Source organism: Vibrio hyugaensis (assembly GCF_002906655.1).
GTDB classification, from domain to species: Bacteria; Pseudomonadota; Gammaproteobacteria; order Enterobacterales; family Vibrionaceae; genus Vibrio; species Vibrio hyugaensis.
Map to the genome: position 1 here is coordinate 57,672 of NZ_CP025794.1, position 112,160 is coordinate 169,831.

128 protein-coding genes and 8 pseudogenes (2 of these 136 cut by a window edge) are annotated in these 112,160 nt (G+C 40.5%); 113 read left to right on the top strand and 23 right to left on the bottom strand.

The window, feature by feature from the left end; all coding sequences use genetic code 11:
• The 11 genes from C1S74_RS00345 to C1S74_RS00455 form a co-directional block, all read left to right on the top strand.
• Positions 1-466: the 3' portion of a DUF3885 domain-containing protein gene (locus C1S74_RS00345; protein WP_045398089.1), read on the top strand. Its footprint begins 158 nt before the window's first position; the window shows 466 of its 624 coding nt (coding positions 159-624); its start codon lies beyond the left edge, outside the window; it ends in the stop codon at positions 464-466.
• A 552-nt stretch (positions 467-1,018) separates the two neighbouring features.
• Positions 1,019-1,510 (top strand): hypothetical protein, encoded by a 492-nt coding sequence (locus tag C1S74_RS00355; RefSeq protein ID WP_045398086.1) that lies wholly within the window; start codon positions 1,019-1,021, stop codon positions 1,508-1,510.
• Between the two features lie 716 nt (positions 1,511-2,226).
• Entirely contained in the window at positions 2,227-2,829 is a 603-nt protein-coding gene (locus tag C1S74_RS00370) for a hypothetical protein (protein ID WP_005378539.1), read from the top strand.
• A 144-nt stretch (positions 2,830-2,973) separates the two neighbouring features.
• The gene (locus tag C1S74_RS00380; RefSeq protein WP_045398084.1) at positions 2,974-3,765 is read left to right on the top strand and encodes a Cthe_2314 family HEPN domain-containing protein; all 792 of its coding nucleotides are present in this window, start codon (positions 2,974-2,976) and stop codon (positions 3,763-3,765) included.
• A 135-nt stretch (positions 3,766-3,900) separates the two neighbouring features.
• On the top strand, positions 3,901-4,434 hold the full coding sequence (locus C1S74_RS00390; protein WP_045398082.1) for a hypothetical protein: 534 nt from the start codon (positions 3,901-3,903) through the stop codon (positions 4,432-4,434).
• 731 nt (positions 4,435-5,165) lie between these two features.
• Complete coding sequence (locus C1S74_RS00410; RefSeq protein ID WP_025510797.1) at positions 5,166-5,792, top strand: hypothetical protein; 627 nt, start codon at positions 5,166-5,168, stop codon at positions 5,790-5,792.
• A gap of 150 nt (positions 5,793-5,942) precedes the next feature.
• On the top strand, positions 5,943-7,052 hold the full coding sequence (locus tag C1S74_RS00420) for a DUF4238 domain-containing protein (protein ID WP_045398078.1): 1,110 nt from the start codon (positions 5,943-5,945) through the stop codon (positions 7,050-7,052).
• A gap of 185 nt (positions 7,053-7,237) precedes the next feature.
• Positions 7,238-7,897, top strand: a complete 660-nt coding sequence (locus C1S74_RS00430) for a CatB-related O-acetyltransferase (protein ID WP_052437294.1) — start codon at positions 7,238-7,240, stop codon at positions 7,895-7,897.
• A gap of 147 nt (positions 7,898-8,044) precedes the next feature.
• On the top strand, positions 8,045-8,446 hold the full coding sequence (locus C1S74_RS00435) for a hypothetical protein (RefSeq protein ID WP_009696424.1): 402 nt from the start codon (positions 8,045-8,047) through the stop codon (positions 8,444-8,446).
• Between the two features lie 141 nt (positions 8,447-8,587).
• Entirely contained in the window at positions 8,588-9,085 is a 498-nt protein-coding gene (locus tag C1S74_RS00445; RefSeq protein WP_045398075.1) for a GNAT family N-acetyltransferase, read from the top strand.
• Between the two features lie 151 nt (positions 9,086-9,236).
• Entirely contained in the window at positions 9,237-9,521 is a 285-nt protein-coding gene (locus tag C1S74_RS00455; protein WP_045398072.1) for a MazG nucleotide pyrophosphohydrolase domain-containing protein, read from the top strand.
• Between the two features lie 293 nt (positions 9,522-9,814).
• Here the strand turns inward: C1S74_RS00455 and C1S74_RS00465 are convergent, their stop codons facing one another.
• Positions 9,815-10,030, bottom strand: a complete 216-nt coding sequence (locus C1S74_RS00465) for a hypothetical protein (RefSeq protein WP_167391137.1) — start codon at positions 10,028-10,030, stop codon at positions 9,815-9,817.
• An 803-nt stretch (positions 10,031-10,833) separates the two neighbouring features.
• Between C1S74_RS00465 and C1S74_RS00480 the strand changes: the two genes are divergently transcribed.
• The 13 genes and pseudogenes from C1S74_RS00480 to C1S74_RS00590 all read left to right on the top strand — a co-directional run bounded on the left by C1S74_RS00480 (position 10,834) and on the right by C1S74_RS00590 (position 21,509).
• A complete protein-coding gene (locus C1S74_RS00480; RefSeq protein ID WP_045398070.1) occupies positions 10,834-11,070 on the top strand; it encodes a hypothetical protein in 237 nt (78 codons plus the stop codon).
• A gap of 153 nt (positions 11,071-11,223) precedes the next feature.
• Positions 11,224-11,565, top strand: coding sequence for a hypothetical protein (locus tag C1S74_RS26395; RefSeq protein WP_045398067.1), 342 nt, complete (start codon positions 11,224-11,226; stop codon positions 11,563-11,565).
• Positions 11,566-11,901: 336 nt separating this feature from the next.
• Positions 11,902-12,192 carry a hypothetical protein gene (locus tag C1S74_RS00495; RefSeq protein WP_052437293.1) on the top strand — a complete coding sequence of 97 codons (291 nt, stop codon included), beginning with the start codon at positions 11,902-11,904 and terminating at the stop codon, positions 12,190-12,192.
• 189 nt (positions 12,193-12,381) lie between these two features.
• A complete protein-coding gene (locus C1S74_RS00505; protein ID WP_052437292.1) occupies positions 12,382-12,930 on the top strand; it encodes an ArsR family transcriptional regulator in 549 nt (182 codons plus the stop codon).
• A 114-nt stretch (positions 12,931-13,044) separates the two neighbouring features.
• A complete protein-coding gene (locus C1S74_RS00510) occupies positions 13,045-13,494 on the top strand; it encodes a GNAT family N-acetyltransferase (RefSeq protein ID WP_045398061.1) in 450 nt (149 codons plus the stop codon).
• A 1,146-nt stretch (positions 13,495-14,640) separates the two neighbouring features.
• Positions 14,641-15,072, top strand: coding sequence for a hypothetical protein (locus tag C1S74_RS00530; protein ID WP_045402146.1), 432 nt, complete (start codon positions 14,641-14,643; stop codon positions 15,070-15,072).
• 143 nt (positions 15,073-15,215) lie between these two features.
• Positions 15,216-15,644 (top strand): annotated as a pseudogene (locus C1S74_RS00535) (GNAT family N-acetyltransferase).
• A gap of 174 nt (positions 15,645-15,818) precedes the next feature.
• Positions 15,819-16,289 (top strand): GNAT family N-acetyltransferase, encoded by a 471-nt coding sequence (locus C1S74_RS00545; protein WP_045402144.1) that lies wholly within the window; start codon positions 15,819-15,821, stop codon positions 16,287-16,289.
• Positions 16,290-16,438: 149 nt separating this feature from the next.
• Positions 16,439-17,758, top strand: coding sequence for an ApeA N-terminal domain 1-containing protein (locus C1S74_RS00555; protein ID WP_045402142.1), 1,320 nt, complete (start codon positions 16,439-16,441; stop codon positions 17,756-17,758).
• A gap of 781 nt (positions 17,759-18,539) precedes the next feature.
• A complete protein-coding gene (locus C1S74_RS00565; RefSeq protein WP_045402136.1) occupies positions 18,540-18,989 on the top strand; it encodes a hypothetical protein in 450 nt (149 codons plus the stop codon).
• Between the two features lie 126 nt (positions 18,990-19,115).
• Positions 19,116-19,697, top strand: a complete 582-nt coding sequence (locus C1S74_RS00570; RefSeq protein ID WP_045402133.1) for a hypothetical protein — start codon at positions 19,116-19,118, stop codon at positions 19,695-19,697.
• 134 nt (positions 19,698-19,831) lie between these two features.
• The gene (locus C1S74_RS00575; RefSeq protein ID WP_045402130.1) at positions 19,832-20,302 is read left to right on the top strand and encodes a GNAT family N-acetyltransferase; all 471 of its coding nucleotides are present in this window, start codon (positions 19,832-19,834) and stop codon (positions 20,300-20,302) included.
• A gap of 685 nt (positions 20,303-20,987) precedes the next feature.
• Positions 20,988-21,509: a GNAT family N-acetyltransferase gene (locus tag C1S74_RS00590; protein WP_045402127.1), complete on the top strand. Its 522-nt coding sequence runs from the start codon at positions 20,988-20,990 to the stop codon at positions 21,507-21,509.
• Between the two features lie 201 nt (positions 21,510-21,710).
• On the opposite strand, the pseudogene C1S74_RS26675 reads toward C1S74_RS00590, so the two are convergent.
• Positions 21,711-22,033, bottom strand: a pseudogene (locus tag C1S74_RS26675) (hypothetical protein).
• 879 nt (positions 22,034-22,912) lie between these two features.
• Here C1S74_RS26675 and C1S74_RS00620 point away from each other — a divergent pair.
• Both C1S74_RS00620 and C1S74_RS00630 read left to right on the top strand, forming a co-directional pair.
• Positions 22,913-23,242, top strand: a complete 330-nt coding sequence (locus C1S74_RS00620; RefSeq protein WP_045402124.1) for a hypothetical protein — start codon at positions 22,913-22,915, stop codon at positions 23,240-23,242.
• A gap of 144 nt (positions 23,243-23,386) precedes the next feature.
• Positions 23,387-23,836: a hypothetical protein gene (locus C1S74_RS00630; RefSeq protein WP_052437317.1), complete on the top strand. Its 450-nt coding sequence runs from the start codon at positions 23,387-23,389 to the stop codon at positions 23,834-23,836.
• A 644-nt stretch (positions 23,837-24,480) separates the two neighbouring features.
• Here the strand turns inward: C1S74_RS00630 and C1S74_RS00640 are convergent.
• Positions 24,481-24,771 carry a type II toxin-antitoxin system RelE family toxin gene (locus C1S74_RS00640; RefSeq protein ID WP_045401004.1) on the bottom strand — a complete coding sequence of 97 codons (291 nt, stop codon included), beginning with the start codon at positions 24,769-24,771 and terminating at the stop codon, positions 24,481-24,483.
• A complete protein-coding gene (locus C1S74_RS00645) occupies positions 24,761-25,009 on the bottom strand; it encodes a type II toxin-antitoxin system Phd/YefM family antitoxin (RefSeq protein ID WP_045401001.1) in 249 nt (82 codons plus the stop codon). The genes C1S74_RS00640 and C1S74_RS00645 overlap by 11 nt, the downstream gene beginning before the upstream one ends.
• Positions 25,010-25,204: 195 nt before the next feature.
• Here C1S74_RS00645 and C1S74_RS00660 point away from each other — a divergent pair, with 195 nt between their 5' ends.
• The 11 genes from C1S74_RS00660 (at position 25,205) to C1S74_RS00730 (ending at position 34,190) form a co-directional block, all read left to right on the top strand.
• Complete coding sequence (locus C1S74_RS00660) at positions 25,205-26,602, top strand: KAP family P-loop NTPase fold protein (RefSeq protein WP_045400999.1); 1,398 nt, start codon at positions 25,205-25,207, stop codon at positions 26,600-26,602.
• A gap of 254 nt (positions 26,603-26,856) precedes the next feature.
• Positions 26,857-27,156 carry a hypothetical protein gene (locus C1S74_RS00670; RefSeq protein ID WP_082039064.1) on the top strand — a complete coding sequence of 100 codons (300 nt, stop codon included), beginning with the start codon at positions 26,857-26,859 and terminating at the stop codon, positions 27,154-27,156.
• 10 nt (positions 27,157-27,166) lie between these two features.
• A complete protein-coding gene (locus C1S74_RS00675; protein ID WP_045400997.1) occupies positions 27,167-27,547 on the top strand; it encodes a hypothetical protein in 381 nt (126 codons plus the stop codon).
• Between the two features lie 169 nt (positions 27,548-27,716).
• Positions 27,717-28,118, top strand: coding sequence for an HIT family protein (locus C1S74_RS00680; RefSeq protein ID WP_045400994.1), 402 nt, complete (start codon positions 27,717-27,719; stop codon positions 28,116-28,118).
• Between the two features lie 792 nt (positions 28,119-28,910).
• On the top strand, positions 28,911-29,546 hold the full coding sequence (locus tag C1S74_RS00695) for an SEL1-like repeat protein (protein ID WP_229631753.1): 636 nt from the start codon (positions 28,911-28,913) through the stop codon (positions 29,544-29,546).
• A 142-nt stretch (positions 29,547-29,688) separates the two neighbouring features.
• Entirely contained in the window at positions 29,689-30,246 is a 558-nt protein-coding gene (locus tag C1S74_RS00705; protein WP_045398039.1) for a nucleotidyltransferase family protein, read from the top strand.
• A gap of 159 nt (positions 30,247-30,405) precedes the next feature.
• The gene (locus C1S74_RS00710; protein WP_103415201.1) at positions 30,406-30,681 is read left to right on the top strand and encodes a hypothetical protein; all 276 of its coding nucleotides are present in this window, start codon (positions 30,406-30,408) and stop codon (positions 30,679-30,681) included.
• Between the two features lie 161 nt (positions 30,682-30,842).
• On the top strand, positions 30,843-31,691 hold the full coding sequence (locus C1S74_RS00715; protein ID WP_009384428.1) for a trypsin-like serine peptidase: 849 nt from the start codon (positions 30,843-30,845) through the stop codon (positions 31,689-31,691).
• A gap of 147 nt (positions 31,692-31,838) precedes the next feature.
• Positions 31,839-32,825, top strand: coding sequence for a hypothetical protein (locus tag C1S74_RS00720; RefSeq protein WP_045396175.1), 987 nt, complete (start codon positions 31,839-31,841; stop codon positions 32,823-32,825).
• A 118-nt stretch (positions 32,826-32,943) separates the two neighbouring features.
• Positions 32,944-33,642: a hypothetical protein gene (locus C1S74_RS00725; RefSeq protein ID WP_045396173.1), complete on the top strand. Its 699-nt coding sequence runs from the start codon at positions 32,944-32,946 to the stop codon at positions 33,640-33,642.
• Positions 33,643-33,842: 200 nt separating this feature from the next.
• Complete coding sequence (locus tag C1S74_RS00730) at positions 33,843-34,190, top strand: DUF3024 domain-containing protein (RefSeq protein ID WP_045396169.1); 348 nt, start codon at positions 33,843-33,845, stop codon at positions 34,188-34,190.
• 212 nt (positions 34,191-34,402) lie between these two features.
• Here the strand turns inward: C1S74_RS00730 and C1S74_RS00735 are convergent, their stop codons facing one another.
• Positions 34,403-34,690, bottom strand: a complete 288-nt coding sequence (locus C1S74_RS00735; protein WP_052437277.1) for a 2TM domain-containing protein — start codon at positions 34,688-34,690, stop codon at positions 34,403-34,405.
• 334 nt (positions 34,691-35,024) lie between these two features.
• Between C1S74_RS00735 and C1S74_RS00745 the strand changes: the two genes are divergently transcribed.
• From C1S74_RS00745 to C1S74_RS00780, 6 genes are all read left to right on the top strand, one after another.
• A complete protein-coding gene (locus tag C1S74_RS00745) occupies positions 35,025-35,783 on the top strand; it encodes a hypothetical protein (RefSeq protein WP_045396166.1) in 759 nt (252 codons plus the stop codon).
• A 678-nt stretch (positions 35,784-36,461) separates the two neighbouring features.
• Positions 36,462-36,782, top strand: coding sequence for a DUF2834 domain-containing protein (locus tag C1S74_RS00755; protein ID WP_045396164.1), 321 nt, complete (start codon positions 36,462-36,464; stop codon positions 36,780-36,782).
• Between the two features lie 174 nt (positions 36,783-36,956).
• Positions 36,957-37,127 (top strand): hypothetical protein, encoded by a 171-nt coding sequence (locus tag C1S74_RS26400; RefSeq protein ID WP_156145304.1) that lies wholly within the window; start codon positions 36,957-36,959, stop codon positions 37,125-37,127.
• Positions 37,128-37,130: 3 nt separating this feature from the next.
• The gene (locus C1S74_RS00760; protein ID WP_156145303.1) at positions 37,131-37,577 is read left to right on the top strand and encodes a hypothetical protein; all 447 of its coding nucleotides are present in this window, start codon (positions 37,131-37,133) and stop codon (positions 37,575-37,577) included.
• A gap of 679 nt (positions 37,578-38,256) precedes the next feature.
• On the top strand, positions 38,257-38,520 hold the full coding sequence (locus tag C1S74_RS00770; RefSeq protein ID WP_005448110.1) for a hypothetical protein: 264 nt from the start codon (positions 38,257-38,259) through the stop codon (positions 38,518-38,520).
• A gap of 207 nt (positions 38,521-38,727) precedes the next feature.
• On the top strand, positions 38,728-39,183 hold the full coding sequence (locus C1S74_RS00780) for a hypothetical protein (RefSeq protein ID WP_045396160.1): 456 nt from the start codon (positions 38,728-38,730) through the stop codon (positions 39,181-39,183).
• Between the two features lie 213 nt (positions 39,184-39,396).
• Here the strand turns inward: C1S74_RS00780 and C1S74_RS27025 are convergent.
• Positions 39,397-39,699: pseudogene (locus C1S74_RS27025) on the bottom strand (hypothetical protein).
• 245 nt (positions 39,700-39,944) lie between these two features.
• On the opposite strand from C1S74_RS27025, the gene C1S74_RS00800 reads away from it, so the two are divergent.
• The 5 genes from C1S74_RS00800 to C1S74_RS00840 all read left to right on the top strand — a co-directional run bounded on the left by C1S74_RS00800 (position 39,945) and on the right by C1S74_RS00840 (position 44,559).
• Complete coding sequence (locus tag C1S74_RS00800) at positions 39,945-40,337, top strand: hypothetical protein (RefSeq protein ID WP_045396151.1); 393 nt, start codon at positions 39,945-39,947, stop codon at positions 40,335-40,337.
• A gap of 133 nt (positions 40,338-40,470) precedes the next feature.
• Complete coding sequence (locus tag C1S74_RS00810) at positions 40,471-41,517, top strand: DUF4365 and DUF1817 domain-containing protein (protein ID WP_208624115.1); 1,047 nt, start codon at positions 40,471-40,473, stop codon at positions 41,515-41,517.
• 137 nt (positions 41,518-41,654) lie between these two features.
• Entirely contained in the window at positions 41,655-42,071 is a 417-nt protein-coding gene (locus C1S74_RS00815; protein WP_045396148.1) for an IS1096 element passenger TnpR family protein, read from the top strand.
• A gap of 149 nt (positions 42,072-42,220) precedes the next feature.
• Complete coding sequence (locus C1S74_RS00825) at positions 42,221-43,321, top strand: PIN domain-containing protein (RefSeq protein WP_045396143.1); 1,101 nt, start codon at positions 42,221-42,223, stop codon at positions 43,319-43,321.
• A gap of 818 nt (positions 43,322-44,139) precedes the next feature.
• Positions 44,140-44,559 (top strand): hypothetical protein, encoded by a 420-nt coding sequence (locus C1S74_RS00840; protein WP_045396141.1) that lies wholly within the window; start codon positions 44,140-44,142, stop codon positions 44,557-44,559.
• 206 nt (positions 44,560-44,765) lie between these two features.
• Here the strand turns inward: C1S74_RS00840 and C1S74_RS27030 are convergent.
• From C1S74_RS27030 to C1S74_RS00865, 3 genes and pseudogenes are all read right to left on the bottom strand, one after another.
• Positions 44,766-44,969, bottom strand: a pseudogene (locus C1S74_RS27030) (hypothetical protein); the annotation flags it as partial.
• Positions 44,970-45,603: 634 nt separating this feature from the next.
• Positions 45,604-45,921 carry a CcdB family protein gene (locus tag C1S74_RS00860; RefSeq protein WP_045395945.1) on the bottom strand — a complete coding sequence of 106 codons (318 nt, stop codon included), beginning with the start codon at positions 45,919-45,921 and terminating at the stop codon, positions 45,604-45,606.
• A complete protein-coding gene (locus C1S74_RS00865; RefSeq protein ID WP_038140558.1) occupies positions 45,921-46,166 on the bottom strand; it encodes a type II toxin-antitoxin system CcdA family antitoxin in 246 nt (81 codons plus the stop codon). Before C1S74_RS00865 ends, C1S74_RS00860 begins: the two co-directional genes overlap by 1 nt.
• Positions 46,167-46,359: 193 nt before the next feature.
• Here C1S74_RS00865 and C1S74_RS00875 point away from each other — a divergent pair, with 193 nt between their 5' ends.
• From C1S74_RS00875 to C1S74_RS00910, 4 genes are all read left to right on the top strand, one after another.
• A complete protein-coding gene (locus C1S74_RS00875; RefSeq protein WP_045395940.1) occupies positions 46,360-46,998 on the top strand; it encodes an HNH endonuclease in 639 nt (212 codons plus the stop codon).
• Positions 46,999-47,758: 760 nt separating this feature from the next.
• The gene (locus tag C1S74_RS00890) at positions 47,759-48,034 is read left to right on the top strand and encodes a hypothetical protein (protein ID WP_045395938.1); all 276 of its coding nucleotides are present in this window, start codon (positions 47,759-47,761) and stop codon (positions 48,032-48,034) included.
• 166 nt (positions 48,035-48,200) lie between these two features.
• A complete protein-coding gene (locus tag C1S74_RS00895) occupies positions 48,201-48,752 on the top strand; it encodes a HEPN domain-containing protein (RefSeq protein WP_045395937.1) in 552 nt (183 codons plus the stop codon).
• A gap of 750 nt (positions 48,753-49,502) precedes the next feature.
• The gene (locus tag C1S74_RS00910; RefSeq protein WP_045395935.1) at positions 49,503-50,048 is read left to right on the top strand and encodes a ricin-type beta-trefoil lectin domain protein; all 546 of its coding nucleotides are present in this window, start codon (positions 49,503-49,505) and stop codon (positions 50,046-50,048) included.
• 221 nt (positions 50,049-50,269) lie between these two features.
• On the opposite strand, the gene C1S74_RS26700 is transcribed toward C1S74_RS00910, so the two are convergent.
• Positions 50,270-50,572 carry a hypothetical protein gene (locus tag C1S74_RS26700; protein WP_045395934.1) on the bottom strand — a complete coding sequence of 101 codons (303 nt, stop codon included), beginning with the start codon at positions 50,570-50,572 and terminating at the stop codon, positions 50,270-50,272.
• Between the two features lie 238 nt (positions 50,573-50,810).
• On the opposite strand from C1S74_RS26700, the gene C1S74_RS00930 reads away from it, so the two are divergent.
• The 7 genes from C1S74_RS00930 to C1S74_RS00990 all read left to right on the top strand — a co-directional run bounded on the left by C1S74_RS00930 (position 50,811) and on the right by C1S74_RS00990 (position 55,936).
• Entirely contained in the window at positions 50,811-51,368 is a 558-nt protein-coding gene (locus C1S74_RS00930; protein ID WP_045395932.1) for a nucleotidyltransferase family protein, read from the top strand.
• A 147-nt stretch (positions 51,369-51,515) separates the two neighbouring features.
• Positions 51,516-51,911, top strand: a complete 396-nt coding sequence (locus C1S74_RS00940; protein WP_052437276.1) for a hypothetical protein — start codon at positions 51,516-51,518, stop codon at positions 51,909-51,911.
• Positions 51,912-52,050: 139 nt separating this feature from the next.
• A complete protein-coding gene (locus C1S74_RS00950) occupies positions 52,051-52,497 on the top strand; it encodes a hypothetical protein (RefSeq protein ID WP_045395930.1) in 447 nt (148 codons plus the stop codon).
• Between the two features lie 154 nt (positions 52,498-52,651).
• On the top strand, positions 52,652-53,086 hold the full coding sequence (locus C1S74_RS00960) for a hypothetical protein (RefSeq protein ID WP_045395928.1): 435 nt from the start codon (positions 52,652-52,654) through the stop codon (positions 53,084-53,086).
• Between the two features lie 135 nt (positions 53,087-53,221).
• Entirely contained in the window at positions 53,222-53,725 is a 504-nt protein-coding gene (locus tag C1S74_RS00970) for a hypothetical protein (protein ID WP_045395925.1), read from the top strand.
• A gap of 713 nt (positions 53,726-54,438) precedes the next feature.
• Entirely contained in the window at positions 54,439-54,900 is a 462-nt protein-coding gene (locus tag C1S74_RS00985) for a hypothetical protein (protein WP_045404131.1), read from the top strand.
• A 523-nt stretch (positions 54,901-55,423) separates the two neighbouring features.
• Positions 55,424-55,936, top strand: a complete 513-nt coding sequence (locus C1S74_RS00990) for a hypothetical protein (RefSeq protein ID WP_045402827.1) — start codon at positions 55,424-55,426, stop codon at positions 55,934-55,936.
• Positions 55,937-56,142: 206 nt separating this feature from the next.
• On the opposite strand, the pseudogene C1S74_RS27035 reads toward C1S74_RS00990, so the two are convergent.
• Positions 56,143-56,444, bottom strand: a pseudogene (locus tag C1S74_RS27035) (hypothetical protein).
• A 251-nt stretch (positions 56,445-56,695) separates the two neighbouring features.
• Here C1S74_RS27035 and C1S74_RS01010 point away from each other — a divergent pair.
• From C1S74_RS01010 to C1S74_RS01110, 12 genes are all read left to right on the top strand, one after another.
• Entirely contained in the window at positions 56,696-57,304 is a 609-nt protein-coding gene (locus C1S74_RS01010) for an MSMEG_1061 family FMN-dependent PPOX-type flavoprotein (RefSeq protein ID WP_045402824.1), read from the top strand.
• A 169-nt stretch (positions 57,305-57,473) separates the two neighbouring features.
• Positions 57,474-58,010, top strand: a complete 537-nt coding sequence (locus C1S74_RS01020; protein ID WP_045402821.1) for a hypothetical protein — start codon at positions 57,474-57,476, stop codon at positions 58,008-58,010.
• A gap of 111 nt (positions 58,011-58,121) precedes the next feature.
• Positions 58,122-58,739, top strand: a complete 618-nt coding sequence (locus C1S74_RS01025) for a LysE family translocator (protein WP_045402819.1) — start codon at positions 58,122-58,124, stop codon at positions 58,737-58,739.
• Between the two features lie 207 nt (positions 58,740-58,946).
• Entirely contained in the window at positions 58,947-59,807 is an 861-nt protein-coding gene (locus tag C1S74_RS01035) for a P63C domain-containing protein (protein ID WP_045402818.1), read from the top strand.
• 575 nt (positions 59,808-60,382) lie between these two features.
• Positions 60,383-60,799, top strand: a complete 417-nt coding sequence (locus C1S74_RS01040; RefSeq protein WP_167391150.1) for a GNAT family N-acetyltransferase — start codon at positions 60,383-60,385, stop codon at positions 60,797-60,799.
• A gap of 145 nt (positions 60,800-60,944) precedes the next feature.
• The gene (locus C1S74_RS01050) at positions 60,945-61,298 is read left to right on the top strand and encodes a VOC family protein (protein WP_045399180.1); all 354 of its coding nucleotides are present in this window, start codon (positions 60,945-60,947) and stop codon (positions 61,296-61,298) included.
• Positions 61,299-61,450: 152 nt separating this feature from the next.
• Positions 61,451-62,065 carry a cytochrome c oxidase assembly factor Coa1 family protein gene (locus tag C1S74_RS01055; protein WP_045399177.1) on the top strand — a complete coding sequence of 205 codons (615 nt, stop codon included), beginning with the start codon at positions 61,451-61,453 and terminating at the stop codon, positions 62,063-62,065.
• A gap of 698 nt (positions 62,066-62,763) precedes the next feature.
• Entirely contained in the window at positions 62,764-63,351 is a 588-nt protein-coding gene (locus C1S74_RS01065) for a lysozyme inhibitor LprI family protein (protein WP_045399176.1), read from the top strand.
• A gap of 133 nt (positions 63,352-63,484) precedes the next feature.
• Entirely contained in the window at positions 63,485-64,045 is a 561-nt protein-coding gene (locus C1S74_RS01075) for a hypothetical protein (protein ID WP_045399174.1), read from the top strand.
• Positions 64,046-64,200: 155 nt separating this feature from the next.
• Entirely contained in the window at positions 64,201-64,881 is a 681-nt protein-coding gene (locus tag C1S74_RS01085; RefSeq protein ID WP_045399172.1) for a hypothetical protein, read from the top strand.
• An 819-nt stretch (positions 64,882-65,700) separates the two neighbouring features.
• Positions 65,701-65,955, top strand: coding sequence for a type II toxin-antitoxin system Phd/YefM family antitoxin (locus C1S74_RS01105; protein WP_005526636.1), 255 nt, complete (start codon positions 65,701-65,703; stop codon positions 65,953-65,955).
• Positions 65,948-66,217: a Txe/YoeB family addiction module toxin gene (locus C1S74_RS01110; RefSeq protein WP_045399167.1), complete on the top strand. Its 270-nt coding sequence runs from the start codon at positions 65,948-65,950 to the stop codon at positions 66,215-66,217. The genes C1S74_RS01105 and C1S74_RS01110 overlap by 8 nt, the downstream gene beginning before the upstream one ends.
• A gap of 781 nt (positions 66,218-66,998) precedes the next feature.
• On the opposite strand, the gene C1S74_RS01120 is transcribed toward C1S74_RS01110, so the two are convergent.
• Positions 66,999-67,301, bottom strand: coding sequence for a hypothetical protein (locus C1S74_RS01120; RefSeq protein WP_045467054.1), 303 nt, complete (start codon positions 67,299-67,301; stop codon positions 66,999-67,001).
• Positions 67,302-67,968: 667 nt separating this feature from the next.
• Between C1S74_RS01120 and C1S74_RS01130 the strand changes: the two genes are divergently transcribed.
• From C1S74_RS01130 to C1S74_RS01295, 16 genes are all read left to right on the top strand, one after another.
• Positions 67,969-68,790, top strand: a complete 822-nt coding sequence (locus tag C1S74_RS01130; RefSeq protein ID WP_045401135.1) for a phospholipase D-like domain-containing protein — start codon at positions 67,969-67,971, stop codon at positions 68,788-68,790.
• Positions 68,791-69,096: 306 nt separating this feature from the next.
• Positions 69,097-69,231 carry a hypothetical protein gene (locus tag C1S74_RS26955; protein ID WP_086012977.1) on the top strand — a complete coding sequence of 45 codons (135 nt, stop codon included), beginning with the start codon at positions 69,097-69,099 and terminating at the stop codon, positions 69,229-69,231.
• A gap of 215 nt (positions 69,232-69,446) precedes the next feature.
• On the top strand, positions 69,447-70,028 hold the full coding sequence (locus C1S74_RS01140) for a DJ-1/PfpI family protein (protein ID WP_045401133.1): 582 nt from the start codon (positions 69,447-69,449) through the stop codon (positions 70,026-70,028).
• Between the two features lie 152 nt (positions 70,029-70,180).
• A complete protein-coding gene (locus C1S74_RS01150) occupies positions 70,181-70,855 on the top strand; it encodes a class I SAM-dependent methyltransferase (RefSeq protein WP_045401137.1) in 675 nt (224 codons plus the stop codon).
• Positions 70,856-72,878: 2,023 nt separating this feature from the next.
• On the top strand, positions 72,879-73,355 hold the full coding sequence (locus C1S74_RS01185) for a GNAT family N-acetyltransferase (protein ID WP_045401158.1): 477 nt from the start codon (positions 72,879-72,881) through the stop codon (positions 73,353-73,355).
• 1,292 nt (positions 73,356-74,647) lie between these two features.
• Entirely contained in the window at positions 74,648-75,514 is an 867-nt protein-coding gene (locus C1S74_RS01200; protein ID WP_045401155.1) for a hypothetical protein, read from the top strand.
• A 123-nt stretch (positions 75,515-75,637) separates the two neighbouring features.
• Positions 75,638-76,348: a Fic family protein gene (locus tag C1S74_RS01205; protein ID WP_045401152.1), complete on the top strand. Its 711-nt coding sequence runs from the start codon at positions 75,638-75,640 to the stop codon at positions 76,346-76,348.
• 587 nt (positions 76,349-76,935) lie between these two features.
• Entirely contained in the window at positions 76,936-77,343 is a 408-nt protein-coding gene (locus C1S74_RS01220) for a hypothetical protein (protein ID WP_045401144.1), read from the top strand.
• Between the two features lie 235 nt (positions 77,344-77,578).
• Positions 77,579-78,031: a hypothetical protein gene (locus C1S74_RS01230; RefSeq protein WP_025543425.1), complete on the top strand. Its 453-nt coding sequence runs from the start codon at positions 77,579-77,581 to the stop codon at positions 78,029-78,031.
• A complete protein-coding gene (locus C1S74_RS01235) occupies positions 78,028-78,516 on the top strand; it encodes a hypothetical protein (RefSeq protein ID WP_045401141.1) in 489 nt (162 codons plus the stop codon). Before C1S74_RS01230 ends, C1S74_RS01235 begins: the two co-directional genes overlap by 4 nt.
• A gap of 166 nt (positions 78,517-78,682) precedes the next feature.
• A complete protein-coding gene (locus C1S74_RS01245; RefSeq protein ID WP_229631753.1) occupies positions 78,683-79,318 on the top strand; it encodes an SEL1-like repeat protein in 636 nt (211 codons plus the stop codon).
• Positions 79,319-79,467: 149 nt separating this feature from the next.
• The gene (locus C1S74_RS01255) at positions 79,468-80,010 is read left to right on the top strand and encodes a GNAT family N-acetyltransferase (protein ID WP_045399162.1); all 543 of its coding nucleotides are present in this window, start codon (positions 79,468-79,470) and stop codon (positions 80,008-80,010) included.
• Between the two features lie 135 nt (positions 80,011-80,145).
• Positions 80,146-80,844, top strand: coding sequence for a hypothetical protein (locus tag C1S74_RS01265; protein WP_045399160.1), 699 nt, complete (start codon positions 80,146-80,148; stop codon positions 80,842-80,844).
• Between the two features lie 162 nt (positions 80,845-81,006).
• A complete protein-coding gene (locus C1S74_RS01275) occupies positions 81,007-81,357 on the top strand; it encodes a nucleotide pyrophosphohydrolase (protein WP_010448889.1) in 351 nt (116 codons plus the stop codon).
• Positions 81,358-81,626: 269 nt separating this feature from the next.
• Positions 81,627-81,839: a zinc ribbon domain-containing protein gene (locus tag C1S74_RS26735; protein WP_045399164.1), complete on the top strand. Its 213-nt coding sequence runs from the start codon at positions 81,627-81,629 to the stop codon at positions 81,837-81,839.
• Positions 81,840-81,985: 146 nt separating this feature from the next.
• Complete coding sequence (locus tag C1S74_RS01295) at positions 81,986-82,339, top strand: VOC family protein (protein ID WP_045399157.1); 354 nt, start codon at positions 81,986-81,988, stop codon at positions 82,337-82,339.
• Between the two features lie 1,846 nt (positions 82,340-84,185).
• Here C1S74_RS01295 and C1S74_RS01325 read toward each other — a convergent pair.
• Both C1S74_RS01325 and C1S74_RS01330 read right to left on the bottom strand, forming a co-directional pair.
• Positions 84,186-84,683, bottom strand: coding sequence for a GNAT family N-acetyltransferase (locus tag C1S74_RS01325; RefSeq protein WP_045398052.1), 498 nt, complete (start codon positions 84,681-84,683; stop codon positions 84,186-84,188).
• Entirely contained in the window at positions 84,680-84,952 is a 273-nt protein-coding gene (locus tag C1S74_RS01330) for a type II toxin-antitoxin system TacA family antitoxin (protein ID WP_045398049.1), read from the bottom strand. The genes C1S74_RS01325 and C1S74_RS01330 overlap by 4 nt, the downstream gene beginning before the upstream one ends.
• Before the next feature lie 341 nt (positions 84,953-85,293).
• Here C1S74_RS01330 and C1S74_RS26960 point away from each other — a divergent pair, with 341 nt between their 5' ends.
• The 10 genes from C1S74_RS26960 (at position 85,294) to C1S74_RS01420 (ending at position 91,603) form a co-directional block, all read left to right on the top strand.
• Positions 85,294-85,428 carry a hypothetical protein gene (locus C1S74_RS26960; protein WP_269423385.1) on the top strand — a complete coding sequence of 45 codons (135 nt, stop codon included), beginning with the start codon at positions 85,294-85,296 and terminating at the stop codon, positions 85,426-85,428.
• Positions 85,429-86,409: 981 nt separating this feature from the next.
• Positions 86,410-86,796, top strand: a complete 387-nt coding sequence (locus C1S74_RS01355; RefSeq protein WP_045398047.1) for a hypothetical protein — start codon at positions 86,410-86,412, stop codon at positions 86,794-86,796.
• A gap of 762 nt (positions 86,797-87,558) precedes the next feature.
• A complete protein-coding gene (locus tag C1S74_RS26495; protein ID WP_231578756.1) occupies positions 87,559-87,858 on the top strand; it encodes a hypothetical protein in 300 nt (99 codons plus the stop codon).
• Positions 87,859-88,108: 250 nt separating this feature from the next.
• A complete protein-coding gene (locus C1S74_RS01380; protein ID WP_031856960.1) occupies positions 88,109-88,510 on the top strand; it encodes a hypothetical protein in 402 nt (133 codons plus the stop codon).
• A gap of 9 nt (positions 88,511-88,519) precedes the next feature.
• Entirely contained in the window at positions 88,520-88,702 is a 183-nt protein-coding gene (locus C1S74_RS01385; protein ID WP_045398041.1) for a hypothetical protein, read from the top strand.
• Between the two features lie 132 nt (positions 88,703-88,834).
• Entirely contained in the window at positions 88,835-89,392 is a 558-nt protein-coding gene (locus C1S74_RS01390; protein ID WP_045398039.1) for a nucleotidyltransferase family protein, read from the top strand.
• A gap of 149 nt (positions 89,393-89,541) precedes the next feature.
• Complete coding sequence (locus C1S74_RS01395; RefSeq protein ID WP_052437291.1) at positions 89,542-90,174, top strand: hypothetical protein; 633 nt, start codon at positions 89,542-89,544, stop codon at positions 90,172-90,174.
• A 188-nt stretch (positions 90,175-90,362) separates the two neighbouring features.
• Positions 90,363-90,620 (top strand): type II toxin-antitoxin system Phd/YefM family antitoxin, encoded by a 258-nt coding sequence (locus C1S74_RS01405; RefSeq protein WP_005448240.1) that lies wholly within the window; start codon positions 90,363-90,365, stop codon positions 90,618-90,620.
• The gene (locus C1S74_RS01410; RefSeq protein ID WP_020196829.1) at positions 90,608-90,910 is read left to right on the top strand and encodes a type II toxin-antitoxin system RelE/ParE family toxin; all 303 of its coding nucleotides are present in this window, start codon (positions 90,608-90,610) and stop codon (positions 90,908-90,910) included. Before C1S74_RS01405 ends, C1S74_RS01410 begins: the two co-directional genes overlap by 13 nt.
• 165 nt (positions 90,911-91,075) lie before the next feature.
• On the top strand, positions 91,076-91,603 hold the full coding sequence (locus C1S74_RS01420; protein ID WP_045398038.1) for a DEAD/DEAH box helicase family protein: 528 nt from the start codon (positions 91,076-91,078) through the stop codon (positions 91,601-91,603).
• Between the two features lie 196 nt (positions 91,604-91,799).
• Here C1S74_RS01420 and C1S74_RS27040 read toward each other — a convergent pair.
• A pseudogene (locus C1S74_RS27040) lies at positions 91,800-92,124 on the bottom strand (hypothetical protein).
• Positions 92,125-92,914: 790 nt separating this feature from the next.
• On the opposite strand from C1S74_RS27040, the gene C1S74_RS01445 reads away from it, so the two are divergent.
• The 4 genes from C1S74_RS01445 (at position 92,915) to C1S74_RS01470 (ending at position 95,139) form a co-directional block, all read left to right on the top strand.
• The gene (locus C1S74_RS01445) at positions 92,915-93,415 is read left to right on the top strand and encodes a hypothetical protein (protein ID WP_045401129.1); all 501 of its coding nucleotides are present in this window, start codon (positions 92,915-92,917) and stop codon (positions 93,413-93,415) included.
• 293 nt (positions 93,416-93,708) lie between these two features.
• Positions 93,709-94,251 (top strand): YniB family protein, encoded by a 543-nt coding sequence (locus C1S74_RS01455; RefSeq protein ID WP_045401126.1) that lies wholly within the window; start codon positions 93,709-93,711, stop codon positions 94,249-94,251.
• Positions 94,252-94,468: 217 nt separating this feature from the next.
• Entirely contained in the window at positions 94,469-94,729 is a 261-nt protein-coding gene (locus C1S74_RS01465; protein ID WP_045401125.1) for a hypothetical protein, read from the top strand.
• A 143-nt stretch (positions 94,730-94,872) separates the two neighbouring features.
• Positions 94,873-95,139 carry a barstar family protein gene (locus tag C1S74_RS01470; protein WP_045401122.1) on the top strand — a complete coding sequence of 89 codons (267 nt, stop codon included), beginning with the start codon at positions 94,873-94,875 and terminating at the stop codon, positions 95,137-95,139.
• 216 nt (positions 95,140-95,355) lie between these two features.
• On the opposite strand, the gene C1S74_RS01475 is transcribed toward C1S74_RS01470, so the two are convergent.
• The 3 genes and pseudogenes from C1S74_RS01475 to C1S74_RS27045 all read right to left on the bottom strand — a co-directional run.
• Positions 95,356-95,658: a hypothetical protein gene (locus tag C1S74_RS01475; protein ID WP_045467054.1), complete on the bottom strand. Its 303-nt coding sequence runs from the start codon at positions 95,656-95,658 to the stop codon at positions 95,356-95,358.
• A gap of 287 nt (positions 95,659-95,945) precedes the next feature.
• The gene (locus C1S74_RS01485; RefSeq protein WP_045403324.1) at positions 95,946-96,455 is read right to left on the bottom strand and encodes a nucleoside/nucleotide kinase family protein; all 510 of its coding nucleotides are present in this window, start codon (positions 96,453-96,455) and stop codon (positions 95,946-95,948) included.
• 874 nt (positions 96,456-97,329) lie between these two features.
• A pseudogene (locus C1S74_RS27045) lies at positions 97,330-97,614 on the bottom strand (PAAR domain-containing protein); the annotation flags it as partial.
• Between the two features lie 231 nt (positions 97,615-97,845).
• Here C1S74_RS27045 and C1S74_RS01500 point away from each other — a divergent pair.
• From C1S74_RS01500 to C1S74_RS01565, 7 genes are all read left to right on the top strand, one after another.
• Positions 97,846-98,619, top strand: coding sequence for a nuclease-related domain-containing protein (locus C1S74_RS01500; RefSeq protein ID WP_045403322.1), 774 nt, complete (start codon positions 97,846-97,848; stop codon positions 98,617-98,619).
• 698 nt (positions 98,620-99,317) lie between these two features.
• Positions 99,318-99,734 carry a GNAT family N-acetyltransferase gene (locus C1S74_RS01515; RefSeq protein ID WP_167391150.1) on the top strand — a complete coding sequence of 139 codons (417 nt, stop codon included), beginning with the start codon at positions 99,318-99,320 and terminating at the stop codon, positions 99,732-99,734.
• Positions 99,735-99,884: 150 nt separating this feature from the next.
• Positions 99,885-101,096, top strand: coding sequence for a DUF3644 domain-containing protein (locus C1S74_RS01525; protein WP_045403462.1), 1,212 nt, complete (start codon positions 99,885-99,887; stop codon positions 101,094-101,096).
• A 134-nt stretch (positions 101,097-101,230) separates the two neighbouring features.
• Positions 101,231-101,746 (top strand): hypothetical protein, encoded by a 516-nt coding sequence (locus C1S74_RS01535; RefSeq protein WP_045403459.1) that lies wholly within the window; start codon positions 101,231-101,233, stop codon positions 101,744-101,746.
• Between the two features lie 142 nt (positions 101,747-101,888).
• The gene (locus tag C1S74_RS01545) at positions 101,889-102,620 is read left to right on the top strand and encodes a hypothetical protein (RefSeq protein ID WP_045403456.1); all 732 of its coding nucleotides are present in this window, start codon (positions 101,889-101,891) and stop codon (positions 102,618-102,620) included.
• Between the two features lie 133 nt (positions 102,621-102,753).
• On the top strand, positions 102,754-103,122 hold the full coding sequence (locus tag C1S74_RS01555) for a hypothetical protein (RefSeq protein WP_045403454.1): 369 nt from the start codon (positions 102,754-102,756) through the stop codon (positions 103,120-103,122).
• Between the two features lie 159 nt (positions 103,123-103,281).
• Complete coding sequence (locus tag C1S74_RS01565; protein WP_045403471.1) at positions 103,282-103,896, top strand: hypothetical protein; 615 nt, start codon at positions 103,282-103,284, stop codon at positions 103,894-103,896.
• Positions 103,897-104,685: 789 nt separating this feature from the next.
• Here C1S74_RS01565 and C1S74_RS01585 read toward each other — a convergent pair.
• Positions 104,686-105,795 (bottom strand): hypothetical protein, encoded by a 1,110-nt coding sequence (locus C1S74_RS01585; RefSeq protein WP_052437323.1) that lies wholly within the window; start codon positions 105,793-105,795, stop codon positions 104,686-104,688.
• A 244-nt stretch (positions 105,796-106,039) separates the two neighbouring features.
• On the opposite strand from C1S74_RS01585, the gene C1S74_RS01590 reads away from it, so the two are divergent.
• The 3 genes from C1S74_RS01590 to C1S74_RS01615 all read left to right on the top strand — a co-directional run bounded on the left by C1S74_RS01590 (position 106,040) and on the right by C1S74_RS01615 (position 108,319).
• Positions 106,040-106,501: a hypothetical protein gene (locus tag C1S74_RS01590; protein ID WP_045403452.1), complete on the top strand. Its 462-nt coding sequence runs from the start codon at positions 106,040-106,042 to the stop codon at positions 106,499-106,501.
• A gap of 1,252 nt (positions 106,502-107,753) precedes the next feature.
• On the top strand, positions 107,754-108,035 hold the full coding sequence (locus tag C1S74_RS01610) for a type II toxin-antitoxin system Phd/YefM family antitoxin (RefSeq protein ID WP_000086647.1): 282 nt from the start codon (positions 107,754-107,756) through the stop codon (positions 108,033-108,035).
• A complete protein-coding gene (locus tag C1S74_RS01615) occupies positions 108,032-108,319 on the top strand; it encodes a type II toxin-antitoxin system RelE/ParE family toxin (protein WP_045403448.1) in 288 nt (95 codons plus the stop codon). Before C1S74_RS01610 ends, C1S74_RS01615 begins: the two co-directional genes overlap by 4 nt.
• Before the next feature lie 176 nt (positions 108,320-108,495).
• Here C1S74_RS01615 and C1S74_RS01625 read toward each other — a convergent pair whose 3' ends face one another.
• The 3 genes and pseudogenes from C1S74_RS01625 to C1S74_RS27050 all read right to left on the bottom strand — a co-directional run.
• The gene (locus tag C1S74_RS01625) at positions 108,496-108,936 is read right to left on the bottom strand and encodes a hypothetical protein (RefSeq protein ID WP_231578978.1); all 441 of its coding nucleotides are present in this window, start codon (positions 108,934-108,936) and stop codon (positions 108,496-108,498) included.
• A gap of 66 nt (positions 108,937-109,002) precedes the next feature.
• Positions 109,003-109,377 carry a hypothetical protein gene (locus C1S74_RS26790; protein ID WP_045403442.1) on the bottom strand — a complete coding sequence of 125 codons (375 nt, stop codon included), beginning with the start codon at positions 109,375-109,377 and terminating at the stop codon, positions 109,003-109,005.
• 406 nt (positions 109,378-109,783) lie between these two features.
• Positions 109,784-110,069, bottom strand: a pseudogene (locus C1S74_RS27050) (PAAR domain-containing protein); the annotation flags it as partial.
• Positions 110,070-110,454: 385 nt separating this feature from the next.
• Here C1S74_RS27050 and C1S74_RS01635 point away from each other — a divergent pair.
• Positions 110,455-110,775: an NUDIX hydrolase gene (locus tag C1S74_RS01635; RefSeq protein WP_231578975.1), complete on the top strand. Its 321-nt coding sequence runs from the start codon at positions 110,455-110,457 to the stop codon at positions 110,773-110,775.
• Positions 110,776-111,254: 479 nt separating this feature from the next.
• On the opposite strand, the gene C1S74_RS01640 is transcribed toward C1S74_RS01635, so the two are convergent.
• Positions 111,255-111,485, bottom strand: coding sequence for a PAS factor family protein (locus C1S74_RS01640; RefSeq protein WP_038872158.1), 231 nt, complete (start codon positions 111,483-111,485; stop codon positions 111,255-111,257).
• 467 nt (positions 111,486-111,952) lie between these two features.
• Between C1S74_RS01640 and C1S74_RS01645 the strand changes: the two genes are divergently transcribed.
• Positions 111,953-112,160, top strand: the 5' end (the start) of a protein-coding gene (locus C1S74_RS01645) for a DUF1287 domain-containing protein (RefSeq protein ID WP_052437322.1). Its footprint extends 374 nt past the window's final position; the window shows 208 of its 582 coding nt (coding positions 1-208); its start codon is at positions 111,953-111,955; the stop codon falls past the right edge of the window.

Sequence of the window (112,160 nt, forward strand, 5' to 3'; positions counted from 1 at the left end):
CTATGAAGCAGCATTTAAACCTTCAGATATGATCAAAGTCTGTTATCAAATTTTTTCCGATGGACGGAAGAAAATTAGAAAAAGTGACTACTTCTTTAAACTGTTCGAGCCTCTGTGTGGTAAAGCTTTAGAGTTTTCGGAACATCGAGATATTTATACCGAAGATCTAGAGTACAAAAGACACTGCTGGAAAAGAGTCACCATTTCCGATGTGTTCGTGTCAGAGTTAAATATAAAACCGATCATTCAGGCTTGTATTGACGGGGACTTTGGTGATCGTGGACCAACCCTAGCAGGGCAACTGTTTATAATTAATTGTGACAAAGAACTGATGTTTCACCTCTATGATGACCGAGGTCTAGATGTTGCCGCCAGCAGTAAATGGGCTCTAGAAGACCTCTATCAAAATCAGAACCAGTTGTTACTCGATTACGATAAGCAATATATGGATAGTTTGTTCAAATGAATATAACAAACTGTTTAAGAGTGATTCGCAACGCGTGGCATTTTCACTGTGCGTTGAATTTAGTGATTAAGGTGGTATGCGGCGGCTTTGGTATTGCGTTGCTCACACCTTAACAGGGCGTTATTTCCGCAACGGATCTCTCAGGCTGTATGTACGTGGTTGTAGCCTAAGAGTGAAAGTGGCGGGGTAATAGGGTGGAAAAGCGGCGAAAAGGGCGAATATTGGTCATTTCCATGCTAGCCTTAAAGCGCTTTAAGCGCACCTTAATATGGCGCAGCAATTAAAGAGTGACGCTAAAGCGATTTAAGGTAGTGAGCTGCCAAATACTTCGGCTTCGATTTTTGCCTGCATACCGAAAATTTCTCGTAATATCAAAAGATTAGGCGTAAACATAGCCGACTTTAGTTGCGGAATAACAAGACGTTCAAGGCGATTCGAAACGCATTGGGGTTTTAGTGCCCAAATAGGCACGGATTTATCAGAGTTTATTTTAGGTTAGGGTGGATCTGCGTCTCTCACACCTTAACTGCGCGTTATGCTTTTTGAGGAAATATGACAAAATACGAGATAATTTCGACGATCATATTGTTGGTTAGTTTTGCTGCTAATGTGATTCAATTTAGGTCTAGGAAACCAAAGCTAAAGATCCAACTGTGCCGAAGCCATGAAGTAAATAATGATGGAGTGGGTACATATCTATGTGCTCGTATCTTTATTTCTAACCATGGTAGTGAAACTGCTTATTATAGTGGGCTTCAAGCGATTGATGATAAAGGTGAGCTTTTTTTCCCAAGTTGTTCTTTGGGTATTCCTTCTGAAATACCACCAAATGCTTCAATTGTAGGTTGTATCCCCAATGGTCACTTGTTGTGTGATGGAACTAAGGAACTTGCTGTTGTGGACGGAACGTTGCGAAAGCATAAGGTTTCCAAGAAGCACCTAAAAGACGTAATACAAGACCTGAGAAAAGAACGTGAGCGTTTAGAAAACCTTGGATTTGAAGTTCACCCTAATCGTTCGTGGGCTACCGAAACACAAGCATAACAAAGCATTTAAGAGTGATTCGCAACGCTTGGCAGTTTCGCTTCGCTCAAGTATAGCCAAGCGTCGCTCACACCTTAATGCGGCGTTAGTTTGCAAGAGGAAAAACGCAGCTATATCGCAAGATCTAGTGGTAAAAGCTCAAAGTTTAAGTTGTCGTATTGGCTCTCAATTTTAGTGTTAACTAGCGTGGTGAAAATCCAAAATTGGCATCGTTTCAACGGTCGATTTGTTCTTTGGAGCGGTGATTTTGGGGTTAACTGAGTCGAACTTTTTTGCTGAAACTCTGCTCGTTGAGTTTGTTGGTACAAAAGACGATTTACTCGCTGAAATGGCGTTTTCTCTGGTGTGGTAAGTTCATGTGGTTTCAGTGGCTTTGTTGAAAGTCCGTATTGTGAGATTGGCTTTCCAAAAGCGCTTTTTGGTGTTGTGAATTCGTTTTCTGCGGCGTTGTTTGTTCCACGTGGTTTCATTGACTAGCCGCTTTTCGACTACGCCTGACTTAAGTGCATCAAAACACATAAAGTTTATTGTTTGCAAAGTTTAAAATGACTTAAAATAAACGCTTTGGGTTTGCAAACCAACAAACTGCTCAAGAGGGATTCGCAACGCGTGGCATTTTTACTATGCGTTGAATTTAGTGATTAAGGTGATTTGCGGCGGCTTTTGTATTGCGTTGCTCACCCCTTAGCAGGGCGTTATACATTCGGAGTCAGTATTTGGAAACCAACGATCTTATAGCCTTAATATTTAGTGGTATCGGAGCTGTTTTTATATGCATATATTACATGGACAAAAAGCAGTCAGTTTGTTGTGAATGTAATGAAGTAATCAGTCATAGGAAGCAGAATAGATATACTCTTGAAAAAGGTGGGGCTAAGCTTGCCCTATGTAAGAAGTGTTTTAACAAAATAAACAAACAAGCTTCGTTAAAAGCGCAAAACTGCTCTTGTTGTAAGAAGCCGTTTACGACTCGCATGAAAATCTCTGAATGGAAAGGAGAGTTTCAATCATACTTTTTGTGTGTTCAGTGTGAAAAGAAAGTGTCTAAAAGAGTTGAAAATACATTTCTACTCAATCAACTTTTGTCGCCCGACTTTATAAAAAAGCACTCTAACTTCTCTGATTTGGAATCAATGGTCGAGTACTCTGGTGTAGAACTGCAAACACAAGATGATCTTAACTCTGATGCATGGAACACGTTTATTGCTACCAATACTTCATTTTCCTGTTGGCATGAGATGAAAGTTGGTGCGGAAGTGCTAATGCTACAAAGGCAAAACGACATTATTGTTCAGAGCTTGCGGAAACAGAATGTATAACAATCTGTTTAAGAGTGATTCGGCACGCGTGGCATTTTTACTATGCGTTGGTTTTAGTGGTTAAGGTGGTATGCGGAGGCTTCGGTATGGCGTGCCTCACACCTTAACAGGGCGTTAGCTATCTATCAGGAGTTGTGAGTATCTATGAATAATGAATATCATTGGTGGGACCTGGAAGACTCTAGCTTCAAAGGTGTTTTATACGATTCGATAAATTGTTATTTCCTGCATGATTTGCCTTATAAAAATTGGCAAGAGTTCTCTGAAGCTGACCCGCATATGGCTTACGCACATTTAACTTATGTTCGATTTAACATGCTTGAACAACAGTTCATTGATTTGCGGGTTATCCCTCAAATGCTTGGAGTTGAAACTGTTCCAGTTAAGTCGAGCGTTCAAGACATAAATAGGTACGACTGGCTTAAATCTATCGTTGACTTGACGTTGTTTCGTTTTTCCAGCTTGAGAGATATAGCCTTTCACTTTGTGAATGAAGTTTTGGAGCTAGGGCTTTCTGATTTTCAGTTAAATATTAAGCAACTGAAAAAAGCCCTAAAAACACAGTACCCTGAAATTCTAGAGGACTTAAAAACTCTTGATAAAACGGGTGAAGAATTGCGGACTGATCGTAATGACCGAGCTCATAAGGGGTTCATCGAACTCTATACTGGCGATGATCAGATGTTCAAAAATATGTCGTGGATGGAAGGCAAGGTTATCGACAACACTGAGTATGATTTGGTCGGTATTTATGAAAACTCCCGTGACAAAATTTGTGATCTAGTAGTTCAAGAAGTACAGGTGGCATTAAAAGCTACAATCAACTTAGTTGATAATTGCTATGACCACTATCGTGATACACACCTTAAGTTATCACGCGGTTCTGCAATGGGAGTGTCGCAACATTTCCCACTGCATTGTGAAAAAGATAGCTAACAATCTGTTTAAGAGTGATTCGCAACGCGTGGCATTTTTACTATGCGTTGGCTTTAGTGTTTAAGGTGGTATGCGGGAGCTTCGGTATAGCGTTGCTCACACCTTAACAGGGCGTTATAGCGATAGAGGCAAAAAATGATTTGGGAATCTTCTGATTGGAAAGAACCTTTGCTAGAAAGCGCATCTAGATTGCAGAAACTAAGTAGATCAAACGAGATTGATGAATCTGAGTTTGTGCAAATTGAAAAAGATGTTTTCATCGGCTTTTATGCCATTCGAAAGCTAATGGATACAGCCAAAATCTCAGACTCAACCAAAAGCTTTGATGTTAGTTTGAAATGTTTCCCTAACCTGAAGCCTGTAGATTATATGAATTGGCATAGATTGGACGAGTTGTATGATCTTAGCGGCAAACAGTTTGAAACCAAAACTCTCAGAGTACTGTGCAATTTTATTGTGCATAGTTATGTATTTATGCCAGAACTAAATGACGAAGGGCACCTTGTAAGTTTTTATGTTGCGTCAGACAAAGATCGAAATAAAAAGCTTTACTCAGTTTCTATTGAGCAGGTAGTAAACATTTTCAAATTGGTTGGTAGTGACTATCCAAGTAATACCAAGATGGTAAGGAACCCTAAAACAGGTGATTGGGACATACAGTCGTGGTGATAATCGCTATAACAAACTGTTTAAGAGTGATTCGCAACGCGTGGCATTTTTACTATGCGTTGTGTTTAGTGGTTAAGGTGGTATGCGGCGGCATCGGTATAGCGTTGCTCACACCTTAACAGGGCGTTATGTTTACTTGAAATTCAAAGGCTTAAAGGTCTTAGGTTATAGTTCTTTGTCCCTTTCGCAATTCGTTCCAAGTAGACTCAGCAAATCCGCATTGTCGGTCTAAGTTCTTGAATCTATCAGCCCGTAAAACATGCCAATGTTCGTGGGTTGCTTCATTGTCAGGTCGTGGCGGTCGGCTTTTGGTTTAACTGGCTCAAAGTCGCTTTTAGGTTCTTAGCCAATCAGCATTTCAGTTTGGCAGTTGCCTCGGCAATTCAGCATTGTCTTGCGCTTTGGTTGGAAAGATAGGGCGCTAGTTGTTTCTTGGTCGGGTTGCCTCATTGGGCAGGGAAGTGGAATTACTCGTTTCAAGTTGGTCGCCTTTGGCGGTCAAGTAGGTCCATACCGTGTGGTTTGCTTCAGAAAACTAGTCAGAAATAGCAGTTCTTTCTCAAATAAATCAGACGTTTGTGGTAAAACATAACAAACTGTTTAAGAGTGATTCGCAACGCGTGGCATTTTTACTATGCGTTGGTTTTAGTGTTTAAGGTGGTATGCGGTAGCATCGGTATTGCGTTGCTCACACCTTAACAGGGCGTTATAAAGATAGAGGAACATGTTAAGTGACAGAAACAATAATGGCTTACCTTGATGCAGGAAACTATGGTTATGTTTTTCTGTTTATTGCTATATCAATCGTCATTAACTTTGAAAAGATTCTTTCTACGTATTCAACCCATAGAAAACGCCGCTTAGATTCATTGGAGCGTTCAGTATCAATTGAAAGTTTAGATGAAAGGCTAAAGCGTCATTTGCATTCGGAGATTGAGATAGAAACTTTTTATCTTACTCATGGCGTGAGAGTTAGCCGTGTACTCTTAAACGGGATGTTAGATCTTAACGAAATCATTGGCACTCGGGTTTCGTTTAAGCACATAATTCGTTGTAGCCGATTACTTCCCAACCTCAAAGATGTTCATAAAGAGAACTTTCAAATTGCTATCGATAAATTTGATAAACTATATGCATATTATAATTTGGGGCTAGGTTTGCCGGGTTTTATTGGAGGGATAATATGGTTTGCTTACAGCATATCTCAAATAGTTACGTCGCCAAATTACCCAAGTTTAATCGTCTCTTGTTTCACGGTATTAGTCAGTTTCGCCATGTTGTTCCAAGGTGCTCCGTATATATCAACCAAAATTATTAATAGAGAGCTGCGTGATTTACCCATGCGTGAGAGCGTTTAGTCATCTTTATAACAAACTGTTTAAGAGTGATTCGCAACGCGTGGCATTTTCACTATGCGTTGGTTTTGGTGTTTAAGGTGGTATGCGGTGGCTTTTGTATTGCGTTGCTCACACCTTAACAGGGCGTTATGCTTACAAGAAGTTAGGATTATGAAATATACGAAAAATCAACATATGTTGTCTCAGTGGTTTTTAAGAAATTTTCGCAGTGATGACACTGCAAATGCACCAAAAGACAAGCAAAGGGTATGGTGTCATAGCGTCAACATATCAGATGAGGGTGAGAATGATATTAAAGAAATTCCGTTACCAATATCATCGATAGCAATTAAAAAAGATTGTTTTATGTTAGTTGATTGTGACTCTCAAAAGAAGTTTGATATAGAGGATGAATTATCTGAATATGAGAGAGATACGTCTGTTTTATTTAATGAATTAGTGCATAAGCACAAATTCCACAAACTGCTTGATGTTAGTAGAAAGGGCAATGCACTGGAGAAAATGGTTAACTTTATGGTTATCCAAATGTTGCTTGGCTTTTTGAATCCTCAAAATAAGATGGATGGTAAAGAGGGTGTTCTAGAGCATATTTTACCTGATATGGTAAAAAACTATGAAAGCATTAAAGAACTTATAACTAATCCACCGACTGAGATTCAACCATTCTATTCTCAAAATATTTTTAAGAAAATGCTAAGAGTGGTTAAGTCTAATTCGGAAGTGTACGAAAAGTGTAAAGCTCTACTCTTTCTTTCAATGGTAGCTGAAGCTAAAAACCTACCTGCGCCAATAGGCTATTTAGCTAGGCTTAGAAATGGAATGTTCTCAAAAATCCATATCACCGGTATTTTTCATACTGGCTATGAATTCGATAGCACAGAAATAAGACCTGTCTTCACGACGAGCCCTAATGTGGTGATGTTCAATCAGAATAATAACTTCAACTTATTGCCAATATCGCACAATTTAGCTATAGGTTTTTCTCTTGGAGTCGCTGAATACTATAACTCGCACTTGAACATATTTAGTGTTTATCCAAACAAGTTAAAATGCAGAAGTAGCAAAAAGATCAAGATTTATCGTGTATCTCATGATTACATGGATGGTATTACTGGATGGGTAAATTTGATTGGTGTGGGACAAACAAAAACAATGTATACGCCATATGAATTGAAAGACATTGAGCGTTACCTACAGCATCAAAGTGATAATTACGATCACCACTATTCGCCGGATGAACCAGAGCTGGTCAAAATATAAGCATAACAAACTGTTTAAGAGTGATTCGCAACGCGTGGCATTTTTACTATGCGTTGGTTTTAGTGTTTAAGGTGGTATGCGGCAGCTTGGGTATTGCGTTGCTCACACCTTAACATGGCGTTAGCTGAATACATTGACTTACAGCGTGTGGAATAATAGAGGCAAATTAGAACGAGAATAACTCTATGAAATCAGATAACCTTTTTCCTATCAAAGACTTCAAAAATACTGTCTTTTTGAAGCCACTAATCGCTGAAAGCGAAGTGACTAATGTTCATGCCGGTGACTTTAGCTATTACAGCGACTTTGACGACCCGACAGAGTTCCTGACTAAAAATGTTCTATATAACTTTGGTATTTCGGGCAACTCACTTCATATAGGCAAATTTTGCGCGTTTGCTAATGGGGTTCAATTCATCATGCCTGACGCAAACCATGCAACTTCAGGCATCACAACGTATCCATTTGCTGTTTTCGGTGAAAGGTGGGCTGAAGCTCTACCGTTAGCAGAGTACCCATTTAAAGCATACAAAGACACAGTGATTGGAAATGATGTCTGGCTTGGTTATGACGTAACAATCATGCCTGGAGTAAACATTGGTCATGGGTCAATTATTGGCGCTAAATCAGTCGTTTCCACAGATATTCCCCCGTATAGTATTGCGGTAGGTAACCCTGCAAAAGTCGTTAAAACTCGGTTCAGTGAAGCTGACCAAGAAGTGCTTTTAGAGCTAGCATGGTGGGACTGGGAAGTTGAGTTAATCGAGAAAGCAATGCCAATTCTAGTCAAAGGTGACATTCCTAAAGTACTTGAATTTGCAAAACAAAATGGCTTGGTAGTATAAATTCAGCTAACAAAGCATTTAAGAGTGATTCCCAACGCTTGGCATCTTTCATTCCATCGTTGGGTTTAGTGTTTACGGAGGTATGGTTGTGTTTCGTGGTAGCGTTGCTCACACCTTAATGCGGCGTTATACGTTTCGGAGGGAAATATGCCTAAGTATTTAGTTTCTAACATTGCGGATCGGCGCCATGCGAAGATATATGGCGCGGGTGCATTCTTTGACTTAGAAAGCTCTCAACATGGCTGGGAGGAATATAGCCAAGTTCAAGTCGGTGATAGTGTTTATGTAATAAACAAAAATAGAAACGTAGCTGTGGAATACAAAGTAACAGAAATTAAAGATAATCTGTTGCTAGAGGCAGATCCAGTTTGGGGGCATAAAGTTATTGCAATGCAAGGTGGCAACACGCGTGTATTGTTTGGAAAGCCATTAAACCGTATCGACCAAGAATACTCTTCATTTGTTAAACAGAACAAAGTCAGTAACAGCAAAATAAACAACGAAACAGGGTTGATGCTACAAGGTTTTAACTGCGCAGCCTTTGAGTAAACGTATAACAAACTGTTCAAGAGGGATTCGCAACGCGTGGCATTTTCACTATGCGTTGGTTTTGGTGATTAAGGTGGTTTGCGGCGGCTCCGGTATTGCGCTGCTCACCCCTTAACAGGGCGTTAACTGGCAAGGAGAAAAATGGAAGTTCAGCTAGTAAAAATAGAACGAGAAGAGCGGCATGTACTTGAGAATTTGTTCTGCTACTACGTATACGACATGTCAGAGTATATGAAATGGAATCCAGCTAAAGATGGTACGTTCGGAGGGTACGATGTCTCAAAGTTCGACCCTTATTGGAATCAAGATGATCATATTCCATATTTCATAAAGGTGAATAACGAACTCGCAGGTTTTGTTCTGATTCGTCGTTACCCTAGTGACTTAACACTTTACGACGTTGCCCAATTTTTTGTTCTACGTAAGTTTAAAGGTCAGGGTGTAGGAACGCTTGTTTTGGCGCAAATCGTTAAAGCTTTTCCGGGTAAATGGCAAATCCGAATTCTTTTGGAAAACTCAGGGGCACTCAGTTTCTGGAAGTCTGCTGTTTCCAATATCGTAGGCGAAGACTATACACTGTCAAAAGCGAATGACGTGGATCTTGTCATGTTCTTTATCCACTTTGAGGCAGCCAGTTAACAAACTGTTTAAGAGTGATTCGCAACGCGTGGCATTTTCACTATGCGTTGCGTTTGGTGTTTAAGGTGGTATGCAGGAGCTTTGGTATTGCGTTGCTCACACCTTAACAGGGCGTTATACGCTTTATGAAAAATGAAACAAAAAGGATGTTATGAAGTTATTTGAGTTACAAAGTCATATAAAAGAATTCGATTATGCGCCAGAACAATCTGGACATTATTTTTTAAAACTAATCGAAGAAGTTGGCGAATTATCGGAATCTATTCGCAAAGGTAAAAGTGGGCAACCAACGCTAGATGAGCTAAAAGGTTCAGTCGCAGAAGAGTTATATGACGTTTTGTATTATGTTTGTGCTTTAGCCAATATTCACGGTGTAAACCTTGAGAAAACGCATGAACTAAAAGAAATTTTGAATAAAGTTAAGTACAACCGATAGGACGCGTATAACAAATTGTTCAAGAGGGATTCGCAACGCGTGGCATTTTCACTATGCGTTGGTTTTAGCGTTTAAGGTGGTATGCGGCGGCATCGGTATTGCGTTGCTCACCCCTTAACAAGGCGTTAGTTTGCAAGAGGAAAAACGCAGCTATATCGCAAGATCTATTGGTAAAAGCTGAAAGTCTAAATTGTCATATCGGTGTTCAATTTCAGTGTTAACTTGCGTGGTGAAAATCCAAAATTGGCATCGTTTCAATGGTTGATTTGTTCTTTGGTGCGGTGACTTTTGGGTTAACTGAGTTGATTTTTTTGCTGAAACTCTGCTCGTTGAGTTTGTTGGTACAAAAGCCGATTTATTCGTTGAAAGGACGTTTTCTCTGGTGTGGAAAGTTCACGTGGTTTCAGTGGCTTTGTTGAAAGTCCGCATTGTGAGATTGGTTTTCCAAAAGCGCTTTTTGGTGTTGTAAGTTCGTTTTCTGCGGCGTTGTTTGTTCCAAGTGGTTTCATTGACTAGCTGCTTTGAGACTAAGCCTGACTTAAGTGCATCAAAGCACATAAAGCTTATTGTTTTAAAAATTTAAAATAACGTAAAATCAACGTGTTGGGTTTGCAAACTAACAAACTTCTCAAGAGGGATTCGCAACGCGTGGCATTTTTACTGTGCGTTGAATTTAGTGATTAAGGTGGTTTGCGGCGGCTTCGGTATTGCGTTGCTCACCCCTTAGCAGGGCGTTAGTACGGGTTTGACATCAAAGGTCATCAGTTTTGGTGTTCATCTGTTTTAGCGCTCATATTTACACCTTTAAATTAGTGCCTTTCACGTTCTTTCCGGTGGCACTATATGCGGAGTGTTCGCTTTGATATCACTGTTTACGGTTTCTAACTCTTAGCCTATTTCACAGGCTCTTCTTCGCTTTCGCTGCACTTTCTAAGTTAATCTTGTCGTTCATTGGGTGCTGCCATCAAAGTGCGAGGATCGAATCCTTTTCTAAATTGAAGCTTGCAAGTAGGGCAGTTCAGTACGTTTTTCTTCTAGCCAACTTTCGTCTTTCAATCGAGGTAAAGTTTTGTAGCTGCCAGTCTCACTTCAGTGTTCAAAGTCTTTCATGTCATGCCACTTTTCAATATCTTGGAGTACATAAATAGAATTAGCGCATGTACTAACAAATTGCTTAAGAGTGATTCGTAACGCGTGGCATTTTTACTTTGCGGTGGCTTATGTGATTAAGGCGCTGTGCGGTAGCTTTTGTATTGCGTTACTCACACCTTAGCAAAGCGTTAGCTGTATCTCAAATATTAAGGAATTAAACATGTACGCAAGAAGTGATGATGGTGATTTGTTTTACGATCACAAAGGAAACCTTTGCTCATTCGATGATTTGTTTTATGACTATAAAGACAACCTATGCAGTAAAGGCGACCTTTTCTATGATAGTAAAGGTAATCTGTGCTCCGATGATGACCTTTTTTACGATGGTAAAGGGAACCTTTGCAGCCCAGATGACTTATATTATGACTGTAAAGGTAACCTTTGTTCACCAGGCTAAATACAGCTAACAAACTGTTTAAGAGTGATTCGCAACGCGTGGCATTTTCACCATGCGTTGGTTTTAGTGTTTAAGGTGGTATGCGGCGGCATCGGTATTGCGTTGCTCACACCTTAACAGGGCGTTATATTTAATATAAGTAGGGAGTACTTGGTGTTTATTAAGCGAGCATGGAACGGCGAAATTGCAGTTTGGCAATCCGTCGTCTTGGTAAGTATTGTTGGTTATATTCTTACGTTTGCAGTGGTTACAGCTATTAATATGGCTTTACTGCAGATGAAGTTAGTTGGTTGGATTGATAGCTACTCTATAATTTTCATGAAAATCTCAATGTCTATATTCTTCTTAATATTTGGTATTTTTACCACTAGATCTTTATGGAGATCTGCGAATAACCCTAAAGCAAAAATCGGGCATGCAATAGCTCGATTTTGGGCGATTTGTTTAGGTTTGTATATCGCCGGACTCATAATGAGATGGTTATCTATCGTGTAATATCAAATATAACAAACTGTTTAAGAGTGATTCGCAACGCGTGGCATTTTCATCATGCGTTGGATTTAGTGTTTAAGGTGGTATGCGGCGGCTTTGGTATTGCGTTGCTCACACCTTAACAGGGCGTTATACGCTTAAAGAAGTCATGTACCTCAATGATTAGTATCAATAACCTTGTTTTCTACTGAAGTATCTTTCTGATTCAGTTGTCATCGAAAGCGTAATTTACAACTAAAGTTTAAATTTTGTTGTATCGCCGTCTGGTTTAATTATAGCTTATGCGCTGGGGTGAGTATGTTCTTGCTCTCTAGTTACCTAAATATAGAGTGTATAGTTATGAAAGAGCTAATTGTTCGTGCAATCCAAGAAAAACTGAAGCTTGAGTTTACCTACGATGGGTACCTACGAGAAGTTTTACCACATTGTTATGGCAGAACAACTGCTGGGAATGATGCAATTCGTTGCTATCAGATTTCTGGCGGTAGTGCTTCGGGTACTGTTCCGGGATGGCATTTGATGACAGTAAACAAAATGGTTGGTCTAAAAGCTACGACTCACTTTGAATCGGCTTCTGCTGGTTATAAGCCTGGTGATCGTGGAATGAGTCATATTTATTGTGAGCTCTAGCTTAGTTGATATGTACGCTTTACTTTAGTTATCGAGAAAAAGCGTATAACAAACTGTTTAAGAGTGATTCGCAACGCATGGCATTTTTACTATGCGTTGCGTTTAGTGCTTAGGGTGGTTGCGGCGGCTTTAGTATTGCGTTGCTCACACCTTAACAGGGCGTTATACCGCTCTCAATAGAGGAAAACTATGAAGGTAAGTAACCCTTTGACGATTATTGCGATTTTCGCAGGAGTCGCCGAAACTCTTGCTACAGTGGCATTGATAAAACTGCCTCTAGAGATTCAATCCATATTTGTATATTTTGTAATGGCTTTCCCTGCAGCGATTGTCTTACTTTTCTTTTTTGTATTGTACTTCAAGAACACCGCTCTTTACGCCCCAAGCGATTTCGAGAATCAAAACCACTATTTAGAAGCTAACCAAATCAAAGAAAGTGTTGGAACTCAGCTAGATAAAATATTTGCGGACTTAAATAAAAGTGGAAAAACGCTATCTAAAGCCGATCTTGAAAAAGCTAAATCAACGGTCAATGAGTCAGTTGATATCATTAGTCGGTTGAACGCTAAAGAGTTGGAAATTTACAATATTTTGAGCAAGGCACCTAAAAAGATCTCCGATATTAGTAATGACCTAGGTATGTCAATGATGACTACCACAAGGTACTTAGCCAAAATGCGAGATAAAGGAGCTATACGGATTACGGACGATGGTGTATTGGCAGAGTCCGCGGTATAACAAAGCATTTAAGAGTGATTCCTTACGCTTGCTGGTTTCGCTTCGCTCACAGTATGGCAAGCGTGCGTCACACCTTAATGCGGCGTTATGTGCGTATTCAATAGAGGGTGTTTTATGCGAATTAGAAAGTATAAGAAATCTGATTTTAAAGCAATTGATTCTCTTTTCTATACTTGCAGACCCGATGAGTTCAAAAATGAAAATGTGAGAGTACTGCCTACATATTTAAGTGAATCACCAAAAGAGCTTAAAAAGTTTAATGAATCCAGCGTGTATGTATTCGAAAAAAATGAGTGTGTTGTTGGCTTCATAACTGTTAAAAATGGCTATATTGGCTGGTTGTATGTAAACCCTGATTTTCGTCGCTTAGGAATAGGAAAAAAACTATTAAGCTTTTTAAAAATAGAGGTAAATGAAAATTTAGCTCTATTTACGTTAAAATCGAACGTTACTGCTATAGATTTGTATACTAAACATGGTTTTATAATTGTTGAAGAGTTTATCGATCCAACTCTAGAAAATGAAATATGGATTGTTAAACTAAAGTGCAATGAGAGCACATAACAAGTTGTTTAGACGGGCGTGTAACAGTTGGCTCTCGCTCGTTTCTCGCAAGTTTAGCCAACAATTTCACGCCGTTTAGTCAGTTAGGCGACTTTCAAAATAGAAGTGTCGTCGAATATGCAACTATTCATGTATGTGTGAGAAATGAGCTTTTGCCAAAAAATTTGCGCTCATACCACTGGGAGCATGATGAAAACTCAATGATTACAGTCAGTGTTTCTCCAACTGGACGATTACGAGGAAAAAGTATTTATCTGGAATCTTTAGAGTTAGCTGAAGAATTTTCCACATACCTTCATCAACTGTTCCGCCAGCGAAAATACAGGTCAGATTATACTTTGGAAGTAGTTGTTGAAATGTCTTCTAGGGGTAAGACAATATCTCGATGGAAAGCTGATGATTCTGAGCAAGTTAAGGACGTGCTCCAACTTCAAGCACGCACATAACAAACTGTTTAAGAGTGATTCACAACGCGTGGCATTTTTACTATGCGTGGCGTTTAGTGTTTAAGGTGGTATGCGGGAGCTTCGGTATTGCGTTGCTCACACCTTAACAGGGCGTTAGTACGGGTTTGGCATCAAAGGTCATAAGTTTTGGTGTTTATCTGTTTTGGCGATCATATTTACACCTTAAAGTTAGTGCCTTTCACGTTCTTTCCGGTGGCACTATATGCGGTGTGTTCGCTTTGATTTCACCGTTTACGGTTTCTAACTCTTAGCCTATTTCTTTGGCGCTTCTTCATTTTTGTGGCGGCTTTTGAGAGAACCTTGGTTACTTTTGGTGTTGCTGTTGAAGTACGAGGAACGAATCCTTTTCTAATTTGAAGCTAGTGAAAGTAGGGCAGTTCATTGCGTTTTTCTTCTAGCCAACTTTCGTCTTTCAATCGGGGTAAAGTTTTGTAGCTGCCCGTCTCACTTCAGTGTTCAAAGCCTTTCATATCATGTCACTTTTCAATATCTTGGAACGCATAAATAGAAGTAGTGCATGTACTAACAAATTGCTTAAGAGTGATTCGTAACGCGTGGCATTTTTACTTTGCGGTGGCTTATATGATTAAGGCGCTGTGCGGTAGCTTTTGAATTGCGTTACTCACACCTTAGCAAGGCGTTATGTGTTTTCTCCAGATACTAGAGGTGGAACTAATAATTGAATATTGAACTGGTTAAGAAATTTAAAGATGCTCTCGCAATGGAGCTTAAAGAGGCAGATCGTGTGCCTGCAGAGCTTTCTAGCTTTCCTTTTGGCTCATGTGAAGAAACGAGCAAGATGCTTGCCTTATATCTAAGCGATAATGATATTAGTGATGTTGTTTATACGCGCAATAACACGATAAGTGAAATGTCAGGATCCGGAGTTCATTATTGGGTGGTCGTTGATGGAACTTGGGTCATTGATTTAACGGCACATCAATTTGATGAATGTGATGATGATTTTATAGTGTCACAATCATCTGACTTTCATTCTAACTATGAACTAGAGTCTGCACATATCGCTGACATAAATGATCTTGATGGCTTTGGATCAAACGATATTAGTAAGTTTTATAAGAAACTTACTATACGTTTAAAAAACACATAACAATAAATTTAAGAGTGATTCACAACGCTTGGCGCTTTCACACCAAGCCAGTTTAGTGTTTATGGCACAATGGTTTAGGTAAGGTGGTTAGCGTTGTTCACACCTTAATTTGGCGTTATACGCTTTTGAGGAAACAATCCAATATGAACAAGGTAGTGTTCAGAAATTGCGATGAAAAGAGTGAGTATTGGGGTGCTCTAGAGAAGCTGTTTCAAACGGAATGGTCTGACTTTCTGTTTGTAGATACCTATAAACTAGAATCTAACCTTCCACCGGTAATTGTTGCTCTCAGAGAGAACCAAGTTATTGGTGGTCTCGCTTATTCGCGCTTTAAAGAACCTCATGGTGACTCAGAAGTTATTTAGCTTAACGCAGTCTTTGTATCCAATGATTGGCGTGGTCAAGATATTGCGAGTGAACTGATCAATCGAGGTGTTAGGCAGGTATTAGCAACAACTCAAAGTAACCTGTACGCTTACACGAATGTACCATCGTTGTATGAGTCTTTAGGTTGGTTAGCGGTTGACATTGAAAGTGAGCCAAATCATAAGGTTATGAAAGTTCCGTTGTAGTGTCAGCACGCGTATAACAAACTGTTTAAGAGTGATTCGCAACGCGTGGCATTTTCACCATGCGTTGGCTTAAGTGATTAAGGTGGTATGCGGGAGTTTCGGCATTGCGTTGCTCACACCTTAACAGGGCGTTATGTAGCCGCGAGAGCGGCGGTAAGTTAAAAGGATTTATATATGCTAAATATTCGTCAAGCTCGCATTGAAGATATCTGCGTTCTTAAGAAGCTACAGTTTCAGCTTACTGAGTATCATAAAGCAAATTTACCTGATGACTTTTTATCACCGGAAGAAATTGAACAAAAAATAGATCTACACAAGATAATCGAAAGTGAAAGCTCAATTTTTCTGGTAGCCGAAAGCAATGGGCACTTAGTAGGTTTTGTTTTTGGTGAGTTATGGGTTCGCAAGTCTTGGACGCTCAAACAGCGAAAAATCGCGAGCATTGAACAAATAGTTGTGGATTCATGCTTTAGAAGCCAAGGCGTTGGACTGGCGCTAATAGAGGCATTTGAGGAAAGGGCTATTTCTAACGGCGGAGAAGAGCTGTTTTTAGAAGTATATACCTTCAATGAATCTGCTTTAGGTTTGTATCGCAAAGCCGGTATTGCACCCAAAATCCTAATTGGGCAGAAAGCACTAAGCTGAAAGTCGGCTACATAACAAATTGTTCAAGAGTGATTCGGCACGCGTGGCATTTTTACTATGCGTTGGTTTTAGTGGTTAAGGTGTTATGCGGAAGCTTCGTTATTGCGTGCCTCACACCTTAACAAGGCGTTAACTGCCAGAGGAAAATTATGGCGAACAAAAAATATTCAGCGTTTGAAAAACATGAGTTTATTGGTGAGTTTTTCGCTAGTGAAGACACCTACACAACTAGATTCGCTGGTAAGATCGCTTATGACATCGAAGTAGGTTTAATTTTAACCTTTTCTATTGCAGATTGCGATTTTCCCAAAAAAGCAGATGTACTATATGGGGTGTTGGATAACGGGCAAAAGTGTACATTGATTGGTCCTTTTGATTTCTCTCAGACAGGTATGAGGTTTGGGAAGATACATACCCGCTATGGTAAGAGAGGCTTCAAATTTCTTGTAATTGGTGAGTTTGTAGATCTGAACCAACTTTATGACCATGCTCGGTTTACTTTTTCACATATGCAGGAGTTCTTTTATCCGCAAGGCTGGCTGGACAATGTAAAGTACGAAGAGGGAGTCATCGAGACGATCAAGGGAAAGGACTGGTACATTGAAATCGAGAATAGAGCGACGTTCTCTGACGTTACAGATAGTCTTGAAAACCTGTTATTAACAAATGATGATGCCGTAGCGAAACAAATCGTAGAAAGTGTCAGTTCAATTCTATCTAATTACGAAAATGAGCATTTGCTAATTAGACAATCATTAGAGTTCCTATTTAAATTTCAGCCATCAGCTCCAAATGAAATTAGTGACATATACAATAGCTTATATCGAATATCTTCGCTATTTTCTATTTTTATGAACATTCCAACATTTCCAGACGAAATCAAACTATACATTGATGGTAATGATTCGGTTCATGTTTTAGCTAGTCAATCTCTGGAGTTAAGAACTGTTAATTTGGCTAAAAGTGCACCGAATAATTACTTTATGCCGATAAACAGATCTGCTGTCGACTTATCGAGTGTTTTAAGTAAGTGGCTAGAGTTATTTGATAGTTATCAAGTATTATCAACGACGTTTCAATATGAGACAAACTTTAGAACTCTTCATGCTGCCTACAGTGACATCATTTTGTATCTTACTAATGTTGAATCTATAGCAATTGACTTAGGTAAGCATAAAGAGTCCAAGTATGTTTCGGCAATAGATGAATACGCTTCCACCGAACTAAGTTCAGCTTTCAATACTATGTTTGCAAATGTTAATACTAATGATCTTGGAAAAAATCTGTCAGACTTGAGAGGCGAGCTTGCCCATGAAGGAAGACCTAAAAAACTGATGAAATGTTTAAACATCGGTGATTATGTTAAGGTTGGTAGTTATTTGAAGCTGATTGTTGTATCGCATCTGCTAGATAAACTTGGACTTAGCCGAACCATTATTCATGAGTATCAGCGAAAATTGATGCAGTAGAGTAAATGGCAGTTAACAAAGCATTTAAGAGTGATTCCCAACGCTTGGCATTTTTCATTCCATCGTTGGGTTTAGTGTTTATGGTGGTATGGTTAAGTTTCGTGGTAGCGTTGCTCACACCTTAATGCGGCGTTAGTTTGCAAGAGGAAAAACTCAGCTATATCGCAAGATCTAGTGGTAAAAGATCAAAGTCTAAATTGTCATATCGGCGTTCAATTTCAGTGTTAACTAGCGTGGTGAAAATTCAAAATTGGCATCGTTTCAACGGTTGATTTGTTTTTTGGTGCGGCGACTTTTGGGTTACCTGAGTCGAACTTTTTTGCTGAAACTCTGCTCGTTGAGTTTGTTGGTACAAAAGCCGATCTACTCGCTGAAATAGCGTTTTCTCTGGTGTGGTAAGTTCATGTGGTTTCAGTGGCTTTGTTGAAAGTCCGCATTGTGAGATTTGTTTTCCAAAAGCGCTTTTTGGTGTTGTTAGTTCGTTTTCTGCGGCGTTGTTTGTTCCACGTGGTTTCATTGAGTAGCCGCTTTGAGACTACGCCTGACTTAAGTGCATCAAAACACATGAATTTTATTGTTTGCAAAGTTTAAAATAACGTAAAATCAACGCTTTGGGTTTGCAAACTAACAAACTGCTCAAGAGGGATTCGCAACGCGTGGCATTTTTACTATGCGTTGATTTTAGTGACTAAGGTGGTTTTCGGCGGCTTCGGTATTGCGTTGCTCACCCCTTAGCAGGGCGTTATACGAAATCATCATTTACTTAGTTAAGAGTTAACAATTGGATATCTTAGGAATTTTTAAAGACTACATATTTGCAGTCTTAATGGCGCTGTTTTTAGCTTACATTGCTTATCAGCAGTTGGTAACTAACCGTCAGAAACTCAAACTAGACCTCTACAATAAGAGATTCGAGGTATATACAACTACGTTAAAGTTTTACCAAGAATTAATAGGCGATGGTGTTACCTCCGAAACTCACAAGGACTTCATCGAGAAAAAGGAAGCTGCCAAGTTCTTGTTCTCAGAAGATACATCAATTTACGAACTACTCAATGAATTGCACGAAAGGTCATTTAAGGTAAAAGCTTTCAAAGGGCATCGTGACGAACTCGAGTCCAACCCTGAAATATTCAGCAAAGCGGCACAAGAGTCTCTAGAAGTAGTTAACTGGTCAGTTGAAGCAGTCAAATCTCTAAGCAGTAAATTAGAGAAATATTTAAACATGTAGCAAGTTTCGTATAACAAAGCATTTAAGAGTGATTCGCAACGCTTGGCAGTTTCGCTTCGCTCAAGTATAGCCAAGCGCTGCTCACACCTTAATGCGGCGTTATGGTAATCGAAAGTTAGGTGGAAAATGGAAGATTTTGAGTCTTTAGTATCTGAACTAGAAAGTAATAGTTCTATAGCAAGTATTTTTGGTGTTTTAATATATACAGATTCTCATCCTAATATCAAAAAGGTAATGAGAGATGAAGATTACTGGAGGGCTTTTGATGAGATTACAGGTGAAAAATTCGCAGTTCTATCTGTTAAACCGACTTTAGGAAAATATCGGTATCCTCCTTCACCTCCGGGAGTTTTATGTCAAATGGTAGGAATTTGGAAAGAACCGAAAGATAACCTGCGTTTGATAGACGCTTTTGAAATAGGAAGTACTGAAAAGCTTCCAATGCTACTAATCTTCACTCGTATAGAAGGCGAAGTATTAAAAATTGAAATTGATTTAAAAGAGGATGATGTTTCTTCTGCATATAATTCCATCAGAGAGAATCTTGAGTTTTGTTCAAAAGTAATTTCAAGGATAAAAATTGAAAACTTAAAGAATCCTGAAGGGCTTTATGCCGCATTCGCAATGGAAAACGACCACCGAATGAGAATTAAAAATATTAAGAATAGCTTAAATTTATATCAGTTTGTCAAGAGCCTATTACCATAACAAACAATTTAAGAGTGATTCAGCACGCTTGGCACTTTTGGTTTGGGTTAAGTTCAGTGTTTATGGTGGTCAAATTAGGTATCGTGGTCGCGTGCTTCACACCTTAATTGGGCGTTATGTGGCTAAGAGGAAATATGAAAATTTCATTACTAGCGGATTTTCCACATGAAGCACCAAATATAGCGAAATGGTATTACGATGAGTGGGCTAGCATGGCTCCAGATTTCACGGAAGCTATGGTGCTAGAAAAAGTTATAGAGAAATCAGTTAATCGAAATGAGATTCCTTTGTCGCTAGTTGCTCACATAGATAAAGAACTTGTCGGTGTCATAGAACTTAAGTTTCGTGAGAACAAGCACTATCCAGAATATGAACATTGGGTTGGTGGTGTGTATACGCACCCTGGTCATCGGGGTAAAGGTGTTGCACATAGTTTGTTGAACTCTGCGAAAGAAAAAGCAATTAGCTTGGGAGTTAAACAGTTGTATCTTCAGTGTGAAAGTTTCAATGTCGAGCTGTATTTACATCATGGTTTTAAAGTTCTGCATGAGGCGAAACACCACGAAATAGAAACAACTATCATGGTGTGGGAAGCCACCACATAACAAACAATTTAAGAGGGATTCCCCACGCTTGGCATTTTTGGTTTGGGGTTTAGTTCAGTGTTTAAGGTGTCCAAATTGAGTGTAGTGGTAGCGTGGCTCACCCCTTAATTGGGCGTTAGTACGGGTTTGACATCAAAGGTCATAAATTTTGGTGTTTATCTGTTTTGGCGCTCGTATTTACACCTTTCAGCTAGTGCCTTTCACGTTCTTTCCGGTGGCACTATATGCGAAGTGTTCGCTTTGATTTCATCGTTTACGGCTTCTAACTCTTATCCTATTTCTTTGGTGCTTCTTCATTTTCGTGGTGGTTTTTGAGAGAACCTTGATCACTTTTGTTGTGGCTGTTGAAGTACGAGGAAAGAATCCTTTTCTAATTTGAAGCAAGTGAAAGTAGGGCAGTTCAGTGCGTTTTTCTTCTAGCCAACTTTCGTCTTTCAATCGGGGTAAAGTTTTGTAGCTGCCCGTCTCACTTCAGTGTTCAAAACCTTTCATATCATCTCAGTTTTCAATATCTTGGAGCGCATAAATAGAAGTAGCGCATGTACTAACAAATTGCTTAAGAGTGATTCGTAACGCGTGGCATTTTTACTCTGCGGTGGCTTATGTGATTAAGGCGCTGTGCGGTAGCTTTTGTATTGCGTTACTCACACCTTAGCAAGGCGTTAGCCCTTTTCGAGGAAATGATATGGAAATCGTACAAGAAATAGATGTTTCAGAATTGCATCATAAGGCAATCGAAGCATTAAGAAACCAAGCTTTTCCAGACAGCCAAATAAGTCGCTCTTACTTTAAGCAGCTACCTCATATGCGTGCTCTTCATTTTCAAGGTGAACAGTTGGTTGGTTATCTTGGACTAGACTATCGAGTCGTTAGCGTCGGTGAAGAAATACATAAGGTTCTTGGGGTAATCGACTTCTGTGTTGATGAACGTTATCGAGGACAAGGTATTGGCTCTTTAATGTTGTCAGAAGTATCGGCATTTGCCGAAACTAAAGATGTAGATTTCATAATCCTTATATCGGAGTTACACGATTTCTACTCTTCAAATGGTTTCTACAAAGTTCAGTGTATGCAGTCTTGGCTAAGGCTCCATGAGCACACTAACTTTGGTGTCGCTGTAGAGCATATTGATGAACTGTATGTGAAACCACTCAGAGGTAAACAGTGGGGCGTTGGACATTTTGATTGGCTAGGTTATATGTATTAGTCAACCACAGGGCTAACAAACTGTTTAAGAGTGATTCGCAACGCGTGGCATTTTTACTATGCGTTGCGTTTAGTGTTTAAGGTAGTATGCGGTGGCTTTTGTATTGCGTTGCTCACACCTTAACAGGGCGTTAGTCGCCAGAAAAAGCTAGTAGTCAAAATCATGCTTATGAGCTCAAGATTTGACTGCTGATTGTTCGGTTCACAGGTTCATCGTCTTTGGTCTAAACTCATTTTCAGCTGTTTTAAGTCCAAAGTTTTGTAACCATCCCAGTGTTTGTTTTGTTCTTTGGTGTTGGTAGAGCTGTGCAATCGAGAGTCTGTTTTGGGTTGCAACTCTGCTCGGTGAGTTTGTTGGTTCAAAGCTGATTTATTCGCTGAGATGACGCTTTCTCTGGTGTGGTAATTTCCACGTGGTTTCAGTGACTTTGTTGAAAGTCCGCATTGTGAGATTGGTTTTCCAAAAGCGCTTTTTGGTGTTGTCAGTCCCTTTTCTGCGGCGTTGTTTGTTCCAAGTGGTTTTATTGAGTAGCCGCTTTGAGACTGCGCCTGACTTAAATGCATCAAAGTACATAAAGTTTGTTGTTTGCAAAGTTTAGTTCGGCTTAAAATTGTCGCACGGTGCCTCGCGACTAACAAACTGCTCAAGAGGGATTCGCAACGCGTGGCATTTTTACTATGCGTTGAATTTAGTGATTAAGGTGGTATGCGACTGCTTCGGTATTGCGTTGCTCACCCCTTAGCAGGGCGTTAGTTTGCAAGAGGAAAAACGCAGCTATATCGCAAGATCTAGTGGTAAAAGCTCAAAGTTTAAGTTGTCGTATTGGCTTTCAATTTCAGGGTTAACTAGCGTGGTGAAAATCCAAAGTTGGCATCGTTTCAACGGTTGATTTGTTCTTTGATGCGGCGACTTTTTGGGTTAACTGAGTTGAACTTTTTTGCTGAAACTCTGCTCGTTGAGTTTGTTGGTACAAAAGCCGATTTACTCGCTGAAATGGCGTTTTCTCTGGTGTGGAAAGTTCACGTGGTTTCAGTGACTTTGTTGAAAGTCCGCATTGTGAGATTGGTTTTCCAAAAACACTTTTTGGTGTTGTGAGTTCGTTTTCTGCGGCGTTGTTTGTTCCACGTGGTTTCATTGAGTAGCCGCTTTGAGACTACGCCTGACTTGAATGCATCAAAACACATAAAGTTTATTGTTTGCAGAGTTTAAAATAATGTAAAATCAATACTTTGGGTTTGCAAACTAACAAACTGTTCAAGAGGGATTCGCAACGCGTGGCATTTTTACTATGCGTTGGTTTTAGTGTTTAAGGTGGTATGCGGCGGCTTTGGTATTGCGTTGCTCACCCCTTAACAGGGCGTTATACATCAGGACACATCTAGAAGTAAAAGGAGAAGTAGAAAGTGAGTTCTATTGAGTTTGAAGATATTTGGGTTTACAGAAACGACGATACTCAGAAGTGTTTTCTATGGGCAGTAGAAAGTAACACCCACAAGCATCACAAACTAGAGTCAAATATACAACCAGCCTACGTCACTGGCTCACACGAAGTGTTTTTTTCATCGAATCTTAAGAAGTTTGTTTTTTCTTTGGTTGCTGAAACCGAAGTTGAAGCGAAAAACTATAGGGGTCATATAGAAGATCTAGTTATTAAATGCAGTAGTATTAATGCATTTGATCGAGACTTAGATAAGAAAAATGCAATAAAATTGAGCGCTTTAATTGCTTCATAAAGATGTATAACAAGCTGTTTAAGAGTGATTCGCAACGTGTGGCATTTTTACTATGCGTTGCGTTTAGTGTTTAAGGTGGTATGCGGCGGCTTCAGTATTGCGTTGCTCACACCTTAACAGGGCGTTATGCCATTAGGAGATATTTTGCAAAATTTAGAGTCTTTGGTTCATGAGTTTCGTAGTGTTCTTGAAGTCAGTAAACCTAGTGATTTCACTTATACTTCTTTAGCTTTCAGTCAGTTTCCTGGCGGGTGCTGTGATGATGCATCCATCTTATTAGGACTATATTTGAAAGAGCATGGTTTCGAAAACATTATCTTAATCCACGGTGTCAACGGTGGCGATGAAGAAGAGTTATCATCACACGATTGGTTGCGAGTTGGTTCTATGGTTGTAGATATAACAGCTAGTCAGTTTGACTGGCGAGGCTACGATTGTGAAGAAATCATAATTGCAAAAAGTTCTAGTTTTCACGACAAATTTGAGCAACCAGTTGATAATCAAGTTGCTCCTTGGTTATCCGAACGGTATTTGAATTTAGTGGCAGAATTTCAACATACTTATGAATTGATCATTAGTAAACTAAAGGCATAACAAAGCATTTAAGAGTGATTCGCAACGCTTGGCAGTTTCGCTTCGCTCAAGTATAGCCAAGCGTCACTCACACCTTAATGCGGCGTTAGTACGGGTTTGGCATCAGAAGGTCATAAGTTTTGGTGTTTATCTGTTTTGGCGATCATATTTACACCTTAAAGTTAGTGCCTTTCACGTTCTTTCCGGTGGCACTATATGCGGTGTGTTCGCTTTGATTTCACCGTTTACGGTTTCTAACTCTTAGCCTATTTCTTTGGCGCTTCTTCATTTTTGTGGCGGCTTTTGAGAGAACCTTGGTTACTTTTGGTGTTGCTGTTGAAGTACGAGGAACGAATCCTTTTCTAATTTGAAGCTAGTGAAAGTAGGGCAGTTCATTGCGTTTTTCTTCTAGCCAACTTTCGTCTTTCAATCGGGGTAAAGTTTTGTAGCTGCCCGTCTCACTTCAGTGTTCAAAGCCTTTCATATCATGTCACTTTTCAATATCTTGGAGCGCATAAATAGAAGTAGCGCATGTACTAACAAATTGCTTAAGAGTGATTCGTAACGCGTGGCATTTTTACTTTGCGGTGGCTTATATGATTAAGGCACTGTGCGGTAGCTTTTGTATTGCGTTACTCACACCTTAGCAAGGCGTTATACCGCAATCAATCATCTAACCTTTTCATAGCTTTACGGTAAACATCGCTACGTTCGCGTTTTCCGACTGCTAAGACGGTTACAATGATGACATCGTCTTCAACTTTGTAGACGAGACGGTAGCCCGATTGGCGCAGCTTAATCTTATACATGTTGTCAGATCCAGAGAGTTTTGAAGCCTGAACATGCGGGTTATCTAAACGCTCGATTAGCTTTTTCTTAAATTGTTGTTGAATCGTTGAGCCAAGCTTTTTCCACTCTTTGAGTGCGCTCTTTTTAAAGTCGAGTTTATAGGTCATCAATATTTACCGAAATGCTCTCTTCAGATTCACGCTCCTTCGCAATAGTAAGTAGTTCAAGATCTTCGAGTCTGTCCATCATCATTTCGTACGCTTCGGCTGGTACGCAATAAAATGCTGGCTCATTTCGGTTCAGTACAGCGACAGGTTGACCGTAAGCGCTAGTTGCAACTTTCATAGGGTTAGCTTTCAACTCAGTAATGCTTGCAGCAACATCGGCTAAAATTCTAGTGGTCATCTAATGGGTCTCTTAAGTGGTCTTTGTTTTGGTCATTTTAGCCTCAACCAAGCGGTATAACAAGTTGCTTAAGAGTGATTCGCAATGCGTGGCATTTTTACTATGCGTTGGTTTATGTGTTTAAGGTATTATGCGGAGGCTAAGGTATTGCGTAGCTCACACCTTAGCAAGGCGTTAGCAATATAAGGAGGAGTCGTGATACTCAAAGTAAAAGAAATAGAAATTATTGAGGAAAACCCTTTTCAAAACGATAAGTTAAATCGTAAGGAAAATGCAGAAATTCTTACCGAATTTGTCTGTTCATCTAGTGAACCAATGGTTGTCTGTATTGACGCACCTTGGGGGCAAGGTAAAACAACATTTCTGAGAATGTGGGAACAACATTTGAAAAATAGCGATGTGCCTACTCTTTATTTCAATGCTTGGGAGAATGATTTTACAGAGGATGCGTTTGTATCATTGATTGGTGAAATCGGCTCAGCTATTGAAGCCCTCACAAATGCCGAAAATGAAGGAACTGCAAAGGAGTATTATCAAAAAGCCAAAAAAGTTGGCTTAGGATTAGTGAAACGTTCCATTCCAGTGGCGACTAAAGTTGCTACAGCAGGAGTGTTAGATCTAGACAAAATGACAGAGCAAGCGTTGAGCTCATTTGCTGAATCTGTAGCTAACGATCAAATAGAAAAATATGAAAATGCTAAAAAAGCACTTGGTGCTTTTAGGGAACATTTAGCAAACTTTGCGAACAATCTTTCCTCTGAAAATGATAAACCACTGGTTTTTATAATTGATGAACTAGATAGGTGTCGACCTAACTTTTCTATTGAAATATTGGAAAAAGCAAAACATTTTTTCAATGTGCCAAATATTATCTTTGTTTTAGGAGCAGATAAGGAGCAATTAGGTCATTCAATTAAAGCTGTCTATGGTCGAGATATAAATGTAAATGGATATTTAAGACGATTTATTGATTTTGATTACTTACTACCATCCCCAGAGAAAGGACAATTTATTAGAGCATTATTTGATAAATATTCATTCAATGAGTACTTTTCAACTAAACAAGCAGACAGTACTAGGTATGAAGGTGAGCAAGCATTAAAAATATTTACAGAGTTATTTGACATTTACCAATTAACGTTACGTGAACAAATTCATTGTTGTTCTCTATTAAGCCTTTCCATTCGGACAACGCCTTCTAATCATAAGTTGTATCCATTGTTTTTATGTTTACTGATTGTACTGAAAGTAAAAGAGCCTAAAACGTATAAAAAATTTATTTTTGGGGAATTGTCTCCTATACAGTTTATCGATACGATAAAGAGTGCAGATAGTTCGGATGTATTCTTTGAAAGTAACTATGGTGCAGTTTTAGAAGCATATATTGTCGCTAGTCGAACAAATCATTACGCTGGTGAAGAGTTAACTGCACCATACGTTATGATTCGAGATTCTGAAGACTCCACAGATAATCAAAAGCGCCGTGCTGACCGAATATTAAAAATATTGTCACAGTTTGAATGGGATGGTGGAATAGGTGTATTAGATTCTCTAGTTAAAAAAATAGAGGTCGCTTCTCGGTTTAGTGCTTAAATATTGCTAACAAACAATTTAAGAGTGATTCAGCACGCTTGGCATTTTGGGTTTGGGCTAGGTATGGTGATTACGGTGTTCCAGTTAAGTTTTGTGGGCGCGTGCTTCACACCTTAATTGGGCGTTATGCTTCCGAGCTCAGCTCAATACAAAGCAGTTCTATTTACAAAATTACATTATTCATCAAGAGGCCTTGTTTATTTATACAGTCCTCCCCATATGTATAAGTAGGTAAATTGATAATAGGTCTATGAATGTCTTGCGCGATCAAAATCAGTAATAGCAGTAATTGCTCATTTATAAATGTCGGGATCAGTGGGTTTGATGTGGGTATTGATGCTGAAAATTCAGATGGTCTTTCGTTAAATCAAGTTGATTTTGGAAATTGTAGTACTGGGTTACGTGGAAGACAGTTAAAAGGCTTGAATGCGCGAGGCTGCACTCACGGTGGAAGTCTAAGTTTCTCTGCTGCCTCTTTTCAAAAAGGAAATAATGTTTGCTTTCATTATGCTCTTTTGTATCTAAGAGTTTTTGGTTACAACCCTTATAAGTGAGGTAATTAAAATGACAGGACCGATGTTTGATTTAGAAGGCTGTGAAGATGCAGTATTAATTGATAATGAAACCATTTCAGAACAATTTATTAAAGCCCGAAATTGCCCCCGTATACATTTAGAGGGAAACAAAGCGGGTTTGAACGCACTTGGAAAGTTGGGTTTACCAATAGAAGCTCTAAATGAAGAGCAAGTTAATACGCTACTATCTGAGATAATCGAAAGAGAAGGTAAGTTTTCTGATACAGGCAATAGCTGGTTAACTAATTCAGCTACGTTCGCTACTTTAGCGGCAGACGTACAATCTACAATTATTGGTGTTCTCGCGGCAACCGGGGTGTCATGTTATAAAACGATTAAATCTAAGCTACTAAAAGAGCAGGCTATTTAGAGGCTTTCAGGTGTAATCAGAAGCATAACAAAGCATTTAAGAGTGATTCCCAACGCTTGGCATTTGCCATTCCATCGTTGGATTTTGTGTTTAAGGTGGTATGGTTAGGTGCAGTGGTAGCGTTGCTCACACCTTAATGCGGCGTTAGCATACTTTGATAGGAGTTCAGATGACTACGATAGTCGAACAAGTTGTTAATCGTGAAATTGACTCGGTCATCGTGTACGAATCTGACCAAGTTATAGCTTTTGCAGACCATGACCCAATCAACTTTGGACATATTTTAATTTGTCCTAAGAATCAATACCGCACTTTCATCGACCTGCCTGAGTCTGTGTTTTTAGAGATCACCGACGTCGCAAGAGATTTATATAAGCGTATAGAAGCTAAGTTCAATCCCGATGGTATCGGCTTTATGCAAAACAATGGAGAGGCACCTCATTTCAACGAGCTCGACCACTACCATTTGCATATTTTCCCTAGGTTCCATGGCGACCAGTATGGTTGGGTTAGTAGTGAACTTGGAATTCAAACGATGGATAAACTTAGAGAATCACTTAAAGAACTATGAGCGTTGAAAAAGTATGCTAACAAATTGTTCAAGAGTGATTCGGCACGCGTGGCATTTTTACTATGCGTTGGTTTTAGTGGTTTAGGTGTTATGCGGAGGCTTCGGTATCGCGTGCCTCACACCTTAACAAGGCGTTAGTCGCCAGAAAAAGCTAGCAATCAAAATCATGTTTCTAAGCTTAAAATTTGGCTGATGATTGTTTGCTATACAGGTTCTTCATCGATGGTCAAAACTCAGTTTCAGCTGTTTTAAGTCCAAAGCTTTGTAAGTGTACTAGCGGTTGTTTTGTTCTTTGGTGCTGACAGAGCAGGGCAATCAAGCGTCTGTTCTTGGTTGCAACTCTGCCCGGTGAGTTTGTTGGTTCAAAAGCGGATCTACTCGCTGACAAGTCGTCTTCTCTGGTGTTGTAAGTTCCACGTGGTTTCAGTGACTTTGTTGAAAGTCCGCACTGTTAGATTGGTTTTCCAAAAGCGCTTTTTTGTGTTGCAAGCCCGTTTTCTACGGCGTTTTATGTTCCAAGTGGTTTCATTGAGTAGCTGCTGTGAGACTACGCCTGACTTAAATACATCAAAGCACATAAAGTTTGTTGTTCGCAAAGTTTAGTTCGGCTTAAAATGGTCGCTCGGTGCCTCGCGACTAACAAACTGTTTAAGAGTGATTCGCAACGCGTGGCATTTTTACTATGCGTTGGTTTTAGTGTTTAAGGTGGTATGCGGCGGCTTCGGTATTGCGTTGCTCACACCTTAACAGGGCGTTATGTAACACCAGCACTCGGATATTAAGGAAGATTTGATGGTTAGACATATTATTGTTCTTCTTACGTTAATCACAACTAGCTTTGCAAGTAACTCAAGTCAGTTAACATCCGAGATTTTTAGTGAGGTACTCAACACGACTGCCTATGAACTGCATGACAACTTAGAGAGGCTTGAAAAAGAAGATAGCTGTGAAGCTAATTACATTAAGGGTATGTTCTACTTTCGTGGAATTGTGTTTGAACCTGATTTGGATTTAGCCATTAAACACCTAACAAATGCTGGTGAATGTGGAAACATTTACGCAGTAAGACAGCTTGTATCCCACTATTTTTCAACGTTACCTAACTCAAGAAATGCTTTGCTTAAATGGTATAAAACAGGTGAGGCATTAAATGATCCGATCACCATCGGAAATTATGCTTATTTCCTATACGGTGAGGGTAACTACGACCGAGCACAGGTAATAAGCCTCTTGAAACGACGGCTCAGTTACACAAAAGCTTCGCTTGTTTTACCTCATTACACGCTCAGTCGAGTGTATGAAAAGACAGATAAGTGCAAGGGGCTTTATCATTTACAGCTAGCTCTAGAGAATGGTGGTGTAGAGTATGTAAACGAGTATATAGTTCGTTCCAAAGGCGTTGAGTGCACGGCGCATACTGTTGAGTAGTGTTACATAACAAACTGCTCAAGAGGGATTCGCAACGCGTGGCATTTTCACCATGCGTTGAATTTAGTGACTAAGGTGGTTTGCGGCAACATCGGCATTGCGTTGCTCACCCCTTAGCAGGGCGTTAGTTGGCAGGGGGAACATGTTAGAACATCAACTAGAAAAGTTAATTAGAAATACTCCTGAGCTAATGGAAACTGCTCAAGCATGTATTGAGGTTGGATTACCTGACTACTTCATTGCCGGTGGTTCAGTCACACAACTGATTTGGAACTCACTTTCAGGTGAAAGGTCACTCAAGAACGTTAAGGACTTCGATATTGTTTACTTCGATAGCGCTAGTACATCTAATGAAGAAAGCTACAAACGCAGAATTAACAGTACCGTGAAGCATGAAGTCCCAATTGATGTGGTAAACCAAGCACGTGTTCATGAATGGTACCCTTATAAATTTGGTCAAACTATACCTGCATATACAAAAGTAGAGCAGGGCATTGATTCTTGGCTATCTGCATTTGCGATCGGATTTAGGTTAAATTCACACGGTACCATGCGTATTTATTCACCTTATGGGCTATCTGACGCATTCAATAAAAGGGTAAAGCCAAATCCCATTGCAATGACGCGCGAAAGCTACAATCAAATGGTCGGTGGTTATCGTAAGCGTTGGCCTGACATTACAGTGGAACCTTGGGAATAGCCAACTAACAAAGCGTTTAAGACGGATTCCCAACGCTTGGCATTTCCGGTTTGCTTTGGCTTAAGTGTTTACGGCACAATGGTTTAGGTAAGGTGGTAGCGTTGCTCACCACTTAACGCGGCGTTATGTGCTTAGGGCGAATATCTTACGGAGGAGATAATGAAAGACCCAGATATCGAGTTCTCGAAGTGGAAGCTAGAGAGACAAAAGGGGAGTCTTAGCTTTACTGTCCGCACTTCTTTTCCTGCGGTTTTAGGTATGATGATAGGTCGAAGTATTGAACCGTTGTTTTTGTCAGAAGCGGCTTGGGGTTGGGCTCAAACTACTGATGTATTAATGAGTGGTGTTTGGTGCTCCATTGGTGCTATTCCTGTAAGTTTTCTGATTTGGTGCTGGCGTGAAGAAAAGTATAAACGTCATATAGCAAGATTTTAGCAACGCACATAACAAAGCATTTAAGACGGATTCTCAACGCTTGGCGAATTCAGTCTAGGTCGGCTTCAGTGTTTTATGTGGCAAGGTTTAAGGTTAGGTGGTCGCGTTGTTCACCACTTAATGCGGCGTTATACGAATTGTTGAGATTGTAGGTAGTTAAAATGGAAACAAAACAAAAACAGGCTAATGTTTACCCTCTAAATATAGAGCTTCCTTCTCTAAAGTCTCTATTTATCGAAATGTATTTTGGTGACCAGTTATTGAGCACGGGCACCGCAACACTAATCTCCAACACTCATCAATCTCACTGTGCTTTAGTAACTAATAGACATAACGTTACAGGTAGACATCAAGAAACAGGAGAGTGTTTAAGCTCGACCCTGGGTGTTCCTGATAATATTGTTATTCATTTTCATCGACCTGAGGATGATATTGGGGACTGGATTAAGGTTAAGTTACCATTATATCGAGAGGACGGTTCTCCATTTTGGATTGAGCATCCCAAGTTAGGTGAAAAAGCTGATATTGTTGCTCTAAATCTAAACTGGGGTAGTGATGTGCTTAAATTACCGTACTATCTCCAGCTTGATCTTGACCGTGTTGGCATGGTTGTTAGTCCAGCAGAACCTGTGAGTGTAATTGGTTTCCCGTTTGGTATGTCTACAAGCGGAAAATTGCCTGTTTGGGCGACAGGGTTCTTAGCACAAGAACTAAGTTTGATCTCAGAAGACAATCCTGTATTTCTAATTGACTGTCGAACGAGACAGGGTCAATCGGGTTCGCCAGTTATCGCTTTTAGAACGTCTGGTTACAGAACAATAAAAGATAACCGAATTAGTGCAAGTTTGTCGGGTAATGTTGCTTGGGAGTTTCTAGGAATTTATTCTGGTCGAGTAAACGCGCAATCAGATCTAGGTCGCGTTTGGCACGTATCCGCACTAGAAGAGCTATTGAATGCTGCTGAATATGATTATAACTCACGTAAGAAAATTAAAGAGACCGAGGAATAATTCGTATAACAAAGCGTTCAAGACGGATTCCCAACGCAAGGCGTTTTCGGCATACTTTGGGTTAAGTGTTTATGTCACAATGGTTTAGGCAGGGTGGTTGGCGTTGCTCACCACTTAACGCGGCGTTATAAAAACCTAGGAGGATATTTGGAAAGTAATACAATCAATCAACACTTTTTGTCACAGGCTGAACAAAGGTTGAACTCATTTAACCCTTCAGCGCGCTTAAGAAATCAAAAGCTCTTCTCTTATGACGTTCTTTCACATGATGATGGTACGTTAGCTAATCCAAAGAGTGTCAGTATTTCTCGGAATTTGTCTGACTTAGATTTGTATAGTTTCAATGTTTTAGATAAAACCGTCAGGCTCAATTTTGAAAGCGAGTTTGGTCGATATGAATCTGATATATCGAATGCAACTGAAGCACTATTGTGTAAGGTATCTAACGGAGACACCGACTGCTCCGCTGAACTCCAAAAAGTATTCATTCTTAAATTTTTGAACAGTATTAGAAATCCTTATTCATATAAAAATACGCTTTCATTTCTGGGAAGTTATGTCACTTATCACCCTACTGAACCGAAGCTCAAAGCTGTTTACGATAGTATTGAAAACAGCAATAAACCGCACTTATCTGCCATTTGTGAACGATATGGGTTTACACCCCAAGAGTATGTTAATTGGTTAAAGGCAATCTATTTGCTCTTGTTTGTTCGCGACCAGCATGGCGTAAACATTCTTGAAGCATTAGCTAGAAGCTTCTATGAAAATCAGAATGCTTATATTTATGTGATTATTTCTACTTACACTAAAGGGCAAGCAGTTTTATTATCAGACCGTGGTTACAATCAGTTTGATGATTCTGGTAGCAGCATAAACTATGAATTTAACTTGAACTCAAATGCTCATATTGCATACTATTTTGCTGATATAACAAAGGCTTTACCACTAGAGCACCCACTGCATGGGAATGAGAGAGTGCAAGAGTTATTCAGAACTCTGCCAAAAGAAATCAATGTTTCTTTGGTTAACGATGATGAAGAAATACTTAGCGCCTACAATTCGAGAACAATAATGCAAAGTGCTAACAAGGTCTTTTGTAAGTCAGGTGATCTTATCGAAAACGGTTTATAACAAAGCATTTAAGAGTGATTCGCAACGCTTGGCATTTTCGCTTCGCTCAAGTGTAGCCAAGCGTCGCTCACACCTTAATGCGGCGTTATGAGCATCGTCAGTTTAGAGGTAAATATTAGTGTTTGATTTAATTTTGAACAATATTGGAGAGTCATTGACAGTTGGTGGAGTTGTAATTGCCTTGTCAGGGTTTCTTAGCAAGTTTTTATCAACCCGCTTCATTGAAGGGTATAAATCGAAGTCATTAAAAGAACTCGAAAAGCTTAAGAAAGAATATCAAAGAGAGTTGCGAGATTTAGATGATAAGTTTCAGCTAAATTTACTTAAGGTAGAAAATCAGCTTCAAATATCTAAATCTACTTATGAGTTATTGTTTGACAATAAAGTTAACACGTATAGGTCTCTATCCGCGTTGAGACTAAAATACTTACGCTATAAACATGAAAATGCAATGCATGAAGAGGATCCAGTAGATGCTATTGAAACTTTTTATCAGTATTTTGTTCAATGTAAAGTTCTATTAGAAGATAACGCATTATATATAAGTCCGGAGTTATCTGTACGATATGATAAATGGATGGTTAAGGCGTCAAAATGTTTTAAACAAGCAAGTATTGATGGTTTAGAGGTTCACGGATTGGCATATACTGAACATGAAAATGACATGAATGTTCATGATGCTCAGTTTCCTGCTCGAAATGCACTAGTAAATGATACACAAGATCTAATGGAAAGCATATTTGAGCAGATCAACACTGACTTAGATATTATAAGGAGTGTCAGCAACCGCCCATTGGAAAATCGAAAATGCTCATAACAAAGCGTTTAAGACAGATTCGCAACGCTCGGCACTTTCGGTTTGATTCACCTTTAGTGTTTACGGCACAATGGTTTAGGTAGGGTGGTGGCGTTGCTCACTACTTAACGCGGCGTTATGTTCTCTTTCCTAAAAAATACCCATGCGCACGACCACTTTACGTCGTAAACTGAAGTTAATTAATAACTTAGGTAACAGATATGGCATTCTCTGAAATCGAACAAAAACGATATGAAAAAGCAGTTGAGAGTTATCTTGATTCTCGTCGACCACCAGTAGAAATTAGGAGCGAGTTGGATCTTGGGTATCGAATGGATGGGCAGGCAATTGAAATATTCGAAGTTCGTCCAAAATGGAATAACCCAAGTGAAAAAATGGAAAGTCCTATAGCTAAAGTGAAGTACTACAAATCACGTAACGAGTGGGCAATCTATTGGATGAAATCCGATTTAAAATGGCACATTTATGAACCAACACCAGAAGTGAAGAATCTAGAGTCATTTTTTGAGGTTCTAAATGAGGATATTTATGGAAGCTTTTGGGGATAGTTAGCCCCGTACATAACAAAGCGTTTAAGACGGATTCCCAACGCTCGGCATTTTAAGCTTATTTTGGGTTAAGTGTTTATGTCACAATGGTTTAGGTAGGGTGGTTGGCGTTGCTCACCACTTAACGCGGCGTTAGCTTTCTAAGTGCACATCATTGATTTTTATACACTTTTTGATGCTGTTGCACCATAGAAAGCCTAGACTCTAGCAGCTCATTTTCGTAGTTTTGTTAAGCGCTTTTCAACTTCTTTTTGCTCCCAGTCATCCCCTAAAAAATTGAATATCTCAAATGCCTTGATAGCGTGTGAAACCATAAATATTCCCCAGCCTAAAGCAGGATAAATTGCCCAAAGTTCCTCAGTACCAGTTACGAAATTAATGACAAACAATAGGCATATTACCGACAAGTATTTGGTTAAGTGGACATAAAATTCTTTTACCTTTTTAACTTGAGCCCGTATGTGTTCTTGTTGATTAGTTGTGTGCATTGTTTGATCCATTTCACTATCCTTTTTTAACGTAAGTATCGAATACGGAGTAATGATAAATGTAGTTGTAGGGCTTGAGGTTTCTTTGCGATGAAATGCTGAAAAGGGGAAGTGAAGTGTCAATAACTAGGATAAAGTGTCCACGCCTAAGGGATACGAACCCAAAAGTGGCATTCTTGAGTGTCTAGTTCTCCCAAGCTCGTAAGCTAACAAAGCGTTTAAGACGGATTCCCAACGCTTGGCATTTTCGGTTTGATTCAGCTTTAGTGTTTACGGCACAATGGTTTAAATGTGGTGGTCTGCGTTGCTCACCACTTAACGCGGCGTTATATTTTAGGAGGATAAGGTGCAAGTAAATAATACCTTTCGGCTTCAAATTGAAGAGGCCCTTTGTAAAACACAGTTCAGCTTAGAGGATGTGGAAATAACATATCCTTCTTATGGTGAATTGGTCTCCATTAAGTTTAAGCATCATGACGGGTTCAAGATCTCGCTTGAAGAGATTGAATACCAAGAAACGTTACAGCTTCACAGGGATATGGAAGACGAAATGCTTGCTCCTATGCGCGGTACGCATTATGGTGAGCCTGATACTAAAACCGTCACAAAGAATAAGTATGTCTCGACGGAATCTCCGGGTTCTGTAAAAGCTACAGATACGATTTCTTTTCTCAACTTAACTAGCTTTATCCAGCGATTGCCTGTTTGGGCTAATAATATAGAAGCTGAGTTGTTATCAATCTACAACCAAACAGAATACAGCGATGCGGAACTAGAAAAACAAGTAGAAGCGATTTTTCCGCATGATATTGACAAACCTAATCAGAAGTTCACAGAGAATGAAGTGACCTCGTTAAAGGAGAACCTTGAAAGGTTGTACCAACGTGTTGAAGAGCTTCAAGAACAGTGCGATATTTCTCAGGCAAAAATTGAAGCACTGCGCTCAGCCATAGATAAAGCCAGTGAAAATGCACCTAAGTATCCTAAGTCAATGTGGTTAAAACTTAATAAAGGAAAGATTAAGGAGACCTTGATCAATATATTTAAGTCCGAGGAAGGGCGTAAATTCCTTCTAAAGGTAGTTGAAAAGATTGCGTTGAATTAAAAATATAACAAAGCATTTAAGAGTGATTCGCAACGCTTGGCAGTTTCGCTTCGCTCAAGTACAGCCAAGCGCTGCTCACACCTTAATGCGGCGTTAGTACGGGTTTGACATCAAAGGCCATTAGTTTTGGTGTTTATCTGTTTTGGCGCTCGTCTTTACACCTTTCAGTTTGTACCTTTCACGTTCTTTCCGGTGGCACTATATGCGGAGTGTTCGCTTTGATTTCACCGTTTACGGCTTCTAACTCTAGTCTATTTCTTTGGCGCTTATTCATTTTCGTGGTGGCTTTTGAGAGAACCTTGATTACTTTTTGGTGTGGCTGCTGAAGTACGAGGAAAGAATCCTTTTCTAATTTGAAGCAAGTGAAAGTAGGGCAGTTCAGAGCATTTTTCTTCTAGCCAACTTTCGTCTCTCAATGGCGATAAAGTTTTGTAGCTGCCCGTCTCACTTCAGTGTTCAAAGCCTTTCATATCATCTCAATTTTCAATACCTTGGAGCGCATAAATAGAAGTAGCGCATGTACTAACAAATTGCTTAAGAGTGATTCGTAACGCGTGGCATTTTTACTTTGCGGTGGCTTATGGTGATTAAGGCGTCGTGCGGTAGCTTTTGTATTGCGTTACTCACACCTTAGCAAGGCGTTAGGGCTTACTACAAAAAATTTGCAAGGATGGCGAAATGGTAAGGTTTTATCTAGTTCTTACTTTGTTAGGTATATTGCTACCGTATGGAGCGTTGGTTCCTTGGCTAGTTGCTAATGGCTTAGATATTAGTCTTTTGTTCAGTGAAGCGGTGGCAAACCCCATTAGTATAATGGCCTGGCTTGATGTCTTGGTTGGTGCGATTGCTCTGATAGGCTTTATTTTAGTGGACGGGCAAAAACATAAAGTGAAGTATCGATATTTTGCAGTGTTGGGAACTTTGTCAGTTGGTGTGTCGTTTGGGCTCCCAATGTACCTTTATTTCAAAGAAAAACAGTCCCTTCAGCCACAGCCCTAACAATAAATTTAAGAGTGATTCACAACGCTTGGCGCTTTCACTTCAAGCTAGTTTAGTGTTTATGGCACAATGCTTTAGCTAAGGTGGCGGCGTTGTTCACACCTTAATTTGGCGTTAGCGGAAATGAAAACGCGTTATTAATGATTAAGTTGAGTAAATACAGGAGTTAAACTGATGTGTAATGAAAATTCTACAGAAGAGATGAGAAAGTTTATTGATATTGCTGATGAGGCATATCCAGATATGCCCAGAACACCTGAAGAGCATGATATGTCAATCGAGCAGATTCGATTACAGGTGACAGAAAATATTGATGACAATAAAACAAACGATGAAGAAGATTGAAAGTTGTTAAACTGTATTGATTTTGATGAATTAATGTTGTCATCACCCAGCAGTGCTATCAAAGCTTTTGAAAGTAAGTTAAGTAAATCAACAGCTTCATTTTCTAATATGAGCTCTTTCCCCCTTTATCATGGATTGTACTTTGTATATTTAGAAAATCAGGTCATTTACATTGGGAAAGCAGACAAGCAACCAATAAGAAAGCGTTGTGAACAATATGTGGGGACAAGTACTGGTGCAACTCTACGTCTCAAGATAGAGAAAGCTACGGGTAGTGATAAGCAAGGATCAATAGCTTATATTTCTAAAAATCTTAAAGCTCGTTTTATTGAGTTAGGAAATTTAGAGCAAATTCCTGTTTTGGAAGAGATTGCAATATGGGCATTCCAACCAAAGTTAAACGTCATTAAACCAAAAACATTTAGATATGAGTTAACAAATTTCAGCTAACAAAGCATTTAAGAGTGATTCGCAACGCTCGGCATTTTCGCTTCGCTCAAGTATAGCCAAGCGCTGCTCACACCTTAATGCGGCGTTATGTTTACTTGTAATTCAAAGGCTTAAAGGTCTTAGGCTCTAGTTCTCTGTCCCTCTGGTAATTCGTCCCTAGTAGACTCAGCAAATCAGTATTGTCGGTCTAAGTTCTTGAACCACTCAGCCTGTAAAACATGCCAATATTCGTGGGTTGCTTCATTGTCAGGTCGTGGCGGTCGGTTGTTTGTGTAACTGGCTTTAAGTCGCTTTAGGGTTCTTAGCCAATTAGCATTTCGGCTTGGCAGTTGCCTCGGCAACTCATCATTGTCTTGCGCTTTTGTTGGAAAGAAAGGGCGCTTGTTGTTTCTTGGTCGGATTGCCTCATTGGGCAGGGAAGTGGAATGACTCGCTTCTAGTTGGTCGCCTTTGGCGGCCAAGTTGGTTTCAGCCTTGTGGTTTGCTTCAGAAAACTAGTTAGAAATATCAGTTCTTTCTCAGTTAAATCATGTATTTGTGGTAAAACATAACAAACTGTTTAAGAGTGATTCGCAACGCGTGGCATTTTTACTATGCGTTGCGTTTAGTGTTTAAGGTGGTATGCGTGAGCTTCGTAATTGCGTTGCTCACACCTTAACAGGGCGTTATAAGGTATTTGATGATAGAGCTTACAGATAAGATTATTGGTCCCAAATACAGAGTTCTTAATCCAATTCTTGAATTGCTCTTGGAAAGCGGGAATGAAGTTTTTACTGACTATACGTGGAGCTCTAATCCTACTGGTTATCTTTGTATTTTAAAAAAGCCAATAGACTTTGATTTAATTGAAAGCCGATTTGTATTGCCAAAAAGCATCCACTTAAACAAAAGATTTGGTGAAGTTAATTATGGGTTAGGCACAGTAATCATTCGTTGTGCGTAACCTTATAACAAATTGTTTAAGAGTGATTCGGCACGCGTGGCATTTTTACTATGCGTCAAGTTTAGTGATTAAGGTGGTATGCGGAGGCTTCGGTATTGCGTGCCTCACACCTTAACAAGGCGTTAGGTGCCACAAAAGTTTAGTCATCTCATTGAAACATAAATATGCAACCCCAATTATATTAGTGCTATTCCAAAGGAGCGATATATGACTAATGTGATTCCATTTCGTAGAAAAAAAGTTGTAGAAACAGAGCCTAAAAAGAATTCTCCTATGGGGGCGTCAATCAAAATGACAGATTGTCATTTAGAAGGAAATGGGATTGGGATGCTGCTTGGAGATGGCGTCGAAGTTGATATGGATAACACACAGTTTGTGAATAATGGTGCAGGAATCGTCGCAGGCAGTTTAGACGATCAGTTTTTACAAATACTAAAAACTGCAACCGCAACAGAGCGCTTCAAGTTTGCTAATGAGTTATCAGGTATTGTTGGTGAGTCGGATACCCAAAAACGGCAGGAGCTAATTAAAAAGTCTAGCTTAGGTCAAAAACTATCTACGGTGGCAAATGTTGCAACGGTAGGGTCTTGGCTAGGTGAGGTTATCGAAGGTGTTAGTTCTATGGATCTAAATACAGTTATGCAAACTATCATGGGAGGCTAGCACCTAACAAACTGTTTAAGAGTGATTCGCAACGCGTGGCATTTTTACTATGCGTTGCGTCTAGTGTTTAAGGTAGTATGCAGCGGCATCGGTATTGCGTTGCTCACACCTTAACAGGGCGTTAGTCGCCAGAAAAAGCTAGCAATCAAAATCATGTTTTTAAGTTCAAAATTTGGCTGATGATTGGTTGCTATACAGGCTCTTCATCGATGGTCATAACTCAGTTTCAGCTGTTTTAAGTCCAAAGTTATGCAAGTGTCCTAGCGGTTGTTTTGTTCTTTGGTGCTGACAGAACAGGGCAATCGAGAGTCTATTTTTGGTTGCAACTCTGCTCGGTGAGTTTGTTGGTTAAAAAGCAGATCTACTCGCTGAAAAAACGTTTTCTCTGGTGTTGTAAGTTCCATGTGGTTTCAGTGACTTTGTTGAAAGTCCGCACTGTTAGATTGGTTTTCCAAAAGCGTTTTTCGGTGTTGTCAGTCCGTTTTCTACGGCGTTGTTTGTTCCAAGTGGTTTCATTGAGTAGCCGCTTTGAGACTACACCTGACTTAAATGCATCAAAGCACATAAAGTTTGTTGTTCGCAAAGTTTAGTTCGGCTTAAAATTGGCGCTCGGTGCCTCGCGACTAACAAACTGTTCAAGAGGGATTCGCAACGCGTGGCATTTTCACTATGCGTTGTTTTTGGTGATTAAGGAGCTATTCAGCGGCTTCGGTATTGCGTTGCTCACCCCTTAACAGGGCGTTATGCATTAGAGGACTTCAATGGATTTAGAGTACCAAAAAGCTTGCAAGAAATACTCTGTAAGGTATATGAGTAATTCGAAGTGGTTTAAGTTGTTTGCAGCTTGGGCTGATGCTGGAATTGAGGTGGAAGTATCATATTGGAGGTTTATCGACTCTGAGCATGAAGAAGTTCAGCGCTTACCCAGAAGCTATGACTTACTGCCACATAGGTTTGCAGACGGTAGGTTTCAACCATTCGAATACAAGTGGATATTGTCAGTATCTATCCCGCAGAATTATAGACCAAAATCGAATGTAGCATTTGAACGTAGCCAAGATGTAGATCAGCTTAAATCAATAGCTAAAGAATTGGGTCACTTTCCAATCTTTGATCTCGAGAACGGTATCGAAGTTAGAGGCTACGAAGAATAATGCATAACAAATTGTTCAAGAGTGATTCGGCACGCGTGGCATTTTTACTATGCGTTGGTTTTAGTGGTTAAGGTGTTATGCGGCGGCTTCGGTATTGCGTGCCTCACACCTTAACAAGGCGTTATGTAACCTATTGAAAATAAGTGTATATTTCGATAGTCACTTTGTTGCTGATAGTTTTGGAGGAAGTATGTTAGGGCCTAAATATTCGCCATCGGCTAAGAAAGGGGAAATAGGTGTTCATCTTGTATCAAGTGTATTACTTGAAAGCTTAGATTGGTTACTTGAGCGTACACCGCAAGAATGTGATTTCGGGATAGATGGGCAGGTTCATGTCATTGACAGTAATCGAACTGTCACAGGACAAACTTTCGCAGTTCAGATCAAGTACGGAGATTCATTTCTCAAAGAAGAAACGCGTTGGGGGTATACCTATAGAGGTGAAATGAAGCATCTCAATTATCTTATGAACTATCCTTTACCGATTTTCATATTGCTATGTGATCCTAAGTCAGGTGATATCTATTGGGAGATGTTTGATGCATCTAAAACGAATAGAACAAGGTCTGCTTGGAAAATGACAATACCAAAAACTCAGCAACTAGCTAGTAGTAAAGAGGCCATTCTATCCCTCCTGCCTCCTGCCAAAGATTATAGTGAAGAACTAGAGAATTATTGGCTTATAAATAAAGTTGTAACGGAGCTAACGGATGACCTGCACATTGTGATAGCTAAGGAATGGGTTGAGTCTGCTGATATTTCTCATGTAATAACCCAATTTGAACGTTTGAAAGTTTCAAAGGAAATGGCATTTGAGAAGCAAGGGAAAGTGGAGCTATCATTTTTTGGTTATGATACTGACCCTCGTGAGTTGCACGAAATTCAAGAAGTTGTTCATTTTTGTCATGCACTTGTTGAAAGAGTTCCGTTATTTTTCTTCTGTAACCCAAATACACATGGTTTTAAAGCCATAGTCCTGTGCGTTTGTAACGCGCAAAGAGTTGGGGTTAGTCCATCACCTGTAAGAATAGATAACAACGCTATGCGTTATTTTATGCACTTACAACATATGCGCCTAAATGAAATATCTAACTGGTTAGGGCTTAGTGAGCTAGAAAACAAAGACATATGTATGCCTATTTATGATGTTCTAGAGGGACGAAGTACGCCGGTTACATAACAAAGCATTTAAGAGTGATTCCCAACGCATGGCATTTTTCATTCCATCTTTGAGTGCGGTGTTTACGGTGGTATGGTTGGGTTTCGTGGTAGCGTTGCTCACACCTTAATGCGGCGTTAGGCAAATACGAGGTTAGTATGTACATAACAATAAAAATCGACTTAGTTTCGGGTATTTATGCCTTTGAAGACTGGGGCTGCGAAATTGAGATTGCGCAAAACACGTCATTGCGTGAGTTGCACACAATAATTCAGAGTGCCGTTGGCTTTGAAAATGATCATCTCTATGACTTTTTCATATCTCGACGCGAATTCGGGTCCAGCAGAGAGACGTTTGATGATAGTCAGTACTCTCTGGACACTCAATTGTATGGATTATTTCCACTTCCTAAAGGTAAGAAACTTTTTTATTGGTTCGATTTTGGTGATGATTGGAAGTTCCAAATCTCTAAAACACGCAGTAAACCAAAGTCATTCGTTGATGGGGTTGAATATCCAAGGCTTGTAAAAGAAATTGGAGAAAAACCAGAACAGTACGCCGAGTCAGATTGGTAGATTTGCCTAACAAATTGTTCAAGAGTGATTCGGCACGCGTGGCATTTTTACTATGCGTTAGGTATGGTGGTTAAGGCGGTATGCGGAGGCTTCAGTATTGCGTACCTCACACCTTAACAAGGCGTTATATTTTTTTGATTGGAGAGTACATGAAAGCTTTAGAAAGTCGTTTCGTATTTGTTGATACATCAATGTATCAGAGTAAAAATTTTCAGTTTCATCAATATAGCCTTGGTCGTTTTAATGAACTGTGTAGTGAACGTGCTATTAACTTATTAATGAGCCCTGTCGTAGAACAAGAAGTTCGTTCGCACCTTTTAGCTCAAGGGACAGATGCCGCACGGCATATCAAAGAGTTCAAGAAAACGATAAAAATCTTGCGTAATTTACCAGATTTAGAACAACATTCCATTTTTTCTGAATTAAGCAAGGAAACAATTAATGAACTCCTTGTCGAAAAGTTTGATAGCTTTCTTGATGATGCAGTATCAGAGGTAGTGCCTGTAGAAGGTGCTTCTTTAGATAAAATAGTAAATAGTTACTTTAATAAAGTTGCTCCATTTAGCGACAAGAAAAAAGATGAGTTCCCTGATGCTATTATTCTTGAATCATTAATTAATTGGGCAAAGAAAAATCAATCTGAAGTCTATGTGTTAAGTACCGACGGAGATATGGAACAGTTTTGTCAAAATTCTGGTGGTTGGCTAACGTATGTCGGAGATCTTGATCAATTTATAGGGCGAGTAATTATTACTGAGGAGAAATTAACGGATTTATCATCATTTGCTTTAGAGCAATATAAGGAGCTTGAAAAGGATATTGAGTCTCAGTTGGAGGAACAAATTAGTTTAATTGAGTATTCTTCTGTTGGTTATGATGTAGATGATGAAGTATCTGAAGTTCATCCTTCTGACTTTTCGATTGAAAGTGTCAATGTAATCAAAGCAGATCGTGAGTATGCAGAGTTCGCATTAGATCTTAAGTTTGATGTTGAAGCTTGGCATTCATTTGCTGACTATGACCGCTCTATATGGGATTCTGAAGATAAGAAATATATGTTTGTTGCACAATCAAGTCGACATGTTCGTAACACTGTAAAGTGTAATGCTTATGTGACTATTGATTTTGAAGATGGGCTTGCAGTCAATGCTATCTTGGGTGATATCGAAATTGAAGACTCATATATTGAACTTGATCCAAACGATGGTGAAGAGCTGGAGTTTATTGAGCATGATATTTTCGCGCATTAAAAATATAACAATCTGTTTAAGAGTGATTCGCAACGCGTGGCATTTTCACCATGCGTTGGTTTAAGTGATTAAGGTGGTATGCGGCGGCTTATGTATTGCGTTGCTCACACCTTAACAGGGCGTTAGTTTGCAAGAGGAAAAACGCAGCTATATCGCAACATCTAGTGGTAAAAGCTCAAAGTTGAAATTGTCGTATCGGCGTTCAATTTCAGTGTTAACTAGCGTGGTGAAAATTCAAAATTGGCATCGTTTCAACAGTTGATTTGTTTTTTGGTGCGGCGACTTTTGGGTTACCTGAGCCGAACTTTTTTGCTGAAACTCTGCTCGTTGAGTTTGTTGGTGCAAAAGCCGATCTACTCGCTGAAATGGCGTTTTCTCTGGTGTGGTAAGTTCATGTGGTTTCAGTGGCTTTGTTGAAAGTCCGCATTGTGAGATTGGTTTTCCAAAAGCGCTTTTTGGTGTTGTTAGTTCGTTTTCTACGGCGTTGTTTGTTCCAAGTGGTTTCATTGACTAGCCGCTTTTAGACTACGCCTGACTTAAATGCATCAAAGCACATAAAGTTTGTTGTTTGCAAAGTTTAAAATAACGTAAAATCAACGCTTTGGGTTTGCAAACTAACAAACTGCTCAAGAGGGATTCGCAACGCGTGGCATTTTTACTATGCGTTGGTTTAAGTGATTAAGGTGGTATGCGGCGGCTTGGGTATTGCGTTGCTCACCCCTTAGCAGGGCGTTATGTTTGTGCGCAGTTGGACAGAACATATAATTACAGCTGTGGTAACATGCTGAATTTGAAATATTTTAATAACTAGATTGAAAATGGCATCTATTAAAGAAAAATTTGAAAGTCATCCAGTTATATTTGGAGGCTTTTTACTTATTGTTGGCTTTAGTGCTGGCTATAAAGTTTACCCCGAATTGCATCCGATAAGTGAGCAGAAAAAGCTAGAGCCTATCGTGAAAGTTGAAAAAGTTCGTGAAGTTATTGGTTGTGAAGTTGTTGGCTTCGAAACTTTGGAGAAGAATCACCATAATAGACTTAGTGTACTACAGACGCAATTGATGCAACTAGAATCGGATGCGGCAGACAAGAATAACTATGTCTACAGTAATGGGTATCGAGATGCAGCTAAGCGAGTAAGAGACGATATAACTGTTCAAATACAAGACTATGAAAAGTCTCTTTCTATGCTTAAGGCTGTTTGCTCAAAAGTTGACTCTTCAGAAAAACAAACATAACAATCTGTTTAAGAGTGATTCGCAACGCGTGGCATTTTTACTATGCGTTGCGTTCAGTGTTTAAGGTGGTATGCGGCGGCTTCTGTATTGCGTTGCTCACACCTTAACAGGGCGTTAGTCGCCAGAAAAAGCTGGCAATCAAAATCATGTTTCTGAACTAAAAATTTGGCAGTTTCTTGTTTGGTACAAAGGTGCGTCGTCGATGGTCAAAACTTAGTTTCAACTGTTTTAAGGTCAAAGTTTTGCAAGTGTCCTAGCAGTTGCTTTGTTCTTTGGTGCTGACAGAGCAGGGCAATAGAGAGTCTGTTTTTGGTTGCAACTCCGCTCGGTGAGTTTGTTGGTACAAAAGCCGATTTACTCGCTGAAATGACGTTTTCTCTGGTGTTGTAAGTTCCACGTGGTTTCATTGAGTAGCCGCTTTGAGACTACGCCTGACTTGAGTGCATCAAAGCACATAAAGTTTGTTGTTCGCAAAGTTTAGTTCGGCTTAAAATTGTCGCTCGGTGCCTCGCGACTAACAAACTGCTCAAGAGGGATTCGCAACGCGTGGCATTTTACTATGCGTTGATTTTAGTGATTAAGGTGGTGTGCAGCGGCTTTTGTATTGCGTTGCTCACCCCTTAGCAGGGCGTTATTTCCGCAACGGATCTCTCAGGCTGAATGTACGTGGTTGTAGCCTAAGAGTGAAAGTGGCGGGGTAATAGGTTGGAAAAGCGGCGAAAAGGGCGAATATTGGTCATTTCCATGCTAGCCTTAAAGCGCTTTAAGCGCACCTTAATATGGCGCAGCAATTAAAGAGTGACGCTAAAGCGATTTAAGGTAGTGAGCTGCCAAATACTTCGGCTTCGATTTTTGCCTGCATACCGAAAATTCCTCGTCATATCAAAAGATTAGGCGTAAACATAGCCGACTTTAGTTGCGGAATAACAAGACGTTCAAGGCGATTCGAAACGCATTGGGGTTTTAGTGCCTAAATAGGCACGGATTTATCAGAGTTTATTTTAGGTTAGGGTGGATCTGCGTCTCTCACACCTTAACTGCGCGTTATATGCCAGTAATCAAAAAGTCGATAGCGGCGATAATTTCGTTTCTAAACGTGCTTAGCTCGTTGACTGGAGTCGTGAGGATTTTAGTTGGTACACTAGCCATTTGTTGAGTAAGAATCACAAAGTCACCTTCATCAATATGGATCGTAGGGCACAGATGGCTAGGGGCTTTTTTCTCTAGCAGCCCGATAGGAGTTAAGGGAATGACCAAGCGAGTATTCAGTGAATCGAGCAACTCGCTTTGGACATCAACAAAATATGGGTAAGCGCTTGCGGTGCTCTTATCGTTGTTTTTATAAAGCGTAAATTGAGACATTAGAATACTCGGTATGAATCGGAAAATAGTCCGTGTTTTGCAGTTAAGTCGTTACAAGCTTCAATAGCTTCGGCATTTTGTTCTAACCATTCGGCTTTCAATTGCTGTTTTACTTCTTTTTCCAAAGCCTTTTCCATTGTTGCTGATAGGTTTATGTTTAGGCGCTTAGCTTCGGCAAGTAACTCACTGTTTAGACTAAGGTTTGTAGCCTTTTTAGGTGCATGTGTGCTATATGTATTTCTCATAAAGTAATCCTATGCGTATCGATGATGCGCATTGAGTATAGGCGAAAGCTAGGCATATAACAAACTGTTCAAGAGGGATTCGCAACGCGTGGCATTTTTGCTATGCGTTAAATTTAGTGGTTAAGGTGGTTTTCGGCGGCTTTCGTATTGCGTTGCTCACCCCTTAACAGGGCGTTAGGCTAAAAGGTAATCTATGAAGTGTGTATACTGCTGTAATGAGATTAAAGAAGAGGAGTTTGCGCGTGAGCACGTTCCTCCAAAGTCTTTCTTTAAGAAAGGTACCTCTAGTCTGATCACTATTCCCGCTTGTCGAGCCTGCAATAATAAAAAGTCATCAGATGACGAATTTGTTTTGAATATACTTTCTATGTCGGACCTAATTTCTATCAATCCTCAACATCAATTCCACATAGATAAAATGTTACGGGCAGTTAAGCGCCCGCAGAAAGTGGGTTTTATTAAAGAAGTAATGAGCTCTACTCATACAGCGATAACCCCTGAGGGATCGAAGAAAGCATTTACTTTTGACGAGAGTAAAGTTTCAGGTTGGGCAGGGATAAATGCTCAGGGCTTATTGGTTCATGAGGAGCACATAGAGCATTGTAATTACAAGCACTCTACTATCATGTTGAACCTACTTAAGGTTGAGCTTCCTGAAGAGAAGCAGTTACTTGAACAGATACTTTCATTTACTAAATCGACTCCAAGTAAACGCGTCGGCTATTCGGAGTTTGAGTATTGGATTCAAACTCAAGATGAGGGTTATGTTGTTATTCAATGCTTTTATCAGGAATTGTTCTTTTTAACGATGGTCGAGCGCTGCAAGATTTAGCCTAACAAATTGTTCAAGAGTGATTCGGCACGCGTGGCATTTTTACTATGCGTTGATTTTAGTGGTTAAGGTGGTATGCGGAGGCTTAGGTATTGCGTGCCTCACACCTTAACAAGGCGTTAGTACGAGTTTGACATCAAAGGTCATCAGTTTTGGTGTTTATCTGTTTTGGCGCTCGAATTTACACCTTTCAGTTAGTGCCTTTCACGTTCTTTCCGGTGGCACTATATGCGAAGCGTTCGCTTTGATTTCACCGTTTACGGTTTCTAACTCTTAACCTATTTCTTTGGTGCTTCTTCATTTTCGTGGTGGCTTTTGAGAGAACCTTGGTTGTAATTGATGCTGTCTTCGGAGTACGAGGACCGAATCCTTTTCTAATTTGAAGCTAGTGAAAGAAGGGCAGTTCAGTGCGTTTTTCTTCTAGCCAACTTTCGTCTTCCAATCGGGGTAAAGTTTTGTAGCTGCCCGTCTCACTTCAGTGTTCAAAGCCTTCCATATCATGCCAGTTTTCAATATCTTGGAGCGCATAAATAGAAATAGCGCATGTACTAACAAATTGCTTAAGAGTGATTCGTAACGCGTGGCATTTTTACTATGCGGTGGCTTATGTGATTAAGGCGCTGTGCGGTAGCTTTTGTATTGCGTTACTCACACCTTAGCAAGGCGTTATGTTTTTGAGCCGAAATTCGTACAAATTTCAAATTGATAACTGTATTTATAAACAGTATCATTTCTCTTTAATCCTTTAAAGTGATACAAAATGAAGTTAATTATTGGTGATTTGGAGTTTTCCATCGGTGGAATCAGAGTTACATCTCAGCAGCGATTTTCTGCGACATACCAGTTATGGGGAATCGACGATGTTTTAGTTCAATGGGCTGAAAATGCATTGCTTTCTAAATCTGAATTTAATCTAGAGATTGTTAATGGTTCAGATGTTGTTCTAATCGGAGAGCATTGTCTCTTTAATAGACCCGATCGCCTAAATAGAAGTACGGATTTAATCGTTAACTGGGTAGAAAAATCCTTAATCTAATGCTGATAAAATAAACATAACAAAGCATTTAAGAGTGATTCCCAACGCTTGGCATTATTCATTCCATCGTTGGGTTTCGTGTTTACGGTGGTCTGGTTAAGTTTCGTGGTAGCGTTGCTCACACCTTAATGCGGCGTTAGCCGTCATTGAATTCAGCAGGTATTAAATGAAAATTGACTTAAGAAAGTCTCCGTTACAAATGTTTAGTCGCCAGTTAGTGCGGTTAAAGTATGTACAACACATACAAAATGATCTGGATATCGAAACAACACATAAATTTAATAGCAAAATTAGATATTTAAACCAAACTTACGTGTTTCATTTGGTTGCGTATTGGCAAGATTTTGTTGAGTCTCTCGTGCGTCGAAAACTAGCGGATATCACGCCAGATTGTGGGGCTGATCCTTTAGATGATTCACTTCCTCAGAATGTCGAAAATAAACTGAGATGGTTTAATACTCCTAATACAAAAAATATTGACCAATTACTTAAAGATACTCTCGGGTTAACGGAGGCTACGACTTGTTGGAATTCTGAAGGTCTTTCACGTGATGAAGCAAAGGAAAGGCTTGATGGGATCTTATTGTCTCGGCATCAAATAGCACATACAGGAGTGACTTCAAAAAAATTGAGCTATGAATCAAACTTTGGAGACATGGAGTTTATTTTTCAGTTAGCTACTCATCTTCAAAAAGCAGTTGATGAGCACATAGTCTAAAAGTGTCGGCTAACAAACTGTTTAAGAGTGATTCGCAACGCGTGGCATTTTTACTATGCGTTGGTTTTAGTGTTTAAGGTGGTATGCGGCACCTTCGGTATTGCGTCGCTCACACCTTAACAGGGCGTTAGTACGGGTTTGACATCAAAGGTCATAAGTTTTGGTGTTTATCTGTTTTGGCGCTCGTCTTTACACCTTTCAGTTAGTGCCTTTAACGTTCTTTCCGGTGGCACTATATGCGGAGTGTTCGCTTTGATTTCACCGTTTACGGTTTCTAACTCTTAGCCTATTTCTTTGGCGCTTTTTCGCTTCCGCTGTACTTCCTAAGTGAATCCTATCTTTCTTTGAGTGTTGCCATCAAAGTGCGAGGATCGAATCCTTTTCTAATTTGAAATTTGCAAAGTAGGGCAGCTCAGTGCGTTTTTCTTCAAGCCAACTTCCGTCTTTCAATCGGGGCAAAGTTTTGTAGCTGCCCGTCTCACTTCAGTGTTCAAGTCCTTTCATATCATGCTACTTTTCAATATCTTGGAGCGCACAAATAGAAGTAGCGCATGTACTAACAAATTGCTTAAGAGTGATTCGTAACGCGTGGCATTTTTACTTTGCGGTGGCTTATGTGATTAAGGCGCTGTGCGGTAGCTTTTGTATTGCGTTACTCACACCTTAGCAAGGCGTTAGCTATTAAAGTTGAGTATCACGAAACTACTATGATCTATACTGATGTAAGTCGATGATTGATAGAGGTAAAGTATGAAAAAGTTTTTGACGAAAAGTGCAGTATTATTAGCTGTGATATCACCTATCGCTTATTCTGCTGACAATACTAATCTTGCGGAAGTTATGTTGTCTTCGCCTTTGGATGACTCACGAGGCTATTGCTTGGATATCGCTGGCGGAAAAGGATCGAATGCACCAGTAGAAAGAGGATTGCAGGCACATACTTGTTATAACTACACCGGTGAAATACTCGAAGATCAAGGCTTTGAGGTTTCTCTAATCTCATCAGGTAGCTTTAAAATTTCATATTTCGACGTTTGTATGTCTGCATCGGCTATCGAGGCAGGAGCTTCACTTGACCTAGAAGAGTGTAAGGCTTCTGACAATCAAAGCTTTTCTTTGAAGGGTAATGGTCAAATTTCTCCTAATAGCAATCCAAGCCTGTGTATTACTGTCGATAGTGAAAATAAAAGAGAGGGTCGTGGTGGCTCACCAGTTCATGTGATGAGACCAGTATCTTTACAGCTATGTGACAATAGTGAAAGTGATTATCAGCACTGGATAATCAAGTCCTTATAAAATTAATAGCTAACAAAGCATTTAAGAGTGATTCCCAACGCATGGCATTTTTCATTCCATCGTTGGGTTTTGTGTTTACGGTGGTATGGTTAGGTTTAGTGGTAGCGTTGCTCACACCTTAATGCGGCGTTAGTCGCCAGAAAAAGCTAGCAGTCAAAATCATGTTTCTAAGCTTAAAATTTGGCTGATGATCGTTTGATACGCAGGTGCGTCGTCGATGGTCAAAACTTAGTTTCAACTGTTTCAAGTCTAAAGTTTTGTAACTGTCCTAGCGGTTGTTTTGTTCTTTGGTGCTGACAGAACAGGGCAATCGAGAGTCTGTTTTTGGTTGCAACTCCGCTCGGTGAGTTTGTCGGTACAAAAGCAGATTTACTCGCTGAGATGACGCTTTTTCTGGTGTTGTAAATTCCACGTGGTTTCAGTGACTTCGTTGAAAGTCCGCACTGTGAGATTAGCTTTCCAAAAGCGCTTTTTGGTGTTGTCAGTCCGTTTTCTGCGGCGTTGGCTGTTCCAAGTGGTTTCATTGACTAGCCGCTTTGAGACTACGCCTGACTTAAGTGCATCAAAGCACATAAAGTTTGTTGTTCGCAAAGTTTAGTTTGGCTTAAAATTGTCGCTCGGTGCCTCGCGACTAACAAACTGCTCAAGAGGGATTCGCAACGCGTGGCATTTTCACTATGCGTTGAATTTAGTGATTAAGGTGGTTTGCGGCGACTTCGGTATTGCGTTGCTCACCCCTTAGCAGGGCGTTAGTAGGTCAGGATGAATAAACAAAAACTAAAGCATCTCATTCAGCAAGTTCCTGAGTTGATCGAAACAGCTGAAGTGTGCCAGGAAGTAGGGCTGCCAAACTTCTATATCGCAGGCGGTGCTATTACTCAAATCATCTGGAACAGTATCGACAGTAAACCGTTTCTTGCTCAAGTTAAAGACTTCGATGTTGTCTATTTCGACAGATCTAATTATATCACTGAAGATGAGTTCAAAAATCGTATTGGTTCACGGTTGAGTCATAGTGTCGACGTTGATGTAAAAAACCAAGCATTAATACATGAGCGCTATTCTAAGAAGTTTGGTTGTTCCATCCAGGCATACGAGCGAGTTGAACAAGGTATCGATTCTTGGCTTTCTGCCTTTGCTATTGGGTTCACGCTAGATAGATTAGGAAACATTAAATTGTTCGCCCCCTATGGGTTAGATGATGCATTTAATATGTTGATCAAACCTAACAAAAAGGCAATGACAGAAGCTAACTACAACAAAATGACCGATGGCTATAAGGCTAGGTGGCAGAGAGTACAGGTGCTCCCTTGGAGTTGACCTACTAACAAACAATTTAAGAGTGATTCGGCACGCGTGGCATTTTTACTATGCGTCGGTTTTAGTGTTTAAGGTGGTATGCAGAGGCTTAGGTATTGCGTGCCTCACACCTTAATTGGGCGTTAGGCTATTGAGGAGAATTTGAGCTTGAAAACAGTTTGCGTAGCTCTAAGTATGTTGCTTATTTCATCGCTTGCATATGCAGCAGTCGTTCCTGGTTTTCAGGGGCATTATGAGCGGTATAACAATGATCAATTGGATACTGACACTGCCTTTATTGACTTAACTAAGGTGGGTTCGAACACATACGAACTATCAGGGACATCAGTTTGGGTAGGTGACTCTTCTTCTGGCCTTGTAAATTTTGGAGAAATCGACGGAGTTGTAACGTTAAAAGGTAATCAAATAGACTATGACGTTGACGGCTGTACTCTCCAAATTTTATTAGATCAAGATACCCTCGTAGTTAGCAAAGACAACGGTTGTGGCGGGCTAAATGTCACCTTCAATGGGACGTACGTGAGAACCTCAGATAGTCAATAGCCTAACAAACTGTTCAAGAGGGATTCGCAACGCGTGGCACTTTTACTATGCGTTGGTTTTAGTGGTTAAGGTGGTATGCGGCAACTTCAGTATTGCGTTGCTCACCCCTTAACAGGGCGTTAGGCATCAAGGAGGATGAATGAATCGTCGAGAGAACAAATGTCTCATAGCATCTTCAGCGTGTTGCTTTTTGGCAGCATTAGCTCATTTTGGGTGTATTGTGTTTGGAGCTGACTGGTATCGAATGTTCGGGGCTGGAGAAGCGATGGCACAAATGGCGGAGCAAGGACTTTGGTACCCTACATTGGTCACGCTTACAATTGCAGCAGTTTTGTGTATCTGGGGCACTTTTGCGTTGGCGGGAGCGGGCGTAATAAAGACACTTCCATTTACGCGTTCCATTTTAGTAGTGACAACAAGTGTTTTTCTCCTGAGAGCATTTTCATTTCCGGCACTAATGCCAAGCTTTCCAGATAATTCCTTAACTTTTTGGCTGGTAAGTTCAGGTATCTGTTTGTTAATAGGTAGCTTGTTTGCAGTGGGTACGAAACAAGAGTGGTCTAGGCTCACTCAGGCAAATGCCTAACAAACTGTTTAAGAGTGATTCGCAACGCGTGGCATTTTCATTATGCGTTGGTTTAAGTGATTAAGGTGGTATGCGGCGGCTTCGGTATTGCGTTGCTCACACCTTAACAGGGCGTTAGGCATACAAGGTTATTTTTAGCTTACAGGTCAAGTTTATGAGTTGGGCAAAATTAAAAACGGGTATTATTATAGTTTTGGTCATCCTCATTTCTGAGGCAATTAGGCTATACACTGGGCTTCCTATAACAATAATTGATATTGGGGTGCTGCCTATCACATGTTTGCTAATTTATTGTATGAAATATTATAGGTCTCCTTTTAGTAAAACATATAAAGATACGGATAATCACCAACAACAAACGCCTTTGCAGCTAATTGGGTTCTTGCTTTTTACAATTATCTTAGCAGCAATGGGTAGCTGGATAGCTTGGCTTGGAATTCAAGCTCCTCTACAGTACTTCTCGAGTGTTAAAGGAGCTGCCCATGGATATACATTAATTCAAATTGGTGGTTTAACTGCTTTATACAGTATGTGGGGAGCACTTGTTTTCCTATTTAGGCTAGTTAGCTTACGTGATAAGTCTGCCTAACAAACTGTTTAAGAGTGATTCGCAACGCGTGGCATTTTTACTATGCGTTAGGTTTTAGTGATTAAGGTGGTATGCGGCGGCATCGGTATTGCGTTGCTCACCCCTTAACAGGGCGTTATGTGCTTGGGAGGAAAAATGTCAGTTTGGCAAAAAATCATTAGTGAAGTTGAAACAAAAGTTAATAATCAAAAGCTTCACACACTAGGCGAAATGAAGGAAATAGTATCGAATAAAGATTCTGGCTTTTACTGGATTTACACAAGGATACCGGCTCAAAAGTTCCTTGATTGTTCTGCTCCAGATAATTTAGTTCATATTGACTTCGCTGAACTAGCAAAAGTAAATCTTCCTTTTGAGTGGACTATAAAGCAATTTGACGATGATTATTGGTGTGTCTACAACGGTAAAGGTAAAGCTTTGCGAGATAGATTGGCGGCAGCATTTACTAATACTCAAGGCGCAACAGGAAAACTCGCTTTAGAGCGATGTTTTGAGGTTGATGAGTTTCGCGTTAAGTTTGTAATTTGTGATAGTTCAGATGAGCAGTATGGTATTAGGTGGGCATATGCGGGCATTGAACGAGACTTAGAGAGGGTTTGGCGATTGAATAATGGTTGGCCATTTTTGTGTCGCACATAACAAACTGTTTAAGAGTGATTCGCAACGCGTGGCATTTTCACTATACGTTGCGTTTAGTGTTTAAGGTGGTATGCGGCGGCTTAGGTATTGCGTTGCTCACACCTTAACAGGGCGTTAGTACGGGTTTGACATCAAAGGTCATAAATTTCGGTGTTGATCTGTTTTGGCGCTCGTCTTTACACCTTTCAGTTTGTACCTTTCACGTTCTTTCCGGTGGCACTATATGCGGAGTGTTCGCTTTGAATTCACCGTTTACGGTTTCTAACTCTTAACCTATTTCTTTGGTGTTTCTCCATTTTTGTGGCGGCTTCTGAGTGAACCTTGCTTGCAATTGGTGCTGCCATCAAAGTGCGAGGAACGAATCCTTTTCTAATTGGAAGTCAGTAAAAGTAGGGGAGTTCAGTGCGTTTTTCTTCTAACCCACTTTCGTATCTCAACGGAGGTAAAGTTTTGTAGCTGCCCGTCTCACTTCAGTGTTCAAAGCCTTTCATATCATCTCAGTTTTCAATATCTTGGAGCGCATAAATAGAAGTAGCGCATGTACTAACAAATTGCTTAAGAGTGATTCGTAACGCGTGGCATTTTTACTTTGCGGTGACTTATGTGATTAAGGCGCTGTGCGGTAGCTTTTGTATTGCGTTACTCACACCTTAGCAAGGCGTTATGTGTCCGAGTAGCGCGACCAAATTTTTTTACTAACTAATGAGAAATCTATGAAATTAAGAAATACTGTATTCCTGCTATTTTTTAGTACGTTTTTTTCGTTTCCCTCATTTTCAAATCCATGTGCATATATGATTCCTGTCGTTAGTTCTGGGTTTAAATTATCGTATTTTCGAGGTCTAGCTGCTGCTGCGGATAGTTGCATGCCCATAAATGAGTATAAGTCACCAGCATGTCCATCCCTTGAATCCAAGTTTGGTGTCGACTTAAACCGTTTCAAAAGTGATGATGATTATCGAGCATATATAAAACTATTAGCGCATGAACCGATACGAAAACATGTAAATAATTCATTAGTAAGTGCAAGGCTTATGCTAGAAGAGTTGGAAAGTTCCGGAAATGAATTGGTCGTTGATGAAATGTTAAAGCTTAAAAGGTTAGGTCCTAACATTTCAATTGATGCTATTGGGAGTTCAATGTCTCGTATAAAAGGGGCAGGGCTCTGCCTATAAGGATCGCACATAACAAAGCATTTAAGAGTGATTCGCAACGCTTGGCATTTTCGCTTCGCTCAAGTATAGCCAAGCGTTGCTCACACCTTAATGCGGCGTTATTTCCGCAACGGATCTCTCAGGCTGAATGTACGTGGTTGTAGCCTAAGAGTGAAAGTGGCGGGGTAATAGGTTGGAAAAGCGGCGAAAAGGGCGAATATTGGTCATTTCCATGCTAGCCTTAAAGCGCACCTTAATATGGCGCAGCAATTAAAGAGTGACGCTAAAGCGATTTAAGGTAGTGAGCTGCCAAATACTTCGGCTTCGATTTTTGCCTGCATACCGAAAATTCCTCGTCATATCAAAAGATTAGGCGTAAACATAGCCGACTTTAGTTGCGGAATAACAAGACGTTCAAGGCGATTCGAAACGCATTGGGGTTTTAGTGCCTAAATAGGCACGGATTTATCAGAGTTTATTTTAGGTTAGGGTGGATCTGCGTCTCTCACACCTTAACTGCGCGTTATGCATATTAGAGAGAATAATGAACTCATACACGAGCGAATGTAAAAGGTTGTCTATCAATGCACGAGCTGCAATTGGTCTGCTTGTCTTTGAGCGCTTCTGTGTTCTTCATGATTTAAAACTTCATGATAATCAGGAGTTTTTAGAGCACTTATGGGATTGGTTTCTCGTTGATGGTCCAGACGAATTCGAGCCTTGGGAATCTAAACGACCAACTTTAGTAAATTGCGGGCTAGGTGACGAATTTTCCGAGGATTTACTGCTTTCCCTTGCTCAAAACGGTATCGGCGAGAGTCAATTTAGGACTATTGTCAGTGGGGTGACCGATATTTTATGGGGTAGTTTTTGGGGATCGGCTGAAAACGAACAATCAATGGTTGCACTTGAAAATGTCATTTCAGCTAGTGGTATAGAACAAATGCCGGTTTTGACACCCTTCAAGTTCTCATTGTTTTCACAAAACGATGGTTGGGGTGACAAAATCACACCTCAAGATTTGGAGTTTTGGCGCACCTGTGTGAAATATGCATAACAAATTGTTCAAGAGTGATTCGGCACGCGTGGCATTTTTACTATGCGTCAGGTTTCGTGGTTAAGGTGGTATGCGGAGGCTTCTGTATTGCGTGCCTCACACCTTAACAAGGCGTTAGTCGCCAGAAAAAGCTAGCAATCAAAATCATGTTTCTGAGCTTAAAATTTAGCAGCTGTTTGCTTGGTACACCGATTAATCGTCGATCATCAGAACTTAGTTTTAGCTGTTTTAAGTCCAAAGTTTTGTAACTGTCCTAGCGGTTGTTTTGTTCTTTGGTGCTGACAGAGCAGGGCAATCGAGCGTCTGTTCTTGGTTGCAAATCTGCTCGGCGAGTTTGTCGGTACAAAAGCCGATTTACTCGCTGAAATGACGTTTCTCTGGTGTTGTAAATTCCACGTGGTTTCAGTGACTTTGTTGAAAGTCCGCACTGCGAGATTGGCTTTCCAAAAGCGCTTTTTGGTGTTGTCAGTCCGTTTTCTACGGCGTTGTTTGTTCCAAGTGGTTTCATTGAGTAGTCGCTTTGAGACTACGCCTGACTTAAATGCATCAAAGCACATAAAGATTGTTGTTCGCAAAGTTTAGTTCGGCTTAAAATTGTCGCTCGGTGCCTCGCGACTAACAAACTGCTCAAGAGGGATTCGCAACGCGTGGCATTTTTACTATGCGTTGAATTTAGTGATTAAGGTGGTTTGCGGCGGCTTCGGTATTGCGTTGCTCACCCCTTAGCAGGGCGTTATACACTTATAAGGAAGTAATAGAATGAGTCAGATTTCATCGATAGAACAGCTACTGGATATATACCCTAAGCCGAATGACAAAGCTAAAAATAAGGTATTAAGTAAGTTAGATCGTCATTCGATAACAATGATCGAAAATTGCCATTTTTGTATCCTTTCAAGTACAGACGTTTATGGCTTTACAGATATATCACCAAAAGGTGGTGCTCCTGGATTTGTTAAAGTTTTGGATCAGTCAACAATCTTGATACCAGATAGTAGTGGTAACAACCGAATTGATAGCCTTAAGAATATTGTTAGTAACCCTAAAGTGGGGATGATGTTCATGGTTAAAGGGATCGATGAAGTCGTACGTTTAAAGGGTCATGCAACTATCCATACAGAAGCTGAACTATTTGCTCTTTGTCCCGATGGTAACAAAGAACCTAAGGTCGTTGTGAAAGTTGTAGTTGAAAGCGCGTACTTCCATTGTGCTAAAGCTATTATGCGTGGGAAGTTGTGGTCTAACGATTTTCAAGTTGACCGTTCAATATTGCCATCATTAGCTGAAATCATAAAAGAACAGCAGAAGTTAGGTGGAGACTACGTTAGCCAAGAACAAATGCTGACTTACTACGAGTCTAGCCTTTAGCACGTGTATAACAAACTGTTCAAGAGGGATTCACAACGCGTGGCATTTTTACTATGCGTTGGCTTATGTGTTTAAGGTGGTATGCAGCAGCTTCAGCATTGCGTTGTTCACCCCTTAACAGGGCGTTAGCTATTTTGGTTAAAATTGGTACACATAATAAGGTAAAAATATGAAACGAATGTTGGTATTGGGCGCATCTATTGTCGTAGCGTCAGGGTTACTAGGCATAGAGCAAATTAATAATTTTAAGCAGTTCGGTAATGTTATTGAATTAACTTCTGGAAAAATTAGACTTGGTGAAGTCTATCGTGAAACACTGAGTTCAACATACGAAGTCACATTTGTTGGTGATGATCGTGCATCCACTTCAGTTTATGCAAACACTAAAAACCTTTACTCTTCTGCTTATGAAGACCTCAAGAATACTATTGATGAAGTTAATAAGAGTAGAGAGAAAAATAAAGAAGAGCCATTATCAATCGACACTGTAACTTGGACTAAAGATGCAACGATTAACTTAACTACTAAAGTTACCTATCAATCAGAGTTCCACCCAAGCTTTGTTCTTACCATTGATGAAACAACGATAGACTATATTGCAGGTAAAGATGATTCAAAAAATATTTCACATTATTTGTCTGAATTAAAGTCGTACTCTAATAAAATGGAAACGAAGTATGAGGCAAGTAATTCATTTATCAAATAGCTAACAAAGCATTTAAGAGTGATTCGCAACGCTTGGCAGTTTCGCTTCGCTCAAGTATAGCCAAGCGTCGCTCACACCTTAATGCGGCGTTAGTTTTATGGAGGAAATATTGTGGAAATCTGGAAGTTATTGTTCTTTATACCTGCGTGTTTTGCGCTCAATATGACTCCTGGTCCAAACAATCTATTGTCCATGAACAACGCTCGCTGTTACGGTTTCAAGTCCGCTCTTATTGCTGGGCTTGGTCGTATTGCTGCATTCGCTGTAATGATTGCCTTGGCTGCTTCTGGCTTAGCAGTCGTGCTCTATGCTTCTGAGACTCTATTTCTAACGATTAAAATTGTGGGCGCGGCTTACTTGTTGTGGATTGCCTTTAATCTTTGGCGTTCGGAAGCAAGTCCTGTTTCTGAATTAGAAAATACTCGCAACCGATTAGGTTTGGCTAAACAAGAATTTCTGCTAGCCGCCGGTAATCCAAAGGCGATCTTAATCTTTACCGCCTTTCTACCACAGTTCGTCGATGTTTCAGCGAGTGTAAATGAACAGTTCTTTGCTTTAGGGGCTACGTTCCTCATTTTAGAAATGGGTGCAATATCGATTTATGCGATATTTGGAATTTACTTAAGGCAATGGTTTACGAAGCCGAAAATGGCAAAGCGCTTCAATAGAGGTTGTGCAACTTTTTTGGCTATGTCTGGAGCAAGCTTGTTACTGAGTCGCCAGCAATAAAACTAACAAACTGTTTAAGAGTGATTCGCAACGCGTGGCATTTTTACTATGCGTTGGTTTTAGTGGTTAAGGTGGTATGCGGCGGCATCGGTATTGCATTGCTCACACCTTAACAGGGCGTTAGTATGAGTGGTCATACATTATGGTTGACTACTGTGACCTTCTTGGTCATAGTTATGCGGTAATAACTATGACTTAGGTGAAAGAATGGAAGTTTTTGAGTGTACTCATAAGGGTGAACTAGAATTAGGTAACAAGACTATTGCCTGTGCCATACTTAGCAATGGCAAGCGTATTATTACGCAAACAGCATTGTTCGATGCATTTGACAGACCAAGAAAAGGTGAAAAACGACTAGAAGGTTTTCCATCTATCATTGGTGCAAAAAACTTATTGCCATTTATTAGTGATGAGCTAAAGGAAGTTGCTACTCCTGTAAATTATTATCAGCAAAATGGTAAAGTTACTTCTGGTTACGATGCCAACTTAATTCCTATGATCTGTGATCTGTACCTAGAAGCAAATGATCATGATGCTCTTCTTGATAGCCAGCTAAAAATTGTTACACAAGCTGGTATTTTGGTTCGAGCGCTAGCTAGAGTTGGTATTGCTGCATTAATTGATGAAGCGACAGGCTATCAATACGATCGAGAAAACAACGCCTTACAAACAATTTTAAAGGCTTACATCTCTGAAGAATACCTTAAATGGCAGGCTCGTTTTCCAAGAAAATATTATCAAGAAATATATCGTCTCTATGATTGGGAATTTGATCCACAGAGTATGAAGCATACACCGTACTTGGGACGATTCACTAATGAGTATGTATATGATTATTTGCCCGAAGGTGTTCTAGAAGAACTGCGAATTAAAAATCCAAAAAACTCTAAAGGTGTTCGTACCAAAAAGCATCACCAGTACTTAACAGGTGATATCGGTTTACCACATCTTGAAAAACATATTACGAAGCTAATTACTGTTATGGAGCTATCTGATAACCCTGAGCAGTTTAAAGTCAATTTCAAACGCATTTTTGACACATCAAATCAATTGGAAATGAAGCTGTAATCATACTAACAAAGCATTTAAGAGTGATTCCCAACGCTTGGCATTTTTCATTCCATCGTTGGGTTTCGTGTTTATGGTGGCACGGTTTAGTTTCGTGGCAGCGTTGCTCACACCTTAATGCGGCGTTATTTCCGCAACGGATCTCTCAGGCTGAATGTACGTGGTTGTAGCCTAAGAGTGAAAGTGGCGGGGTAATAGGTTGGAAAAGCGGCGAAAAGGGCGAATATTGGTCATTTCCATGCTAGCCTTAAAGCGCTTTAAGCGCACCTTAATATGGCGCAGCAATTAAAGAGTGACGCTAAAGCGATTTAAGGTAGTGAGCTGCCAAATACTTCGGCTTCGATTTTTGCCTGCATACCGAAAATTCCTCGTCATATCAAAAGATTAGGCGTAAACATAGCCGACTTTAGTTGCGGAATAACAAGACGTTCAAGGCGATTCGAAACGCATTGGGGTTTTAGTGCCTAAATAGGCACGGATTTATCAGAGTTTATTTTAGGTTAGGGTGGATCTGCGTCTCTCACACCTTAACTGCGCGTTATGTGCTTAGAGGAAAATCGGTAGTGATTAGAGAAATGCATATCTCAGATTACTCGCAAGTAATCGGCTTGTGGTCAACAACTGAAGCGATGTTGCTACGAGATGCAGATTCAAAGGAAAACATAGGTAAGTACCTAAAACGCAATCCAAACCTTAGCTTCGTCGCATTGGATGGTGACAATATTGTTGGTGCTATTCTAGTTGGGACTGATGGGCGTCGAGGTTATGTGCAGCATCTGGCTGTTGATTCAACTTTTCGAGGTAAAGGCGTTGGTGCAAAGCTCATATCGTCAGCAGTGGAAGCGCTATCGAAAGTAGGCATAGCCAAAACGCATCTATTTGTCGCAAATGAAAACATTAATGCGCAGTCTTTCTACGAAAAATTAGGTTGGTTTCCTCGCGACGAAGTTCGTATGTTTTCTTTCAATTCTTCTAACAGTGGCAACGTTTAGTACGCACATAACAAACTGTTCAAGAGGGATTCGCAACGCGTGGCATTTTCACTATGCGTTGCTTTTAGTGTTTAAGGTGGTATGCGGGAGCTTTTGTATTGCGTTGCTCACCCCTTAACAGGGCGTTATGTGGTAGGGAGGATTTATGACCCTAGTAGCAGTTCTTGTTTATCTCCCTGATGTGGAAATAGGGCTTCAGTGGTATCAGCAAGCGTTCCCAGAAGCTGTTCCAATGCATCTTCCAGACTTCGATTTCACAGTACTCGATGTAAACGGGTTTTCTATCGAAATTGTTCAATCTGATTACAAAGTCTCTGAAGGTAAAAAGGGAACTGTACTCTATTGGTCTGTGCGTCACTTATCTGTTGAATTATCTCGTTTCGAAGCTCTTGGGGCATCTTTATATCGTGGTCCTATAGAGATCGAAAATGGACTCTCTATGTGCCAACTCGAAGATCCTTTTGGAAACTTAATCTGTCTACGTGGGGCAACCACATAACAAAGCGTTTAAGACGGATTCCCAACGCTTGGCATTTTGGGTTTGCTTTGAATTTAGTGTCTACGGCACAATACTTTAGGTCAGGTGGTAGCGTTGCTCACCACTTAACGCGGCGTTAGGCATTCAGTCAGGGATTGGAGTTAATTTAGGATATGAGTAAAGAACAAGAATACGTTTCAGGGTTAGGAAAAGATTCAGTAGTGCCACCAGAAATTAAAGGTTGGAACTGGGGAGCTTTTTTACTAAATTGGATTTGGGGTATAGGAAATAGTACGTATATAGCACTGTTAATGTTCGTACCTTTAGTAAATATTTTTATGTTTTTTATTCTTGGCGCAAAAGGAAATGAATGGGCATGGAGAAATCGAACTTGGAGAAGTATCGAACACTTTAAACAGACACAAAAGAAATGGCGTAACGCAGGTTTAATAATATTTTTTGTCATTTTCCCTTTGTTTTTTATTTTGATTGGAAACATGCTTAAAGGTGAAGCTTTCGATCAATCGATGGTTGCGATATCTCAGAACTCCGAAGTTATTGAGATTGTTGGTGAACCTATTGAAGCCGGATATTTTGTTATGGGTAGTATTCAAACATCAGGAGAAAATGGAGAAGCATCTCTACAATATGCTATATCAGGCCCTAAAGGTGAGGCTGATGTTTATGTGCAAGCATACAAAGAAATGGAAGCGTGGGAGTTATATAACGTTATAGTTCATTGGCCTGAATCGGACAAAAGCATAAACGTTGTAATGCCGGTTGAATAAATGCCTAACAAAGCGTTTAAGACGGATTCACAACGCTTGGCATTTTTAGTTTTAATCGGCTTTTGTGTTTACGGTACAATTATTTAGGTTGGGTGGTCGCGTTGTTCACCACTTAACGCGGCGTTAGTACGGGTTTTACATCAAAGGTCATAAGTTTTGGTGTTTATCTGTTTTGGCGCTCGTCTTTACACCTTTTCGTTTGTACCTTTCACGCTCTTTCCGGTGGCACTATATGCGGAGTGTTCGCTTTGATTTCACCGTTTACGGTTTCTAACTCTTAGCCTATTTCTTTGGTGCTTCTTCATTTTTGTGGTGGCTTTTGAGAGAACCTTGGTGACTTTTGGTGTTGCTGTTGAAGTGCGAGGAACGAATCCTTTCCTAATTTGAAGCCAGTAAAAGTAGGGCAGTTCAGTTCGTTTTTCTTCTAGCCAACTTTCGCCTCTTAACCGAGTTTAAGTTTTGTAGCTGCCCGTCTCACTTCAGTGTTCAAAGCCTTTCATATCATCTAATTTTTCAATATCTTGGGGCGCATAAATAAAAGTAGCGCATGTACTAACAAATTGCTTAAGAGTGATTCGTAACGCGTGGCATTTTTACTTTGCGGTGGCTTATGTGATTAAGGCGCCGTGCGGTAGCTTTTGTATTGCGTTACTCACACCTTAGCAAGGCGTTAGGGCTCATAGGATGATTCGGTGTAAATGAATGAAATGATAGAAAAGTTGGGCTTCGTTTTACTAGGAGCTCTCATTACGGGCATTGGTTATCTTATAAAGCGAAAAATCGAATCAAAGCCTGAATTAGAAATTTTGGATAAGCATCAAAAAGTTCTAGATATACATAAAAAAATGAGTGAGCAAGGTTTAGATATCTCAGGCTTAAACCAGTTTGCTTCTATGCTCACAGAAAAAAGTAGTGCGGTGCAGAGTCATGTTTTAGATTTAAACACTAAATCGGTTTCTCATATGCAGACGAGTAGCATTGAGCATATTACTCAAACTGAAATGAACCAAATGGCTTCGGATAGTTATAATCGTTCATTAGTTAAAATGAACGAGGTTTACGCTCAATTAATGAGTAAGCTAGATAGTGACCGCACCGAAGCATACGGGTCTGCACAGGTAAAGTGGAACGAGTATATCGAAGCCCATGCGAGATCAGTAGCTGATATGTACAAAGGGGGCTCTATATACCCATTGATATATTACTCGGAACTCGAAACTTTAGTTTTTGAACGAACTGCTCGCTTGCAGAGTGAGCTAGACGAACTAGTATCGCAGGGTAACTGAGCCCTAACAAACTGTTTAAGAGTGATTCGCAACGCGTGGCATTTTCACTATGCGTTGTGTTTAGTGTTTAAGGTGGTATGCGGCGGCATTGGTATTGCGTTGCTCACACCTTAACAGGGCGTTAGGTGAAAATATGGATGACGATAGAACAACAAAAGAGCTAATAGAGATTCTTGGTACTGATTACGAGTACTTTCATGGGGAAATAATTTCAAGATTAGATGAGGGTGAAAAAGGTCAAGATGGTTTGACTAGTGCAGATTTCCAGTTTGAGGCTCGTCAACTTGTGCGGGCTGCGTTTGCATACATCGAGGCTGTAACTTTTTCTGTGAAAGTACATTCTGCAATGGTCTGTGATAGGAACGATGTTTACCTTTCAGATGCAGAGCGAAATTTTATCGGTGAAATTCAATTTAGTTTGAACGACAAAGGTGAGGTGGTAGAGCGAGCGGCTCAGATCAAATTAACTCAAAACATACGCTTTGCTTTTAATTTATTAGCTCGTTCAAGACAAATCGAATCCAAATTTGACCCTTCCACAGAGTGGTGGTCATGCTTACGCAGTTCGATAAGGGTTAGAGATAGGTTGATGCACCCCAGGGTACCAGTTGACCTAGATATTTCGATTAAAGAGTTACTCGATGTTATGAAAGCCAAACATGGTTTTGATCAGCTTTTAATGGAGTACCCTTAGAAAATTCACCTAACAAACTGTTCAAGAGGGATTCGCAACGCGTGGCATTTTCGCTATGCGTTGGTTTTAGTGTTTAAGGTGGCATGCGGCGGCATCGGTATTGCGTTGCTCACCCCTTAACAGGGCGTTAGCAAAATAAATTGAGTGTTGAGAAAATGACGAGTGATGAATTAGCATATTGGACAATGATCGGTACATGGTTTGCGGGATTGGCTACTTTCTCTGCTGTTGTCCTATCACTTTATCTATCAGCATCAGCGAGTAAATGCAAAATCAAATCGGTTTTGAAGCAGGAAGACAGTCGCAGCATAAAGCTGACGGTTCTCAATCGTGGTCACATGTATGTTGAAATCGATCGGATTGATCTTGTTGTAAAAAAACTTTTCAAACAATGTATTAACCACGATAGCCAAGACTTGGGAGATTTATCCGGATATTACTTTGAGAGTAATCAAGAGGAGAATGAGCAATATATTTTACCAATAAGCAGCCCATCAAAGTCTATAGAAATTGATAACAGTATGCTTTATCTGCAGTACCATTCATTTGTACCATACAAAAATGGTACTCTTGACAAGCCTTTTAAATTACCAAAGTGTCACATTGGTATATTCCTAAAATCAGGTGAAGTTTTCTATGTGAAAATGCCGGTAAATTTTTATAGAAACTATCGCGATTTCGTAGGGTCACAGTTTGATGAGGAGCTCTATCGTCTTTCAGTACACCCCGAAAGATATTATGCGTATTGCGACTATGAAGAATTGCGAACTAAGCAGGAGAGAATTCTAGAGCGCTACTCTCAAGCTAGGAAAAACTATCATTTGTTATTTTGCTAACAAATTGTTCAAGAGTGATTCGGCACGCGTGGCATTTTTACTATGCGTTAGTTTTAGTGGTTAAGGCGGTATGCAGGGGCTTAGGTATTGCGTGCCTCACACCTTAACAAGGCGTTAGTTTGCAAGAGGAAAAACGCAGCTATATCGCAAGATCTAGTGGTAAAAGCTCAAAGTCGAAACTGTCATATCGGCGTTAAATTTCAGTGTTAACTAGCGTGGTGAAAATCCAAAATTGGCATCGTTTCAACGGTTGATTTGTTCTTTGGTGAGGTGACTTTAGGTTAACTGAGTTGAACTTTTTTGCTGAAACTCTGCTCGTTGAGTTTGTTGGTACCAAAGCCGATTTACTCGCTGAAATGACGTTTTCTCTGGTGTGGTAAGTTTCACGTGGCTTCAGTGACTTTGTTGAAAGTCCGCACTGTGAGATTGGCTTTCCAAAAGCGCTTTTTGGTGTTGCCAGTCCGTTTTCTGCGGCGTTGTTTGTTCCAAGTGGTTTCATTGAGTAGCCGCTTTGAGACTAGGCCTGACTTAAGTGCATCAAAACACATAAATTTTGTTGTTTGCAAAGTTTAGCTCGGCTTAAAATTGGCGCTCGGTGCCTCGCGACTAACAAACTGCTCAAGAGGGATTCTCAACGCGTGGCATTTTCACTATGCGTTGAATTTAGTGACTAAGGTGGTGTGCGGCAACATCGGTATTGCGTTGCTCACCCCTTAGCAGGGCGTTAGTTGCCTTATCAATATTGCATGTTCAATTTACTGTACAAGTAGATTAGTGAAGACTATACTTGTTCCATTAAATGTACATGTGGAGGTTCTTATGAGAATCGTATCTTTTACTGAAGCTAGAAATGGTCTGAAAGCTGTTTTGGATGGTGTAGTTAATGATGCTGATACAACAGTTATTACACGCCGTGATTCTGAAGATGCAGTGGTTATGTCTTTAGACTATTACAATAGCCTTATGGAGACAGTTCACTTACTACGCTCTCCTCAAAACGCTGAACACCTAAACCGTTCGATAGCACAGTACCGCGCTGGTAAAACAACAGCACGAGAGTTAATTGATGAGTAGTAGTCAACGTTTACTATCGTGGACTGATGATGCTTGGGATGATTACCTGTATTGGCAAACTCAAGACAAGAAAACACTCAAGCGCATCAACAAACTCATCAATGATGTTAAGCGCTCTCCATTTGAGGGCATCGGTAAACCAGAGCCGTTAAAAGAGAACTTATCCGGTTTTTGGTCTCGTCGTATTGATGACACTAATAGGCTTGTTTACGCAGTCGATAATCAAGCGATAACGATAATTTCGTGTCGTTACCACTACTAAATCAGATTCAGCGTTCTGGCATCTAACAAACAATTTAAGAGTGATTCCCAACGCTTGACATTTTTCATTCCATCGTTGGGTTTTGTGTTTAAGGTGTAATGGTTCCGTTTCGTGGTAGCGTTGCTCACACCTTAATTGGGCGTTAGTACGGGTTTGACACCAAAGGTCATAAGTTTTGGTGTTTATCTGTTTTGGCGCTCGTATTTACACCTTTCAGTTAGTGCCTTTCACGTTCTTTCCGGTGGCACTATATGCGGAGTGTTTGCTTTGATTTCACCGTTTACGGTTTCTAACTCTTAGCCTATTTCTTTGGCGCTTCTTCTCTTTCGTGGCTTTTACTAAGTCAGAATTGTCTTTCTTTGGTGTTGCTGTCGAAGTGCGAGGATCGAATCCTTTTCTAAGTTGAAGTCAGTAAAAGTAGGGGAGTTCAGTACGTTTTTCTCCTAGCCAACTTTCGTCTCTTAACCGAGTTTAAGTTTTGTAGCTGCCCGTCTCACTTCAGTGTTCAAGTACTTTCATATCATCTCAATTTTCAATATCTTGGAGCGCATAAATAAAAGTAGCGCATGTACTAACAAATTGCTTAAGAGTGATTCGTAACGCGTGGCATTTTTACTTTGCGGTGGCTTATGTGATTAAGGCGCCGTGCGGTAGCTTTTGTATGGCGTTACTCACACCTTAGCAAGGCGTTAGTCGCCAGAAAAAGCTAGCAATCAAAATCATGTTTCTAAGCTTAAAATTTGGCTGATGATTGTTTGCTATACAGGCTCTTCATCGATGGTCAAAACTCAGTTTCAGCTGTTTCAAATCCAAAGTTTTGCAAGTGTCCAAGCGGTTTTTTTGTTCTTTGGCGCTGACAGAACAGGGCAATCGAGCGTCTGTTCTTGGTTGCAACTCTGCCCGGTGAGTTTGTTGGTTCAAAAGCAGATCTACTCGCTGAAAAGTCGTCTTCTCTGGTGTTGTAAGTTCCACGTGGTTTCAGTGATTTTGTTGAAAGTCCGCACTGTGAGATTGGTTTTCCAAAAGCGCTTTTTGGTGTTGTCAGTCCGTTTTCTGCGGCGCTGTTTTTTCTAAGTGGTTTCATTGAGTAGCCGCTTTGAGACTACGCCAGACTTAAGTGCATCAAAACACATAAAGTTTGTTGTTTGCAAAGTTTAGTTCGGCTTAAAATTGTCGCTCGGTGCCTCGCGACTAACAAACTGCTCAAGAGGGATTCGCAACGCGTGGCATTTTTACTGTGCGTTGAATTTAGTGATTAAGGTGGTATGCGGCGGCTTCGGTATTGCGGTGCTCACCCCTTAGCAGGGCGTTATTTCCGCAACGGATCTCTCAGGCTGAATGTACGTGGTTGTAGCCTAAGAGTGAAAGTGGCGGGGTAATAGGTTGGAAAAGCGGCGAAAAGGGCGAATATTGGTCATTTCCATGCTAGCCTTAAAGCGCTTTAAGCGCACCTTAATATGGCGCAGCAATTAAAGAGTGACGCTAAAGCGATTTAAGGTAGTGAGCTGCCAAATACTTCGGCTTCGATTTTTGCCTGCATACCGAAAATTCCTCGTCATATCAAAAGATTAGGCGTAAACATAGCCGACTTTAGTTGCGGAATAACAAGACGTTCAAGGCGATTCGAAACGCATTGGGGTTTTAGTGCCTAAATAGGCACGGATTTATCAGAGTTTATTTTAGGTTAGGGTGGATCTGCGTCTCTCACACCTTAACTGCGCGTTATGCGTTTTTACGAATATTGGTAGAGTATGAAATTATCAGATTTTTCTATTGAGGCTCTAAAAGGTTTTGTCACAGGTGACGACTCAGACGCTCCATATATGTCGGGTCCTGATCTGGTGAAGTTCTTCAATTTATTTGGTGTTAGGGACGTTTATTCTTTTCAAAATGGTGGTTTACCTGAATCAGCAAGCCGAAAAGATTATGCTCTGAAAACTGTAAAGTCTCTTAATGGGACTAATCAAATGAAGTTAATGGTTGAGGGGTTAGTTGATAGTCGGCGTTCAGAAAATTATGCAGAACTAGCCGTTGGCATTAACGAGATCATTAAGCACGAAGGTTACTCGTTAGAACAAAACTCTCTCGGTGTTTTTATTGTCTCAGGCTCTAACATTGAAGAGTCCACCGTTGATGTGGAAGCATACTTTCAGGAAATACGTCAGCGAATTTTAGAAAGCATTTTGCAAGCAAAATTCTCAATATGGGTAGCGATGGCTTGGTTCACCGATAAAGAAATCGGGAATGCCTTACTTAACAAGCACCGCGATGGTCTAAATATACAGGTCATCGTTAATGATGATTCTACGACAAGCAAATACGGTTTAGACTTCTCACCCAAAGGTATTGAGTACTATAAGATTGCTCCCTCAAGTCCTTGGGGCAAGAAAATCATGCACAATAAATTTTGTATAATTGACTTTAAAAAGGTGGTTCATGGCTCATATAACTGGACTAAGAATGCTCAATACAATAATGAAAGCATTACTATCACAGACAGTAGAGAACTAGCTGAAGATTTTGCTGAGCAATTTATCGCTCTAAAACAGGCGCACAAATTAGCACACGCATAACAAAGCATTCAAGAGTGATTCGCAACGCTTGGCGGTTTCGCTTCGCTCAAGTATAGCCAAGCGTCGCTCACACCTTAATGCGGCGTTATGCTTTTTCTTAAACTTGTAACCATGAACACTTTACGTATTTAACAAGTATCACCTGGTATCTGCCCTAGCATCTTTCCCAGAAATTAGGTTCTTATCTCTTAATAGGCTCTAACTTCTCTGAAAACCATTGCAGCTCACCAAAAAATTGCGTTCTGTCTTATCTAACTTGTCAGTGTTTTGATAGAGTTATGATTCGATAGGCAAGGAGGGTTTTAGATGGGAACTATAATAGGCTTGGTCATTTTAGCAGCGATAGATTGGTATCTTGTTCGTAAAACAGGACTTCATATCCATCAACTCATTTCCAAAAAATATGCCGAGCATTCAAGTGGCAAAGAACATAATAAATAAGACCTATTTAGGCATCGTCTAACTGGATGAAGCGTTGGAATTTCACTGTGCCTACTGATAGAACAAGCATAACAAACTGTTCAAGAGGGATTCGCAACGCGTGGTATTTTTACTATGCGTTGAATTTAGTGGTTAAGGTGGTATGCGGCGGCTTTGGTATTGCGTTGCTCACCCCTTAACAGGGCGTTATGTGTTCCGAACGGAGAGAGGAAATAATGACAAAGAGAACACTGGTTTTACTCTATCCGGGTGCCATTTCCTATGAAGTAATGTACGCGATAGAGTGTTTAGGAGCGTATGGGAAAGTTGATATCTCCACCCCAGATAACCAAAAACACACCGATTCCTCAGGTCTAAGAATTTGCCCCACTGTTAACTTTGAGGACATATGTATTACGGACTATCAAGCTCTTTTGATCCCTGGAGGAAATCCCGATTCAATAATGGGAAGCGACCAAATTGCTAGTTTCATCCAGAAAGCCCATGAATCATCACTAGTTATTGGTGGCATATGTGCGGGAGTATTAGTCTTAGCAAGAGCTGGCATCCTAAAGGGCGTCAAAATTACCCATAACTATACGGAAAAATATGCCCCAGAATCTTCGGTACAGCTCACTCGACCATATTGGGAGGGGGCTATCTATGAAGAGTCTTTAGTTCAAGTCGACAAGCGCATAGTGACAGCGATGCCCAATGGGTACATTGATTTCGGGCTCGCGGTGGCTGAAGCACTAGAGTTGCTAGATCGTAAGCAAAAACAGTTTATTCTGAGCTACCACAAGCAAGGTACTCATTAAACACATAACAAATTGTTCAAGAGTGATTCGGCACGCGTGGCATTTTTACTATGCGTTGGTTTCAATGGTTAAGGTGGTATGCAGAGGCTTCGGTATTGCGTGCCTCACACCTTAACAAGGCGTTAGCCTACCTTTCAAAGTTGGAACAATGGATGACTAGTTTGAAATACGACCAAAATGAAATAAATAAGGAAGGATGGGAAAAGGTTGCCTTGGCGTATTCGGGAGATTCCGCCTCAGAAGATGACCCTAACTTACGTGAGTTTGCGAGGAATGAATTTATAAAACGCCTTGATGGAAAACACGTTTTAGAGGTTGGTTGTGGACCAGGAACGGACGCAGCAAAATTTCATGAGCTAGGTTTTGAGGTTCTTGCCACTGATTATTCCTCTAGGTTTTTAGATGTTGTTCGAGAAAGATACCCGTACTTAAAAGTTAAGCTTTTTGACATGGTACAGCCTGAGTCCTTACATCAAAAATTTGATGGAATATATGGTTTTGGCAGCTTCATTCATATTCCCAGAGAACTGTGTTGCGAGTCATTAAGAAACCTCAATGGGATTTTAAAGCGTGGGGGCGTTCTGTGTTTGCAGTTGATCCAATCTTCAAAAGGCATTGAGCAATACTATATTGATGATTGGGCTGGTGATCCTCAATGTTCAATGTTATTCAACTGCTATGCCCCTGTAGAAATTGAAGCGCAGTTAAGACTTGCTGGGTTTACCGAGGTAGAGTTTCTGACGATGCCTGCCAGCATTTATGATGAAATTCCGCGCTTGATTGAGCGAGGGATCACAGGGTACTTTGTTTTCGCTCGAGCGGCATGAAACCGAACCCTAATTTGGGCTTGTAGGCTAACAAACTGTTCAAGAGGGATTCGCAACGCGTGGCATTTTTACTATGCGTTGGTCTTAGTGATTAAGGTGGAATGCAGCGGCTTCGGTATTACGTTGCTCACCCCTTAACAGGGCGTTAGTACGGGTTTGACATCAAAGGTCATAAGTTTTGGTGTTTATCTGTTTTGGCGCTCGTATTTACACCTTTCAGTTAGTGCCTTTCACGTTCTTTCCGGTGGCACTATATGCGGAGTGTTCGCTTTGATTTCACCGTTTACGGCTTCTAACTCTTAGCCTATTTCTTTGACGCTTCTTCATTTTCGTGGTGGTTTTTGAGAGAACCTTTATTACTTTTAGTGTGGCTGTTGAAGTACGAGGAAAGAATCCTTTTCTAATTTGAAGCCAGGGAAAGTAGGGTAGTTCAGTGTGTTTTTCTTCTAGCCAACTTTCGTCTCTCAATGACGGTAAAGTTTTGTAGCTGCCCGTCTCACTTCAGTGTTCAAAGCCTTTCATATCATGCCACTTTTCAATATCTTGGAGCACACAAATAGAAGTAGCGCATGTACTAACAAATTGCTTAAGAGTGATTCGTAACGCGTGGCATTTTTACTATGCGGTGGCTTATGATGATTAAGGCGCTGTGCGGTAGCTTTTGTATTGCGTTACTCACACCTTAGCAAGGCGTTATATGCCAAGGAGGATATATGACAAAGGAAGTCGTCAATAAGTGTTACATGGCATTAGGGATTGCCGCTGGAGATTGCATCTATCGGTACCTTTTCCGTTCTGAGGAGCCATTCGATTTCTACAAGCCAGTATTTATGTTCATAGTAGCTTTTCTTATTCTCAACATACTAAGTTTTGGCTTGAAGCTATTCAAACGACTAATTTCAAGTTGAGCATTATTTAATTAAAACAACGATTTGCGTCAAATTTTTGTGTAATAAATGGGCAGGTTGGTTGTGGTTTTGTGCTTGGCTCGGTGTCATTGGTGGATAAGGCATATAACAAATTGTTCAAGAGGGATTCGCAACGCGTGGCATTTTTACTGTGCGTTGATTTTAGTGTTTAGGGTGATATGCGGCGGCTTTGGTATTGCGTTGCTCACCCCTTAACAGGGCGTTATTTCCGCAACGGATCTCTCAGGCTGAATGTACGTGGTTGTAGCCTAAGAGTGAAAGTGGCGGGGTAATAGGTTGGAAAAGCGGCGAAAAGGGCGAATATTGGTCATTTCCATGCTAGCCTTAAAGCGCTTTAAGCGCACCTTAATATGGCGCAGCAATTAAAGAGTGACGCTAAAGCGATTTAAGGTAGTGAGCTGCCAAATACTTCGGCTTCGATTTTTGCCTGCATACCGAAAATTCCTCGTCATATCAAAAGATTAGGCGTAAACATAGCCGACTTTAGTTGCGGAATAACAAGACGTTCAAGGCGATTCGAAACGCATTGGGGTTTTAGTGCCTAAATAGGCACGGATTTATCAGAGTTTATTTTAGGTTAGGGTGGATCTGCGTCTCTCACACCTTAACTGCGCGTTATGTCTCCTTACATATTAGAATTAATCGAGGTGTTAAATGTCAGAACATCAAGGCATTATTGAGTTTTTGGCAATGTCAGGTATTTTACCTTTAGCCGTTGTTTTGTTATGTATCATCGGGGGAATGGTTTGCCTTATATTATGTATTTTTATAGTGTCGAGGAACAGAAAAACACAGGCACAGGTTGGACATGGCAATGAATTTTCGAAAGAAAATACTTACCATGATCCTCGGTTACCAAAAAGAGAATGCTACAAATGCAAAAGTGGCATAACGAAAGGAAAGCCCGTTTGCTCCGTTTGTGGGCATTGGAATATTTAAAAAGTACCGACATAACAAATTGTTCAAGAGTGATTCGGCACGCGTGGCATTTTTACTATGCGTTAGTTTTAGTGGTTAAGGTGTTATGCGGCGGCTTCGGTATTGCGTGCCTCACACCTTAACAAGGCGTTAGGTGCTTGAAGGAAAAGGTAAGTATGGAAATTGCTTTTCAGCAGATAAACATTGATGATTTCGAATTGTGCGTTGCTGCGAGAAAAGATGCATACTTTTGTAGTTTTGGGCATTACGATGGTTTCGACGACTTCATCAGTGGTTATCGTGAACGAGTCTTAGACCGGTTAGCAACATCAGGATGGTTCTATATCCATATATTTGTGGATGGTCAGTTTGCAGGGCAGTTAGAGTTTCGTAGTTTTTCACCCGAGCCGGATACTGGCTATGTGCATCTCATTTACTTAAAGCCGAATTTTCGTGGTTCAGAACTCGCTGCAAAAGTGCAGGATTATATTGTAAGCACTTTGAGTAAAGCGGGTTGTTTGCGTGCTGTACTTTCAGTAAGCCGAACTAACCATCGAGCTCTCACATTCTATAAGCGCCATGGTTGGGAGTTCTTGCGCAAGAATCCCAAGCACGATGAAACAGACTTTTACCAACTTTGGCTACGCACCTAACAAACTGTTCAAGAGGGATTCACAACGCGTGGCATTTTCATTATGCGTTGATTTTAGTGATTAAGGTGGTTTGCGGCGGGTTCGGTATTGCGTTGCTCACCCCTTAACAGGGCGTTAGTACGGGTTTGACACCAAAGATCATAAGTTTTGGTGTTTATCTGTTTTGGCGCTAGTATTTGCACCTTTCAGTTAGTGCCTTTAACGATCTTTCCGGTGGCACTATATGCGGAGTGTTCGCTTTGATTTCACCGTTTACGGCTTCTAACTCTTAGCCTATTTCTTTGGTGCTTTTTCTCTTTCGTGGTTTTTACTAAGCCAGAATTGTCTTTCTTTGGTGTTGCCGTCGAAGTGCGAGGAATGAATCCTTTTCTAATTTGAAGTCAGTATAAGTAGGGGAGTTCATTACGTTTTTCTTCTAGCCAACTTTCGTCTCTCAATGGCGGCAAAGTTTTGTAGGTGCCCGTCTCACTTCAGTGTTCAAAGCCTTTCATATCATGCCACTTTTCAATATCTTGGAGCGCATAAATAGAAGTGGCGCATGTACTAACAAATTGCTTAAGAGTGATTCGTAACGCGTGGCATTTTTACTTTGCGGTGGCTTATGGTGATTAAGGCGCTGTGCGGTAGCTTTTGTATTGCGTTACTCACACCTTAGCAAGGCGTTATGTTTCATCATGAATTCAGTGGCTTAAATGTCCTTTTAACTGTTCTTTGTCTCTCGGGCAGTTTGTTCCGAGTAGACTCAGCAAGTCGGCATTGTCGCTCTAAATTCTTGAATTTCTCAGCCCGTAAAACATGCCAAAGTTCGTGGGTTGCTTCAATGTCAGGTCGAGTCGGCTAGATTCAAATTTCTCTGGCTTAAAGGCGCTTTGAGGTTCTTTGCCAAGTCATATCCTGCCTTGGCAGTCGTCTCGGCAATTCGCCATTGTTCTACGCCTTAGTTGGAAAGAGATGGCGCTTGTTGAGGTTTTGTCGGGTTGCCTCATTGGGCAGGGAAGTGTGCATACTTGTTTTGGGTTGGTCGCACTTGGTGGTCAAGTTGGTTTCTGCCTGGTGATTGGGCTCAGAAATTGCAGCGGAAAATGTAATTCTTTGTCATGTAAATCAATCGTTTGCAGTAAAACATAACAAGGCATTTAAGACGGATTCCCAACGCTTGGCATTTTTGGTTTGCTTTGAATTTAGTGTTTACGGCACAATGAGTTAAGTTGGGTGGCAGGCGTTGCTCACCACTTAATGCGGCGTTAAGTGCTTATCGTGAATAAATCAAAATTGTAGTAAATAGGAATATTATGACACCTCAAGAAAGCAGTGAAAAAGAGATATCGAGAGCATTTAAAAAGTTCTATAGATTTTGTGCCTCATCTGATGCCGATGATCTAAAGGACTTACTTGCTGTTTTGTGCAGTTCATTCGAAAAAATAGAAACGTTAACAGGTGTCAAATTCAAAGATAATCGTCGCTTTATTGCCATGAAAGCGCTCCGGAACTTTTCCACACATGAATCTGAACTTTTAAATAGCAGTAATGCATTATCAATACAAGGTACTACGAGAACATTTTCTGATGTTCAACTTTTATGTTTAATACCTCAAGATACTTTAACTTATGTTTTGAACAATCTTCGTTCTCAATTTACAAAGGATTGTATCAACGAAAGCGTGATTGCTTATAAAGAGTTTGTTGATATCTACCCTTCGATATTTAATTTAGTTGTAGATTTGTACTTTCTTACTGTTAAACATTCTCTTAATATCGATGGCGATGGATTTTTATCAATCTCAAACTCGATTAAATTTGAGAAAGAGAATGGCTACTCACACTATATTCGAGGCAGAATTATCATGCTTGATGGTAGTGATATTAATATTTTCCTCAAAGAATCAATGATTGATATTAGTCAGAGAGTAGAAGAACAAAATGCTTTACCAGTCTGTGAGGATGGTTTGTTTAATGGTGTTGCAGCTTACGAGAACTCACCTAGTGAGCAGGTTAAGTTAATGCGCACAGATGACAAACGGTACATTCTAGACTCACTACTCGACACCGATGCTATATCAATAGAAAAAGATGCTTCAGGTAAAAATGTCGGTTATATGAATAGGGAGCTTCATCCTATCGAAGTAGCAATTGCACAAGAGTACTTGGAATCAATTTAGTACGCACTTAACAAAGCATTTAAGAGTGATTCGCAACGCTTGGCATTTTCGCTTCGCTCAAGTATAGCCAAACGTCACTCACACCTTAATGCGGCGTTATGTTTACAATTGAGTTTTTACTAAATGATTGAATTAAAATATAAAATCACTATTGCTGGTATTGTGGTGACATCAATTGCAGTACCTTTAGTCAAGTTTATCTATTCAAAATATATTGAAAATAGGCGCTCAGTTTTCTTTGATGAATTTGACAAAGCATTTGTGAATTTGAATGATCAACTGGCAATAGCGAATATCCTGAATTCCAAAGGGAAGCTTTCGAGCAAAAGGTTATGTTATGCTCACGAAGTCATGTTTCGCCAAGCACAATTTCGTTCTGGCTCATATCGTGAGTCGGATGTTGAAATTGTAATGCCTCAGAAGAATGTTGAAAGAGAGTTTATCGGAACAACCCTAGACTTGAGGCAGATAAGTAAGTTTACAAAAGGTTCAAAGCCACTATACAAGAAAGAGATATCAGTAGCCTTAGATAAAACATGTCGTATGTGGAATCGTTGGGTGAAGAAGAAATCACGCTTAAATGAGAAATCAAAAATAGATTTAGTTTCTAGGTTTCACACATATTTCATGATTATTCATCCATTTGAGGATGGAAATGGTCGGTTGGGACGGAGGCTGTTAAACGAGCAACTTACGTTCCTTTTTGACACACATACAGAATTTTCACCGGATAAAGGTGAATATTACTCAGCTGTAAATAAAGCATCTGAAGGTGATGAAAGTGCTTTAAGAAAACTAATTTCATCGGCAGTTTCGACTAAGGAAGAGGAGTAAACATAACAATCTGTTTAAGAGTGATTCGCAACGCTTGGCATTTTTGCTATGCGTTGCGTTTTGTGTTTAAGGTGGTTTGCGGGAGCTTCGGTATTGCGTTGCTCACACCTTAACAGGGCGTTATGTTCTAAGGTGAAAAATGAGAAATCAAGGAATGATATTAGTAGCTTCCATCTTTTCTATTGTTCAAGCGTATCTGGCGTACTTGCTTCATAATGACCTGATTTCAATGGAAATATTCCAATGGATAGTTTCAGTAGTATATATCTCTTTGTATTTCGTTCTTTTGTTAATTGGCGGCTTACTAGAGGCTACCGTTGGGTTGAACCTTCTCAAAGGTGGGGTGGCTTTTCCATATCTGCATGACGCTTTATGGATAGTCGCTAGCATAATATTACTACCCTTGAATTTGTGGCTTTTGAAGTTAGGTGCACGTTGTAAATTACGAACATAACAAAGCGTTTAAGACAGATTCGCAACGCTCGGCATTTTCGGTTTGATTCGGCTTTAGTGTGTACGGCACAATGGTTTAAGTCGGCGGCGGCGTTGCTCACTACTTAACGCGGCGTTAGCTGTTTAAGGAAAAAATGAGAAAATACGATAAGCCGCTATTCTGGCTGTATATAAAAACAAGAGACTCGTTGTTGTCATCTTTTAAGGGCTTTCTGGGATTGCTTTTAGTGTTGTTCGGGGCAGCAGTAGTTTTAGGTAATGAATCCCCCGAGAATGTCTGGATTTCGGTGGGAATCATTTTACTAGTATCTAGTCTTCCAGTCTCAATGGGCCTGATGATGGTAAAGCTCAAATTTAAGAGTTTTGCTGGATCAATACCTACAGAAGAACTAGCGTATTTTTTACAGCACGATGAAGGTGCAAACTTAGATAAAGCTGCGAGAGGTTTATTTTCGTTATGCCTATCTTTTATGATTTACCTTTGGTTTACGATGGTAGCTATCGCAGTACTCGGTATGTTGGGAGCAAAGCTCGTGTTGTAAAACACAGCTAACAAACTGTTTAAGAGGGATTCGCAACGCGTGGCATTTTTACTATGCGTTAGTTTTAGTGGTTAAGGTGGTATGCGGTAGCATTGGTATTGCGTTGCTCACCCCTTAACAGGGCGTTATGCAACACGAACATTTCGAATTTCGTCCCTATTCACACATATGCTACAAGTTTTAACTTTCTACTGTTGTAAGATGTGCTTCATTATTCATATGGAGGAAGTTAAACATGGAAAAGTGTCCAGCAATCGTCGGTGTTGTTTTCGATGATAAAAGCTTAGCCGCGATAGACAGAATAAATGAGCTACATGAATTGGAGAAAAGTGCGCAATTCTTTATCTCACTTGGAAACTTAATTAATATCTTTGGTGGAAATGTAGTCAAAGGAGCAGGGAGTAGTGGTGTAACCAAAGCTATCTCTGCAATTCCAGCAAGCGATACTATGCATAAAGCACGAGATGTTAGTATCGCAGTCGGTAGAGGTGTTTCTTCTGATGCAGGACAAACTGCGTGGAATATAACTCAAGCAAACTGGGAGTATTACTTCAAATCCTACAGCGCTCTTACCGTTATTAAGCTTAGACAAATTGAAAACATTGCTACGGAACAAGCCTTAGAGCATGTAACAGACAGAAAGCAGTACAGGTTTTGGAAAGCTATATCTGATGGGTGTAAATTATGAGAATAGCTCTTACATTTTTTTTGATGGTATTTTCAATTATTTCCAATGCAGGTCAAAGTGTTGAAGATAAGCTATTCACTGACTTAAATAATTCAATAGATGCTTTGGGCTCTCGTATAGCCGTTTGTAGTAAGATCTCAACGAAAAATAAACCCGATGAAGAGACCTTAAAATTTGCAAAGCAAAGACTTGAGGAACTTACTCCGGTATTAGCTCATATTAATTATTTAGCTATTGAACGCTGTAGTTTTAGCGAGAAAAAAGAATTGGCGTACAGTATGCTTATTGCAAAAAACAATGCTAAGCGTCAGAGCACTTTGGAATTAGTTGAAGCGACGGAGAAGATTACATTTCCATTTAATACAGAGTCGCAAGCTAAATTTGATGCTTTAAGTGGGGAAATCAAAACGTTTTTAACAAACAGCAGTTTTTTCAGTAAGCCATTTGACGTATTAGCATTCTACGAATCGGTTGCTGACATGTAAGTGTTGTATAACAAAGCATTTAAGAGTGATTCCCAACGCTTGGCATTTTTCATTCCATCGTTGGGTTTTGTGTTTACGGTGGCAAGGTTTAGGTTAGGTGGCAGCGTTGCTCACACCTTAATGCGGCGTTATGTAACACCAGCACTCGGATATTAAGGAAGATTTGATGGTTAGACATATTATTGTTCTTCTTACGTTAATCACAACTAGCTTTGCAAGTAACTCAAGTCAGTTAACATCCGAGATTTTTAGTGAGGTACTCAACACGACTGCCTATGAACTGCATGACAACTTAGAGAGGCTTGAAAAAGAAGATAGCTGTGAAGCTAATTACATTAAGGGTATGTTCTACTTTCGTGGAATTGTGTTTGAACCTGATTTGGATTTAGCCATTAAACACCTAACAAATGCTGGTGAATGTGGAAACATTTACGCAGTAAGACAGCTTGTATCCCACTATTTTTCAACGTTACCTAACTCAAGAAATGCTTTGCTTAAATGGTATAAAACAGGTGAGGCATTAAATGATCCGATCACCATCGGAAATTATGCTTATTTCCTATACGGTGAGGGTAACTACGACCGAGCACAGGTAATAAGCCTCTTGAAACGACGGCTCAGTTACACAAAAGCTTCGCTTGTTTTACCTCATTACACGCTCAGTCGAGTGTATGAAAAGACAGATAAGTGCAAGGGGCTTTATCATTTACAGCTAGCTCTAGAGAATGGTGGTGTAGAGTATGTAAACGAGTATATAGTTCGTTCCAAAGGCGTTGAGTGCACGGCGCATACTGTTGAGTAGTGCTACATAACAAACTGCTCAAGAGGGATTCGCAACGCGTGGCATTTTCACCATGCGTTGAATTTAGTGACTAAGGTGGTTTGCGGCAACATCGGCATTGCGTTGCTCACCCCTTAGCAGGGCGTTAGGCTACAAGGAGGAAGTATCCGATGTTAGCGAAAGAATGGAAATCGGAAAATCTACTGTTTTCAGCATTTAATATCAATGAATCAAGTTTGGCGAAGTCAATATTCGATAGCAATCTGCCCGTTCAAGCATTTGATCCTACATTTAAAGATTGGTCGTTGGGTGAGTATGAGAAGCTAATTGGGTCTAGTGATCAGGCAAGCTCTTGTAGAGAAGTAGGTGCATTCTATTTTAGGAAAATTAGCACTCAAGACGGCACGATAATTGGCTATATTCAGCTCGAGTTAAATGCTCCTCATCTACATACTCTTTGGGTTCCGATGCTGTGTATCTTGCCCCAATACCAACAACGTGGCTTCGGAGCAGAGATCATAGAAAGTACAATCAATGAAGCTCGTTCTTGTGCTGACATACAACGAGTTGGTTTAAATGTATATGCAGAAAACATCAAAGCTTTTAGGTTTTGGTTTAAACAAGGGTTTACGCAGCTAAAAGCATTTGAACCTGAATTTGAGTTTGGTAAAGAATACAATAGCTTAGTACTATATCGTGAGCTAGAAGCCTAACAAACTGTTTAAGAGTGATTCGCAACGCGTGGCATTTTTACTATGCGTTGAATTTAGTGTTTAAGGTGGTCTGCGGCAGCTTCGGTATTGCGTTGCTCACACCTTAACAGGGCGTTATGATTAAGGAGAAGTTTGGTGGTTAGTGTGTATGTTCCAAGTGGTAAAGTTATTCTAAGTATGCTGTTTAATATTGCGGGAATAGCCTTTACTACAACTGACTATAAAAGTTTCACATTTTTCGCTTTTGCTCTAGGCTTTGGGTTTGGAATTAAAGTTTTACTTCAATGGTTCATTCCTCTTTTCAGCAAAGTCTCTGAAAATGGTTGGGTGAAAATATTACTATCCATAATTAGTGCTATCTTCTTAAGCACACTTTATGCGGTATCTAATCAAGTGATTAACGAATTATACAAAGTAGAACCCGAAACTCTTTCTAACACCAGAATATTCGTTGGTCTATTGATTTCTCCCGGTGTCGCTTTTGTTTTTATTTTTTTTATACTAATTATTCTGGCATTATATGAATTACTGTTTTCGAAACGAGATAGGTTTAGGGAAGGTGGATCATTTTCTCTAAATAATTGGTTTGTCTGGTACTGGTTCTTTTCGTTAATGGCTATATCAAGTTGGTATTTTATTAAAAAAATTCCGATACACTATCAAAGTTCAATCGAACGTTACATCCCAGTTTTTACATACTATCTTGATGCGTTTGAATATCATAACTGCCCCAATGCAGTTGACGGTAAATTACATGCACTCAAAAAAAATAAAGCATTAGTCCTAACTGAGGAGAGCAATGGCTACACGTTTAGAGTTGTTGAATGTACTTAATCATAACAAACTGTTTAAGAGTGATTCGCAACGCGTGGCATTTTCACTATGCGTTGTTTTAAGTGGTTAAGGTGGTATGTGGCAACTTCGGTATTGCGTTGCTCACACCTTAACAGGGCGTTAGTGTTTACATCAAAATTTACGCAAAAATAGGGTAGTTGTATGAGCAAGTCTGTCTATATTGCTGGTAGTTTCAAAAATCTAGAAAAGATGCTGGCTATACGAGAAACTTTGGTCAATGCAGGTATTGAAACTACTATCTCTGAGCCTCTTCAAGCTAATGGTATTGATGGTTGCTTGCAGCGCATTCGAGAAGCCGAAATTACCTACATTCTAAACTTTGGTGGTTATGTCGGAAAAAGTGTAGCAATGGATATTGGTTATGCTTTAGGTCTCGGCAAACCAGTTTATGCTCTCGAACCTATTGAAGATCCAGGCATCACTCACTTGCTAACACGTGTTGTCACACCAGATGACGTCATTGCTGAGCTCAGTGGAAATAGTAAAAACTAACAAACTGTTTAAGAGTGATTCGCAACGCGTGGCATTTTTACTATGCGTTAGTTTTAGTGTTTAAGGTGGTATGCGGGAGCTTCGGTATTGCGTTGCTCACACCTTAACAGGGCGTTATGCCTATAAGAGGAAATATGGATAGTAAATGGGAGTGTTTCGGGTGCGGGCATAGCAATGAACACTCATCATTGAAGTGTGAAAAGTGCGGGGCTTTAGGAAAAGAGCTTGCAAACAAACAGATGGCAAACCACCTATTAGGGAATGACAAAATGAAATCGGAGTTTGAATACTGCTGTGACAAATGTGGTTCAGAGTCATATGAGATTGGTGAGTTAAGAGCCAGTGGTGGATTTTGGAGTACATTATTCAATTACAACAAACACCGTTTTTATTTCTTATCATGTAGTAGCTGCGGTCACACCGAGTTTTACAAACGAGGTCTAGGTACTGGACAAAAAATACTAGATTTTCTAGGTGGTTAGCATAGGCATAACAAACTGTTCAAGAGGGATTCGCAACGCGTGGCATTTTCAATATGCGTTGATTTTAGTGATTAAGGTGATATGCGGCGGCTTTTGTATTGCGTTGCTCACCCCTTAACAGGGCGTTATGTGGTCGGAGAAAAATTATGAATCCATCTGCATTACTTGTTCATGTTCCAGATGTAGCGAAAGGGCTTGAATGGTACAAGAAAGCTTTTCCAGAAGCCGTTCCGGTTTACCATCCTGACTTTGACTTCACAGCGCTTGATCTAAATGGTTTCTCACTAGAAATAGTCAAAGCAGATAAAAAGGTTGGTGCTGGTAAAAGTGGCACAGTTGTTTACTGGTCAGTAGATAATTTATGTGTTGCTCTGGCTCATTTTGAAGAACTCGGTGCGTGCCTTTATCGTGGACCAATGGAAATTGAAGATGGTCTTTCAATGTGCCAAGTTGAGGATCCATTTGGAAACTTAATAGGACTACGTGGGAAAACCACATAACAAATTGTTCAAGAGGGATTCGCAACGCGTGGCATTTTTACTATGCGTTAGTTTTAGTGTTTAAGGTGGTATGCGGCGGCATCGGTATTGCGTTGCTCACCCCTTAACAAGGCGTTAGTACGGGGTTGACATCAAAGGTCATAAATTTCGGTGTTGATCTGTTTTGGCGCTCGTCTTTACACCTTTCAGTTTGTACCTTTCACGTTCTTTCCGGTGGCACTATATGCGGAGTGTTCGCTTTGAATTCACCGTTTACGGTTTCTAACTCTTAACCTATTTCTTTGGTGTTTCTCCATTTTTGTGGCGGCTTCTGAGTGAGCCTTTGTTACCTTTGGTGCTGCCGTCGGAGTGCGAGGAACGAATCCTTTTCTAATTTGAAGTGAGTGAAAGTAGGGGAGTTAAGTGCATTTTTCTTCTAGCCAACTTTCGTCTCTCAATGGTGGTAAAGTTTTGTAGCTGCCCGTCTCACTTCAGTGTTCAAAGCCTTTCATATCATCTCAGTTTTCAATATCTTGGAGCGCATAAATAGAAGTAGCGCATGTACTAACAAATTGCTTAAGAGTGATTCGTAACGCGTGGCATTTTTACTTTGCGGTGGCTTATGTGATTAAGGCGCTGTGCGGTAGCTTTTGTATTGCGTTACTCACACCTTAGCAAGGCGTTAGTACGGGTTTGACATCAAAGGTCATAAGTTTTGGTGTTTATCTGTTTTGGCGCTCGTCTTTACACCTTTCAGTTTGTACCTTTCACGTTCTTTCCGGTGGCACTATATGCGGAGTGTTTGCTTTGATTTTACCGTTTACGGTTTCTAACTCTTAGCCTATTTCTTTGGCGCTTCTTCTCTTTCGCGTTGTTTTCTAAGTGAATCTTGTTTTTCCTTGGGGGCTGTCGTCGGAGTGCGAGGACCGAATCCTTTTCTAATTTGAAGGCAGTGAAATTCGTGGAATTCTGTGCGTTTTTCTTCTAGCCAACTTTCGTCTCTCAATGACGGTAAAGTTTTGCAGCTGTCCGTCTCACTTCAGTGTTCAAGTCCTTTCATATCATCTCAATTTTCAATATCTTGGAGCGCATAAATAAAAGTAGCGCATGTACTAACAAATTGCTTAAGAGTGATTCGTAACGCGTGGCATTTTTACTTTGCGGTGGCTTATGTGATTAAGGCGCCGTGCGGTAGCTTTTGTATTGCGTTACTCACACCTTAGCAAGGCGTTAGTTTGCAAGAGGAAAAACGCAGCTATATCGCAAGATCTAGTGGTAAAAGCTCAAGGTTGAAATTGTCGTATTGGCGTTCAATTTCAGTGTTAACTAGCGTGGTGAAAATTCAAAATTGGCATCGTTTCAACGGTTGATTTGTTCTTTGGTGCGGCGACTTTTTGGGTTAACTGAGTTGAGCTTTTTTGCTGAAATTCTGCTCGTTTAGTTTGTTGGTACAAAAGCCGATTTACTCGCTGATATGACGTTTTTTCTGTTGTGGAAAGTTCATGTGGTTTCAGTGACTTTGTTGAAAGTTCGTATTGTGAGATTGGTTTTCCAAAAGCGCTTTTTGGTGTTGTGAGTTCGCTTTCTGCGGGGTTGTTTGTTCCACGTGGTTTCATTGAGTAGCCGCTTTGAGACTATGCCTGACTTAAGTGCATCAAAACACATAAAGTTTATTGTTTGCATAGTTCAAAATAACGTAAAATCAACGCTTTGGGTTTGCAAACTAACAAACTGCTCAAGAGGGATTCACAACGCGTGGCATTTTCACTATGCGTTGAATTTAGTGATTAAGGTGGTTTGCGGCGGCTTTTGTATTGCGTTGCTCACCCCTTAGCAGGGCGTTAGTTTGCTAAAGGCTAGCGATTAACTAGCCTAAGCTTGCTCTCACATCAGCAATGGTGATGAAGAGTTTATTTTCAGCGTCTTCAAATGCTTGAAAACCATAGCGTTCATAGAAGTGTTTCGCACCGTCTTTGGCATCAACGATAACAACTGGAAATGCAACGCTATCACTTGCAGCTAATAGCTTTCTGAGTGCGTCAATAAGCAGCCACTCACCAAAGCCTTTCCCTTTGTATCGGTCATCGACAGCAAGGCGGGCAATCAGACCACCAGAGGTGGATGATTGGTGTTTTTTTTGTAACTTATCGGGTAATGCCTTTAAGTCAATTGGTGTCATTGTTAGCGTGTAAAAGCCGATGACATATGAGTTGTCGTTATCATCTTCCAAAACAAACGTTCTGGTGTTGTCTTTTTTTGCTTGCTGACTCGCCATTACTTTTAAGTAATTATTGAGAGCTTCGATACCACAGTTGAATCGGTTTCTATCGTGTTTAGCTTTATCTAGAAGTACCGTATTCATCATTGAGTTTTGCTCTCGTATCGATCAGCAGCAGCTTTTAGTTTTGAGTTCTGTGTAGCAGGGCGGTCTAAAGCTTCCATCAGCAACATAGCATCAGCTTGGCTCAGTTTTAAAGCCTGTTCACGTTCGATAACTTGTTTGGCTTTTTCGATTGCAGCGCTTAGAACAAACGAGTTAATGCTAGACATGCCGGCGATCGCGGCAGCCTTAGTAAGTAAGTCTTGTGTATCGATATCAACTCTAGCGGTGATGCGAGGCAAAGTAGTAGCCATAATTATATCTCCTGTTGTGTCAAAGTGTCACATAGGTATTATGGTCTTAAAGTGTGCAATAAGCAATCTTTGTGTCACTTTGGCACGCAAACTAACAAACAATTTAAGAGTGATTCAGCACGCTTGGCATTTTTGGTTTCAGTTAAGTTTAGTGTTTACGGTGGTCAAATTAGGTGTCGTGGTCGCGTGCTTCACACCTTAATTGGGCGTTAGTTTGCAAGAGGAAAAACGCAGCTATATCGCAAGATCTAGTGGTAAAAGTTCAAAGTCGAAATCGTCGTATCGGCGTTCAATTTCAGTGTTAACTCACGTGGTGAAAATCCAAAATTGACATGGTTTCAATGGTTGATTTGTTCTTTGGTACGGTGACTTTTGGGTTAACTGAGTTGAGCTTTTTTGCTGAAACTCTGTTCGTTAAGTTTGTTGGTACAAAAGCCGATTTACTCGCTGAAATGACGTTTTCTTTGGTGTGGTAAATTCATGTGGTTTCAGTGACTTTGTTGAAAGTCCGCATTGTGAGATTGGTTTTCCAAAAGTGCTTTTTGGTGTTGTGAGTTCGTTTTCTGCGTCGTTGTTTGTTCCACGTGGTTTCATTGAGTAGCCGCTTTGAGACTACGCCTGAATTAAGTGCATCAAGGCACATAAAGTTTGTTGTTCGCAAAGTTTAAAATAACGTAAAATCAACGCTTTGGGTTTGCAAACTAACAAACTGCTCAAGAGGGATTCACAACGCGTGGCATTTTTACTATGCGTTGAATTTAGTGATTAAGGTGGTTTGCGGCAACATCGGTATTGCGTTGCTCACCCCTTAGCAGGGCGTTAGTCGCCAGAAAAAGCTAGCAGTCAAAATCATGTTTCTAAGCTCAAAACTTGGCTACTGGTTGTTTGATTCATAGTTCCATCTTCGACGGTCAAAGCTCAGTTTCATCGGTTCTAAATCAATGCATTGCTATTTTCCAAGCGGTTGTTTCGTTCTTTGGTGGTGATAGAGCGGGGTAATCGAAAATCTGTTTTTGGTTGCAAATCTGCTCGGTGAGTTTGTTGGTTTAAAAGCTTATTTACTTGCTGAAAGGACGTTTTCTCTGGTGTTGTTAGTTCCACGTGGTTTCAGTGACTTTGTTGAAAGTCCGCACTGTGAAATTGGTTTTCCAAAAGCGCTTTTTGGTCTTGTCAGTCCGTTTTCTGCGGCGCTGTTTTTTCTAAGTGGTTTCATTGAGTAGCCGCTTTGAGACTACGCCTGACTTTAGTGCATCAAAGCACATAAAGTTTGTTGTTCGCAAAGTTTAGTTCGGCTTAAAGTTGTCGCTCGGTGCCTCGCGACTAACAAACTGCTCAAGAGGGATTCGCAACGCGTGGCATTTTTACTATGCGTTGAATTTAGTGATTAAGGTGGTTTGCGGCGGCTTTGGTATTGCGTTGCTCACCCCTTAGCAGGGCGTTATGTACTAGGAGGTAATGTGAAGAAAGTAAGCTATCTTCTCTTGGGGCTTTTATCGACATCTGTACTTGCTGAACCTAACGACGGACTTATCGGAACTTATCTGAATAGCGACAAGTTATCTTGTAGCTTAGAAGTTAAGCTGTTTGAAAAACAGGGTAGGAACTACTTTGAGGTCAAGATCGAAAAACGTTTATTAAGTGGAGAATATATACTAGATGAGCAATACGTTATTTTTGAGGGGTTAACTGCGTCTGAAGCGAGTGGACTTTCAAATCTAGAGGTAAGTGCTCAGATAGAAAGTGGGCAGCTATTGTTTCAAAACTATGGGAATAGTATGAATCCATATACTTTGTTTTCTGAGTGTGCCGAGAAGTATCTGATACTGAGTAAAGTACGTACATAACAAACTGTTCAAGAGGGATTCGCAACGCGTGGCATTTTTACTATGCGTTAGTTTTAGTGGTTAAGGTGGTATGCGGCAGCTTCGGTATTGCGTTGCTCACCCCTTAACAGGGCGTTAGTACGGGTTTGACATCAAAGGTCATAAGTTTTGGTGTTTATCTGTTTTGGCGCTCGTCTTTACACCTTTCAGTTAGTGCCTTTCACGTTCTTTCCGGTGGCACTATATGCGGAGTGTTCGCTTTGATTTCACCGTTTACGGTTTCTAACTCTTAGCCTATTTCTTTGGCGCTTCTTCATTTTCGTGGTGGCTTTTGAGATAACCTTGGTTACTTTTGGTGTTGCTGTTGAAGTGCGAGGAACGAATCCTTTTCTAATTTGAAGCCAGTGAAATTCGGGCAGTTCAGTGCGTTTTTCTTCTAGCCAATTTTCGTCTCTCAATTGGAGTTAAGTTTTGTAGCTGCCCGTCTCACTTCAGTGTTCAAAGCCTTTCATATCATCGCAGTTTTCAATATCTTGGAGCGCATCAATAGAAGTAGCGCATGTACTAACAAATTGCTTAAGAGTGATTCGTAACGCGTGGCATTTTTACTATGCGGTGGCTTATGTGATTAAGGTGCTGTGCGGTAGCTGTTGTATTGCGTTACTCACACCTTAGCAAGGCGTTAGTTTGCAAGAGGAAAAACGCAGCTATATCGCAAGATCTAGTGGTAAAAGCTTAAAGCCGAAATTGTTATATCGGTGTTCAATTTCAGTGTTAACTAGCGTGGCTAAATCCAAAATTGCCCAAATTGGTATCGTTTCATCGGTTGATTTGTTCTTTGGTACGGCGACTTTTGGGTTAACTGAGTTGAACTTTTTTGCTGAAACTCTGCTCGTTGAGTTTGTTGGTACAAAAGCCGATTTACACGTTGAAATGACGTTTTCTCTGGTGTGGCAAGTTCCACGTGGTTTCAGTGACTTTGTTGAAAGTCCGCATTGTGAGATTGGTTTTCCAAAAGCGCTTTTTGGTGTTGTGAGTTCGTTTTCCGCGGCGTTGTTTGTTCCAAGTGGTTTCATTGAGTAGCCGCTTTGAGACTACGCCTGACTTAGGTGCATCAAGATACATAAAGTTTATTGTTTGCAAAGTTTAAAATAACGTAAAATCAACGTCTTGGGTTTGCAAACTAACAAGCTGCTCAAGAGGGATTCGCAACGCGTGGCATTTTCACTATGCGTTGAGTTTAGTGATTAAGGTGGTATGCAGTGGCTTCGGTATTGCGTTGCTCACCCCTTAGCAGGGCGTTAGGTGTTATTGAAGTTTCGAGGTCATATTAATGGAAAGCAGGGTTCCTTTACCAACGGATAATATTTACAAATTTTACGCATTATTTGGTCTTCTACTGCTTATATTTAGCGTGAGTTCGTTAGTTTATGTAAACCATAGTACCAACACTCTAGCGTTTGATATTGCTGTTGAATACGCCACTTTAGCTGCAGATCCTGTCCGCTCTGTATCAGAAGAAGCTCGCTTTCAAGTTTTAGATAATAAGCTAAAAATTGCAAAAACAAATAAAACGATATTCTTGTTAAGTTTAGGTGTTTTTGCTGCTGTCGGGCTTCTAATGATTTGGTATGGTTTTAGGACATGGCATCTTGTAGTGCAACCACTTCAAGACGAATTACTCAAACTCAATATAGAGAAACTCAAACAAGATTTAGGCAAAGGCAATAAGTAAGGGACAAATATGCATGAAGAAATCAGTATTGAAAGTAATGGTAAAGTAATAACTGCTTACTACGCCATTACAGGTGATACCTTGAATGTTACTTTACCAGATGGTAGCACTCGAACTACCCAACTACGAGGTTTAGACCCTGAGTCTGCTGCAGAAGTACACCTCAAAGCATATGCGCTGAAAAACACCTAACAAACAATTTAAGAGTGATTCAGCACGCTTGGCATTTTTGGTTTGGATTGAGTTCAGTGATTACGGCGTTCAAATTAAGTGTCGTGGTTGCGTGCTTCACACCTTAATTGGGCGTTAGTTGGCAGGGGGAACATGTTAGAACATCAACTAGAAAAGTTAATTAGAAATACTCCTGAGCTAATGGAAACTGCTCAAGCATGTATTGAGGTTGGATTACCTGACTACTTCATTGCCGGTGGTTCAGTCACACAACTGATTTGGAACTCACTTTCAGGTGAAAGGTCACTCAAGAACGTTAAGGACTTCGATATTGTTTACTTCGATAGCGCTAGTACATCTAATGAAGAAAGCTACAAACGCAGAATTAACAGTACCGTGAAGCATGAAGTCCCAATTGATGTGGTAAACCAAGCACGTGTTCATGAATGGTACCCTTATAAATTTGGTCAAACTATACCTGCATATACAAAAGTAGAGCAGGGCATTGATTCTTGGCTATCTGCATTTGCGATCGGATTTAGGTTAAATTCACACGGTACCATGCGTATTTATTCACCTTATGGGCTATCTGACGCATTCAATAAAAGGGTAAAGCCAAATCCCATTGCAATGACGCGCGAAAGCTACAATCAAATGGTCGGTGGTTATCGTAAGCGTTGGCCTGACATTACAGTGGAACCTTGGGAATAGCCAACTAACAAAGCGTTTAAGACGGATTCCCAACGCTTGGCATTTCCGGTTTGCTTTGGCTTAAGTGTTTACGGCACAATGGTTTAGGTAAGGTGGTAGCGTTGCTCACCACTTAACGCGGCGTTAGTTTTTCAAGAACGAGATGTCAGATGCAAGTAGATAAAGCAGTAAAGTATATAAGAAAGTTAATTGTCGAGGCGGAGAAAATTGATCCTGGCTCACCCAAAGCGCATAGTTTAGCTGCTAGAGCTAAAGAGTTTTTTCGAGTTTACATTGGTGATGAGAGTGAATTTTATACCTCACTGTTGTTTCTAGACGACAAAAATCCAGATAAAGACGCTATATCAAACATACTAATTGGTTTTTTAGAGTTCGTTGAAGAAGGGTTTGTTGAGGATTTTACTCCTCTCCAGCAAGCAGAAGATAAAATCGTATCCGACTTTCTAGAACAGGCTAGAGTTTTACTCAATGATAAGAAGGTACACCCTGCTGCAGCAATAGTTTTAATTGGCGCAACATTGGAGGAGTTTCTAGCCAAGTGGGTGGAACGAGAAAATGTAAAAATGGGTAATTTAAAAGCTGGGATCTCCAACTATGCGAAAAAGTTATATGAAAATAAGCTTCTAACATCCCAAGATAATAAGGATATTCTGGCTTGGGCTGGACTTAGAAATGAAGCTGCCCATGGTAAATGGGACGAAATTAGTAATAGGGAACGAGCCAAAATAATGCTTGAAAGTGTGAACCTTTTTGTTCGTAGGTACGGTGCTGAAGAAAACTAACAAACTGTTTAAGAGTGATTCGCAACGCGTGGCATTTTTACTATGCGTTGCGTTTAGTGTTTAAGGTGGTATGCGGCGGCATCGGTATTGCGTTGCTCACACCTTAACAGGGCGTTAGCCGTCATGGAGCTTGCTATACTCAAAGTGATAGAATAGTATCACTTTAGTATTCCTTTGGAGCAGCTCTCATGAAAGTAGAACTAGTTACATCACTTAAACGTCAAGCAACTAAGATCCTCGCCGATCTCCACGACACCAAAGAACCAGTGTTAATTACTGAGCATGGTAAGCCATCTGCGTATCTAGTTGATGTTGATGACTACGAGTTTATGCAAAATCGTTTAGCTATTCTTGAGGGTATTGCACGAGGTGAGCGTGCACTAGCTGACGGTAAAGTGGTAAGTCATGATGAAGCCAAGGATAAAATGTCAAAATGGCTGAAATAATCTGGACTGAACCAGCGTTATCTGACCTCAATGATATCGCTGAATACATCGCACTTGAAAATATCGTAGCTGCAAAGCAGTTAGTACAAACGATCTTCTCCAAAGTCGAACGCCTACAAACTTTCCCAGAGTCAGGTCGTATTCCATCCGAACTAGAACATTTAAGTTATCGTGAAGTTGTCGTTAATCCATGTCGTGTTTTCTATAAACAAGACGGTGACAAAGTGTTTATTCTGTTTGTTATGCGTGCAGAGAGAGATTTGCGTAAGTTCTTGTTGAGTAAGCAATAACCTTTGGGAATGAGCGGCTAACAAACTGTTTAAGAGTGATTCGCAACGCGTGGCATTTTTACTATGCGTTGGTTTTAGTGTTTAAGGTGGTATGCAGCGACTTTGGTATTGCGTTGCTCACACCTTAACAGGGCGTTATGCAAATAGACACTTTGAGGAAGAGCAATGAAATTGGTTTGGCTACACGGAGCACCAGCAGCAGGGAAGTTAACTGTGGCTAAAGTACTCCATGAAAAATATGGCTATAAACTCTTCCATAACCATTTAACGGTTGACTTAAGCCTTTCGATTTATGAAAGTTTTGGTGAAAAGGACTTTATTGCATTTACCAATCAAATTAGACGAACAGTTTTAGCGAAAGCTCATGAAATAGGTGTAACTCATCTAGTAATGACCTCAATGACATGTTCAGAAAGTGATGCTGCGGAAGTAAATCAGTATTTAGAGTTTTTCACGGCTGAAGGCATCACCATCTTCCCTATTCATTTAAACCCAACGAAAGAAGAGTTGTATGAGCGTTCAACGTCATGTGACAGAGTTAATTCACACAAGCTATCATGCCAAGAAGCTATGGCTAAAGTACTCACAGATATGAAATTCAATGCTATAGCTCATGAACATTCTTTATCAATTGATAATACTGTGCTTTCAGCGGGTGATGTCGCAAAGTTAATAGTTGCGCACGTGAGTTAAAATTCGCATAACAAATTGTTCAAGAGTGATTCGGCACGCGTGGCACTTTTACCATGCGTCAGGTTTAGTGGTTAGGGTGGTATGCGGAAGCATTGGTATTGCGCGCCTCACACCTTAACAAGGCGTTAGTCGCCAGAAAAAGCTAGTAGTCAAAATCATGCTTATGAGCTCAAGATTTGACTGCTGATTGTTCGGTTCACAGGTTCATCGTCGTTGGTCTAAACTCATTTTCAGCTGTTTTAAGTCCAAAGTTTTGTAACTGTCCTAGCGGTTGTCTTGTCCATTGGTGCTGACAGAGAAGGGCAATCGAGAGTCTGTTTTTGGTTGCAACTCCGCTCGGTGAGTTTGTTGGGTACAAAAGCCGATTTACTCGCCGAAATGACGTTTTCTCTGGTGTGGTAAGTTCCACGTGGTTTCAATGACTTTGTTGAAAGTCCGCACTGTGAGATTGGCTTTCCAAAAGCGCTTTTTGGTGTTGTCAGTCCGTTTTCTACGGCGTTGATTGTTCCAAGTGGTTTCATTGAGTAGCCGCTTTGAGACTACGCCTGACTTAAGTGCATCAAAGCACATAAAGTTTGTTGTTCGCAAAGTTTAGTTCGGCTTAAAATTGTCGCTCGGTGCCTCGCGACTAACAAACTGCTCAAGAGGGATTCGCAACGCGTGGCATTTTTACTATGCGTTGAATTTAGTGATTAAGGTGGTTTGCGGTAGCTTCGGTATTGCGTTGCTCACCCCTTAGCAGGGCGTTAGTACGGGTTTGGCATCAAAGGTCATAAGTTTTGGTGTTGATCTGTTTTGGCGCTCGTCTTTACACCTTTCAGTTTGTACCTTTCACGTTCTTTCCGGTGGCACTATATGCGGAGTGTTCGCTTTGAATTCACCGTTTACGGTTTCTAACTCTTAGCCTATTTCTTTGGCGCTTCTTCATTTTTGTGGCGGCTTTTGAGAGAACCTTGGTTACTTTTGGTGTTGCTGTTGAAGTACGAGGAACGAATCCTTTTCTAATTTGAAGCTAGCGAAAGTAGGGCAGTTCATTGCGTTTTTCTTCTAGCCAACTTTCGTCTTTCAATCGGGGTAAAGTTTTGTAGCTGCCCGTCTCACTTCAGTGTTCAAAGCCTTTCATATCATGTCACTTTTCAATATCTTGGAACGCATAAATAGAAGTAGTGCATGTACTAACAAATTGCTTAAGAGTGATTCGTAACGCGTGGCATTTTTACTTTGCGGTGGCTTATATGATTAAGGCGCTGTGCGGTAGCTTTTGAATTGCGTTACTCACACCTTAGCAAGGCGTTAGTTTTTGGAGGTTAAATGTCATCATTAATTTTTTATACAGACAGTACACAAGCACTAGTAGCTACAGATACTTTGGCAGTAGATAACGCGGGTGAACCATTTGCGTTTGTAACCAAAGCTGGTTACATCCCTCACTTGAAAACTATTGTTGCAGGGACAGGTGCTGGCGGGTTTGCAAACAGATGGCTACTTGATGCTAGCACTCAGATGATTGTTAAAGGAATTAGAAATCTTGATTTTCATACACCAAACGCACTTCGAAAGTTATGGTGTGAGTATAAAGCTGAGCATTCGCTACCCGATGATTTCACTACAACAGTTTATCAATTTGGTGTTTGTGAAGAGAGTGGTCAAATTGTGTCATATGCATATCGCTCCACAAGTAATTTTGAATCTGAATTGTTGCAATATGGCACGGCTGTTAAACCTGAATGTAGTGTACCAACCGGTAATTTGATTGAACTGATCCCTCATATGATGGAAGAACAGCGTGAAATACAGAACGCCAAGCCATAAAATGAACGTGTTTACATTGGTGGTGAGGTTTTTGCTTATTATCTAACTCCTTCAGGGTGTAACTGTCTGAAACTTGCCGAGTTTGACAATTTTGAAGAACAACAACAGCAAATTTTCGACAATTACGTAAAAACCAAAAACTAACAAACTGTTTAAGAGTGATTCGCAACGCGTGGCATTTTTATTATGCGTTAGTTTTAGTGGTTAAGGTGGTATGCGGCGGCTTAGGTATTGCGTTGCTCACACCTTAACAGGGCGTTAGCAGCCAGAAAAATAAACTATGAGGGAAAGTGGTGAATTATAAAGAAGCCCTAAACAAATCTAGAGTTAAGCGGGTGTTAGGTGTGATTATTGCGATGTTAGCTTTGTGCTCGATTGCGATATCACTTTTAAAGTTTCTATATTGGGGACTAGATGATGGCAGTAAATTAGGCTCTGCTTTATCTGAGCCTGTGAAACGCATTATTTCTATAATTTATGAGAACACACAGTTTCTTAATGTCTTGTGGAATTATTCTCCTATCCCTAACCACTTAGACTTAATAAACATAGATAACTTGTATTTCTTCCTGACTTACGCTGTTCTGTTTATCGGCGCAGCTTTGAAAGCATCAGGCGATAAGTTAGCTAAACGTTTAGCTAAAATTCGCGAGCAAATTGAGGACCAACTGATAAAGGAATCTATGTCAGGGAATACGGCTAGGAGCCGAAAGGAAATTGAAGACTCTGTAGAAATTCCCAATACGAGTATTTTCACTCAGTTTCAGCAACTCTATGTAGCTCCAATTGTTACAGCTGTAGTCGCTGGAATTCTGTTGAAACTAGCGGGTTTCTAGCTGCTAACAAACTGTTTAAGAGTGATTCGCAACGCGTGGCATTTTTACCATGCGTTGATTTTAGTGATTAAGGTGGTGTGCGGCGGCATCGGTATTGCGTTGCTCACCCCTTAACAGGGCGTTAGTCGCTCGGATAAAAATGTTAGATCTATTGCCTAGAATTCATACGTTAACTAGCTGATAATAGAGCAATATGTTTCGAATAAAAGGCGTCGGTATGGAATCGAAAGCAGAGTTGTTAGCTTTACTCAGTCAAGAATATTTTGAATACTTAGAAATTCCAGCGAGTGAAGCGCAACAAAAACGAGAAAAGAAGTCATTTATTAATGGTCTTATGACTGCATGTAGAGTCATTGGGGTTAGCTTTGATGAACTGAACGAGATTGTTGGCGCAAATACCGCTTCAAAATTTGAAAGTTTAGACGACAAGCTCGCTATTCCAACTTACATACGAAACCAGGTCGAATTGGCGCGATAGCGAGCTAATCAACAATGCGCATAACAAAGCATTTAAGAGTGATTCCTTACGCTTGGCAGTTTCGCTTCGCTCAAGTATAGCCAAGCGTGCGTCACACCTTAATGCGGCGTTATAGCGCAGAGGTATTTATCAGAAGAGGGATTATGCGCATTGATTTAATAATGATAGAGAACGAAAATCAACTTCATGAATTGATGGCTAATTGCTTTGGTTTTCCAGATTATTATGGAAAAAACTGGGATGCTTTTTGGGATTGCCTTTGTGATTCGGATTTGCCTAAAGACATAGAGTTTGTAGGCTCTAATCATCTGAAGTCAGCTCTCCCAGAGAGTTTCGAATCTTTAAAAAGTTGTTTTGATGATTTGAGCCGAGAGTATCCAAATATAGGTACCAGAGTAGACTGGGACTAATGAGCTATAACAAACTGTTTAAGAGTGATTCACAACGCGTGGCATTTTTACTATGCGTTGGTTTAAGTGATTAAGGTGGTATGCGGCGGCATTGGTATTGCGTTGCTCACACCTTAACAGGGCGTTAGTCGCCAGAAAAAGCTAGCAATCAAAATCATGTTTCTAAGCTTAAAATTTGGCTGATGATTGTTTGCTATACAGGCTCTTCATCGATGGTCAAAACTCAGTTTCAGCTGTTTCAAATCCAAAGTTTTGCAAGTGTCCAAGCGGTTTTTTTGTTCTTTGGCGCTGACAGAACAGGGCAATCGAGCGTCTGTTCTTGGTTGCAACTCTGCCCGGTGAGTTTGTTGGTTCAAAAGCAGATCTACTCGCTGAAAAGTCGTCTTCTCTGGTGTTGTAAGTTCCACGTGGTTTCAGTGATTTTGTTGAAAGTCCGCACTGTGAGATTGGTTTTCCAAAAGCGCTTTTTGGTGTTGTCAGTCCGTTTTCTGCGGCGCTGTTTTTTCTAAGTGGTTTCATTGAGTAGCCGCTTTGAGACTACGCCAGACTTAAGTGCATCAAAACACATAAAGTTTGTTGTTTGCAAAGTTTAGTTCGGCTTAAAATTGTCGCTCGGTGCCTCGCGACTAACAAACTGCTCAAGAGGGATTCGCAACGCGTGGCATTTTTACTGTGCGTTGAATTTAGTGATTAAGGTGGTATGCGGCGGCTTCGGTATTGCGTTGCTCACCCCTTAGCAGGGCGTTAGGTGACTAAGCAAAACTCAGCCTCCGAACCATCAAGCTAAGGCTCGGAGGTAAGGGGAGTTACAGTTGTCCTAAGTCGATTTTTTTTGCAATTTCCTTCATCGTGTCAATCATTCCGTGTTCGAATAAGAGTGAGTCTGTGAGGGTGTAGGATTTCGACCATACGCTTTCGGGTTCTTTTCTGTCGAGAGTAATAAATGCGTATCCACCGCCGCCTTCGCCATCGGCATTAAAAGCACGTCTAAGTTTTAGCCGCTCACCATCGACAATACCTTCATCGTTGAATTTGCCTTTGGGTAATCCGCCTTCCGCTGCAGTTTTAAAAAACTTACCTTCTAGTGTGTCTAGGAACCAACGCAAGCCGTGCTTGGGAAATTCGATTTGGTAGTGTAGCCATTTACTTTTTCCGGTTCGCTTGTTGGTAAAATACTGAGCATCCGCAAGGACGATGTAATCATCAATCAATAAAAAATAGAACGTATTACCAGCATCTGTCGCGTCAGGTAAAGTTGCAACTAAATTCGGGTGTGCTGCGACTGTCAGTGGATCTATTTCTTTAAATTGCTTCATTTGTTTTTCCTTTCCCGATGTTAATTCGCTTTATGGCTCCGGCTTCTTCTAACGTTCCCAGTGTTTGTGGGTTTTTGTCCCACGTAAAGGTTTCTGGTGGTCCGTATTCGACGTTGTCATCAATATCACCAAACGGGGTAGTGTCATATGACACATTAATGTCTCTGGTGAGACCATTGCCAAGGAAGTGTTCATTCGCGCCTAAGCCTTGTTCTATTTGATGGCGGGTACGTAAGGTGTCGGTCTGGCTAGGGGTAAAGCCAAGTTCTTGGCAATATTCGTTAAACTGCTTTTGCTTTTTAATATCAGTGCCTTCCTCTTCAGCTGATATCTTGACTTGTTCATAGTATCGACTGAAGTCTGGTGTCATACATGGTGCAATTAAATCGAGGCTATCTTCAAATTCAGAGGACAATTCAGATTCCGTAAATCCACCCATTCTCTCGTAGGTGGGAATAAAGCTATGCATATCGCCGATTTCATTGGCTTTTTGGTGGTCGATGAGCAATATGGTGTATTCACAGTCTGGTTTATATTCAATTCCTACTGCATTGCAGATAGCTTCTGGGTCTGTATCGCCATGCTCAGCTTGAGTAAATGTAGTTGTCCAGTATTTTAGCTTGGTAACGCCTTCGGGCTTGTAGCCAATATAGCCATCATCCTCATTGTATTTGGACTCGATAATACGAAATAGCAGGGGCTCATTTAGTCCTTTCTGGACAATCTCTCTTTTGTCAGCAGTAGAGTACGCAGAACCCGGTAACGCCGCACCACCTTCACGAGCTGCATCGACATAAGGTTTGGCTTCTACCAAACGCTGTTTTGCTTCATGGAAAGTCTTGGGTGGTGGTTGTTTATCGGCGCGATATTTGTCACCAATTAAGACTGTGGGGTTGCCAATGACAATCTTGCCTCCGTGGCTCGTTGAGTCTCCCATTCTTGCTGCTGGTTTACCGTTAATAAATACGGAGCCAGAACCTTTGCTTATGGAATCAGGAGGACCAACACAGATGAGGCGGTCCCCTTTTCGAGCTGCAGGTAAGCCACCAATTTTTACATTGGTTGAGCCAACGATTACAGGACCGCCCACATGCGGAACTTTGGCGGTGACTTTGGGGCAGATGTGCATTGATGTTAATGTTGCAGCGGGTTTTCCCATGAAAACTTCCTTTTTGTGGGTTAGGTTGCATATCTTAATCCTGATAGGGAAACTATATTCTGTGACTGGTGTAATATTTGGAGTCAAATCACCTAACAAACAATTTAAGAGTGATTCGGCACGCGTGGCATTTTCACTATGCGTCGGTTTTAGTGATTAAGGTGGTATTCGGCAGCATAGGTATTGCGCGCCTCACACCTTAATTGGGCGTTAGTTGAATAGGGAAAATCCGTGAATATTTTTGAAGCATTTCTTAACGTGCTTGTGCAAGTCTGGTATCTAGTGCCTTTATTGCTCATTGTTAGCGTTTTCAAAAGTAGGTGGCTAAAAGGTGTATTCGGTGAGTTTCTCGTGAACCGTCTTTTGTCCAAATTACCAGAGTCTGATTACACGCTAATAAAAGACGTAACGTTGCCGACTAGCGATGGTACAACTCAAGTTGACCATATTGTGGTTTCTAAATATGGCATCTTTGTCGTTGAAACTAAGAATATGAAAGGTTGGATATTTGGCTCGGCTCGCCAGAAACAGTGGACACAAAAGATTTACCGTCATTCCTCTAAATTTCAAAACCCACTGCATCAGAATTACAAGCACATAAAAGCTTTGGAAACCTTGCTAGGTTGCAGTGAAGAGCACTTGCATTCAGTTATTGTTTTCATCGGCGACAGTACCTTTAAAACCGAAATGCCTCCAAACGTTACCTATGCTCAAGGAAGTATTCGATACATTCAGCAATTTAACGAGATAGTGTTCTCTGACAAGGATTATGCTCTGTTAACAGAGTCTATAAACCAGATAAAGTTAAAGCGTGGAGTCATTACGGATTTAAAGCATCGCAAACATGTCAAAGACGTTGTCACATCCAAAGTTAGCTCAAATCAGTGTCCCCGTTGCGGCTCTGAAATGGTGTTGCGTGAAACCAAGCGTGGTGAAAATATAGGTAAACAGTTTTGGGGTTGTTCAACCTTTCCCAAGTGTAGAGCAGTGAAACAATTCAACTAACAAACTGTTTAAGAGTGATTCGCAACGCGTGGCATTTTTACTATGCGTTGCGTTCAGTGTTTAAGGTGGTATGCGGCGGCTTTAGTATTGCGTTACTCACACCTTAACAGGGCGTTAGTACGGGTTTGACACCAAAGGTCATAAGTTTTGGTGTTTATCTGTTTTGGCGCTCGTATTTACACCTTTCAGTTAGTGCCTTTCACGTTCTTTCCGGTGGCACTATATGCGGAGTGTTTGCTTTGATTTCACCGTTTACGGTTTCTAACTCTTAGCCTATTTCTTTGGCGCTTCTTCTCTTTCGTGGCTTTTACTAAGTCAGAATTGTCTTTCTTTGGTGTTGCTGTCGAAGTGCGAGGATCGAATCCTTTTCTAAGTTGAAGTCAGTAAAAGTAGGGGAGTTCAGTACGTTTTTCTCCTAGCCAACTTTCGTCTCTTAACCGAGTTTAAGTTTTGTAGCTGCCCGTCTCACTTCAGTGTTCAAGTACTTTCATATCATCTCAATTTTCAATATCTTGGAGCGCATAAATAAAAGTAGCGCATGTACTAACAAATTGCTTAAGAGTGATTCGTAACGCGTAGCATTTTTACTTTGCGGTGGCTTATGTGATTAAGGCGCCGTGCGGTAGCTTTTGTATGGCGTTACTCACACCTTAGCAAGGCGTTATGTGCTTAGAGGAAAATCAGTAGTGATTAGAGAAATGCATATCTCAGATTACTCGCAAGTAATCGGCTTGTGGTCAACAACTGAAGCGATGTTGCTACGAGATGCAGATTCAAAGGAAAACATAGGTAAGTACCTAAAACGCAATCCAAACCTTAGCTTCGTCGCATTGGATGGTGACAATATTGTTGGTGCTATTCTAGTTGGGACTGATGGGCGTCGAGGTTATGTGCAGCATCTGGCTGTTGATTCAACTTTTCGAGGTAAAGGCGTTGGTGCAAAGCTCATATCGTCAGCAGTGGAAGCGCTATCGAAAGTAGGCATAGCCAAAACGCATCTATTTGTCGCAAATGAAAACATTAATGCGCAGTCTTTCTACGAAAAATTAGGTTGGTTTCCTCGCGACGAAGTTCGTATGTTTTCTTTCAATTCTTCTAACAGTGGCAACGTTTAGTACGCACATAACAAACTGTTCAAGAGGGATTCGCAACGCGTGGCATTTTCACTATGCGTTGCTTTTAGTGTTTAAGGTGGTATGCGGGAGCTTTTGTATTGCGTTGCTCACCCCTTAACAGGGCGTTAGGCTTTTGGAGAAATAATCAACATGGTTAAAAAGGGTATGCTTCTTCAGCTATTGGATGAACTCCGAAAGCTTGAGGAAAAAGGTAGTGAGTTTACCGCTAAAGAAGTGGCGGAATCAGTCGGTTACAGTGTTAGCTCTATAAACAAGTACTTTAACGAAAAGCTCAAGGGCGAGTACATCGTTAAAGTGAGTCGTTCTCTATGGAAATGCAGCGGTATTAACAAACTCTCTAATGACGAGTTTTTCAGGCTCATGTCCCAGAGCTTGAATACACAGTCCAAATCACCTGATGAAATACTCTCGGATCAACTCATAAAAAGAAGTCATGATGCTTTTACGTTGGCGCTTGAAGTTTATAACCGTCCAACATTGGGGAATCGGGTTGAAGCATTTACCATTATGATGGTAAATGCGTGGGAACTCATGCTTAAATCGGAACTAGCTAAAAGAGACGGTGCTTCAAGTATTTTCAAAGAGGGTGATTTCAGCATTAGTATTCGTGAAGCTATGTGTAAGCTAATCGAGTCATCCGACAATGTGGCTAAGAACTTGGAAACGCTTATTGATCTTAGAGACCATGCGATTCATCTGTTAATTCCAGAGTTACAACCTCAATTGTCTCGTTTGTTCCAAGCGACAGTTCTGAATTATCAAAAACGCTATAAAGCGCTAATGGGCAATAGCCCACTAGCGGGTCAAAGTGTTGGTTTGTTAAGTCTTATTGTTGATGGTTGTGAACCCGAAGTCGCAGTAATCAAAGAAACTTATGGTGAGTTAACTGCAACTCAAGTGAAAAGCTTTCTGGGCAAATTTACGGAAATGGCACGAGAATGTGACTCGGATGAATTTTCGATTTCCGTAGACTACAAGCTAGCGTTAACCAAAAAGTCTTCAGAGAGTGACTTATCTTTATCACTGAGTGATGGTGGCGAGAAAGCCATCATCATCCGCGAAACTAAAGATCCAGATGTTACCCACCCATACCATCAGAACACAGCAATCGCAGAAATTAATCTTCGACAGACACTCGTTAAAATTACGAGTTACTCTTTTCAAGCTGTTGTAAAGAAAAACAAAACTCAAAAAGCCAAGCGTTCTAACTATCATTATGAGCTAGATGGGCGTCACAGATACTCTGAGGCTTTCATTGAATGGTTTGTGAATAATCTTAACCAGAAAAATTGGCTGGACGGTGCATTAAGAAGTCACCGAAACCGTCGGAAAAAAGCCTAACAAACTGTTCAAGAGTGATTCGCAACGCATGGCATTTTCGCTATGCGTTGGTTTAAGTGATTAAGGTGGTATGCGGCGGCATCGGTATTGCGTTGCTCACACCTTAACAGGGCGTTAGCTAGCAGGTAGCAGTTATGAACAGAAGTCAGGTATACAAAGAAACAGGTATTTTTATCCTCTGGGGAATGTTCCTTATCTTAGCAATGAACTACTTCCCTAGTGTTTCAATAAAACTGGATTCAATAATAAGTGAGAGTATTGCACATAAATCCATATTGCTGATCTTCGGTTTACTGTGCTTTGTTGTCGGTATCCATTTGCTGTGGAGAGGGAAGGGGGGAGAGGAAAGTAAAGGAAAATATTTTCAGTACATGGTAAATCCTGTGGCAAAAATATTATTTTCTTTTTCAAGTGCATATATTGGTATTCTTATTGCTGGGATTCTATTTGGAATTAGTAAGCTGAGCTATTCATATACACTGCCAAAACTTAAGGTGCTTTTGGGATTGTGTCTGTTCGTTGAGATGGCTTTCTTTATACTTGTTAAGGTCCAGATCTGTAGCTTACTCAAAAGTTATCAAGTTAGGTGCTTTGGCTTTGGTTTATCGTTCATATGTTTCCCAATGTTATTTTGGCTAGTGTTAAGCTAGCTAACAAACTGTTTAAGAGCGATTCGCAACGCGTGGCATTTTTACTATGCGTTGGTTTTTGTGTTTAACGTGGTATGCGGGAGCTTCGGTATTGCGTTGCTCACACCTTAACAGGGCGTTAAGTGTCAATTGGGGAAATATCATGAATAACCCAGAAAATAGAAGTGACTTTTCACGATTTCTCGTGCATCTGACAAGGAATTCGAACGGATGTTCAGCGAAAAGTAACTTGATAAATATAATTAAAGATAAAACTATTGAGGCTCGCAATCACCATTGCTTGTTTAGCCCAAAGCTGAAAAATATGGATGTCAGCGATCGTCTGATCAAGAGCTTTAAGACGGTTTGCTTTACCGAAACACCTCTAGATCAACTCGAAAAGTTAACTTCCGATGAGTTCAAAAGGCAGAAACGGTTAAAGCCGTATGGTCTGGTTTTTTGGAGACATGCGATGCTAAAGCATGGTGCAAATCCCGCTATTTATTTAAATGGTAAAGGAACAGGTTTGCGCGAATACTTGCTGCAGGAATTTGATAATCACTTCGATGGTGTCAAAACTGTAACGAAATTAAAACGACATAATGATAACTATCAAGATATTCTCCATTACTACTCGTTAGTAAATGTCATGAACGAGAGCCATGATTTTTCTTGGGAAAGAGAATGGCGATATTCTGGTGATTTTCAGTTTAAATTTCATGAGCTGGTAGCAATTATTGCTGAAGATCCTGAGGGATTTCTTGAAGATTGTAGAAATGAATTAGGTCTGAGAAAATCCAAGGTTCTAAATCGCATTCCAATTATTGCACCTCATTGGTCTTACGAGGAAGTTGTGGAGGAGATGGCGATAAAAATATGGCAAAAAGACACTTAACAAACTGTTTAAGAGTGATTCGCAACGCGTGGCATTTTCACTATGCGTTGGTTTTAGTGTTTAAGGTGGTATGCGGTAGCTTCGGTATTGCGTTGCTCACACCTTAACAGGGCGTTATGTGCTTGGAGATCAAATGATAAAACAGCCTCCTTACAAAGTTGAGTTTGGTCAATCAGGAGAAGTCCCTCCGGGGCACGTTGTTGCCATAGATAAGACCTCAATAAAGTTAAGCAAGAGCAGTCGAGATGGCGATACAGATGGTCGTCTTGATGAGCTTCATCTCAATGGTGGGCTTGAATCAGAGGAAACCAAACAGATGATGCTTGAGCTCAATAAGCAGGGTTTTGTGTTTGCTTACGACGATAAAGCTTATATTTCACCTAGCCATTTTATGAAGCAACTTTTATTGAGCGGTGACCTAAGAACATCATTCAAAGAAATCAGTTGGTCAAGCACAAAGCAATGGTGTCTTACAGAGTATGAATTTGAGCAACGCACATAACAAACTGTTCAAGAGGGATTCGCAACGCGTGGCATTTTTACTATGCGTTGGTTTTAGTGATTAAGGTGGTATGCTGCAGCTTTGGTATTGCGTTGCTCACCCCTTAACAGGGCGTTAGGTGAAAGGCTAAATATGAACTCCGATTGTGAAAGGTTGACTATGAATGATTTGACTCCATTTTTAACGAAATTATTCGAAATCATAGCTATAGATATTGAGCACCTTAATCAGTATTTAAAGCCACATGAGAAAGAGTATCTCAATAGAAACTTAGTATCTATGGAAGCGCTAAATGATGACCTATATTCAAGTGAGCTTAGTGATAATTTAGAGGTGCTGGTAAATTTTTTAGTTCAACATGCAGATGATATTGGGCAGCTGTGGCAAGACAATGATAAAAAAGAACTCCTAGTCGATTTGTATATATCTGGCACGATCTCCGGCGAATATGACTGCTTTCATTTTGACTTGTCTAAATTTTCTCACTCCTATATATCAAGCGACCAGCAGTTGACATTGTATCGCATTGGGCGTGTTGGCGAGACTGTGAGCAATGTCGGTAATTCATGGTCTTATGATGCTACAGGGTTAAAAGCTTATGCTCAGTTTGTCTCAGGGTTGGCGAGTCGTCCGGTCTTCTCGATGCAAGTACATGATTCAGAGGTATTGTGCAAAGGTCAATCTAAGGAAAGTGAGCTGATTTTGAAAAAAGGCTTTACAGCGGATAGCATTAAATTAATTAGCACAGAAGAGCGTCAGGAAATTGGTGTGTAGTAAATTCACCTAACAAAGCGTTTAAGACAGATTCCCAACGCATGGCATTTTTCATTCCATCGTTGGGTTTTGTGTTTACGGTGGTATGGTTAGGTTTAGTGGTAGCGTTGCTCACTACTTAACGCGGCGTTAGTCGCCAGAAAAAGCTAGCAATCAAAATCATGTTTCTAAGCTTAAAATTTGGCTGATGATTGTTTGCTATACAGGGTCTTCATCGATGGTCCAAACTCATTTTCAGCTGTTTTAAGTCCAAAGTTTTGCAAGTGTCCAAGCGGTTTTTTGTTCTTTGGTGCTGACAGAAAAGGGCAATCGAGCGTCTGTTTTTGGTTGCGACTCCGCTCAGTGAGTTTGCTGGTTCAAAAGCTAATTTATTCGCTGAAAGAACGTTTTCTCTGGTGTGGTAAGTTCCACGTGGTTTCAGTGACTTTGTTGAAAGTCCGCACTGTGAGATTGGCTTTCCAAAGGCGCTTTTTGGTGTTGCCAGTCCGTTTTCTACGGCGTTGTTTGTTCCAAGTGGTTTCATTGACTAGCCGCTTTGAGACTACGCCTGAATTAAGTGCATCAAAGCATATAAAGTTTGTTGTTCGCAAAGTTTAGTTCGGCTCAAAATTGTCGCTCGGTGCCTCGCGATTAACAAACTGCTTAAGAGGGATTCGCAACGCGTGGCATTTTTACTATGCGTTGAATTTAGTGATTAAGGTGGTTTGCGGCGGCTTGGGTATTGCGTTGCTCACCCCTTAGCAGAGCGTTATACACATATCACTGTAGCGTCCGTGCTACATATAGAATTTAAGGTAATTCTGTCTTACTAAAAATTGTGTACTCGCCAAAGTCGTGCTGAAGCCCCTCTTGATAATCAACATCAATATTCTCATAAGGATTGATGATTTTTTTTAAGTGCCTTTTGAACTTAAAGACTCGAGAATCCCACCAAGTCGGTGAAATGTATATATTCTCAAAAGTATAAAATGCGAAATTAATTAGTGCTTTAGCTTTTACAGGCGCTTCTAAAGAATCAAAGGACTTAATAAATTTTTCGCAACTATCATGGCTATCGTTTAACCATCCAAATAGCGCGTAAGTTTTCCCGTTGTCTGAAAATATCGAGCATGAGATTAGGTCTAATGTCTTTCCCAAATCCATAAGATCTTGGAGCTTATTGCCATTAAAATCCACATCAGGGGTAAAACTGCCACTGCATTGAACCGGTAAAATTTCGTTGAAAACGATTACATAACTATTGAACGTTGAGTAGTCTTTACTAAGTAAGCATTTATCATATGCAATTTTGTGTGTTGTTGTATCTCTTAGACCTACTTGTGTCATTAATGCATGCTGAAAGGCGAAAGCTTGTGTTTGAAATTGCTCGTCTATTGATTTGCCACGGTCTGCTTCTTTAAATAATTCCGTGATCTCAGACTGACCTTGTTTAGCGTGAAACTCTCTCGCAATGGAACGATAGCAAATTAAAAAATTTTGTTCATCGGTTTGAACATAAGGAGAATCTTCAAAGCATGAAAACAGACTTTTATCATGGTATCCACAAAAGCCAGTGAATGTTGAAGCCTTGTTAATACCGATAGGCTCTGGCTCAAAGACTCCTTTTGTTTTGTCCAGTTTCATGACCGATGGTACAAAACCATATACATGGCTATCTTTCGCTATTTTGGCAAGGGAGCCGCTTTTCGATACTGTGTGAGCATTAATTATTTTGCCTTTACAATCAGTTTGCATTGCTTCCGGGCATGAACAATACTTTTTGCCACTTGCAGCTCTAAGTGCTTTGTCGGTTTCCCATAACTCGAAAGGTTTTTCGTCGTGCCGAGCTAAATGGCAATCTATATACAGTTTTCCAGAACCGCACCAACAATGTTCGTCATTTTTAATTTGTTCTTCCATAGAGTTCTCACTATAACTAAGCGTATCTCTCAATGTATATGTGTATAACAAAGCGTTCAAGACGGATTCTCAACGCTTGGCATTTTTAGCTTACTTTTGCTTAAGTGTTTATGTCACAATGGTTTAGGCAGGGTGGTAGGCGTTGCTCACCACTTAACGCGGCGTTATACCACTATGTGAGAAACTGAGTTTCTGCATACAAGAAAGTAGTTTACGATTCGGCTTTTTTGAAGCGGTTCTATATATGTCGTATGCAGTTAAAGTTGAAGCTCTTGCTAAATCTATTCTAGTTCTTGTTGATGGTGGAGTTGATGATTCTCATTGTTATCGCAATTTAGTTGATAATTTGTATGCGTATCGTGTTGGTGCAGTAAATGGGACAGGTAAGTGGGATACAAGGAAGATAAAAGAGCAATGCCAATGGACAATCTCAGCTCGAAATAGCGACAAAGTTGAGAAAGAGCATGTTGTGCCCATGGCTGAGGTTGTGCGCATCTTACTATCGTTAAAAAATCCCCAAATCTCTGATGTTTATGATGTTATCGACAATTACTGTGTCTACTGTATTGTCACACCGAAAGAGCATAGTATTTTGAATTTAAAATACCAAAGAAAAATGCCATCAGAGTTCTGGGACAGTAACAGTGACTACTATATGGATGCTTGGGCAAGATACAAGTTGTCTGGTTTAGAGGTCATGTTTTAGTCGTGGTATAACAAACTGTTTAAGAGTGATTCGCAACGCGTGGCATTTTCACCATGCGTTGGTTTAAGTGATTAAGGTGGTATGCGGCGGCATCGGTATTGCGTTGCTCACACCTTAATGCGGCGTTAGTACGGGTTTGACATCAAAGGTCATCAGTTTTGGTGTTTATCTGTTTTGGCGCTTGTCTTTACACCTTTCAGTTTGTACCTTTCACGTTCTTTCCGGTGGCACTGTATGCGGAGTGTTTGCTTTGATTTCATCGTTTACGGTTTCTAACTCTTAGCCTATTTCTTTGGTGCTTCTTCATTTTTGTGGCGGCTTCTGAGTGAATCTTGGTTGCTATTGGTGCTGCCGTCGGAGTGCGAGGATCGAATCCCTTTCTAATTTGAAGTGAGTGAAAGTAGGGGAGTTCAGTGCATTTTTCTTCTAGCCAACTCTCGTCTCTTAATCGAGTTTAAGTTTTGTAGCTGCCCGTCTCACTTCAGTGTTCAAAGCCTTTCATATCATGCCACTTTTCAATATCTTGGAGCGCATAAATAGAAGTAGCGCATGTACTAACAAATTGCTTAAGAGTGATTCGTAACGCGTGGCATTTTTACTATACGTTGCGTTTAGTGCTTAGGGTGGTATGCGGCGGCTTTGGTATTGCGTTGCTCACACCTAAACAGGGCGTTAGTCGCCAGAAAAAGCTAGCAATCAAAATCATGTTTCTAAGCTCAAAATTTGGCTGATAATTGTTTGGTACACAGGTTCATCGTCGATGGTCCAAACCCAGTTTCAGCTAATTGTCCTAGCGGTTGTTTTGTTCTTTGGTGCTGACGGAGCGGGGCAACCGAGAGTCTGTTTTTGGTTGAAAATCCGCACTGTGAGATTAGTTTTCCAAAAGTGCTTTTTGGTGTTGTTAGTCCGTTTTCTGTGGCGTCGCTTGTTCCAAGTGGTTTCATTGAGCAGGTGCTTTGAGACTACGCCTGACTTAAGTGCATCAAAACACATAAAGTTTGTTGTTCGCAAAGTTTAGTTCGGCTTAAAATTGTCGCTCGGTGCCTCGCGACTAACAAACTGCTCAAGAGGGATTCGCAACGCGTGGCATTTTTACTATGCGTTGGTTTAGGTGATTAAGGTGGTATGCGGCGACATCGGTATTGCGTTGCTCACCCCTTAACAGAGTGTTATAACACAGAATCAACTTCTTGCTCAAAATGGTCAATTGAACTATTATCTGTACGTTATTTTGTACTAATTGGAGTTCAATATGAGTCGTATTCATTTCGATCAAGATATTCAGCCTTTGTCTGAGTTTCGTGCTGGTGTAGCTTCATACATCAAACAAATTAATGAGACTCGTCGTCCATTGGTTATTACGCAACGTGGTAAAGGTGTTGCTGTCGTTCTTGATGTTGCTGAGTATGAAGCAATGCAAGAGAAAATCGAATTACTGGAAGAAATGCGCACAGCAGAAGCTCAATTAGCTTCTGGTCTTGGTGTTTCCAATGATGATGCGCGTGCCCAAGTACTGGGGCGCATTAAGAAATGAAAGTCGTCTGGTCTCCATTAGCGCTTCAGAAGCTAGGTGATGCAGCGGAGTTTATTTCTTTGGATAATCCACCTGTGGCAGAAAAGTGGGTAAACGAAGTTTTTGATAAAACTGAACTACTTGGAAGTATGCCTGAAATGGGGCGGTTTGTTCCTGAAATTCCCCATACGAACTATCGAGAAATCATCTTTGGTCACTATCGTATTATCTACAGCTTAAGCCACGAAATTCGCGTACTAACAGTTCGTAATTGTCGTCAAATTTTGTCGGAAGATGACGTGTAAACTGTGTTATAACAAACTGTTCAAGAGTGATTCGCAACGCGTGGCATTTTTACTATACGTTGGCTCAAGTGATTAAGGTTGTATGCGGTGGCATCGGTATTGCGTTGCTAGGGCGTTAGGTGATTTCTCATAACTTAGCCTCCGAACCTCAAAATTAAGGCTCGAAGGCTAGGGAACTATAGTTGACCTAAGTCGATTTTCTTCGCAATGTCTTCCATCGTGTCGATCATTCCGTGCTTAAAAAGTAATGCATCTGTAAATGTGTAAGATTTAGCTAACCCGATATAGTCATCAATGCGGTCTAAAGTAATAAATGAATATCCACAGCTACCATTACCATCTGCATCAAAAGCGCGACCAAGTTTTAATAGCTCACCATCAATGAGTCCTTCGCTGTTGAATGTACCTTTGGCTAAACCACCTTCGGCATCGGTTTTAAAAAACTTACCTTCTAAGGTGTCTAAAAACCACTGTAAGCCTTGTTTTGGAAATTCTATTTGATAGTGGAGCCACTTACTTTTATCTGTTCTTTTATTCGTAAAGTACGTTGTGTTGCAGATAATTATATGGTCACCAACCAACAAAAAAGTAATAGGTTTTCGTTGGTTTTCTGTCATCAGGCAAAGTTGCAATCAGGTTAGGGTGGCTTGCTACAGTGAGTGGGTCAATATCTATAAACTTCTTCATCTGTCGTCTCCTTTCCCGATATCGATCCTCATAATGGCTCCTTCTTGTTCCAATTTGCCAAGTGTTTGTGGGTTTTTATCCCATGTATATGTTTCACAAGGACCGTACTCCAGTTTATTATCAATACGACCAAAAGGTGTTTCTTCATATTTTATGCTATTGTCTTTGGTTATGCCGTTACCAAGAAAATGTTCGTTTGCTCCCAACCGTTGTTGTATCTGACTCCTAACCGCTAACGTTTTTGCCTGACTAGGTGTGGAGTCAAGTTCTTGACAGTATTCTATATATTGGTCTTTGTCGCTCAGTTCAATCCCATCCTGCTTCGATGAAGCTACCACCTGTTCATAGTCTCGACTGAACTCTGGTGTCATGCATATCGCCGATTTCATTAGCTTTTTGGTGGTCAATGAGCAATATGGTGTATTCACAGCCTGGTTTATATTCAATTCCTACGGCATTGCAGATAGCTTCTGGGTCAGTGTCTCCGTGTTCAGCTTGAGTGAATGTGGTTGTCCAGTATCGTCCGACGTTACCCTCAGATGGTGGTCCAATACAATCATCATCTTTAGCATACTTGGATTGGGTGATACGAAAAAGTAGTGGCTCATCTAACCCTTTCTGGAGAATCTCTCTTTTGTCAGCAGTAGAGTAAGCAGAGCCAGGTAAAGCTGCGCCACCTTCACGTGCTGCGTCTACATAAGGTTTGGCTTCTGCCAAGCGCTGTTTTGCTTCTTCATAAGTTTTAGGTGGTGGTTGTTTATCGGCACGATATTTATCACCAATTAAGACAGTGGGGTTGCCAATGACAATCTTGCCTCCGTGACTCGTTGAGTCTCCCATTCGTGCGGCGGGTTTACCGTTAATAAGTACGGAGCCAGAGCCTTGGCTTATGGAATCAGGTGGACCGACACAGATGAGGCGGTCGCCTTTTCGAGCCGCAGGTAAGTCAGAAATTTTTACATTGAGTGAGCCAACGACTACAGGGCCGCCCACATGCGGAACTTTAGCGGTAACTTTGGGGCAGATGTGCATTGATAGTTAATGTTGCAGCGGGTTTTCCCATGACAATTCCTTTTTGTGGGTTAGATTGCATATATTAATCCTGATAAGACAACTATATTCTGGAACTGGTGTAATATTTGGAGTCACATCACCTAACAAAGCATTTAAGAGTGATTTGTAACGCGTGGCAATTTTACTGTGCGTTGGTTTAAGTGATTAAGGTGGTATGCAGTAGCATCGGTGTTGCGTTACTCACACCTTAACAAGGCGTTATGCAGCTAGGAGGAAATGTGTTGAGATTTGACCAAGGCAATGCTCGATTTAATTGTAGAAGTGTTGCTGTGATCATTCATGAGAAGCATGTGTTGCTACACCGTCTCGTTGGAGATTCGTTTTGGGCTCTGCCAGGAGGTTAGGTAGAATTTTTCGAAAATTCAGACGAAACATTGAGTCGAGAATTGCTTGAAGAGTTAGGTGTTGAGTCAGATGTAAAGCGTCACCTTTGGTTCGTTGAAAACTTCTTTGAGTATTCCAATAGAAGAGTTCACGAAATAGCCAATTACTTTTTGGTTGAGTTGACCGAACCTTCTCAACTACCTTTGAATAAAGTGTTTCGTGGTATCGAAGCAGATGTAGACTTAGAGTTTAAATGGTTCCCATTGAGCGAAATACCCGAAACTGAGTTGAAGCCCGACTTTCTCCGAACAGGTTTGTCTGATTTGCCTGTAGAAACTAAGTACATTAAAGTGTCTGAAATCGCCAGCTAACAAAGTATTTAAGAGTGATTCTCACTGTTTGTGTTTTTGGCGCTAGAAAATTGCCAAACACGCACAAAATGAACGAACTAGCAGAGAGCGTATAGATTCCAATTCTTTATAAAGTCGGTCGTGAGGTTCAAGAAATTAAAGGATATCCTCCACTCAGGATGGACGGTAAAAGTCCGGCATGGAAATGCACACATCTGCCCATGATACTGCCTCAATGAACTTACCCATCATTTGATGTAAAACCTGTTTTAGTCACTTTACGATGGGGCGGCGATTTGTCGAAATGACATCGCTGTATTTACTGTTCAAGTTGGTTTGAAGATGGAAATGGAGTATTTAGATTTACTCTGGCAAAAATCAAACCTATTTTTCTTATCCAACATATTTGCCTGAATTCTGAAGCTTCTTTAGACATGTGAGTCGCACGGTAAAGAAAAACGGCCCTTAGGGGAGTGGGGCCGTGAAAAGTGCAAAGCTGATTAACGTTCAGGAGTCGCTAATAGTCTAACTGCACTGTCTACCGCATTGTCGATGCCTTGACGACTTTCCAGTTTTCCAGAGCTTGCAGGACCGAGTGCACATGCATACAGAGCAAGCTGCTTATCAAAGGGCAGATCTAACTGCTCATAAAGGTTCTGGCGTATTTTCGCGTGGTGTTCCGGTTCTTGGTTAGCAAGGTTGACAAGCGTGTCATAAATAAGCGTTTTCATATAATTCCTTTTTTATTGCACGGGGTGCATATGTATTGTATTCGATTACAATTCGAAATTCAGAAGCCTCAATCACAGAAAAATGGTCTGATATAAATTCGTGGTGCGAAGTAACTAAGCTGTTGGCGGGAGTTAAATGTCTTATAAATCAGATTAATAGAAATTTACTCTTCGCAGCTTCGTTGTTTGCTTACAACCGGGAAAGTTGTTCATGTGGTCGAAGAAGCGTAAAGCTAATCTCGGGGTGGTTTTTGATTCTGGCCGTACAAATTGTATTAAATCAACTTGAAGCGTGTCTGAAATTTGATAAAAAGCCCCTCGGTGAATTTGACTCTACCGAGGAGTTTACGCAGTTTAAAAGCAATTCTTATTGGTCTTATCGAATAACCTAAAGTCAATCTCTCTGTAACCGATCAAATAGTGTTGAAGTATTGGGGCGATTTTGATGAAAAGGACTTTAACTTGTTATGGGAAAATTCATTATTATGTGGGCCGTTCTTATTAGCCTGCCAACTATAGCAGAACAACCTATTTCGCTTGCTGAGGCGGCAAAAGAACGAACACAGTACGACATTACTTATGATGGAAGTTATTACCAAATTGACTACCCGAGTGGCGATGTTGCTTCTGATATCGGGGTGTGTACCGATGTTATTATTCGTAGCTATAGAAAAC

Bases quoted from the DNA above. Each gene is read 5' to 3' on its own strand.
- C1S74_RS00755 (WP_045396164.1), top strand. From the start codon at position 36,462: ATGGTAAGGTTTTATCTAGTTCTTACTTTGTTAGGTATATTGCTACCG.
- C1S74_RS26400 (WP_156145304.1), top strand. From the start codon at position 36,957: ATGTGTAATGAAAATTCTACAGAAGAGATGAGAAAGTTTATTGATATT.
- C1S74_RS00455 (WP_045398072.1), top strand. From the start codon at position 9,237: ATGAAGTTATTTGAGTTACAAAGTCATATAAAAGAATTCGATTATGCG.
- C1S74_RS01185 (WP_045401158.1), top strand. From the start codon at position 72,879: ATGGAAATTGCTTTTCAGCAGATAAACATTGATGATTTCGAATTGTGC.
- C1S74_RS01105 (WP_005526636.1), top strand. From the start codon at position 65,701: ATGAGAATCGTATCTTTTACTGAAGCTAGAAATGGTCTGAAAGCTGTT.
- C1S74_RS01220 (WP_045401144.1), top strand. From the start codon at position 76,936: ATGAGAAAATACGATAAGCCGCTATTCTGGCTGTATATAAAAACAAGA.
- C1S74_RS26960 (WP_269423385.1), top strand. From the start codon at position 85,294: ATGGTTGATTTGTTCTTTGGTACGGTGACTTTTGGGTTAACTGAGTTG.
- C1S74_RS01110 (WP_045399167.1), top strand. From the start codon at position 65,948: ATGAGTAGTAGTCAACGTTTACTATCGTGGACTGATGATGCTTGGGAT.
- C1S74_RS01485 (WP_045403324.1), bottom strand. From the start codon at position 96,455: ATGAAGCAATTTAAAGAAATAGATCCACTGACAGTCGCAGCACACCCG.
- C1S74_RS01615 (WP_045403448.1), top strand. From the start codon at position 108,032: ATGAAAGTCGTCTGGTCTCCATTAGCGCTTCAGAAGCTAGGTGATGCA.
- C1S74_RS01205 (WP_045401152.1), top strand. From the start codon at position 75,638: ATGATTGAATTAAAATATAAAATCACTATTGCTGGTATTGTGGTGACA.
- C1S74_RS00465 (WP_167391137.1), bottom strand. From the start codon at position 10,030: ATGAAACCACTTGGAACAAACAACGCCGCAGAAAACGAACTTACAACA.
- C1S74_RS26700 (WP_045395934.1), bottom strand. From the start codon at position 50,572: ATGAAACCACTTGGAACAGCCAACGCCGCAGAAAACGGACTGACAACA.
- C1S74_RS00990 (WP_045402827.1), top strand. From the start codon at position 55,424: ATGAACTCATACACGAGCGAATGTAAAAGGTTGTCTATCAATGCACGA.
- C1S74_RS00575 (WP_045402130.1), top strand. From the start codon at position 19,832: ATGAAAATTTCATTACTAGCGGATTTTCCACATGAAGCACCAAATATA.
- C1S74_RS00435 (WP_009696424.1), top strand. From the start codon at position 8,045: ATGCCTAAGTATTTAGTTTCTAACATTGCGGATCGGCGCCATGCGAAG.
- C1S74_RS00825 (WP_045396143.1), top strand. From the start codon at position 42,221: ATGAAAGCTTTAGAAAGTCGTTTCGTATTTGTTGATACATCAATGTAT.
- C1S74_RS01150 (WP_045401137.1), top strand. From the start codon at position 70,181: ATGACTAGTTTGAAATACGACCAAAATGAAATAAATAAGGAAGGATGG.
- C1S74_RS00730 (WP_045396169.1), top strand. From the start codon at position 33,843: ATGGCATTCTCTGAAATCGAACAAAAACGATATGAAAAAGCAGTTGAG.
- C1S74_RS00445 (WP_045398075.1), top strand. From the start codon at position 8,588: ATGGAAGTTCAGCTAGTAAAAATAGAACGAGAAGAGCGGCATGTACTT.
- C1S74_RS01235 (WP_045401141.1), top strand. From the start codon at position 78,028: ATGAGAATAGCTCTTACATTTTTTTTGATGGTATTTTCAATTATTTCC.
- C1S74_RS01230 (WP_025543425.1), top strand. From the start codon at position 77,579: ATGGAAAAGTGTCCAGCAATCGTCGGTGTTGTTTTCGATGATAAAAGC.
- C1S74_RS01055 (WP_045399177.1), top strand. From the start codon at position 61,451: ATGAGTAAAGAACAAGAATACGTTTCAGGGTTAGGAAAAGATTCAGTA.
- C1S74_RS00960 (WP_045395928.1), top strand. From the start codon at position 52,652: ATGAGTTGGGCAAAATTAAAAACGGGTATTATTATAGTTTTGGTCATC.
- C1S74_RS00390 (WP_045398082.1), top strand. From the start codon at position 3,901: ATGATTTGGGAATCTTCTGATTGGAAAGAACCTTTGCTAGAAAGCGCA.
- C1S74_RS01535 (WP_045403459.1), top strand. From the start codon at position 101,231: ATGAACAGAAGTCAGGTATACAAAGAAACAGGTATTTTTATCCTCTGG.
- C1S74_RS00735 (WP_052437277.1), bottom strand. From the start codon at position 34,690: ATGGATCAAACAATGCACACAACTAATCAACAAGAACACATACGGGCT.
- C1S74_RS01610 (WP_000086647.1), top strand. From the start codon at position 107,754: ATGAGTCGTATTCATTTCGATCAAGATATTCAGCCTTTGTCTGAGTTT.
- C1S74_RS01255 (WP_045399162.1), top strand. From the start codon at position 79,468: ATGTTAGCGAAAGAATGGAAATCGGAAAATCTACTGTTTTCAGCATTT.
- C1S74_RS01625 (WP_231578978.1), bottom strand. From the start codon at position 108,936: ATGACAGAAAACCAACGAAAACCTATTACTTTTTTGTTGGTTGGTGAC.
- C1S74_RS00510 (WP_045398061.1), top strand. From the start codon at position 13,045: ATGCGAATTAGAAAGTATAAGAAATCTGATTTTAAAGCAATTGATTCT.
- C1S74_RS00645 (WP_045401001.1), bottom strand. From the start codon at position 25,009: ATGACCACTAGAATTTTAGCCGATGTTGCTGCAAGCATTACTGAGTTG.
- C1S74_RS01555 (WP_045403454.1), top strand. From the start codon at position 102,754: ATGATAAAACAGCCTCCTTACAAAGTTGAGTTTGGTCAATCAGGAGAA.
- C1S74_RS00840 (WP_045396141.1), top strand. From the start codon at position 44,140: ATGGCATCTATTAAAGAAAAATTTGAAAGTCATCCAGTTATATTTGGA.
- C1S74_RS01445 (WP_045401129.1), top strand. From the start codon at position 92,915: ATGTCATCATTAATTTTTTATACAGACAGTACACAAGCACTAGTAGCT.
- C1S74_RS01410 (WP_020196829.1), top strand. From the start codon at position 90,608: ATGGCTGAAATAATCTGGACTGAACCAGCGTTATCTGACCTCAATGAT.
- C1S74_RS01640 (WP_038872158.1), bottom strand. From the start codon at position 111,485: ATGAAAACGCTTATTTATGACACGCTTGTCAACCTTGCTAACCAAGAA.
- C1S74_RS01325 (WP_045398052.1), bottom strand. From the start codon at position 84,683: ATGATGAATACGGTACTTCTAGATAAAGCTAAACACGATAGAAACCGA.
- C1S74_RS00715 (WP_009384428.1), top strand. From the start codon at position 30,843: ATGGAAACAAAACAAAAACAGGCTAATGTTTACCCTCTAAATATAGAG.
- C1S74_RS00800 (WP_045396151.1), top strand. From the start codon at position 39,945: ATGGATTTAGAGTACCAAAAAGCTTGCAAGAAATACTCTGTAAGGTAT.
- C1S74_RS01405 (WP_005448240.1), top strand. From the start codon at position 90,363: ATGAAAGTAGAACTAGTTACATCACTTAAACGTCAAGCAACTAAGATC.
- C1S74_RS01590 (WP_045403452.1), top strand. From the start codon at position 106,040: ATGTCGTATGCAGTTAAAGTTGAAGCTCTTGCTAAATCTATTCTAGTT.
- C1S74_RS01330 (WP_045398049.1), bottom strand. From the start codon at position 84,952: ATGGCTACTACTTTGCCTCGCATCACCGCTAGAGTTGATATCGATACA.
- C1S74_RS00570 (WP_045402133.1), top strand. From the start codon at position 19,116: ATGGAAGATTTTGAGTCTTTAGTATCTGAACTAGAAAGTAATAGTTCT.
- C1S74_RS00770 (WP_005448110.1), top strand. From the start codon at position 38,257: ATGATAGAGCTTACAGATAAGATTATTGGTCCCAAATACAGAGTTCTT.
- C1S74_RS00950 (WP_045395930.1), top strand. From the start codon at position 52,051: ATGAATCGTCGAGAGAACAAATGTCTCATAGCATCTTCAGCGTGTTGC.
- C1S74_RS01035 (WP_045402818.1), top strand. From the start codon at position 58,947: ATGGAAGTTTTTGAGTGTACTCATAAGGGTGAACTAGAATTAGGTAAC.
- C1S74_RS01140 (WP_045401133.1), top strand. From the start codon at position 69,447: ATGACAAAGAGAACACTGGTTTTACTCTATCCGGGTGCCATTTCCTAT.
- C1S74_RS00910 (WP_045395935.1), top strand. From the start codon at position 49,503: ATGAAAAAGTTTTTGACGAAAAGTGCAGTATTATTAGCTGTGATATCA.
- C1S74_RS01395 (WP_052437291.1), top strand. From the start codon at position 89,542: ATGCAAGTAGATAAAGCAGTAAAGTATATAAGAAAGTTAATTGTCGAG.
- C1S74_RS01475 (WP_045467054.1), bottom strand. From the start codon at position 95,658: ATGAAACCACTTAGAAAAAACAGCGCCGCAGAAAACGGACTGACAACA.
- C1S74_RS00555 (WP_045402142.1), top strand. From the start codon at position 16,439: ATGGCGAACAAAAAATATTCAGCGTTTGAAAAACATGAGTTTATTGGT.
- C1S74_RS00780 (WP_045396160.1), top strand. From the start codon at position 38,728: ATGACTAATGTGATTCCATTTCGTAGAAAAAAAGTTGTAGAAACAGAG.
- C1S74_RS00930 (WP_045395932.1), top strand. From the start codon at position 50,811: ATGAATAAACAAAAACTAAAGCATCTCATTCAGCAAGTTCCTGAGTTG.
- C1S74_RS01020 (WP_045402821.1), top strand. From the start codon at position 57,474: ATGAAACGAATGTTGGTATTGGGCGCATCTATTGTCGTAGCGTCAGGG.
- C1S74_RS00675 (WP_045400997.1), top strand. From the start codon at position 27,167: ATGACAGGACCGATGTTTGATTTAGAAGGCTGTGAAGATGCAGTATTA.
- C1S74_RS01515 (WP_167391150.1), top strand. From the start codon at position 99,318: ATGCATATCTCAGATTACTCGCAAGTAATCGGCTTGTGGTCAACAACT.
- C1S74_RS00670 (WP_082039064.1), top strand. From the start codon at position 26,857: ATGTCTTGCGCGATCAAAATCAGTAATAGCAGTAATTGCTCATTTATA.
- C1S74_RS00865 (WP_038140558.1), bottom strand. From the start codon at position 46,166: ATGAGAAATACATATAGCACACATGCACCTAAAAAGGCTACAAACCTT.
- C1S74_RS00890 (WP_045395938.1), top strand. From the start codon at position 47,759: ATGAAGTTAATTATTGGTGATTTGGAGTTTTCCATCGGTGGAATCAGA.
- C1S74_RS00705 (WP_045398039.1), top strand. From the start codon at position 29,689: ATGTTAGAACATCAACTAGAAAAGTTAATTAGAAATACTCCTGAGCTA.
- C1S74_RS01120 (WP_045467054.1), bottom strand. From the start codon at position 67,301: ATGAAACCACTTAGAAAAAACAGCGCCGCAGAAAACGGACTGACAACA.
- C1S74_RS26735 (WP_045399164.1), top strand. From the start codon at position 81,627: ATGAAATCGGAGTTTGAATACTGCTGTGACAAATGTGGTTCAGAGTCA.
- C1S74_RS00430 (WP_052437294.1), top strand. From the start codon at position 7,238: ATGAAATCAGATAACCTTTTTCCTATCAAAGACTTCAAAAATACTGTC.
- C1S74_RS26955 (WP_086012977.1), top strand. From the start codon at position 69,097: ATGGGAACTATAATAGGCTTGGTCATTTTAGCAGCGATAGATTGGTAT.
- C1S74_RS26790 (WP_045403442.1), bottom strand. From the start codon at position 109,377: ATGACACCAGAGTTCAGTCGAGACTATGAACAGGTGGTAGCTTCATCG.
- C1S74_RS01130 (WP_045401135.1), top strand. From the start codon at position 67,969: ATGAAATTATCAGATTTTTCTATTGAGGCTCTAAAAGGTTTTGTCACA.
- C1S74_RS01075 (WP_045399174.1), top strand. From the start codon at position 63,485: ATGGATGACGATAGAACAACAAAAGAGCTAATAGAGATTCTTGGTACT.
- C1S74_RS01470 (WP_045401122.1), top strand. From the start codon at position 94,873: ATGCGCATTGATTTAATAATGATAGAGAACGAAAATCAACTTCATGAA.
- C1S74_RS00380 (WP_045398084.1), top strand. From the start codon at position 2,974: ATGAATAATGAATATCATTGGTGGGACCTGGAAGACTCTAGCTTCAAA.
- C1S74_RS01065 (WP_045399176.1), top strand. From the start codon at position 62,764: ATGAATGAAATGATAGAAAAGTTGGGCTTCGTTTTACTAGGAGCTCTC.
- C1S74_RS01385 (WP_045398041.1), top strand. From the start codon at position 88,520: ATGCATGAAGAAATCAGTATTGAAAGTAATGGTAAAGTAATAACTGCT.
- C1S74_RS01010 (WP_045402824.1), top strand. From the start codon at position 56,696: ATGAGTCAGATTTCATCGATAGAACAGCTACTGGATATATACCCTAAG.
- C1S74_RS01040 (WP_167391150.1), top strand. From the start codon at position 60,383: ATGCATATCTCAGATTACTCGCAAGTAATCGGCTTGTGGTCAACAACT.
- C1S74_RS00815 (WP_045396148.1), top strand. From the start codon at position 41,655: ATGTACATAACAATAAAAATCGACTTAGTTTCGGGTATTTATGCCTTT.
- C1S74_RS01275 (WP_010448889.1), top strand. From the start codon at position 81,007: ATGAGCAAGTCTGTCTATATTGCTGGTAGTTTCAAAAATCTAGAAAAG.
- C1S74_RS01085 (WP_045399172.1), top strand. From the start codon at position 64,201: ATGACGAGTGATGAATTAGCATATTGGACAATGATCGGTACATGGTTT.
- C1S74_RS01050 (WP_045399180.1), top strand. From the start codon at position 60,945: ATGACCCTAGTAGCAGTTCTTGTTTATCTCCCTGATGTGGAAATAGGG.
- C1S74_RS01525 (WP_045403462.1), top strand. From the start codon at position 99,885: ATGGTTAAAAAGGGTATGCTTCTTCAGCTATTGGATGAACTCCGAAAG.
- C1S74_RS00480 (WP_045398070.1), top strand. From the start codon at position 10,834: ATGTACGCAAGAAGTGATGATGGTGATTTGTTTTACGATCACAAAGGA.
- C1S74_RS00710 (WP_103415201.1), top strand. From the start codon at position 30,406: ATGAAAGACCCAGATATCGAGTTCTCGAAGTGGAAGCTAGAGAGACAA.
- C1S74_RS01245 (WP_229631753.1), top strand. From the start codon at position 78,683: ATGGTTAGACATATTATTGTTCTTCTTACGTTAATCACAACTAGCTTT.
- C1S74_RS01565 (WP_045403471.1), top strand. From the start codon at position 103,282: ATGAATGATTTGACTCCATTTTTAACGAAATTATTCGAAATCATAGCT.
- C1S74_RS00640 (WP_045401004.1), bottom strand. From the start codon at position 24,771: ATGACCTATAAACTCGACTTTAAAAAGAGCGCACTCAAAGAGTGGAAA.
- C1S74_RS00545 (WP_045402144.1), top strand. From the start codon at position 15,819: ATGCTAAATATTCGTCAAGCTCGCATTGAAGATATCTGCGTTCTTAAG.
- C1S74_RS01390 (WP_045398039.1), top strand. From the start codon at position 88,835: ATGTTAGAACATCAACTAGAAAAGTTAATTAGAAATACTCCTGAGCTA.
- C1S74_RS00970 (WP_045395925.1), top strand. From the start codon at position 53,222: ATGTCAGTTTGGCAAAAAATCATTAGTGAAGTTGAAACAAAAGTTAAT.
- C1S74_RS00695 (WP_229631753.1), top strand. From the start codon at position 28,911: ATGGTTAGACATATTATTGTTCTTCTTACGTTAATCACAACTAGCTTT.
- C1S74_RS00875 (WP_045395940.1), top strand. From the start codon at position 46,360: ATGAAGTGTGTATACTGCTGTAATGAGATTAAAGAAGAGGAGTTTGCG.
- C1S74_RS00355 (WP_045398086.1), top strand. From the start codon at position 1,019: ATGACAAAATACGAGATAATTTCGACGATCATATTGTTGGTTAGTTTT.
- C1S74_RS01545 (WP_045403456.1), top strand. From the start codon at position 101,889: ATGAATAACCCAGAAAATAGAAGTGACTTTTCACGATTTCTCGTGCAT.
- C1S74_RS01380 (WP_031856960.1), top strand. From the start codon at position 88,109: ATGGAAAGCAGGGTTCCTTTACCAACGGATAATATTTACAAATTTTAC.
- C1S74_RS01465 (WP_045401125.1), top strand. From the start codon at position 94,469: ATGGAATCGAAAGCAGAGTTGTTAGCTTTACTCAGTCAAGAATATTTT.
- C1S74_RS00895 (WP_045395937.1), top strand. From the start codon at position 48,201: ATGAAAATTGACTTAAGAAAGTCTCCGTTACAAATGTTTAGTCGCCAG.
- C1S74_RS01295 (WP_045399157.1), top strand. From the start codon at position 81,986: ATGAATCCATCTGCATTACTTGTTCATGTTCCAGATGTAGCGAAAGGG.
- C1S74_RS00420 (WP_045398078.1), top strand. From the start codon at position 5,943: ATGAAATATACGAAAAATCAACATATGTTGTCTCAGTGGTTTTTAAGA.
- C1S74_RS00860 (WP_045395945.1), bottom strand. From the start codon at position 45,921: ATGTCTCAATTTACGCTTTATAAAAACAACGATAAGAGCACCGCAAGC.
- C1S74_RS00495 (WP_052437293.1), top strand. From the start codon at position 11,902: ATGAAAGAGCTAATTGTTCGTGCAATCCAAGAAAAACTGAAGCTTGAG.
- C1S74_RS00680 (WP_045400994.1), top strand. From the start codon at position 27,717: ATGACTACGATAGTCGAACAAGTTGTTAATCGTGAAATTGACTCGGTC.
- C1S74_RS01585 (WP_052437323.1), bottom strand. From the start codon at position 105,795: ATGGAAGAACAAATTAAAAATGACGAACATTGTTGGTGCGGTTCTGGA.
- C1S74_RS00590 (WP_045402127.1), top strand. From the start codon at position 20,988: ATGGAAATCGTACAAGAAATAGATGTTTCAGAATTGCATCATAAGGCA.
- C1S74_RS00505 (WP_052437292.1), top strand. From the start codon at position 12,382: ATGAAGGTAAGTAACCCTTTGACGATTATTGCGATTTTCGCAGGAGTC.
- C1S74_RS01420 (WP_045398038.1), top strand. From the start codon at position 91,076: ATGAAATTGGTTTGGCTACACGGAGCACCAGCAGCAGGGAAGTTAACT.
- C1S74_RS01200 (WP_045401155.1), top strand. From the start codon at position 74,648: ATGACACCTCAAGAAAGCAGTGAAAAAGAGATATCGAGAGCATTTAAA.
- C1S74_RS00985 (WP_045404131.1), top strand. From the start codon at position 54,439: ATGAAATTAAGAAATACTGTATTCCTGCTATTTTTTAGTACGTTTTTT.